The organism is Veillonella denticariosi JCM 15641 (genome assembly GCF_002959855.1).
Taxonomy (GTDB): Bacteria; Bacillota; Negativicutes; order Veillonellales; family Veillonellaceae; genus Veillonella; species Veillonella denticariosi.
Genome location: NZ_PPDB01000003.1, coordinates 170,575 through 285,917, shown reverse-complemented (window position 1 = coordinate 285,917; position 115,343 = coordinate 170,575). Strand labels below are relative to the sequence as shown.

101 protein-coding genes, 1 pseudogene and 1 riboswitch (2 of these 103 only partly in view) are annotated in these 115,343 nt (G+C 43.5%); of the genes and pseudogenes, 77 read left to right on the top strand and 25 right to left on the bottom strand.

Annotation, left to right across the window (positions count from 1 at the left end):
* The 3 genes and pseudogenes from VEHSUH05_RS03785 to VEHSUH05_RS03775 all read left to right on the top strand — a co-directional run.
* Positions 1-79 carry the 3' portion of a pyridoxamine 5'-phosphate oxidase family protein gene (locus VEHSUH05_RS03785; RefSeq protein ID WP_105090769.1) on the top strand. 434 nt of this gene lie to the left of the window's left edge, so 79 of the gene's 513 nt are visible here — the last part of the coding sequence; the start codon falls outside the window, past its left edge; its stop codon occupies positions 77-79.
* A 239-nt stretch (positions 80-318) separates the two neighbouring features.
* Complete coding sequence (locus tag VEHSUH05_RS03780) at positions 319-1,092, top strand: hypothetical protein (RefSeq protein WP_105090768.1); 774 nt, start codon at positions 319-321, stop codon at positions 1,090-1,092.
* A gap of 109 nt (positions 1,093-1,201) precedes the next feature.
* Positions 1,202-1,873: pseudogene (locus tag VEHSUH05_RS03775) on the top strand (hypothetical protein); the annotation flags it as partial.
* Between the two features lie 254 nt (positions 1,874-2,127).
* Here VEHSUH05_RS03775 and VEHSUH05_RS03770 read toward each other — a convergent pair.
* Positions 2,128-3,495 (bottom strand): NCS2 family permease, encoded by a 1,368-nt coding sequence (locus tag VEHSUH05_RS03770; protein WP_105090767.1) that lies wholly within the window; start codon positions 3,493-3,495, stop codon positions 2,128-2,130.
* Between the two features lie 144 nt (positions 3,496-3,639).
* Between VEHSUH05_RS03770 and VEHSUH05_RS03765 the strand changes: the two genes are divergently transcribed.
* The 3 genes from VEHSUH05_RS03765 (at position 3,640) to aroD (ending at position 6,315) form a co-directional block, all read left to right on the top strand.
* Positions 3,640-4,059, top strand: a complete 420-nt coding sequence (locus tag VEHSUH05_RS03765) for an RrF2 family transcriptional regulator (protein ID WP_038117258.1) — start codon at positions 3,640-3,642, stop codon at positions 4,057-4,059.
* Between the two features lie 199 nt (positions 4,060-4,258).
* Positions 4,259-5,488 (top strand): MFS transporter, encoded by a 1,230-nt coding sequence (locus VEHSUH05_RS03760; protein WP_105090766.1) that lies wholly within the window; start codon positions 4,259-4,261, stop codon positions 5,486-5,488.
* 32 nt (positions 5,489-5,520) lie between these two features.
* The gene (gene aroD / locus VEHSUH05_RS03755) at positions 5,521-6,315 is read left to right on the top strand and encodes a type I 3-dehydroquinate dehydratase (RefSeq protein ID WP_105090765.1); all 795 of its coding nucleotides are present in this window, start codon (positions 5,521-5,523) and stop codon (positions 6,313-6,315) included.
* Positions 6,316-6,367: 52 nt separating this feature from the next.
* Here aroD and VEHSUH05_RS03750 read toward each other — a convergent pair whose 3' ends face one another.
* The 6 genes from VEHSUH05_RS03750 to aroF form a co-directional block, all read right to left on the bottom strand.
* Positions 6,368-7,603, bottom strand: a complete 1,236-nt coding sequence (locus VEHSUH05_RS03750) for a shikimate kinase (RefSeq protein ID WP_105090764.1) — start codon at positions 7,601-7,603, stop codon at positions 6,368-6,370.
* An 83-nt stretch (positions 7,604-7,686) separates the two neighbouring features.
* Positions 7,687-8,826: a bifunctional chorismate mutase/prephenate dehydratase gene (locus tag VEHSUH05_RS03745; RefSeq protein WP_105090763.1), complete on the bottom strand. Its 1,140-nt coding sequence runs from the start codon at positions 8,824-8,826 to the stop codon at positions 7,687-7,689.
* Positions 8,813-9,907 carry a chorismate synthase gene (gene aroC / locus VEHSUH05_RS03740; RefSeq protein ID WP_105090762.1) on the bottom strand — a complete coding sequence of 365 codons (1,095 nt, stop codon included), beginning with the start codon at positions 9,905-9,907 and terminating at the stop codon, positions 8,813-8,815. Before aroC ends, VEHSUH05_RS03745 begins: the two co-directional genes overlap by 14 nt.
* A 161-nt stretch (positions 9,908-10,068) precedes the next feature.
* Positions 10,069-11,340 (bottom strand): 3-phosphoshikimate 1-carboxyvinyltransferase, encoded by a 1,272-nt coding sequence (gene aroA, locus VEHSUH05_RS03735; RefSeq protein WP_105090761.1) that lies wholly within the window; start codon positions 11,338-11,340, stop codon positions 10,069-10,071.
* A gap of 40 nt (positions 11,341-11,380) precedes the next feature.
* A complete protein-coding gene (gene aroB / locus VEHSUH05_RS03730) occupies positions 11,381-12,433 on the bottom strand; it encodes a 3-dehydroquinate synthase (RefSeq protein WP_105090760.1) in 1,053 nt (350 codons plus the stop codon).
* A gap of 17 nt (positions 12,434-12,450) precedes the next feature.
* On the bottom strand, positions 12,451-13,467 hold the full coding sequence (aroF, locus tag VEHSUH05_RS03725; RefSeq protein WP_105090759.1) for a 3-deoxy-7-phosphoheptulonate synthase: 1,017 nt from the start codon (positions 13,465-13,467) through the stop codon (positions 12,451-12,453).
* 522 nt (positions 13,468-13,989) lie between these two features.
* Between aroF and VEHSUH05_RS03720 the strand changes: the two genes are divergently transcribed.
* A complete protein-coding gene (locus VEHSUH05_RS03720) occupies positions 13,990-14,406 on the top strand; it encodes a GNAT family N-acetyltransferase (RefSeq protein ID WP_038117237.1) in 417 nt (138 codons plus the stop codon).
* 6 nt (positions 14,407-14,412) lie between these two features.
* Here VEHSUH05_RS03720 and VEHSUH05_RS03715 read toward each other — a convergent pair whose 3' ends face one another.
* From VEHSUH05_RS03715 to VEHSUH05_RS03705, 3 genes are all read right to left on the bottom strand, one after another.
* Positions 14,413-15,219: an alpha/beta fold hydrolase gene (locus VEHSUH05_RS03715; protein ID WP_105090758.1), complete on the bottom strand. Its 807-nt coding sequence runs from the start codon at positions 15,217-15,219 to the stop codon at positions 14,413-14,415.
* Between the two features lie 106 nt (positions 15,220-15,325).
* Positions 15,326-16,354 carry a ribonucleotide-diphosphate reductase subunit beta gene (locus tag VEHSUH05_RS03710; protein ID WP_105090757.1) on the bottom strand — a complete coding sequence of 343 codons (1,029 nt, stop codon included), beginning with the start codon at positions 16,352-16,354 and terminating at the stop codon, positions 15,326-15,328.
* A gap of 115 nt (positions 16,355-16,469) precedes the next feature.
* A complete protein-coding gene (locus VEHSUH05_RS03705; protein WP_105090756.1) occupies positions 16,470-18,752 on the bottom strand; it encodes a ribonucleoside-diphosphate reductase subunit alpha in 2,283 nt (760 codons plus the stop codon).
* 690 nt (positions 18,753-19,442) lie between these two features.
* Between VEHSUH05_RS03705 and VEHSUH05_RS03700 the strand changes: the two genes are divergently transcribed.
* Positions 19,443-20,381: a DUF2806 domain-containing protein gene (locus tag VEHSUH05_RS03700; protein ID WP_170007095.1), complete on the top strand. Its 939-nt coding sequence runs from the start codon at positions 19,443-19,445 to the stop codon at positions 20,379-20,381.
* 120 nt (positions 20,382-20,501) lie between these two features.
* Here VEHSUH05_RS03700 and VEHSUH05_RS03695 read toward each other — a convergent pair whose 3' ends face one another.
* A complete protein-coding gene (locus VEHSUH05_RS03695) occupies positions 20,502-22,055 on the bottom strand; it encodes a hypothetical protein (RefSeq protein WP_105090754.1) in 1,554 nt (517 codons plus the stop codon).
* Positions 22,056-22,210: 155 nt separating this feature from the next.
* On the opposite strand from VEHSUH05_RS03695, the gene VEHSUH05_RS03690 reads away from it, so the two are divergent.
* From VEHSUH05_RS03690 to VEHSUH05_RS03670, 5 genes are all read left to right on the top strand, one after another.
* A complete protein-coding gene (locus VEHSUH05_RS03690; RefSeq protein ID WP_038117231.1) occupies positions 22,211-23,383 on the top strand; it encodes an iron-containing alcohol dehydrogenase in 1,173 nt (390 codons plus the stop codon).
* Between the two features lie 132 nt (positions 23,384-23,515).
* Complete coding sequence (locus VEHSUH05_RS03685; RefSeq protein WP_105090753.1) at positions 23,516-24,835, top strand: dicarboxylate/amino acid:cation symporter; 1,320 nt, start codon at positions 23,516-23,518, stop codon at positions 24,833-24,835.
* 291 nt (positions 24,836-25,126) lie between these two features.
* Positions 25,127-26,164: a nicotinate-nucleotide--dimethylbenzimidazole phosphoribosyltransferase gene (locus VEHSUH05_RS03680; protein ID WP_105090752.1), complete on the top strand. Its 1,038-nt coding sequence runs from the start codon at positions 25,127-25,129 to the stop codon at positions 26,162-26,164.
* Between the two features lie 9 nt (positions 26,165-26,173).
* Positions 26,174-27,487, top strand: coding sequence for a DUF389 domain-containing protein (locus tag VEHSUH05_RS03675; protein ID WP_105090751.1), 1,314 nt, complete (start codon positions 26,174-26,176; stop codon positions 27,485-27,487).
* A gap of 373 nt (positions 27,488-27,860) precedes the next feature.
* Positions 27,861-28,694 (top strand): MetQ/NlpA family ABC transporter substrate-binding protein, encoded by an 834-nt coding sequence (locus VEHSUH05_RS03670; RefSeq protein ID WP_105090750.1) that lies wholly within the window; start codon positions 27,861-27,863, stop codon positions 28,692-28,694.
* A gap of 109 nt (positions 28,695-28,803) precedes the next feature.
* Here the strand turns inward: VEHSUH05_RS03670 and VEHSUH05_RS03665 are convergent, their stop codons facing one another.
* The gene (locus VEHSUH05_RS03665) at positions 28,804-29,694 is read right to left on the bottom strand and encodes a PocR ligand-binding domain-containing protein (RefSeq protein WP_038117222.1); all 891 of its coding nucleotides are present in this window, start codon (positions 29,692-29,694) and stop codon (positions 28,804-28,806) included.
* 458 nt (positions 29,695-30,152) lie between these two features.
* Between VEHSUH05_RS03665 and pduB (VEHSUH05_RS03660) the strand changes: the two genes are divergently transcribed.
* The 22 genes from pduB (VEHSUH05_RS03660) to VEHSUH05_RS03555 all read left to right on the top strand — a co-directional run bounded on the left by pduB (VEHSUH05_RS03660) (position 30,153) and on the right by VEHSUH05_RS03555 (position 51,391).
* Entirely contained in the window at positions 30,153-30,854 is a 702-nt protein-coding gene (pduB, locus tag VEHSUH05_RS03660; RefSeq protein WP_281252011.1) for a propanediol utilization microcompartment protein PduB, read from the top strand.
* 21 nt (positions 30,855-30,875) lie between these two features.
* Complete coding sequence (locus tag VEHSUH05_RS03655; RefSeq protein ID WP_105090748.1) at positions 30,876-32,537, top strand: propanediol/glycerol family dehydratase large subunit; 1,662 nt, start codon at positions 30,876-30,878, stop codon at positions 32,535-32,537.
* A 9-nt stretch (positions 32,538-32,546) separates the two neighbouring features.
* Positions 32,547-33,245, top strand: coding sequence for a propanediol/glycerol family dehydratase medium subunit (locus VEHSUH05_RS03650; protein ID WP_105090747.1), 699 nt, complete (start codon positions 32,547-32,549; stop codon positions 33,243-33,245).
* A gap of 11 nt (positions 33,246-33,256) precedes the next feature.
* Positions 33,257-33,778, top strand: a complete 522-nt coding sequence (locus VEHSUH05_RS03645; protein ID WP_038117219.1) for a diol dehydratase small subunit — start codon at positions 33,257-33,259, stop codon at positions 33,776-33,778.
* A gap of 18 nt (positions 33,779-33,796) precedes the next feature.
* Positions 33,797-35,623: a diol dehydratase reactivase subunit alpha gene (locus VEHSUH05_RS03640; protein ID WP_105090746.1), complete on the top strand. Its 1,827-nt coding sequence runs from the start codon at positions 33,797-33,799 to the stop codon at positions 35,621-35,623.
* Complete coding sequence (locus VEHSUH05_RS03635) at positions 35,623-35,994, top strand: glycerol dehydratase reactivase beta/small subunit family protein (protein WP_245875922.1); 372 nt, start codon at positions 35,623-35,625, stop codon at positions 35,992-35,994. Before VEHSUH05_RS03640 ends, VEHSUH05_RS03635 begins: the two co-directional genes overlap by 1 nt.
* 27 nt (positions 35,995-36,021) lie before the next feature.
* A complete protein-coding gene (locus VEHSUH05_RS03630) occupies positions 36,022-37,068 on the top strand; it encodes a cob(I)yrinic acid a,c-diamide adenosyltransferase (protein WP_054674271.1) in 1,047 nt (348 codons plus the stop codon).
* Positions 37,069-37,086: 18 nt separating this feature from the next.
* Positions 37,087-37,809, top strand: a complete 723-nt coding sequence (locus tag VEHSUH05_RS03625; protein WP_105090744.1) for an MIP/aquaporin family protein — start codon at positions 37,087-37,089, stop codon at positions 37,807-37,809.
* Positions 37,810-37,891: 82 nt separating this feature from the next.
* Positions 37,892-38,254 carry an ethanolamine utilization microcompartment protein EutS gene (eutS, locus tag VEHSUH05_RS03620; protein WP_038117203.1) on the top strand — a complete coding sequence of 121 codons (363 nt, stop codon included), beginning with the start codon at positions 37,892-37,894 and terminating at the stop codon, positions 38,252-38,254.
* 13 nt (positions 38,255-38,267) lie between these two features.
* Entirely contained in the window at positions 38,268-38,708 is a 441-nt protein-coding gene (locus VEHSUH05_RS03615) for a EutP/PduV family microcompartment system protein (protein WP_105090743.1), read from the top strand.
* An 18-nt stretch (positions 38,709-38,726) separates the two neighbouring features.
* The gene (locus VEHSUH05_RS03610) at positions 38,727-39,734 is read left to right on the top strand and encodes a nicotinate-nucleotide--dimethylbenzimidazole phosphoribosyltransferase (RefSeq protein WP_105090742.1); all 1,008 of its coding nucleotides are present in this window, start codon (positions 38,727-38,729) and stop codon (positions 39,732-39,734) included.
* A gap of 44 nt (positions 39,735-39,778) precedes the next feature.
* Positions 39,779-40,060 carry a propanediol utilization microcompartment protein PduA gene (gene pduA / locus VEHSUH05_RS03605; RefSeq protein WP_005385289.1) on the top strand — a complete coding sequence of 94 codons (282 nt, stop codon included), beginning with the start codon at positions 39,779-39,781 and terminating at the stop codon, positions 40,058-40,060.
* A 2-nt stretch (positions 40,061-40,062) separates the two neighbouring features.
* Positions 40,063-40,911, top strand: coding sequence for a propanediol utilization microcompartment protein PduB (pduB, locus tag VEHSUH05_RS03600; RefSeq protein WP_105090741.1), 849 nt, complete (start codon positions 40,063-40,065; stop codon positions 40,909-40,911).
* A 70-nt stretch (positions 40,912-40,981) separates the two neighbouring features.
* Positions 40,982-41,488: a BMC domain-containing protein gene (locus VEHSUH05_RS09445; RefSeq protein ID WP_054674279.1), complete on the top strand. Its 507-nt coding sequence runs from the start codon at positions 40,982-40,984 to the stop codon at positions 41,486-41,488.
* Between the two features lie 26 nt (positions 41,489-41,514).
* Complete coding sequence (gene pduA / locus VEHSUH05_RS03590) at positions 41,515-41,790, top strand: propanediol utilization microcompartment protein PduA (protein WP_005385294.1); 276 nt, start codon at positions 41,515-41,517, stop codon at positions 41,788-41,790.
* 6 nt (positions 41,791-41,796) lie between these two features.
* Positions 41,797-42,417, top strand: a complete 621-nt coding sequence (locus VEHSUH05_RS03585; RefSeq protein WP_054674281.1) for a phosphate propanoyltransferase — start codon at positions 41,797-41,799, stop codon at positions 42,415-42,417.
* Positions 42,418-42,427: 10 nt separating this feature from the next.
* Complete coding sequence (gene eutJ / locus VEHSUH05_RS03580; RefSeq protein WP_245875921.1) at positions 42,428-43,267, top strand: ethanolamine utilization protein EutJ; 840 nt, start codon at positions 42,428-42,430, stop codon at positions 43,265-43,267.
* 1 nt (position 43,268) lies between these two features.
* On the top strand, positions 43,269-43,760 hold the full coding sequence (gene pduM, locus VEHSUH05_RS03575) for a PduM family microcompartment protein (RefSeq protein WP_054674284.1): 492 nt from the start codon (positions 43,269-43,271) through the stop codon (positions 43,758-43,760).
* Entirely contained in the window at positions 43,747-44,013 is a 267-nt protein-coding gene (locus VEHSUH05_RS03570) for a EutN/CcmL family microcompartment protein (RefSeq protein ID WP_038117192.1), read from the top strand. The genes pduM and VEHSUH05_RS03570 overlap by 14 nt, the downstream gene beginning before the upstream one ends.
* Before the next feature lie 131 nt (positions 44,014-44,144).
* Positions 44,145-45,581, top strand: coding sequence for an aldehyde dehydrogenase family protein (locus tag VEHSUH05_RS03565; RefSeq protein ID WP_105090740.1), 1,437 nt, complete (start codon positions 44,145-44,147; stop codon positions 45,579-45,581).
* An 11-nt stretch (positions 45,582-45,592) separates the two neighbouring features.
* Positions 45,593-46,711, top strand: a complete 1,119-nt coding sequence (locus VEHSUH05_RS03560; protein ID WP_105090739.1) for a 1-propanol dehydrogenase PduQ — start codon at positions 45,593-45,595, stop codon at positions 46,709-46,711.
* A gap of 423 nt (positions 46,712-47,134) precedes the next feature.
* Complete coding sequence (locus tag VEHSUH05_RS03555; protein WP_105090738.1) at positions 47,135-51,391, top strand: 2-hydroxyacyl-CoA dehydratase; 4,257 nt, start codon at positions 47,135-47,137, stop codon at positions 51,389-51,391.
* A gap of 391 nt (positions 51,392-51,782) precedes the next feature.
* Here the strand turns inward: VEHSUH05_RS03555 and VEHSUH05_RS03550 are convergent, their stop codons facing one another.
* The 3 genes from VEHSUH05_RS03550 to VEHSUH05_RS03540 form a co-directional block, all read right to left on the bottom strand.
* Positions 51,783-52,970 carry a multidrug effflux MFS transporter gene (locus tag VEHSUH05_RS03550; protein ID WP_105090737.1) on the bottom strand — a complete coding sequence of 396 codons (1,188 nt, stop codon included), beginning with the start codon at positions 52,968-52,970 and terminating at the stop codon, positions 51,783-51,785.
* Between the two features lie 152 nt (positions 52,971-53,122).
* A complete protein-coding gene (locus VEHSUH05_RS03545) occupies positions 53,123-54,760 on the bottom strand; it encodes an L-lactate permease (RefSeq protein ID WP_105090736.1) in 1,638 nt (545 codons plus the stop codon).
* Between the two features lie 300 nt (positions 54,761-55,060).
* Positions 55,061-56,200 carry an Ldh family oxidoreductase gene (locus VEHSUH05_RS03540; protein ID WP_054674299.1) on the bottom strand — a complete coding sequence of 380 codons (1,140 nt, stop codon included), beginning with the start codon at positions 56,198-56,200 and terminating at the stop codon, positions 55,061-55,063.
* A 580-nt stretch (positions 56,201-56,780) separates the two neighbouring features.
* Here VEHSUH05_RS03540 and VEHSUH05_RS03535 point away from each other — a divergent pair.
* The 13 genes from VEHSUH05_RS03535 to cysK all read left to right on the top strand — a co-directional run bounded on the left by VEHSUH05_RS03535 (position 56,781) and on the right by cysK (position 70,156).
* A complete protein-coding gene (locus VEHSUH05_RS03535) occupies positions 56,781-58,781 on the top strand; it encodes a molybdopterin-containing oxidoreductase family protein (RefSeq protein WP_105090735.1) in 2,001 nt (666 codons plus the stop codon).
* Positions 58,782-58,880: 99 nt separating this feature from the next.
* Entirely contained in the window at positions 58,881-60,218 is a 1,338-nt protein-coding gene (gene brnQ / locus VEHSUH05_RS03530; RefSeq protein WP_038117174.1) for a branched-chain amino acid transport system II carrier protein, read from the top strand.
* Between the two features lie 95 nt (positions 60,219-60,313).
* Entirely contained in the window at positions 60,314-61,387 is a 1,074-nt protein-coding gene (locus VEHSUH05_RS03525; protein WP_105090734.1) for an iron-containing alcohol dehydrogenase family protein, read from the top strand.
* Positions 61,388-61,455: 68 nt separating this feature from the next.
* Positions 61,456-61,692, top strand: a complete 237-nt coding sequence (locus tag VEHSUH05_RS03520) for a DUF1653 domain-containing protein (RefSeq protein ID WP_095066492.1) — start codon at positions 61,456-61,458, stop codon at positions 61,690-61,692.
* A gap of 8 nt (positions 61,693-61,700) precedes the next feature.
* Positions 61,701-62,477, top strand: coding sequence for an HAD family hydrolase (locus VEHSUH05_RS03515; RefSeq protein WP_054674303.1), 777 nt, complete (start codon positions 61,701-61,703; stop codon positions 62,475-62,477).
* A gap of 231 nt (positions 62,478-62,708) precedes the next feature.
* Positions 62,709-63,353, top strand: coding sequence for a peptidylprolyl isomerase (locus VEHSUH05_RS03510; RefSeq protein ID WP_105090733.1), 645 nt, complete (start codon positions 62,709-62,711; stop codon positions 63,351-63,353).
* Complete coding sequence (locus tag VEHSUH05_RS03505; RefSeq protein ID WP_342748926.1) at positions 63,343-63,714, top strand: GIY-YIG nuclease family protein; 372 nt, start codon at positions 63,343-63,345, stop codon at positions 63,712-63,714. Before VEHSUH05_RS03510 ends, VEHSUH05_RS03505 begins: the two co-directional genes overlap by 11 nt.
* A gap of 52 nt (positions 63,715-63,766) precedes the next feature.
* Positions 63,767-64,225 carry a YwiB family protein gene (locus tag VEHSUH05_RS03500; RefSeq protein ID WP_105090732.1) on the top strand — a complete coding sequence of 153 codons (459 nt, stop codon included), beginning with the start codon at positions 63,767-63,769 and terminating at the stop codon, positions 64,223-64,225.
* Complete coding sequence (gene argS, locus VEHSUH05_RS03495; protein ID WP_105090731.1) at positions 64,191-65,924, top strand: arginine--tRNA ligase; 1,734 nt, start codon at positions 64,191-64,193, stop codon at positions 65,922-65,924. The genes VEHSUH05_RS03500 and argS overlap by 35 nt, the downstream gene beginning before the upstream one ends.
* A 15-nt stretch (positions 65,925-65,939) precedes the next feature.
* Positions 65,940-67,550 (top strand): CTP synthase, encoded by a 1,611-nt coding sequence (locus VEHSUH05_RS03490; RefSeq protein WP_105090730.1) that lies wholly within the window; start codon positions 65,940-65,942, stop codon positions 67,548-67,550.
* A 220-nt stretch (positions 67,551-67,770) separates the two neighbouring features.
* A complete protein-coding gene (gene ahpC, locus VEHSUH05_RS03485; protein ID WP_038117157.1) occupies positions 67,771-68,334 on the top strand; it encodes an alkyl hydroperoxide reductase subunit C in 564 nt (187 codons plus the stop codon).
* A 337-nt stretch (positions 68,335-68,671) separates the two neighbouring features.
* On the top strand, positions 68,672-69,121 hold the full coding sequence (locus VEHSUH05_RS03480; protein ID WP_038117155.1) for an RrF2 family transcriptional regulator: 450 nt from the start codon (positions 68,672-68,674) through the stop codon (positions 69,119-69,121).
* Between the two features lie 99 nt (positions 69,122-69,220).
* Positions 69,221-70,156, top strand: a complete 936-nt coding sequence (gene cysK, locus VEHSUH05_RS03475; protein ID WP_038117152.1) for a cysteine synthase A — start codon at positions 69,221-69,223, stop codon at positions 70,154-70,156.
* A 209-nt stretch (positions 70,157-70,365) separates the two neighbouring features.
* Here the strand turns inward: cysK and VEHSUH05_RS09315 are convergent, their stop codons facing one another.
* The 5 genes from VEHSUH05_RS09315 to dapF form a co-directional block, all read right to left on the bottom strand.
* Positions 70,366-73,911 (bottom strand): subtype B tannase, encoded by a 3,546-nt coding sequence (locus VEHSUH05_RS09315; protein ID WP_174678706.1) that lies wholly within the window; start codon positions 73,909-73,911, stop codon positions 70,366-70,368.
* 358 nt (positions 73,912-74,269) lie between these two features.
* On the bottom strand, positions 74,270-76,231 hold the full coding sequence (locus tag VEHSUH05_RS03465) for a PTS fructose transporter subunit IIABC (protein ID WP_105090729.1): 1,962 nt from the start codon (positions 76,229-76,231) through the stop codon (positions 74,270-74,272).
* A gap of 48 nt (positions 76,232-76,279) precedes the next feature.
* A complete protein-coding gene (gene pfkB, locus VEHSUH05_RS03460; protein ID WP_105090728.1) occupies positions 76,280-77,191 on the bottom strand; it encodes a 1-phosphofructokinase in 912 nt (303 codons plus the stop codon).
* 179 nt (positions 77,192-77,370) lie between these two features.
* A complete protein-coding gene (locus tag VEHSUH05_RS03455; protein WP_245875920.1) occupies positions 77,371-78,708 on the bottom strand; it encodes a Na+/H+ antiporter NhaC family protein in 1,338 nt (445 codons plus the stop codon).
* A gap of 61 nt (positions 78,709-78,769) precedes the next feature.
* Positions 78,770-79,603, bottom strand: a complete 834-nt coding sequence (gene dapF / locus VEHSUH05_RS03450; RefSeq protein ID WP_054674313.1) for a diaminopimelate epimerase — start codon at positions 79,601-79,603, stop codon at positions 78,770-78,772.
* 165 nt (positions 79,604-79,768) lie between these two features.
* Between dapF and ptsP the strand changes: the two genes are divergently transcribed.
* A complete protein-coding gene (ptsP, locus tag VEHSUH05_RS03445; protein ID WP_105090726.1) occupies positions 79,769-81,496 on the top strand; it encodes a phosphoenolpyruvate--protein phosphotransferase in 1,728 nt (575 codons plus the stop codon).
* A gap of 100 nt (positions 81,497-81,596) precedes the next feature.
* On the top strand, positions 81,597-81,857 hold the full coding sequence (locus tag VEHSUH05_RS03440) for an HPr family phosphocarrier protein (protein WP_038116511.1): 261 nt from the start codon (positions 81,597-81,599) through the stop codon (positions 81,855-81,857).
* Between the two features lie 307 nt (positions 81,858-82,164).
* Here the strand turns inward: VEHSUH05_RS03440 and VEHSUH05_RS03435 are convergent, their stop codons facing one another.
* A complete protein-coding gene (locus VEHSUH05_RS03435) occupies positions 82,165-82,443 on the bottom strand; it encodes a metal-sensing transcriptional repressor (protein ID WP_105090725.1) in 279 nt (92 codons plus the stop codon).
* Positions 82,444-82,594: 151 nt separating this feature from the next.
* Between VEHSUH05_RS03435 and VEHSUH05_RS03430 the strand changes: the two genes are divergently transcribed.
* From VEHSUH05_RS03430 to VEHSUH05_RS03330, 22 genes are all read left to right on the top strand, one after another.
* Positions 82,595-83,404, top strand: a complete 810-nt coding sequence (locus VEHSUH05_RS03430; RefSeq protein ID WP_105090724.1) for a transglycosylase domain-containing protein — start codon at positions 82,595-82,597, stop codon at positions 83,402-83,404.
* Between the two features lie 104 nt (positions 83,405-83,508).
* Positions 83,509-88,791: a hemagglutinin repeat-containing protein gene (locus VEHSUH05_RS03425; RefSeq protein ID WP_245875919.1), complete on the top strand. Its 5,283-nt coding sequence runs from the start codon at positions 83,509-83,511 to the stop codon at positions 88,789-88,791.
* Between the two features lie 16 nt (positions 88,792-88,807).
* Positions 88,808-89,275: a hypothetical protein gene (locus VEHSUH05_RS03420; protein ID WP_105090723.1), complete on the top strand. Its 468-nt coding sequence runs from the start codon at positions 88,808-88,810 to the stop codon at positions 89,273-89,275.
* Positions 89,276-89,469: 194 nt separating this feature from the next.
* On the top strand, positions 89,470-89,634 hold the full coding sequence (locus VEHSUH05_RS09295; protein WP_170007093.1) for a hypothetical protein: 165 nt from the start codon (positions 89,470-89,472) through the stop codon (positions 89,632-89,634).
* A 12-nt stretch (positions 89,635-89,646) separates the two neighbouring features.
* On the top strand, positions 89,647-90,024 hold the full coding sequence (locus VEHSUH05_RS03415) for a hypothetical protein (protein ID WP_105090722.1): 378 nt from the start codon (positions 89,647-89,649) through the stop codon (positions 90,022-90,024).
* A 625-nt stretch (positions 90,025-90,649) separates the two neighbouring features.
* Positions 90,650-90,826 carry a hypothetical protein gene (locus VEHSUH05_RS09290; protein WP_170007091.1) on the top strand — a complete coding sequence of 59 codons (177 nt, stop codon included), beginning with the start codon at positions 90,650-90,652 and terminating at the stop codon, positions 90,824-90,826.
* 137 nt (positions 90,827-90,963) lie between these two features.
* Positions 90,964-91,536, top strand: a complete 573-nt coding sequence (locus VEHSUH05_RS03405; RefSeq protein ID WP_054674321.1) for a hypothetical protein — start codon at positions 90,964-90,966, stop codon at positions 91,534-91,536.
* A gap of 2 nt (positions 91,537-91,538) precedes the next feature.
* The gene (locus VEHSUH05_RS03400; RefSeq protein ID WP_105090721.1) at positions 91,539-91,928 is read left to right on the top strand and encodes a hypothetical protein; all 390 of its coding nucleotides are present in this window, start codon (positions 91,539-91,541) and stop codon (positions 91,926-91,928) included.
* 14 nt (positions 91,929-91,942) lie between these two features.
* A complete protein-coding gene (locus VEHSUH05_RS03395; protein ID WP_054674325.1) occupies positions 91,943-92,344 on the top strand; it encodes a hypothetical protein in 402 nt (133 codons plus the stop codon).
* A 229-nt stretch (positions 92,345-92,573) separates the two neighbouring features.
* Positions 92,574-92,996: a hypothetical protein gene (locus tag VEHSUH05_RS03390; RefSeq protein ID WP_146104587.1), complete on the top strand. Its 423-nt coding sequence runs from the start codon at positions 92,574-92,576 to the stop codon at positions 92,994-92,996.
* Positions 92,997-93,318: 322 nt separating this feature from the next.
* Complete coding sequence (locus VEHSUH05_RS03385; protein ID WP_054674329.1) at positions 93,319-93,927, top strand: hypothetical protein; 609 nt, start codon at positions 93,319-93,321, stop codon at positions 93,925-93,927.
* 211 nt (positions 93,928-94,138) lie between these two features.
* A complete protein-coding gene (locus tag VEHSUH05_RS03380) occupies positions 94,139-94,444 on the top strand; it encodes a hypothetical protein (protein ID WP_054674331.1) in 306 nt (101 codons plus the stop codon).
* Between the two features lie 216 nt (positions 94,445-94,660).
* Positions 94,661-94,996 (top strand): hypothetical protein, encoded by a 336-nt coding sequence (locus tag VEHSUH05_RS03375; RefSeq protein WP_146104586.1) that lies wholly within the window; start codon positions 94,661-94,663, stop codon positions 94,994-94,996.
* Positions 94,997-95,263: 267 nt separating this feature from the next.
* Positions 95,264-96,475: an argininosuccinate synthase gene (locus VEHSUH05_RS03370; RefSeq protein ID WP_054674335.1), complete on the top strand. Its 1,212-nt coding sequence runs from the start codon at positions 95,264-95,266 to the stop codon at positions 96,473-96,475.
* The gene (argH, locus tag VEHSUH05_RS03365) at positions 96,475-97,902 is read left to right on the top strand and encodes an argininosuccinate lyase (protein WP_105090719.1); all 1,428 of its coding nucleotides are present in this window, start codon (positions 96,475-96,477) and stop codon (positions 97,900-97,902) included. Before VEHSUH05_RS03370 ends, argH begins: the two co-directional genes overlap by 1 nt.
* 540 nt (positions 97,903-98,442) lie before the next feature.
* Positions 98,443-99,774 (top strand): putrescine-ornithine antiporter, encoded by a 1,332-nt coding sequence (potE, locus tag VEHSUH05_RS03360; protein WP_105090718.1) that lies wholly within the window; start codon positions 98,443-98,445, stop codon positions 99,772-99,774.
* 127 nt (positions 99,775-99,901) lie between these two features.
* Positions 99,902-100,089: riboswitch (cobalamin riboswitch) on the top strand.
* A gap of 214 nt (positions 100,090-100,303) precedes the next feature.
* Positions 100,304-101,242 carry a nickel ABC transporter permease gene (gene nikB, locus VEHSUH05_RS03355; protein WP_105090717.1) on the top strand — a complete coding sequence of 313 codons (939 nt, stop codon included), beginning with the start codon at positions 100,304-100,306 and terminating at the stop codon, positions 101,240-101,242.
* Positions 101,242-102,063 (top strand): nickel transporter permease, encoded by an 822-nt coding sequence (gene nikC, locus VEHSUH05_RS03350; RefSeq protein ID WP_054674370.1) that lies wholly within the window; start codon positions 101,242-101,244, stop codon positions 102,061-102,063. Before nikB ends, nikC begins: the two co-directional genes overlap by 1 nt.
* 155 nt (positions 102,064-102,218) lie before the next feature.
* Positions 102,219-103,787, top strand: a complete 1,569-nt coding sequence (locus VEHSUH05_RS03345; RefSeq protein WP_105090716.1) for an ABC transporter substrate-binding protein — start codon at positions 102,219-102,221, stop codon at positions 103,785-103,787.
* A 12-nt stretch (positions 103,788-103,799) separates the two neighbouring features.
* On the top strand, positions 103,800-104,597 hold the full coding sequence (locus tag VEHSUH05_RS03340) for an ABC transporter ATP-binding protein (protein ID WP_105090715.1): 798 nt from the start codon (positions 103,800-103,802) through the stop codon (positions 104,595-104,597).
* Positions 104,590-105,399 (top strand): ABC transporter ATP-binding protein, encoded by an 810-nt coding sequence (locus VEHSUH05_RS03335; protein ID WP_105090714.1) that lies wholly within the window; start codon positions 104,590-104,592, stop codon positions 105,397-105,399. Before VEHSUH05_RS03340 ends, VEHSUH05_RS03335 begins: the two co-directional genes overlap by 8 nt.
* Before the next feature lie 213 nt (positions 105,400-105,612).
* Positions 105,613-107,166 (top strand): ABC transporter substrate-binding protein, encoded by a 1,554-nt coding sequence (locus tag VEHSUH05_RS03330; RefSeq protein ID WP_105090713.1) that lies wholly within the window; start codon positions 105,613-105,615, stop codon positions 107,164-107,166.
* A 138-nt stretch (positions 107,167-107,304) separates the two neighbouring features.
* On the opposite strand, the gene VEHSUH05_RS03325 is transcribed toward VEHSUH05_RS03330, so the two are convergent.
* Complete coding sequence (locus tag VEHSUH05_RS03325; protein ID WP_105090712.1) at positions 107,305-108,240, bottom strand: YiiG family protein; 936 nt, start codon at positions 108,238-108,240, stop codon at positions 107,305-107,307.
* Positions 108,241-108,496: 256 nt separating this feature from the next.
* Between VEHSUH05_RS03325 and VEHSUH05_RS03320 the strand changes: the two genes are divergently transcribed.
* The 5 genes from VEHSUH05_RS03320 to VEHSUH05_RS03300 all read left to right on the top strand — a co-directional run bounded on the left by VEHSUH05_RS03320 (position 108,497) and on the right by VEHSUH05_RS03300 (position 111,743).
* Complete coding sequence (locus VEHSUH05_RS03320) at positions 108,497-109,321, top strand: sulfurtransferase (protein ID WP_105090711.1); 825 nt, start codon at positions 108,497-108,499, stop codon at positions 109,319-109,321.
* An 8-nt stretch (positions 109,322-109,329) separates the two neighbouring features.
* Positions 109,330-109,566, top strand: a complete 237-nt coding sequence (locus VEHSUH05_RS03315; RefSeq protein ID WP_054674342.1) for a hypothetical protein — start codon at positions 109,330-109,332, stop codon at positions 109,564-109,566.
* Entirely contained in the window at positions 109,563-110,318 is a 756-nt protein-coding gene (locus VEHSUH05_RS03310; RefSeq protein WP_054674344.1) for an exodeoxyribonuclease III, read from the top strand. Before VEHSUH05_RS03315 ends, VEHSUH05_RS03310 begins: the two co-directional genes overlap by 4 nt.
* 7 nt (positions 110,319-110,325) lie before the next feature.
* On the top strand, positions 110,326-111,042 hold the full coding sequence (gene queC / locus VEHSUH05_RS03305; protein ID WP_105090710.1) for a 7-cyano-7-deazaguanine synthase QueC: 717 nt from the start codon (positions 110,326-110,328) through the stop codon (positions 111,040-111,042).
* A gap of 209 nt (positions 111,043-111,251) precedes the next feature.
* Complete coding sequence (locus tag VEHSUH05_RS03300) at positions 111,252-111,743, top strand: QueT transporter family protein (RefSeq protein WP_105090709.1); 492 nt, start codon at positions 111,252-111,254, stop codon at positions 111,741-111,743.
* Between the two features lie 211 nt (positions 111,744-111,954).
* Here VEHSUH05_RS03300 and VEHSUH05_RS03295 read toward each other — a convergent pair whose 3' ends face one another.
* The 3 genes from VEHSUH05_RS03295 to VEHSUH05_RS03285 all read right to left on the bottom strand — a co-directional run.
* Positions 111,955-113,211, bottom strand: a complete 1,257-nt coding sequence (locus VEHSUH05_RS03295) for a Glu/Leu/Phe/Val family dehydrogenase (protein WP_105090708.1) — start codon at positions 113,209-113,211, stop codon at positions 111,955-111,957.
* Between the two features lie 303 nt (positions 113,212-113,514).
* Entirely contained in the window at positions 113,515-114,978 is a 1,464-nt protein-coding gene (locus VEHSUH05_RS03290; protein ID WP_105090707.1) for an alanine/glycine:cation symporter family protein, read from the bottom strand.
* 24 nt (positions 114,979-115,002) lie between these two features.
* Positions 115,003-115,343, bottom strand: partial view of a GntR family transcriptional regulator gene (locus tag VEHSUH05_RS03285; RefSeq protein ID WP_095066459.1) — the final stretch only. Its footprint extends 355 nt past the window's final position; 341 of the gene's 696 nt are visible here — the last part of the coding sequence; the start codon falls outside the window, past its right edge; its stop codon occupies positions 115,003-115,005.

Here is a 115,343-nt window from a genome sequence, read left to right as displayed (position 1 = left end):
AATTAAAGTTGTAGACTATACCGCAAAGAGACGAAGACAGCTTGAACAAGATATTATTATGCCTCCATTAAATAAATAATGGCAAAACATCCTATTGAACTCTATTGTAATATAGCGTTTAGTAGGATGCTTTATTATGTATAACTAGTAAGCATTAAAGCAGCTATTGGCTCATAACTATACTTTCACAATAGGAAAGATAAAAGTTTTATGAAGTAGCTAGGGCAATAGAACCGGGGGGCATGTTTTTGATATAAATAAGAAAATATATCATTATATGTGTAAAGTATATATCAAGTCTTTATAAAAGGAGAGATCATGAAGAAGCTTCTATATAAGTCCGTTTTAGCTGCTATGGCTGTGGGATTATTGTCTGCGGGATATGTTTCAGCAGATGTTGTTAATGATTCTATATCTACTGATAATATTGGTGTTTCAGCTACCGTTACAAATGATATGCCTAGAGTTCATCCTGATTCAGCAATTAAAGCATTGCCAAGAAAGACCTTATTAGAGTGGCCTATGAAAACACAAGAAGGAGCTCGTAATTGGAAAGGAATAGTAGAAGCTGCACAGCAATTGCCGTATGAGGTGAAGACGCCTAGCTATATACCTTATGGTTATCAACTTTATACAGCACGTCAAGATCGAAATGATGTATTAGAGGTTGTATACTACAAAAAAGGTGCGATTATATATCGGGATGGGAAAAAATATATAGACAGTATTATGGCCTATAGAATGGGATATTCCTTGGATACTGTGAGAGACACACCATATGTTCCATCTGAGTACGGCGATTTTGAATGGTCTAAATCAGGTGATTCTGGTGAGGTTTATTATACAGGTAATCCTGAAATGCATATGGTTCGCAGTATTACGTGGGCGAAGGATGGTATGGCTTACTTCCTATTCTTCTTAGAACAGGTGAAAGAAGCTGATGCGGAATTCTATAAGGAGAATGTGGTACCGTTGAAGAGTATTGATAGCTCTCGTTATGAACTAGTTGGTAATTATCCGATTAAAACTATTGAAGAAATAAAACAGGAACATATAGTGCCTATGAAAGCAAAGACTGGCGTATTTTATTAAGATTACGTAGTACTGTTGAAAGTCAGTGTCTGAGTTAAAAATGTAATAGATAAGTGATTATCTCGGTAATATATACTTATGGAATATCTAAATTTAGAGAGAAGAGATTATGAGATTGAAAACAACAAAATCATTATTAACCATGGGAATATTAGCTGCTGTGCTAAGTAGCTTTGGAGTACAACCAGTTAGTGCGTTATCCCCTTTAGTGGATGAAAATGGAAATACTGTTACCATCGATACAGTGGAAAAGAATAAAGAGCTAATGAATCGCTATCGATGGTATGATCAAGTTGATAATGGTGATATAGTACAGCTTAATGTTGACGTAAGTACAAATTATTTTGGATATGATTTACAAATTCCATCTTATATGCCTGAAGACTATGCAGTACGCGATGTAAAGTCAAGGGATCATGACGTATTAGAAATCGTATATACAGAAACTGGGGCTCATGGAATGTTTGGGCCTAAACTTACCTTCTCTAATACAGATATTGTATATCGTATGGGTTGGGCTATCGATACCGTAGTAAAGCCTATATTGGAAAAGACAAAATACAATGCTGATGATGCGGTTAGCTTTACTACCCTTAATGGAATCCCTGTACATACTTTGGGCTTTAGCAATGATTCTGTTCAAATTGTTTATTGGGAAAAAGATAACAAAGTTTATATGCTCTACTTTGCTTCTCCAAGAAACCAAAACTATGTAAGCAAAATTGTAGATTCAGTAGGGCCATTAAAAGAAATCGATTCAAGTCGTACAGACTTAATCGGTGTAAAAACAATTCGTTAATACTAAACCCTAATAAGACTCTATAGCACGATTCGGTAATGCCATACGACGTTAGCGTTTAGTAAATGAGTACATAATAAAAAGAACCTATCTCCTAGATATTAGAGTCATATCTTTGGAGATAGGTTCTTTTAGTGGATGTAATTTACATATATTTTGTTCTTAAGTATTAGTGATTTTATAGCTATCAATATAAAGCAGCTTTCACTAATAGCATAATTATGGGCATACGTTAATTAGAAGAATACGTAGCGAATGATAACGAGTACCGCTAATACGTACATAATCCAGTTAACTTCTTTTGCACGGCCCGCAATGATTTTTAGTAGAGGGGATGCAATAAGACCTGCAGAGATACCGTTAGCGATGCTGTATGTGAATGGCATTAATACGATAACGAGAAATGCAGGGAAGCCTTCTGTCCAATCATCAAAGTCGATGTTGCGAATAGCACCTAACATGAGGGCCCCAACGATTACGAGGATTGGAGATGTTGCTGCATTTGGTACAAGAGATACTAAAGGGGCAACAAATAAGCAGATTAAGAATAGTACACCTGTTGTTACAGCTGTTAAACCTGTGCGGCCACCAGCACCAACACCTGCCGCACTTTCAACAAAGGCAGTAATAGTAGAAGTACCGAGTAATGCGCCTGCACTTACACCAAGAGCATCTACGGTCATGGCTTTCCCAAGACCTGGGAATTTACCAGATTTAGGATCCGCGATTTTCGCTTCTGTAGCAGTACCGATCAATGTACCCATAGAGTCGAATAATTCTACGAAGGTGAATGAAAAGATAATCGTGATTAAGCCCATGTGAAGAGCGCCAGGAATATCTAATTGAAGAAATGCTGCTTTAGAGAAATCAGGTACTGCCAATACAGTGAAGTTCTCAGGCATTGTGGAAAGGCCTGTCGCATAGGAGATAACCGTTGTTACCAAAACACCAATCAAGAGAGAGCCTTGAACCTTACGAGCCATTAATAAAGCCGTAAAAATGAGGCAGAAGAGAGCCAACAAGGTTTCGCTACTGTGCAAATTACCGAGCGTTAAGAGTGCTTCGGATGCTGGAGGTACTAAATTACCATGTGTTTGCACGACTTGACCTAAGGAGTTTGGAGACAAACTAATGGAGATAGCTATCAAGCCAGATAATTTCAAACCGATGATAGCAATGAAGAGACCGATACCAACGGTAATAGCAATCTTCATGGAGGCAGGAATGCCTTCAACAATCATTTGACGCACCGATGTCAAGGTGAGCACGAGGAATACGAGCCCGGAAATGAAGACGGCACCTAATGCTGTTTGCCATGAGATACCCATGCCGAGTACGACCGTAAACGAATAGAAGGCCAGGAGGCCGACACCGGGAGCCAGGGCAATCGGATAATTTACCAGAACACCCATGGCGATCGTTACGAGCCCAGCGCCTAAAGCTGTGGCGATGAGGACCGCATCCTTATCCATGCCGGCGAGGCTTAAAATATTTGGCGCCAAGAAGAGTATGTACGCCATGGTGATGAACGTGGTGATACCTGCCAGAATCTCGGTCTTGACGGTAGTATTGCGCTCATTAAGTTGAAAAAGCTTATCTAACATCAGATAACATCCCCCATATGAAATTTAAAACAATACCTTAATAAAATATTTCGATATAGTTATAGTGTACCATATTTCCCAACAATTTTTGTATGAATTTGTGATATACTAATAGTATATTTTAATCGATTTAGAGGTTATGTTATGAAAATATCTACAAAAGGGCGCTACGCCTTACGGATATTGGCGGATATTGCGGAGCACGGGGTGGAGAAAAATGTGTCCATCCGTGAAATCGCAGAACGTCAAGGATTTTCCGATAAATATTTAGAAGGCATTGTATCTCGCCTGTCAGCGGCCGGTCTCGTTAAGAGCGGACGCGGTAAATATGGCGGATATCGTTTGGTAAAATCGCCGTCCGAATACAATGTATATGAAATTTTATATGCTGCCGAGGATTCCATTGCCCTCGTATCCTGTCTGGATGATGATGTGGAACCATGTCCGATGTTCAACGACTGTCTGACGGCTCCGCTTTGGAAATACCTGCAGGATGAGTTCCGTCACGTAATGGAGCGTGTTTCATTGCAAGATGTGATGGATCAAAAGCTTCCGTATCAATAAAGGAAGTCATAATGACGGCATTAATGGCATGTAAATGCATGTCGATATAGCGTGGATTACATGTCGATATAGTGCGTATTTACATGTGTCGATATAGTGTGTGTGTTTACATGGGGATTTAAATTTTTGGCTGTTAGATCTTAAGAGTCGCGTATTCTTATGCGGCTCTTCTTTATATGTGCATGGAGTAGGAGGCACTATGTATTCAACAGAACAAGATGCTCGAGGGGGCATGCGCAATGTGTGGATTATCACCATCAGTATGACGATACTTGCCATCTGTTATACCATGATTATTCCGTTCCTGCCGATTTACCTCCTGGAACTTGGCGTGCCGAAGGGTGATGTGGCGCTCTGGTCCGGATGGGTGTTCGGGATTACCTTTCTCATTGCCGGCATTATGGCTCCTGTCTGGGGTAAAATCGCCGATAATAAAGGAAAGAAGATGATGGCGCTTCGCGCGGGTTTTGCCATTGCCATTTCTTATTTTCTCATCGGGATGGTGACGGATCAGTATCAACTTTTGCTGGGCCGTGCCTTTCAGGGCTTTGCGAACGGATTCTATCCGGCGGCGATGACCATGGTGTCCCTCAGCGTGGACGAGAAAAAGGTGGGCCGTGCTCTCGGCATATTTCAGACCGGCCTTATTCTCGGCAATGTAGTGGGACCGTTTTTGGGCGGCGCTGTTGAAAGCATCGTCGGCATGCGACTCGTATTTTACGTGTCCGGTGTGGCCGTATTCCTAGCGACCGTTTCCGTATGGCTTTTTGTGAAAGAACCGAAGGTACAGGCGGAGAATGATGGTACACAGGACAGTAAATCCGCCCCTAAAACGACGTCTTTGCGCGATGACTTTAAAACTGTACGACAGCAACCTGTGCTGGTGCGATTATTATGGATCTTTTTCTTCATGCAATGCGCTATTATGATGTTGCAGCCGATTTTGGCGCTCTATGTAGGCGACATGCAGGGAACGATGGAAGGGGCTGCCATAATTGCCGGCTCCATCCTCAGTATCGGCGGACTGGCAGGGGCTTTGACGACGAATATCTGGGTGCGTATCGGTGAGCGGAAAGGGTACTTTCAGACTATTTCTTACTGCATGATCGGTAGCGGCATTGTTTTATTACTGCAAAGTTTACCTGTCGGGATCTGGTGGTTCGGTATTTTACAGGTGCTTATTGGGTCCTTTATCGTAGGTATCAATCCGTCCCTGAGTGCCGCTGTAACGCTCAATACGGCGCCTACTTTCAGAGGACGGATGTTCGGTATGACAACGACGGCGCAGCAGTTCGGATCTATGGTTGGTCCTGTATTTGCCAGCATTGTGTCCACCTACATGGGGATTGCCTATGTGTTCAGCATTACCGGATTATTACTGCTCTATTTAGGCTTTCAGGCGCGACGCTTATCAGTTCACCACGATTAATGCGTGTTGTGGCGGCGCGGAAAGGAGTTATTATGGTTCGTATCGGTCAAGCTGTACTCGGTGAAAGGGGTACAAAAATTTGCGTGCCCATTGTGGGTACGACCATGAAAGAAATTTTGGATGCGACGGCATTGGCTTGTAACGCCCCTTGTCATGTAGTGGAGCTACGCATTGATTATTATGAACGGGCCGATTCCATCGATGCCGTCATTGAACTGCTGATGCTCATCAAACCTCAACTGAAAGGTCGCGGGCTGTTATTTACGTGGCGTACTAAGGGCGAAGGGGGCGAGCGCGCTATTTCAACAGAGGCGTATTTTACTATGCTGGAACGACTTATTCCGACGGGCCTCGTCGATGCGATTGATATAGAACTCTTCTTTGATCAGGATCGTATGCTGAAAACCATTGAATTTGCAAAGATGCATCACGTTACGGTCGTCATGAGTAATCATGATTTCAACGGAACGCCACCTCGTGAGGTCATCGTCAACCGACTATTACAGATGAAAGAATTGTTGGCGGATGTGCCTAAAATTGCGATTATGCCACATACAACGGGGGATGTGTTGACCCTTTTGGAGGCGACTGCCGAGGTGAAAGCTCTCTATCCGGCTGATCCTATCATTACTATTGCGATGGGCCCCTTAGGTACTGTGACACGTACTGCAGGGGCGCTGTTCGGTAATGCTATGACATTCGCCGCTGCAGGGAAGAACTCTGCACCCGGTCAAATCGATGTATATGAATTAAAACGTATCCTCGATACCATTGATGTGGACGGAGTCTTTGACGAACAACAACATACACGCGTAAAAGTGCATTAAAAAAGTCGGCGAAAGCCGACTTTTTATATATTCATGCCCTATGTAGAGACTCTTAGAGCAAGTGTGCCTCAAAATCCTCTATGATACGCTTTACCGTTTCCGGTATATTGCGCCGATGTTTTATGATGCATTGTGCGAAGGATTCGTACATAGGTGTACGGACGGCCTCCAATTCGCGCAATCGGTCGATACCGCCTTGGGAGAGTACACGTCCTTCCGTGGACAGTCTTTCGACCGGTTGGGTCAGTTGGTAAATGCGGCCGTTTTGGCGCAAATGGGTGAAGTTCTGAGGCACTGTAACGCAGCCGCCTCCGGTTGAGATGACAAGTCCTGTTTGTTGTCCCAATTTAGCAAGTATTTTTGTTTCTTCTCTTCGAAAGGCGTCCTCTCCGTGAGTTGTAATATAGTCGGAGATGTTGCCGGTTTCCTTTGTCAGTTCCTTGTCTGCGTCAAGCCATTTGCGATTCAGAGCCTTGCCGAGGGCCCTGCCCATCGTCGTTTTACCGACACCGGGCATACCGATGAGGATGATGTTTTCTTTTTCGTGACGCATGTCGCGTAAAATCTGTTCAATTTCTGCGGAACCGAAGCTTTCACCTTGGAAATGCTTGGCCGCCTCAACGCCTTGCGCCACGAGAAACGGCAGGCCGTCGCTGTAAGGAATATCCATAATCTCGGCCTGCAACAGGAGCACGGTGCGGCGCGGATTGTAGATGAGATCCACCACGCCGGTGAGGACCGTGAAGTTTGTTATGTCAATCAGCGCCTGAGGGCTGTTCGGATACATGCCGACCGGCGTGCAGTTGATGATGACCTGAGCGGTGTCCCTGAATTGATCGATCTCGTCATAGAATGGCGGTTCATGACGAGATACGTGGATGATAGCGCGGGCCCCTAAATCCTCGAGGGCGATATGAACCGTCTTGGATGAAGCACCGTCGCCGAGGATGATACATTTCTTATCTTTTACATCGATGCCTGCGTGCTGTAATGTGAACACAAAGCCGTCATAGTCCGTATTGTATCCGTGCCAGCGTCCGTGGCGGCGCACCATGGTATTGACGCATCCGATGCGTTCTGCCCGCGGATCTACGACAGCACAGGCTTCGAGGGCGTTGATTTTATAGGGAATGGTGATGTTGATGCCCTGTAAATCTGGGTCGTTAAAGAAGTCCCGCAGCTCACCGGGTTCACGCTCAAATAATTCGTAATTATCGTTTCCCAATGCTCCGTGAATGCGTGGGGAATAGCTGTGGCCCAAGGTGCGGCCGAGTAAACCAAATTTCATAGGACCTCCTGATCAGGTTTATAAGTAGATAATGGCTAATAGAGACTGGCAACTCTATTAGCCATGTGTTGTTATTGTATGCATTAATTTTCCGGATAGTTTCCGAGCAGGCGGAATTTATCCTGTGATGTGTGCAGTTCCGCAAGGACGGAAAGCACTTTAGGATCCGCCAAGGAGGCTTCCAAATCGAGGTAGAAGAGGAATTCAAAGTTATGTCCCACAATCGGTCTTGACTCGAGCTTCGTCAAGTTGACACCGATATTGGCAAACTTTGTCAATAAGGCTCCGAGCCCTCCCGGTGCATGGTTTGCCGAGGTTACCACGGATATTTTGTTGGCCCCCGGGTATACATGAAAGTTCTTGCTGATGCAGATGAATCGTGTATAGTTATTGTCGCTGTTCTGAATGTTGCGGGCAATCGGGGTTAAATTGTACAGCTCCGCACATTGCGGTGCCGCAATAGCGGCTACACCCGGATCATCGCTGGCGGCTACGAGCTGTGCGGCACGTGCCGTATTATCGAAGGAACGCAAGGTAACGCCTGTTAGGGTTTCCAAGTACTGACTGCATTGCCCCAGTGCTTGAGGATGTGAAATGATGGTGTGAATATCGGATAATTGAGTTCCCTTTTTTACGAGTAAGTCGTGAGAAATCCAAAGGCGTGTGCCGCGTACGATATAGCATTTATGTTCCTCCAAGAGGTCGTATACTTCCTTGACGGAACCGTTGGAGCTGTTTTCGATAGGCAACACGCCGAATTCGCATTCGCCGGATTCGACCGCATCAAATACGGCATGAAATCCCGTTACATAATGAATCTGGCTGAGCGGCAACAGGCGGTCACACGCCATTTGAGCATTGCTGCCGAATACGCCGGCACAGGCTACGCTGCCACGCTGCGGCGGCAATGTAGGGGATGCTTCGACGGCGGCTTTCATCTTCTGCGTGAATTCCGTGTTTTGAAATAATTGTTCCGCCTGATAGGTGCGGCTTAAACTGAAGAGAGATTCAAAGAATCGACGGGCGTATAGATCCATGTCCGGCCCCGCCTCCAAGGTGACCTTATCTAAAATATCGCGCTCCCGTTTCGGATCGTATACGGCTTTGTTCATTTCTTTTTTTGCTTTCGCCACATCTTTGGAGAGCGCCATGCGTTCTTTGAACAGGCTCAGCATCTGCTCGTTGATATCGTTGATTTTAACGCGTATTTCATCTAAGTTCATGGTCAATATCTCCTAGGAAATCTAACAATACGAGGGCCGTAACGGCTTCGATGACGGGTACGGCGCGTAATGCTACGCACGGATCGTGGCGCCCTTTTATGGTGAGCAGGGTGTCCTCTTCTTTTGACAATGACACGGAGCGCTGCTCCTTGTAAATGGACGGGGTCGGCTTGATGCCCACCTGCATGACGAGCGGTAAACCGTTGGTAATGCCGCCCTGGATGCCGCCGCTGTTGTTCGTCGTAGTCGTTACGGTATGGCCGTTCATGGTGAAAGCATCATTTACCTCAGACCCCAAGGCGGAGCACATGTTAAAGCCGCCTCCGAATGATACGCCTTTTATGGCCGGCACTCCGAATATAACGCGGGCCAGGCGGTTTTCGATGCCGTCAAAATTAGGGTTTCCCAACCCTGCCGGTAAGCCTGTAGCGATGATCTCGACGATGCCGCCGGTGGAATCGCCTTCGCTTTTTAGTTTCAGTACGAGACTTTCAACCTCTTGTTGTTTAGATTCATCCAGCATGGTAATCGGTTCAGTTGCAATATGGGCGAGGGCATCCATATCGGGGTGTACCATGTCGACAGAAGCATCCTGAATGGGGCCCACCTGTTTCAGATGACCGTGAATGCGGATGCCTTTTCGGGCGAGCAACTGTAATGCAATGCCGCCGGCAACGCAAAGAGGTGCCGTGAGACGGGCCGAGAAGTGTCCGCCGCCGCGCATATCAACCTTGTCTCCGTAGCGCATACGAGCTGTAAAATCGGCATGGGATGGGCGAGGAATATCCCGTAAGTTATTGTAATCGCCGGAGTGCTGTGATGTATTGCGAATCATGAAGGCCAGCGGGGATCCGCTCAACGTATCATCTACGAGACCCGATAAAAATTCCGGTACATCCGCTTCTTTACGTTGCGTTTGGAATTGGTTTTGCCCCGGCGCACGACGGCGCAGGAATGCCTGCAGTTTATCCCTGTCGATGTGATAACCGCAAGGCAGACCGTCCACGACGCCTCCGATGGCATAGCCGTGGGAGGCACCGAAGGTGGATACCTGAATTGTTTTACCGAAACTCGATGACATACGTCCTCCTGATATCACTTGAAACATGTTGAATATATGGAATGAAATAAAGACCCTATTATTATGCGATTCCTATTAAAATATCGACTAAATATTAAATGACTAAATATTAAATGATTTTATGTGACCATTTTATAAATCCGGTTTGGCTTGAATAAGACTTAATAGACTTCCGTTGCCGAACCGGCTAACAAATTCCAGTCCGTGAAGAAATCCGGATAGGATTTCGTGATGGCTTCACTGTCTTTGAGTCGTACCGGATTCGTACTGATGAGCGCCATCAATGCGCCGGCCATGACGAGGCGGTGATCATTGACGCAGTCTGCAAGGCCTCCTGTGAGGCTTCCTGTACCTGTAATATATATATTATCACCTTCCTGGCGCACCGTGCCACCTAAATCGGACACGAGCTTTGCCACCGCGTTCAGCCTGTCCGATTCCTTGAGGCGAAGTCTGGCACCGTTGATAAAGGCGCTTTCACCTGAGATAGAACAGGCGAGGGCCGACAGAACCGGCAATAAATCGGGACATTGATCGAGATCGATCGTCAATGGCGTAGTGGCGCGACCCGATACGGTCAGATTTGATCCGTTCCATGTAATAGTCGCACCCGAGGCGCTGATGATATCCATGATGCGTCGGTCCGCCTGTACGGAGTCCGGATTCATGCCCGTAATCGTAATGGATTCGCCGGTCATGGCCGCAGCGACCATCCAAATAGCAGCATTGGACCAATCGCCTTCAATCTGATAATGGTTTCGTCCTACGAACGTGGACATATCATTGATGGTGAAAGTCTCGTTCTGTGCGGCTGTTGCTTCCTGATGTTCAACCGTGATACCGAAATCCGCCATCGTCGTCAATGTTAACGTCACATAATCTCGCGACTGCAGAGATGTGGTAGATGTAATTGCCGTATGCCCCAGTTGAGGAGCGGCTAACAGTAATCCCGAGAAGAACTGGCTGCTCACGTCACCGACCATATTGAAATCGCCGCCTTTGAGGAGACCTTTCATCGTGAACGGCGGCGCATTCTTTGAGAACTGCACACCGTGACGCTTCATTTCGCTTAATAAAGGTTCCAGGGGGCGTTCCGGCAAGCGGCCCTTTGCATCGACATCCACGGTATCGCACAGAGAGGCGGATACCGGCAATAGAAGCCGCAGCGTGGTGCCCGACTCATGGGGCAGTATTTTGCCGACTGCAGGAGGCGGACCGGGATTGACGGTAACGATTTGCTGTTTATAGGTTATATCGGCACCGAGGGCGCGCAATGAATCCATCGTAGCATCGATATCCCTTGAGGTACGGCTCAATAGAATTGTAGACGGTGTCGGCGCCAATGCGGCGCATATGAGCGCCCGATGGGCGTGCGCCTTAGCCGGTATGGAGTCGATTGTGCCTCGCAAGAGGGTGTTCGTTACGGAATACATGGCATCTCCTTTGTAGATAATACATCATATTCAACATCTATTATACAAGATAACCTCTGAGTTCTTCGTGCGTAACCACCTTGAGCTTACTGTGACCGTAGTCGGTAGGAACGACGATTTTGATAGTGTCTCCCTGACTTTTTTTATCGTGTTTGGCTGCTTCCAGTAATTCATCTGCCCTAATGGATGTTTCTGTAGGTAATTCATGGGCCGCTAACAGTTTTTTTAATTTCGTTACGACGGTAGGATTGAGGTTATCATGATGTACGGCCCCTTGTGCCATTAAGACCATGCCGATGGCTACAGCATTTCCATGAGGAATTTTAAAATGGCTCGCCTTTTCGATACCGTGACCGAAGGTATGCCCCAGATTGAGTAAGGCCCGTACGCCGGATTCCCGTTCATCCTGTTCGACGATATCCGCTTTTGCCTGTACGCAGCGAGCGATGATATCAATCGCCTTTTCCCGGTTTTCTAACAGCGGTTTGTTTTCCAGCTGTGTCAACAGGCCGGGCACGTCGAGGAATCCGTATTTGATGATTTCGCCGCATCCATTAATCCATTCTTTTCGCGGTAATGTATCGAGCGTCGTTGTATCGCATAATACCAGGATAGGCTGTTTGAAAGCGCCCCACAGATTTTTGCCTGCCTTCAGATTGACCGCTGTTTTGCCGCCGACGGAGGAATCGACCGCAGCCAACAGGGATGTCGGTACCTGTACGTAATCGATACCCCGTAGATAGGTGGCCGCCGCAAAGCCCGCCATATCGCCGACAACACCGCCGCCCAAGGCGATGAGCAGATCCTTGCGCGTTAAGGACTGATCCGCCATATACTCTACCAAATCGATGAGACGGGTTGCATTTTTCTCGTCTTCGCCGTGAGGAAAGACGTACTCACATACGCTGTATCCCGCCCCGGTGAGGTTGGCTTTCACCATTTTCAGGTAGAGGGGGGCCACATTATCATCGCTGACGATGATGACCCGGTACGGTTCCTTGAGGGGGCGAATATAGTCGGAAATGTGCGATAATGAATTATTTTCAATCACCACGTCGTACGGTTCGGACGCGTTAATATGGATGCGAAACATGGGAAATCCTTTCTGGTTTAGCGGTCGATACACTCTGTTAATGCATTACGTAATGCCTGTACTTCTTTCATTAAGCTGTTGAATTGATCGGGACGCAATGCCTGAGGGCCGTCGCATAATGCTTTGGCCGGATTGTTGTGCACCTCGATCATGAGTCCGTCCGCTCCACCGCCTACGGATGCCAGTGAAAGCGGCCGTACCATACGGCTCATGCCCGCTGCATGGGACGGATCCATGATAATCGGCAAGTGGGACAGTTCGTGCATCATCGGAATGGCCGTTACGTCCAATGTATTTCTCGTTTTAGGTTCGAATGTACGAATACCGCGTTCGCAAAGGACGATTTGTTCGTTCCCTTCGCTCATGATGTATTCGGCAGCCATCAACCATTCTTCGTAAGTAGCGGACAAACCGCGTTTTAACAAGATCGGTTTCTTCATTTTGCCCACTTCTTTAAGTAGTGTGAAGTTCTGCATGTTACGTGCACCGATTTGAAGCATATCCACATTATCGAAGTATTGCAGTTGGGAAATATCCATTACTTCCGAAACGATAGGAAGGCCTGTTTCTTTTTTAGCAAGCTCCAGTAATTCGAGACCTTCGGGTCCCATGCCTTGGAAGGAGTATGGGGATGTACGAGGTTTGAAAGCTCCGCCGCGAAGAATCGTGGCCCCCGCTTCCTTACAAGCTTTTGCGGTTTCTAGAACCTGTTCCGGTGTTTCTACGGAGCAAGGGCCCGCCATTACGGCGAAGTGGCCGCCACCGATGAGGGCGCCCCCAACGTTGATGATGGAATCATCCGGATGGAATTTGCGATTCGCCTTTTTGTACGGTTCCTGTATGCGCGTTACTTTATCTACAAAATCAAGCGATTCGATCTGTCGCGCATCGAGAGACGCCGTGTCGCCGATAAGACCGAGGATATTGTAACGAGTACCCTCTACAGGATGGATGATGAAGCCTTGGTCCTCTAATTCACTGCGTAAACGGGATACTTCCTCCGCTGCTGCGTTTTGTTTCAATGTAATAATCATGATAAACCTCCTTATCGACTACCAGTGAATAGTAGGGCTAACCATACGGGATGGCAAATAAAAAAGGCCACCCGTATATCTAATACGGGTAGCCCTTTTAACTATTCCAAGCCACCAATGATGATATCTAAATCAGTGCAGCTCAAATAGTTCCTTACCCGTACGCTGGATAAAGAACCAATAAAAGTATTGTTTTGCTGCGTTGATTTGGTTAATCATCGTTAGTTGCTCCTTTCTAAATTTATTGAGTACAGTATAAACCCATTTGAGAACAATATGCAAGCTAAAAATTAAAATTCATTTAATTTTTAAAAAAATCGTGCAAGAATATATACTATGCGGTATGTAATTTAATGTGAAAGCCATATTGATTTTGCTATAATAGAAACAGTGTATTTTGATATGTTAAATACGTTATGATTACAGGCGTATTTATTTTACTTAACCTATATTTTACTTAGCATATATGTTACTGCTTTCATGCACATATTTCATAGGGACGTTATACGAGAAGGAACATTTATGATTATTCAGATTTTAGATACGATTAACGATGATATTAAGCAGATTCGCACAGACGTGTTTATAAAAGAACAGGGCTTCGAAGAGGAATTTGATGAAATTGATGCAATAGCTAAATTCATTCTGTTGTGGAGTGACGGCAGAGCGGTCGGCACCTGTCGATTTTTTCCGGGGACGGAACCGGGAGAAGCGCATGTGGGACGAATGGCGGTGCGTAAAATCCATCGAGGCCAACATCTGGGCGAGAAAATTATGAAGGCCGCGGAACGGGCCATGCGTCGAGACGGCTATAAAACATGCTCATTGTCGGCACAAGTGCAGGCGCAGCCCTTTTATGAATCTTTGGGATATGTAGCGGAAGGCGATACATACCTCGATGAAGGATGTCCGCATATTCTGATGAGAAAAGAGTTGTAGGGGAATTTATGTGTGGAGGGACTGTTTTATAAAATCATTGATAATTTTATTTACTTCAGTTGGGTTGTCAACGTTGGCATTATGACCTGCATGAGGAATTATTACTAAATCGAATCCGGTTCTTTTGTGCCATTTATGACAATATTCTTTTACCTTCCCCAGATTATCGTGTTCACCTATCATAATAAGAACAGGACAGGTAATATGTAGATTTCTGTTATCTACCATCATTGCATTATAATATTGCTGCAATAGTTCCGAATATTCTTCTTTTGAAAAAATACTGATCATTTGTGTCATATTATCATATCCATCTTTTGTAACAGCGGCCTTTTTTGCGGCCGCTGTTTTTAATGTTTTCCATGGATAGAATTTTATAATTGACTTCATATTGCGCAATAAAAAGAAGTCCATTTTACTATAATAATCTGTACCGTAAGGAGAAGTTCCAATGCCAATAAATAAACTGATTATATCAGGATATCTGCACATAAACGCTTGAGCAATATAGCCGCCGTATGATTGCCCTATGGCAATAAATCGTGAAATCTGGTGCTTTTGTAAAATGGAACATACGATTTCTACCGCAATATCCATAGAGAATTGAGAGAAAGGCCTTGATTTACCATGACCGGGAGCATCCCATGCAATTATATTGTGAGAAGTATTAAAGAAACTAAACTGATGCTCAAACATAGTATGATCTGCCGTTAATCCGTGGAAAAAGAAAATTGTCGGTTTATCTGATTGCCATGGGTCATTGGTCCAGTAATATAAAGGTCCCCATTTGGTGTGTAGTATGTATTCTTTCATATTTTTCTCAATATATTTATCTGCGTTTCTGTAGTTATGAGTTTAATTTGTTTTTGATATGCTGTTTATATTAATAAGCGTTTAATTTATGGAGAAATAGACTATATTATTCCAGGTCGTCGAAATCGAATGCCGCCGCTTTTGTATAGTTCGTCACTTTTGCTTCAAAGAAGTCCGTTTTCGTACTGTTCAAATTGGAGAAGCTTTCAATCCATTCCATAGGGTTTTCCTTGATTTCAGGATATAGATGAGGCAAACCGATCGCTTCTAAGCGGATATTCGCAAGGTATTTGATGTAGCGTTCGATGAGGACGTTGTTGAGGCCGAGGATTTTGTCGTCCGTAATGTATTGACCCCATTCGATTTCATTTTCCGCACCTTGGCGAATCATGTCCGTAATTTTTGATTCCAGTTCAGGCGTGAACAGATCGGGACGTTCACGGCGCAATTCGCGGATGATGTTTTGGAACAATACAAGATGTGTCACTTCATCGCGGTTGATATATTTAAAAATCGTGGATGTAGCGGCCATCTTGCCTTGGCGTGCTAAGGTGTAGAAGAAGCTGAATCCGGAGTAGAAGTAGATGCCCTCCAAGATATAGTTCGCAATGATCGTGTGAATAAGGTTTGCTTCGCTCGGATCGTCGCTGAAGCGTTGGTATGCGTCGGCGATGAAGCGGTTACGGGCGAGCAGAGTTTTGTCCGTACGCCATTCGTCATAGATTTTGTCGCGTGTAATCGGATTCGTTACGGTATCTAAAATATAGGAATAACTTTGCGCGTGAATTTCCTCCTGGAACGCCTGGATGTTCAAGAGGGATGCCACTTCGGCGGCCGTGATGTAGCGGCTTAAGTTAGGCAGGTTTTCCGATTGAATAGAGTCGAGGAAATTCAGGAAGGAAATGATTTTATCGAAGGCGCGACGTTCGTTGTCCGTTAAGTATGGGAACTGTTTTACGTCCTCGTTCAGAGAAATTTCCTCAGGAATCCAGAAATTATTGAGCATGGTACGATACATTTGGTTCGCCCAGTCGTATTTGATACGGTTCCATTCGCGCAGATTGGTCGTGTTGCCGCCAATCATGGCCTGTGTGCCGCGGTCGCCGTTTTCATTAAATATGAGTTTTTTATCCATGATAATCTCCTGTATACAGCGATGCGACCTATAGAAATATAGGTCGTCATCAGATTTATAGTATGGGTGAAAGCATCCATAGAACGCCGCTTTCACAGAAACTGGTGCTGCTCGATTAAGAAGAGCAGCTCGTACATTCGTCCATTTCAAGGGACTGGTTGCGGATGTAGTAAATCGTTTTGATTCCCTGTTTATATGCCTCAATGTAAAGATCGAGAATTTCTTTCGCCTTCATTTGCGGAGTGATATACAGGTTGAAGGACTGTGCCTGGTCGATGTGACGTTGACGGACGCCGCAAGCCTTGATGGACCATTGCTGGTCGATTGTATGAGCCTCTTTGTAGAGCCAGAATGTTTCGTTGTTCAAATCCGGCGCCGTTTTCGGTGTGAAAGAACCCTTTTTCTCTTCGATGAAGAATTTTTTGAAAATCGGGTCGATGCCGGCCGTGGTATTAGCGATGTTCGAAGTGGATCCCGTAGGGGCCACCGCCATCAGATAACCGTTGCGGATGCCGTATTTAGCTACATCGTTGGCCAACTGCTTCCAGCGGTCGGACGTATAACCGCGGCGGGTAAAATATTCGCCCGTTTCCCATTCGGACCCTTTGAAAGCAGGGTAGGCCCCTTTTTCCTTTGCCAGCTCCATAGACGCTTTAATCGCATAGAAAGCGATATCTTCGAAGAGTTTATCCGCTATTTCGATGTGCTCGTCGGATTCCCATTGAATCTTGTGGTTGACGAGGTAGTGGTGATAACCGGATGTACCGAGGCCGATGGCGCGGTATTTATCGGATGTTATGCGGGATTCCGGTACCGGTGCCTGGTTGATGGAAATAACATTATCGAGCATTCGAATCTGAAGGGCGATGTTCGCTTCCAATTCGTCGTCCGCAATGCGTCCCAAGCTGATGGAGTTCAAGTTACATGTCACCATGTCGCCCGTATTTGTTTTCGTCGTGATGCTGTCGTCTTCGTTGATGATTTCTTCATTGAGATTTGTAAAGCCCACGTTTTGAGCGATTTCATGGCACAAGTTGGATGCGTAAATCATGCCCGCATGCTTGTTAGGGTTTGCCGCATTTACCGTATCGCGGAAGAAGATGAACGGCGTGCCCGTTTCAACGGCGGAACGCATGATTTTTTTCATCATGTCCAGCGCCGGTACTTCGATGCCGTGTAAGTTAGGATCCTGTTCGCACTCGATATAGCGTTTCGTAAACTCTTTTTCATCATCCGTATCAAAGTAGTCCTCGAGGGAGTAACCCTTTACGGTTAATACTTCATGAGGGTCGAAGAGGGTGAAGTTTTCGCGTGCCATCATGCGTTCCATGAAGATGTTCGGAATGGATACGGCAGGGAAAATATCATGGGCCTTACGACGGTCGTCGCCATTGTTCGTGCGAAGTTCCACGAATTCGTAGAAGTCCTTATGCCAGATGTCGAGTGTTACCGTTGCGCCGCCTTTACGTTTGCCTAACTGGTCTACGGCGACGGCTGTATCATTGTACAGTCGAATCCAAGGAATAACGCCGCCGGAGGAGTTTTTGAAGCCTCGAATGTCGGAGTTTAATGCGCGAACTTTGCCGAGGTAGATACCGAGGGCGCCGCCGTGCTTGGATACACGAGAGAATTTGCTGTTTACATCATAAATGGACCACAAATTATCATCCACGCCGGAAATGAAGCAGGATGATAACTGATGGAACGGCGTGCCTGCATTTGCCAATGTAGGGGTGGCCGTCGTCATTTTTAACTGACTCATCAAGTCGTAGAATTTCTTGGCATATTCTACTTTTTTGTCGCCTTCTACGAGTGCGAGATGCATGGCGATAGCCATGAAACGCTCCTGCGGCAATTCGTAGATTTCCTTGTTGAATCCTTTTACTAAATAACGGTCTGCCAACAATTTAAGACCTTCATAGTTGAAGAGATAATCCCGTTTCGGCTTGATGTAATCGCCTAATTCCTGCAATTCATCAGGCGTATATTCCGTAACGAAGAAGTTGGCGTATTTTTTCTCATCCACCAGCATTTGCACGAGGTTCGGGAAGTTGCCGTAACCGAATGCCTTGTAACGGCGTGTGATAGCAGCCTCCTTGTAGAGATCGAACAAGAAGAGGCGAGCAGCCACAAATTGCCAATCCTGATTCATTTTGTTGACTTGGTTGCCGAAACCGTCATCTTTCTTTGAGATAACCTTTTCGATAGCCGTCTGAACGAGCGTTTTTTGAATTTCCTTGGTGGTCATGCCGTCAACGAACTGTAATTTCGCATCCATTTCCAGTTCAAGCGGATCACAAGAGTCCAGCCCTAAACATGCGAAGGCAATCATGCGTTTCGTTTTTTCAACGGATAACGGCTCGACGTGGCCATCCCGTTTCTTGATCATAATCTCCATTATGGTTCCCCTTACGTCTTAAAACTGTCATTTAAAGCATACATAAAATTAGACTGAAAGATATAAACTATCTTTAATGAAAGTCTAATCAGAAAAATAAGAAAACTACTATATATGGTAGTTTTCTTATTTGGTTTATACAGTATGTTATGATTATAGCGAAAAAATTCTATATATTCAATATTGACATTTAGAAAATATCAATATACTCACATGGTTTTGGAGAATATGGTGAGAAATGCTTACAACTTCTATATGAATAGATAAAATATAATGATTGCAATTTATTTATCTTATTTTAGTATAGAAAAATAACTGTTTGTTATTAGGAATTTTAGTTTGCTTAATACATTTTTCATCTTTAATTGGGAAAGCGTAAGTATGATATTTAGGAAAGAGCTTTAGAAAACTTATTGTTTCTAATTGGTAGGTGTGGAGTGAGTCCAAATCGGATATTTAATAGGGCTATTATTCGAAAAGTTGATATTTTGAGATATAATAATGCTATATAAAGGGGATTTAAAGCAAAGAAATGTGGACGTGGGGATTTCAGAAAAACTAAAAATAAATAGTGGTATTTTCTGACTCAGAAAGAGTTTGATTTTTATGGATAAGTAGAAGATAAAAGTAAAGTTGATAATTTGTGATATCATGAAGTTAGTAAATTACTTTATAAGGGAGAATAAACTTATGACTGGAGCGGAGATAATTTCTTTTCTAGGTAATAATTTTCCAAATGTAATAAATGCTGTTGGTTCAGTAGTAGGTGGATTGTTTACGGTTATTTTTTTAAGGCGTAACACATCAGTTGCCGAATTTGAAAAGATTAAAAATGGACAGTTTAAAGAAGTTGCTGATAGTTTACTAAAAGCAGGTAAAATGACCTATGTGGAATATTACCAAGCGAGTAACTTTCTAGAGGTCGCTAGAAAAGCTGATAAATATTATTCTGAAATACCTCATGATAATAACAATGCAAATTATGATTTTGATTGGTTTGTAAGATTTTATGAAGCTGTAGGGAATATTAGTGATGAAGCAATGCAAGAGTTGTGGGCTAAACTTTTAGCAGATGAGGTTTCTGAACCATCATCATTTTCGCTTAAAACAATTGATGTATTAAGAAATCTTAGTAAAAAGGATGCTGAGCTATTTAGCTTGGTATGTTCTCATTCTGTTATGACTAGAGGACAAAGTTGTTTTTTACCACATTATGATACGTATCTTGAAAAGCATAATATTTATTATGCTGATATTATGAAATTAAATGAACAAGGTCTTATATTTAATGAAGGTACAATTGGTTTTAGTCTAAGTATTAGTCAAGATCCCCAAGCTTTATTTTGGAATAGCGAGTTGATTATGAGCATTGCAGCATCAGATGGTAAAGATATTAAAGCTCACATCAAGGTATATCCTTTTACTCAAGCAGGACATGAAATTGCTACGTTAGTTTCTAAAAGTATATCAGTAGAAGATTTTATTGACCTTGCAAAGGAAATAGTTAATGAAAATAAGGAGTATACTTTAGGAGTGTATAAAATTATTAGTTTAGATGAGAAGTCCATGATACATGATGGTAAAAATCTATTAGAGTTTATTTCTAGTAATGAAGAAAATGTTATATAAGAATAGATAATTTAAAAGACCACACTGAAGGAAATCTGCCTTGTGTGGTCTTTAGTTTTGAGAAAGTAGTTAAATAAAAAATTTTTTAGCACTACTCTTTTGGGAGTAGAGTAGATAGATTTATTTATATAATACACTAAATGTAATGCTACGCGTTCCGTACTCGTTAAAGAAGTAGGAATAGATATAAAGTCTATAGTCGGTACCTTCGATGACGACCGGTTTTGTAGAATTTTTGTCGACAGTAAGGAGCGTATCATAGATATGGTGAGTTTCCATGATGCCGTTCGGTAAAAATACCTCTAAATCCTTCCCGTCATTGACCAGATTGAATTTGATTGTACTGAAGTCGACAGTAGCTGTTTCCGCTGTACGTGTGGTGGGCTCATATAATTTTAATTCTTTATGGGAAATGAAATTATTGTAGTCCCCGATGGAAACAACCTCGGGCTGCTCAATCGCTTTGAAGTTGATTGTTTGCAGCTTGATCGTATTTTCAGATTCCTCCTGTTTCGTTTTCATTTCATCGTCTTTTTGTACTTTGTAGGCACTGTAATCCGGTGAGAAGGTTCTGGCAATATCCAGATGCGGCTGCCAGCTTTCACCATCGTAATCGTAGGTGGTAAATTCCATATAGGATGTGTAACCGATAGCAGGCATTAAGAGGACAGCCCCTAACGCGAGTGCCATGATAGACGTATGTACTGACGGCGTTAATCGTTTTACAAGGGAATAGAGGTTGTAGGCGAGGAAAATCAAGTTGAAGGCGGCAACGTAAATCGTGTTGAGCCAAAGCACAGGTTCATTAATAACGCGTTTGCCGATGAGGCATAAGCACAACAGTGTCAACGTAATGAAAAAGAAACAGAGTAGCTGCTGTGTTTTGCTTCTTTCAGTAGATCTGAAACTGGCCAAGTAGAACAGATAGAACAGCGACACATACGGATAATACGTGTAGAGGAATCGCGTGTCATCGCGAAGACCCAACAGAATTAAAACTAGATAGATGTTCGCAAGGATGCCCGTTATGATTGACGCCTTAGGGATAATAACGCCGAACACAACGGTAAAGAATGAACCCGGTTCGGGAGGACCTTCAGGGGATTCCCTGTACGAGCAGATCATGGTCGTACAGATAAACAGGTTGATTGATACCAATATCTTGAACGTGGTCTCCTTAAAGGGAAAGACATCGCCTAAAATGATATATAAGAACCACAAACTCATGGCAATGATGATGTTGTACAGCAGGGAGGAAACGATGGTGATACCGATACGCTTGAGCCGATTGATGATTTCCCCTATATAGTGGCCGTCGGCGGACGTGAAATAGAGGGTAATCATGGAATACAGCCAGAGGGCTGTCATGTTTTCAATGGCCATTTTAATGCCAGGTATATCCTGGTATGTTTTATAAATTGTATGTAATCCTGCGGCGATGATAATACTGACTATGGTGAATAATAGGGAATACCTTCGTTCGCGCGTTATATATGATTGTAATATGATGATGACCGAATACATTATGTAGAATATAGTATTTATCTGGGCAAACCAGTCAGTATTAATGTAGAACGGCGTGCAAGAAAACAGAATGATCAGAATTAATAACAGGGGCGAATCTTTTGCCAGGTTTTTCAATGATGACCATAAATGCGTCAGTGCAAATTTCATAGGTTGTTCTCCTTCTAAACATATAGTCTCCCGCTTATACATAGTATACTTGTTTTGTGGTGAAAGTCCTATGAGATTTTTGAGGTTTTACATGTATAGTGAATTACATTACAATAGCGGTAAGACATGGATGTTAATAGAAAAGAGGTAGCGCAATGGAGTTTTCATATTTTTTGCCGGTGCATATTGAATTCGGTTGGAATAAGGTGGACAGTGTTTCCGAGTATGTGAAAGCATACGGCAACAAAGCACTCATCGTGACGGGGCGGACCAGTGCCAAAAAGTCCGGTTTATATGACCGCGTAGTGGCAAAGCTTGATGCGGCATATATTGATCATGTACTGTTTGACAAGGTCGATGCTAATCCGTTGACAACGACGGCTTTGGACGGCGCCGCATTAGCCAAGTCTGAAGGATGTGACATGGTCCTCGCTATCGGTGGGGGATCTATCATGGACTGTGCGAAAGGCATTGCCTTCATGGCGGTGAACGACGGGGATATTAACGATTATATTTTCAATCGGAAAACGAGTGAGAATGCACTTCCCCTCGTAGTCATCCCGACGACATGTGGCACTGGATCTGAAGGGAACGGCTTTGGCGTATTGACGAATCCGGAGACGGGTGATAAAAAATCCTTGCGTTGCAATGCCATCGTACCGAAGGTATCCATAGTGGATCCCGGTGTAATGGGAACGATGCCGCCGCATGTATTGGCATCTGTCGGATTTGATGCGTTGTGTCATAATATCGAGGCGTACACATCGAAAACGGCGCAGCCTTTTACGGATGCGTTGGCACACCATGCGGTAACATTGTTGGCACAATGCCTGGTGCCTCTTTATCGTCATGTGAAAGCCGTTGCTAACGGACAGGCCGGTACACTATCTGATGAACAATGTAAACATGCGTGGGAATCGGTGACCCTTGCCAGCACGATCGGCGGTATGGTCATCAATACGGCCGGTGTAACACTTGGACACGGCATGGAGCATCCGGCCAGTGGCCTTAAAGGCATTACGCATGGCGTCGGTCTGGCCGTGATTGAACCTGTTGTGGTGGACTATACATGGAACGGGAATCCGGAGAAATTTGGCGCTTTAGCACGTATTTTTAATCATGGGGACGGATCTGAACTCGGTGAGGCATTACGAAGCGTGGTGGATGAGCTGGACTTAACCACGAACCTTACGAAACTAGGATTTACCAAACAGGATATCCCCTGGCTCGTCGATAATGTATACGTCGTAGCGGCGGGGAATCTGGCAAATACTATGGCTGATGTGAGCCGTGAGGATATTGAAATGTTGTATGAGAAAATGATGTGATTTTGTTATTATTGACATCATTAAAGCATATCTTTATAATAGGTTTTACAAAGAGACCGAAAAATTTATGTTTTCCGGTTTATAGGATTGGAGCTTTATAGTCTCCCTTAGTAGTTTATTGTGAGGTGTTTTATGGCAGAGCAGAATAATAAAAAAGTTGATGCTTTAGCGCAGGAGATTACCTTAAAGAGCCGAGGCCAAGGTAAGTTGCGCCAGTTTATCTTGTGGATGGGGGCGCTCATCATTGGCGCGATTCTGGGCTGGCAGCATATTCCTGTGCTCAATGATCTTTTCAATTTCATTGCCGCTGTGTTTACGCGGTTGTTCCAGTTTATTGCGATACCGACCGTATCATTAGCGGTTATTACCACATTGTCTATGCTGGGCGCTAAAAAGGATACGGGCCGTATCTTCGGTCATGCTGTGGTTTATACGTTGTTGACTACAATTTGTGCCGCCGCCGTCGGTCTCGGCTTGTACCTCTGGATTGCGCCGGGTAATTTACCATTGGATGTAATCGGCGCAGGGGCGGCTCAGGTGCCTGAAAAATTGGGCGCCGTAACGTATTACGATCACTTTTTATCCGTAATCCCTAACAATATCTTGCAACCGTACCTGCAGGCAAATGTATTGTCCGTGATGTTCATTTCCGCTTCTGTCGGTTTGGCCTTTGCTTTTATGCCTCGTACGGAAGGTCGCGAGGCGGTATTGAAAGTCTTGTTCGGTTTACAGGAATTATTGTTTACCTTGATTAAAGCGTTGCTTTATGTGTTGCCAATCGGTATTCTTGCCTTTGCGGGGCAATTGTCCGCACAAATCGAAGCCGGTGTCATCGTAGGTGCATTAGGCAAATACACTGCTGTTGTTATCGGCGGGAACTTGATTCAATTCTTTATCGTAATTCCGTTGTTCCTGCTGTTCCGCGGTTTAAACCCGGTTGACGTATTTCGCAAGATGTCTCCGGCCGTAGCGGTTGCATTATTTACAAAATCATCGGCCGCAACATTGCCTGTAACATTGGCATCCGCCGAGGATAACCTGAAAGCACATCCTGCAGTGGCGCGCTTCGTATTGCCGATCTGTACAACCATCAATATGAACGGCTGTGCAGCTTTCATTCTCGTTACATCCCTGTTTGTAATGCAAAATGCGGGTATTGAGTTGACTATCGGTACGATGGTGGCATGGCTATTTATTGCTGTTCTCGCCGCTATCGGTAATGCGGGGGTTCCAATGGGCTGCTATTTCTTGACCTTGTCCTTGATGAGCTCCATCGGTGCACCAATCGGCTTGCTCGGTATCATCTTGCCAATCTATACGATTATTGACATGATTGAAACCGCTGAAAACGTATGGTCTGATGCATCTGTATGTGCCATGGTTGATCATGATCTTCAAGGTAAACTGGACGACTCCAGTGGGGATGATATGTCTCAGTTCCAAGGTGCTTAATTTTGGAGATCAAATAACTTAATAAAAATATTTAATTATATAACTCAAATAAAAGATTATCCTGTGAGGGAATAACCTTTTTTTATCTACTAGATTGGTTGTAATTGTGTAATGATAATTTCGATTAAAAATATAGATGTAAAAAGAATAAAATTCAAAGCTACATTATACTTTTAAGAACTAAACAATAGTCACATTACTATATATATTTTTTGTGTTATACTTTCATATAGAATAATATCGAATTAATAGAAGGCTAGTCGGCACATTACGTACGGACTAGAGACGAGAATGAAAGATAACTCAGTAAGACCGATAGAGAAACAATTAAATAAATTTCTTCAAGCGAAATGCCTCATCCCAGGTGGTCTTGGTTTATGGGAAATGTATTTCCGTAAGATTTGCACGGCATGGGGCGAGATTAATGGCGAAATCCGACCACAGCATATCATATTTTCTGCCGATAATGGTTGTAACATTGAAGGCTATGTAGGCTATAACTACGAGGTGACCCAAAAGCAGTCTCGCAATATGTTACTTGGTCGTTCAGCTGCAACACAGTTTTGCAACTTCAATAATATTCCTTATGAGGTCGTCGATGTAGGCATTGCCTCAGATGATGGTATTGGTGTGAATCGCAAAGTAGCAAAGGGGACAAAGAATATTTTGAACCATCCTGCGATGACCGAGGATGAGTTTAATCGTGCCTTTCAAGCTGGATATGAACGGGTTCAACATTATGTAGAACAAGGAATCAATCTGCTCTCCTTTGGTGAAATGGGTTTAGGGAATACAACAACCTCTGCGTGTGTGTTGTCTGCATTAATTGGAGCTGATCCGACGGAAACCGTAGGACCTGGTTCTTGGCCAGACAAACCAGAGCTGATGAAGCGTAAAATTGATTTTGTTCGGTCTGTTTTAGAGCATCATAAGAACAATATAGTTTCTGAACATGAGCCTGACCGAGTTTGTAAAATCGTAGCTCATGTAGGGGGCTTTGATATTGCGGCTATTCTTGGTGCGATGATAGCTTGTGCAGAATTTGAAAAGCCTTTTGTCATTGACGGCTTTATAACATCTGTGGCAGCTGCTTGTGCAACGCACGTAAACGCTCGTGTTAAGGACTATGCATTGCCATCGCATCAGTCTAAAGAAAAAGGTACGGAACTCGCTTTAGCTGAGGTGGGGATCGCTCAAGACATGGTTCCTATTCAAGCACGAATGTCGATGGGGGAAGGCACAGGAGCCATTTTGATGGTGCAAATGCTAAAAACAACGCAGCATATGTTTGTAAATGTGGGCACCTTTGCAGAGCTGATGAAATTATAAGGAAGAAGAATGGAAATAAATAAATACTTTGATATACATTTTGAGCGAGCTGATGATGCAACCATTGCTAAAAGACTGATAGGTGGGGCTAAGACTAAGGGACCTGCTTTAGTTATCCTGATCCTCTCCATATTTATTGCCTCTATTGGGTTGAATATGAATAGTACGGCAGTTATTATTGGTGCTATGCTTATATCGCCGTTGATGGGACCTATTTTAGCAACTGGTTTTGGCTTCGCTACGCTTAATTTTACAGTTGTAAAAAGTGCTATTTTAAGATTGTCCTTACAGATTACGATTGCTGTTTTAGCATCTACTTTGTATTTTTATATTTCTCCCGTTCAGACGGCTACATCTGAACTGTTAGCGCGTACAGAACCGAGTATTTTTGATGTATTTATTGCTATATTTGGTGGGTTAGCCGGGATTATTGGGCAAACGCGTAAGACCTTAGATAATGTTATACCAGGGGTTGCGATTGCGACTGCACTTATGCCACCACTATGTACGGCAGGATATGGACTTGCTAATGGAAATTGGAACTATTTCTTTGGGGCTGGCTATCTATTCTTTATAAATGCATTTTTCATCTTCTTTGGATCTTTCATTGTTTTAAAGGGTGTATATGGTTTGCCATCCTATAAGCAAGCAGAAGAGATTATTCGTCGGAATCAGTTAATATTTCTTGTGATTGGTCTTATTATGGCTATACCAAGTATTTATGGAGGCTATGATATGATCGCTAAGTATTCTGAGTCAAATCATATAGAGCAGTTTATTAAAAACGATATTAATCAAGATGGACGTCGACAAGTGATTGATTATTCATTGGATCGAGTAAATAAGCTAGTAAACATAGTAGTTATAGGAGCTCCGGTGACTTCAGAGGAACAATCCCAGTTGGATGACAAGTTACGGAAAGATGAGTACTTGCAGCCTTATACATTGCGATTTGTTAATAGCGTAGATGAGAATAAATCTACTATGGATAAGACGAACTTGAATAAATCTTCGGAAAATCTTGAAAAATATAAAAACTTGAGTAATCTGTACCAGCCGACTTATCAACTAGTAAGTGAAACTATAAACACTATGAAAACGACAGAAGCTGAAGCAAAGGCGTTATTCCCGTTTGTAAGCAAAGTGGAAGGTATGCCTTTGATAGATAATCTTGAACAGGCTAAAGCGAGTCGTTATATAGTGATTATCCATACCACGTCTAGTGTATCTGATGTAGACTCGAAACGAATAAAAGCTTGGCTAGAGGCTAAATTATCAGCACCTGTAACTATTTCTATTGAGCAAACAACGTCAACTTTATAATTTGATCTTTTTGATTTTGATTAGATTGTTTATTATATAGAGCGACATTTATAACGGTACTAAGTTTGATTTTAGCTATTAGGTATATTACCTAGTAGTACGGGAAATCATCTTAGTACCGTTTTTATGTACTTGGTATAGTTAAACGTTATTATTTTATCCTTGCTATAGATTTTAGTTATAAAGATTAATATATAAAATCTATTATGCAAGTAGGATTTAAATTGCTATACTTACAACATCGAAATTATTAAATAATTAAATGTAGATACATGAATAAGAAACTATAAATTTATTACAATATCTACGCGTGTTGTATACGCGTGAGTCCTCGTCAATAGATGTAGGTGTTCATCGTAGATAGGAGGATTACATGAAAAAATGGTTAGCATTAGCAGCGACGGCCGTACTAGGTGCGTCCTTATTGATTAGTGGTTGTGGCTCTTCCACAAATGACACAAGTTCCAGCAGTGCTGGTAGTTCTAAAGCAGAGGTGTTAAAGGTAGCAGCGAACCCTGTACCTCATGCTGAAATCTTAAATCAAATTAAGCCTTTATTAGCTAAGGAAGGTGTAGATCTTCAAATCATTGAATTTACGGACTACATCCAACCAAATATGGCGTTGTCCAGTAAAGAAGTAGATGCAAACTTCTTTGCTAACGTGCCTTACCAAAATAACTTCAATAAAGATCATGGCACAAACTTCGTAAGCTTTGCCCCAGTTCACATCGAACCATTGGCTATTTACTCTCAAAAAATCAAAGATTTGAAAGACTTGCCAAATGGCGCAAAAGTAGCGATTCCATCTGATCCAACAAATAGTGCTCGTGCACTTCTCTTGTTACAAAGTGCAGGTCTTGTAACTTTGAAAGACCCAACTGGTTTGACTAACACACCATTTGATGTAACTAGCAACCCTAAAAACATTCAAATTACAGAGTTAGAGGCAGCTCAAATTCCTCGTTCCATTCAAGACTTAGACGCAGCTGTAATCAATGCTAACTATGCATTGCCAGCAGGTCTTAATCCTACAAAAGATGGTTTATTCGTAGAAAAAGCGGATTCTCCATATGCAAATCTTCTTTCCGTAAACCCTGGTGATGAAAATAAACCAGTTATTCAAAAATTAGCTAAAGCATTACAATCTCCAGAAGTTAAGAAGTTCATTGAAGAACATTACAAAGGGGCTATCATCCCAGCGTTCTAATCAATGATTGTAATAACATATATGTATTAAATTTAATACTCTCTTATGACATAACTTTATAGATACAAAAAAAGGTGTAGCACCATTGGTGTTACACCTTTTTGTTATATTATGCATCAATTGGTTTCGCATATTTCTTCCGATATGAATGTGGCGTTTCAGTGGTAGCCATTTTAAATATCTTACAGAAATAACTGGTCCTGTTGTAGCCTAGTGTTTTACTGATCTGGTTGACCGTTAATTGGGAATATACTAATAATTTTTTTGCTTCCTGTATACGTAGTAGTGTTATATATTGAACTACTGAAAGTCCTGTGTCATCTTTAAAAATCTTAGAGAAATAGGACTCGCTTAAATGAATATGTTCTGAAATTCGCCTGAGTGAAACGCGTTTACTCAGGTTTTTTTCTATGTATAAGATTGCCTTTCGTATTTCTGGACGATTAATAGGACGCTCTGTTTCAACAAAGTTTGGTAATTTCCCGTAAGGTAGTTCTTCTACTGATAAATCATTGAATGGAAAGAAGTGTGCAACTAGAATACGTAAAACCTTTGTAGCACTGTAGATTTGTTCTGCCGTCAGGCTTGGTAATGATTGGTAAAGCGTCCGAAGTTTTGTGTTGTCGTGCCAATTTGTTTGCGTAGGCAAGATAGGTTTAATTGTAGTATCTTCAGTTTTTGCTTGGCCTGCCATGATAAAGCCTAAAATAGCACCATCTTTCATAACAGGAACAGAGAAGTCTATAAGTCCCATATGGCATCGGTATGGACATGAAGATAACTCTTTTGTAGCATCTAAACCACCATATAGATCACATTGATTGCATCGGCGTGCATATGCTGGGTTACGTCTTACTACTTTGCAAAATGGTGAAAAATTATATTCTTGAGATAATACTTTACCTCGATTATTGACAAATATAGCCGCAATTTTTGTAATATTTGTGAAATCACGCATGATTTCGTTAATAAGTTTCGCATCTTCTTGTGTACAAATCATAGGGAAACCTCCAATCACTAATATATTAAGAGGTCTGGTAAGCGTACTGTGCTATAGTAGCTCTACCTACTCTTTATTTAGTAGGGGGAATTATAAGCCTAAGAAAAGAGAAAAGTGATATGCCACTTAAAATTCATATACATATAACTTTAGGTTATTATTAATACTTATTCGCCTTTATATGTATAAGTATAACAGGATTATAGTATTTTGGTAATAGAAAAATTGCATTTTATGAATATACATAAAAATGTTGTATTTCAAAATTTTTATAATAAAAGTAGATAAATACTGTCGTTACATAAATTGAGAAAGGATTGAGCCCAATGGACAGAGATTGAATAGCAAAGCATGCTCTATAAAGTTATATAGTGTATGGGGTGGTTTGTTGTATATATATGAAATACAAATGAAAAACCCTATAGAAAAATACTTTCATTATGGCTAAGGAGGGTATTATGGCGATAACATGTGGATTAACTGAATTTGTAGGTACTAGTAAAACTGGTGATACTATAGGTCTTGTAATTGCTAATGTAGATCAACAAGTATTAGATGCGATGCAACTGAAGAAAAAATATCGATCTATTGGTATTTTAGGTGCTCGTACTGGTGCTGGGCCACATATTATGGCTGCTGATGAAGCAGTCAAGGCAACAAATACTGAAATTGTTAGTATTGAACTACCTCGTGATACAAAAGGTGGTGCAGGACATGGTTCACTTATCATTTTTGGTGGTGATGATGTATCTGATGTAAAACGTGCTATTGAAGTAGCTCTAGCTGAAGTGGAACGTACTTTTGGTGATGTATATGGAAATGATGCGGGGCATATTGAGTTACAATATACAGCACGTGCCAGCCATGCAGTAAATACAGCATTTGGCGCGCCTGAGGGTAAAGCATTTGGCCTTATCGTAGGTGCACCGGCAGCTATCGGTGTAGTCATGGCTGATGTAGCTGTTAAATCTGCTAATGTTGATGTAATTGGTTATGCATCTCCTTCTGCAGGCACAAGTAATTCTAACGAAGTAATTTTACAGATTTCTGGTGATTCTGGGGCTGTACGACAAGCAGTTATCTCTGCTCGTGAAGTAGGTAAACAATTGCTCGGTACGATGGGTGACGAACCAGTGAACGAAGCCCCTTCCTATATCTAATCTGAAAGGATGGTATGCCCTATGAAATCAAAACGTTTCGAAGTCTTAAGTCAACGTCCGGTCAATCAGGATGGTTATGTAAAGGAATGGGTGGAGGAAGGTTTTATAGCCATGGAATCTCCTCAAGATCCAAAACCTAGCCTCGTAATCGAAGGGGGCCGTATTGTTGAACTTGACGGTAAACACCGCGAAGACTTTGATCTTATCGATACATTCATTGCAAATTACGGTATCGTTCTCGATGGTGCTCAACAAGCAATGTCAAAAGACTCAAAAGAGATTGCTAATATGATGCTCACACCATCAGTACCTCGTGAAGAAATCGTTAAGATTTGTAAATCTATTACTCCTGCTAAAATGCTTGAAGTTGTTTGTTCTATGAACGTTGTTGAGATGATGCAATGCATGCAAAAAATGCGTGCTCGTCGTACAATGGCAAACCAAGCCCATGTAACGAACGTAAACGATAACCCAGTACAAATTGCAGCAGATGCAGCAGAAGGTGCACTTCGTGGTTTTGCAGAAGAAGAAACCACTGTAGCTGTTGCTCGTTATGCACCACTAAATGCGATTAGCTTACTTGTAGGCTCTCAATGTGGTCGACCAGGTGTATTGACTCAATGCTCCTTGGAAGAAGCAACAGAATTGGAACTTGGCATGCGTGGTTTTACAGCCTACGCAGAAACAATTTCCGTATATGGTACTGAAGACGTATTTACCGATGGTGATGATACACCTTGGTCTAAAGGTTTCCTTGCATCTGCTTATGCTTCTCGGGGCCTAAAAATGCGTTTTACTTCTGGTACGGGTTCTGAAGTACAAATGGGCCAAGCGGAAGGTAAATCTATGTTGTACCTTGAAATCCGTTGTTTATACATTACAAAAGGAGCTGGCGTACAAGGTATCCAAAATGGTTCTGTAAGCTGTATCGGTATTCCTGCAGCTGTACCTTCTGGTATCCGCGCTGTATTAGCAGAAAATCTTGTAGCGGCTATGCTTGACCTTGAATGTGCATCTAGTAATGACCAAACATTCAGTCACTCTGATTTGCGCAGAACAGCACGTACATTGATGCAATTTGCACCTGGTACTGATTTTATCTGCTCTGGTTATAGCTCTACACCAAACTATGACAACATGTTTGCTGGTTCCAACTGGGATGCAGAGGACTATGATGACTGGACAGTTATTCAACGTGACCTTAAGGTAAATGGTGGTCTTATTCCTGCTCGTGAAGAAGAAGTGGTGGAAGTTCGAAATAAAGCTGCTCGTGCGCTTCAAGCTTTGTTCAAATCATTAGGTTTGCCTCCAATTACAGATCAAGAGGTAGAGGCTGCTACCTATGCGAATGGGTCTAAAGATATGCCTCCTCGCGACAAGGTTGCAGATATTAAAGCGGCTCAAGACTTGTTGAATCGCGGTGTTACAGGCGTTGACTTTGTAAAAGGATTAGCTAAAGAAGGTCATACTGATGTAGCACAAAGTGTTTTGAGTCTATTAAAACAAAAAATCACCGGCGATTACTTACAAACATCGGCCATTTTTGACCGTGATTTCAACGTTATTTCTGCGATTAATAATAGAAATGACTATCAAGGTGTTGGCACAGGGTATCGTGTGGAAGGTGAAGATTGGGAACGTATTAAAGATATTCCAAATGCCATTGATCCACGGGATATATAAGGAGGTGTCATGATGGCTGAAATTAACAGAGATGTATTACGCTCTATTATCCTGGACGTATTACAAGAAATGGGTGGTGTTCATGAGGCACCACAATTCAAGGCTAATGTTGGTGAAAGCACCGCACCAAGTGCGGCATCTAGACATGAAGACCCAACTGGTGACGATAGTTGGCTACAAACTGGTGGCCCAGCACAAGCTGGTACAAGCGCCGATGAAGTAGTTATTGCTGTAGGCCCTGCCTTTGGTCGTAGTCAACGACAAACCATTGTTGGTGTACCGCATCAAGAAGTAATTCGCCAAGTGGTAGCAGGCATTGAAGAGGAAGGACTTAAAGCTCGCGTGATTCGTGTATATCGATCCTCTGACGTAGCGGCCGTAGCCGTTGAAGGCGATTCTATTTCTGGATCTGGTGTATGTATCGGTATTCAATCTAAAGGTACAACATTGATTCATCAACGCGACTTACAACCACTTTCAAACTTGGAATTATTCCCTCAAGCACCACTATTAACGGCTGAAACATACCGTGCTATCGGTAAAAATGCTGCTAAATACGCTAAGGGCGAATCACCAACACCAGTACCCACCTTGAACGATCAAATGGCTCGACCGAAATACCAAGCATTGTCTGCATTGCTTCATATTAAAGAAACTAAGCATGTAGTAAAAGGTAAGCCGGCTGATGAAGTTCGTGTCACTGTATAAGGAGGTTTACTATGGCTAATGAATTAGAAACCTTAATTCGGCAGATTGTATCTGAACTAGAAGATGCAAAGGGCAATACTACTCATTACTCTACTCCACATACAACAACTACTGTAGATAGTGTAGTTACAATCGAAGATTACCCGATTGCGAAGAAACATCCTGAATGGATTGATCTTGGTCAAGGTCGTGACCTAAGCTATATTACAATGGATAACGTAATGGCAGGCCATATTACAATGGATGATTTGAAAATTTCTCCTTCTATTTTGAAAGCTCAAGGGCAAATCGCTAAGGCTGGCGGACGTGATCAAATTGAACTCAACTTTTCTCGCGCTGCAGAAATGACGAAGGTTAGTGATAAACGCTTACTTGAAATGTACAATGCACTTCGTCCATATCGTTCCTCTAAACAAGAGTTATTGGATATTGCTAATGAACTTGATGGGCTGGGAGCTCCAATTTGTGCAACCTTTGTACGAGAAGCTGCAGAAAACTACGAACGTCGTAAAAAACTGAAAGGTGATAATTAACCAATAGGAGATGTCATTATGAAACGAATTGTTGGCATCGATATCGGAAATTCTACAACAGAAGCGGCCTTGGCCGAAATTCATAGCAATGGGGAGGTAAAGTTCTTATCTTCCGCGATTGCCAATACAACTGGTATTAAAGGGACACGAGAAAATATCGTGGGCCTCATGGATGCCCTCAAGTCGCTAATCAGGTCTGCTAATCTTACATTACGAGATATTGACTTGGTTCGCATTAATGAGGCTACACCAGTTATTGGCGATGTGGCCATGGAAACTATTACGGAAACGATTATCACAGAATCTACTATGATAGGTCACAATCCTAAAACACCAGGTGGCTTAGGCCTTGGCGTAGGGTATACTGTTCCCATTGAGCAGCTTATCGATAAGCCACAAGGTCAGCCATATATCGTGGTAGTTTCAAAGATTATCGATTTTGAATTGGTAGCACAGCTTATCAATGCGTATTGTAAACGAGGTTATGATATTCGGGCTGCGATCCTTCAGGCTGATGATGGAGTACTCGTCAACAATCGATTAGATAACAAAATTCCTATCGTAGACGAGGTTGCGTATATCGATAAAATTCCAATGGACATGCTTTCTGCCGTAGAGGTCGTAGAACCAGGGCAGGTAGTATCACAATTATCGAATCCTTATGGGATTGCTACTGTATTTGAGCTTTCACCAGAAGAGACAAAAAATATTGTGCCTATTGCTAGAGCCATTATCGGCAATCGCTCCGCCGTTGTTATCAAAACTCCTGCAGGGGACGTTAAGGAGCGTGTAATACCGGCTGGTTCCATCATTGTTATGGGTAATGACCGAACTGTATCCGTTGATGTATCTGCTGGGGCGGAGAAAATCATGGAAACCCTTGAATCTGTTCATCCTATTGAGGATATTAGCGGCGAAGCAGGTACGAATGTGGGGGGCATGCTGGAAAAGGTTCGTCTCACTATGGCGCAATTGACAAATAAATCACCTCAAGACGTGTATATCCAAGATTTACTGGCTGTAGATGTGGCTGTTCCTATTAATGTAAAAGGTGGACTCGCAGGTGAATTCTCTATGGAACAAGCTGTAGGCATTGCATCCATGGTTAAATCAGATCATCTACAAATGGAAATCATTGCGAAGCAGGTGGAGAAAGAGCTAGGCGTTCCTGTTGAAATCGGGGGTGAAGAGGCTGAATCAGCTATCCTAGGTGCCTTGACAACACCAGGAACAGCGAAACCGATGGCCATACTTGACTTAGGTGCAGGCTCTACCGATGCATCTATCATTAACCGAGAAGGTAAAATTAAGGCCATTCATCTTGCAGGTGCAGGAAACATGGTAACTATGCTCATCAATTCTGAACTTGGACTTGAAGATGTATATATTGCGGAGGCTATTAAACGAGATCCATTAGCTCAAGTACTCAGTGTATATCATATTCGTCACGAAGATGGTACAGTACAATTTTTCAACGAGCCGCTATCTGCGGAATTATTTGGTCGTGTAGTTATCGTCACTCCTGATGGTCTCGTTCCTATAGAACGAGATATACCATTAGAAACGATTAAGCGCGTACGCCAAACAGCAAAGAAACGGGTATTTGTAACAAATTCACTTCGTGCCTTGGCATCTGTAAGCCCCACTCATAATGTACGAGACATTCCATTTGTAGTTATTGTAGGCGGTTCCGCACTAGATTTTGAAATTCCTCAACTTGTGACTGATGCACTTTCACAATATGCATTAGTAGCTGGCCGCGGCAATATTCGAGGCATTGAAGGGGCGCGTAATGCGGTAGCAACAGGACTTGTTCTATCTTATGTACAGAAAGGAGGCCGATGATGGATCAAAGTATCATTAGTAAACCGACCATCTTGCTTTATACAACACAGCATATCAGTGAGGACGTATTAAAGCCCCTCTTATACGGTATTGAAGAGGAAGACCTTCCTGTGGTAATTGAGTCCCATAGCGGTACTCATATTGCATTAGCTGACTTAGCATCTCGTAATTCGGCTTTGTCTGTAGGTATTGGCGTTGATGATCAGGCTATTGTATTGACCTATAAAAATATACCAGCTCATCAATTTATCTACCGACTTAGCGGTTATAGTCAATATCCAGATAGTTTACGCACCTTAGGTGTCAATGCAGCTCGCCTTGTAAAAGGAAATCCTTTCGTTTCAGATAAACGATTGGAAGTAGCCTTTTAAATACAATTAACTTGAGAGGTAGTGCATATGGCTATTTATACGAAAACTGGTGATGCAGGTACAACGGCCTTGTTTGATGGGACGAGGGTACCTAAAAATTCACTTCGTGTGGACACATATGGAACCTTTGATGAATTAAATGCACAGGTTAGTGTATGTGAGAAAATAGTCGTCTCATCAGACAATAAACATGTGCTTCACACATTACAACATCAGCTATTCCGCTTATGTGCGGAGATAGCAACACCTCATGTGGAAAATCTTAGTGAAAGTAGCAATTTAATTTCACAACAAGATATTAGTGACTTGGAACGTATAATCGATGACTATACGAAGCGATTGCCACAGCAACATAGCTTTATATTAAGTGGAAATTACCTGTCTGCTGCAGAGCTACATGTGGCACGTACAATTTGTCGTCGTGGTGAACGGTTGCTTATTAGCTTAGGTTCCGTGGAACCTATCCGCGATGAGGTTCGAAAATTTATTAATCGACTATCTGATGCTCTGTATATCATGGCTCGCTTGGAAGACTATGTACAATTTGTAGAAACAATTGTAGAACGCGTTTCAGAACGTGTTGTAACTAGACATGCGGAAATACTAACAGAAACGAATCAAAGCTTAGGTCATATAGAGCATAATGTTGAAAATCAAGTTAATGATATGACAACTGGAATCGAGTTAGAGCATATTATGACGAAACTTTCACAAGCGGCAATGGACTACGCTCAGTCCATTGGCGTACCTATCGTTGTATCTATAGTAGATGCAAACGGTGTATTAATGTATTTCCAACGTATGTCAGATGCATTGCTCATCAGTAACGACATCGCACAGGCAAAGGCGTACACCGCAGTGGCGCTTAAATCAGCAACTCATGAAATATATCCAAGCACACAGCCTGATGGCGATCTATTCAACATAGAATCCATGGTAAACCGTAAAATTTGCACCTTTGGTGGAGGATATCCAATCATCATCAATGGCAAGATAGTCGGAGGACTTGGCATTAGCGGTGGTACCGTGGTACAAGATATGGACATTGCATCTCACGCATTACAATCTTTGTAGATTTATGAGGTGAAAACAATGGACGTAACGCAAATGTATATTAGTGAGTTTGTTGGTACTGCCGTTCTAATTGCATTTGGTAATAGTACAAATGCATCAATTTTGTTAAAGAAAACCATCGTTAGTATTTTTGGTACTAATTGGTTACACATTATCTTTGGATGGGCTTTTGCCGTAGCCTTTGGTGTCTATGTAGGGGTTGCTCTTGGTGGTCCTGGTCATTTGAATCCAGCGGTTACTTTTGCTCTTGCTGTGGCGGGAACATTTCCATGGGATCAAGTGATTCCAATGTCTATAGCTCAAATTGCAGGTGGTTTTACAGGTGCCGCCATTGCTGCACTGTTCTATTATCCACACTTTAAGGTAACAGGCCCTGACGAAGGAAACTGTGTAGGAATTTTTGCAACAGGTCCAGCTATTGATAATAAACCATTCAATTTGATATCCGAAATTATAGCTACGTTTATGTTCATGTTAGCTATTCTCTGCTTAGGGAAAATGGCTGATGGCTTAGCACCTATGGTTATCGGTATCTTGGTAGCATCTATTGGTATGTCTTTTGGTGCGACTACTGGATACGCATTAAATCCAGCGCGCGACTTTGGCCCACGCTTAGCGTATTCCTTATTACCGATTCCTAATAAGGGGACAGCGAACTGGCAATATGCGTGGGTACCATTTATTGGTTCATTGATCGGCGCAGGCTTAGCCGTATTATTCTTCCAATTAGTGGCACCTTAACTTTAGCTAGTATATAAGATAAAACGAATTATAGTTTGTCAGGATAGTTTAAAGAACACATGTTGAATTAGGAGGAGATTATATGGCCTTTCAAGAGGTAATTGATGCAAAACAGCGCATCATACAAGAATTTGTACCCGGAAAACAGGTTACGATAGCCCATGTTATTGCCAATCCTAAACCAGACCTATTTAGAAAAATGGGGCTCGAGGAAAAAGGTAGAAATGCCATTGGAATTCTTACCATAACACCTGGCGAAGGGACCATTATTGCAGCCGATATTGCAAGTAAATCCGGTGATATCGAAATCGGTTTCATCGATAGATTTTCGGGGGCACTTCTCATAACTGGTGATGTATCTGCTGTTGAATCTGCATTACGCAGTGTAATTGAAGGACTGCAACGCATATTAGGCTTTTTCCCAACGGATTTAACAAGATCCTAATGAAAGGGTAATTATGAGTACCGAAAAGAAAGAAAAGCGTATCCTCCTAGTAGGACGTAGTGGTTGTGGCAAGACTACATTGGCCGATACAATTACGCATGGATCAGCTACGTATCATAAGACACAAGCTATAACGCGGGTGGGAAACTTCATTGATACACCGGGGGAATATATGGAAAATCCTAATTACTATCGAGGCATTATCTTGCATGCCTATGATGCGGATTTAGTGATTTTCATGATCCCAGCAGGTGATGAAACAACTATATTTCCACCAAGCTTTGGTAACTCCTTAAACCGCGAGGTTATAGGGGTTGTATCCAAGGTAGACACGGGAAAAGATGTGGAAGTGCCACGACGTAATCTCAAGCTAGCGGGAGTCACTAAGATTTTTGAAATATCCGTTCACGACGAAGAGTCGTTAGAACATTTGTGTAACTACATATATGGTTAGTTGAAAGAAGGTTTTTCCATGGACAAAGGTTTTGAAGAGCAACTTAATCAATTTATTTTAAATAAGGCGATCATTCCAAAAAGCTTGGGTCTATGGGAACGATATTTTAAAAAAATGTGTCTTGCTTGGCAGGATATGAAAACTGAGATTCATGCTCAGCATATTATCTTTTCGGCAGATAATGGTATTTCCGTAGATGGCCTGATTGGTTATAACTATGAGATTACCCGTAAACAGTCTCAAAATATGATTGATGGTAAAAGCGCAGTTGCTAATTACTGTATCTTTAACCATATTCCTTACGAAGTGGTAGATGTAGGCATTGCTTGTCCGCAAGGTATTGGGGTAAATCGAAAGGTAGCTCAAGGCACAAAGAATATATTAGATGGTGCCGCTATGAGCGTTGAAGAATTTGACCTAGCGTACCAAGCGGGATATAACCGCGTTGTCTACTATGCAGAATCGGGTGTTAACCTATTTTCCTTCGGTGAAATGGGTGTTGGTAATACAACTACTTCAGCAGCTGTCTTGAGTGGTCTTACAAAACTAGACCCACGGATAACCGTAGGTCCTGGATCTGGTCCTGATGAAGAGGCGTACATGAATCAAAAACGAGAGTTTGTACGTACTGCACTATCTCATCATAAGGGGCACTTAAATAGTCCAAAAGAGGTAATCAGCCGTGTAGGTGGCTTTGATATAGCCGCTATTACAGGCGCTATGGTAGCTTGTACGGACTTACATATCCCATTTGTTATCGATGGTTATATAACAGCAGTTGCCATGGCTTGTGCTACGCAAATGAATGGAGAGGCTCCATTATATGGCATTCCATCTCATTATTCTCGTGAGGTAGGAATGGCAGCAGCATTGGCTTATGCAAATATTCGTCTTGATGAAGTTCCAATCCATGGTCAAATGGCATTAGGTGAAGGAACTGGTGCAGTATTAATGGTACAACTACTTAAAACAGCACACTTTGCCTTTATGAATATAGGTACTATGGTGGAACTATTAGAGAAATAAATTTGTAATCTTTGCTCTATGTTTTGTAAAAGGAGAGAAAACAGATGACACAAGAAGCATTAGGTATGGTGGAAACTAAGGGCCTAGTAGGCGCTATTGAAGCAGCAGATGCAATGCTTAAAGCAGCTAATGTAGAACTCGTAGGAAATGAAAAAATTGGCTCTGGTCTCGTTACTGTTATGGTTCGCGGTGATGTAGGTGCTGTAAAAGCTGCTGTAGACGCAGGTGCAGCCGCTGCAGAACGGGTAGGTATTGTTATCTCTACTCATGTAATTCCAAGACCACATAAAGATGTAGAAGGTATTTTACCAACAAAGGGTGAATAATTATGGCCGATACTAAAAGTATGGTAGATGAGATTTTAAAGCGCGTATTGATGCGTATCGATGGTGCTGATTTAAGCAAAACTACAGGCGTAACAGGTAATGCATCTTGTGCATGTGATTCGTCACCTGTAAGTTCACCTACTACAAATCAACTACAAACTTCAATGATTACTGAACACGTAGGCAGTACTACAACAGGCGATACAATTGGCCTCGTAATTGCCAATGTAGACAGTCAAGTATTGGAAGCTATGAAGCTCACTAAGTCATATCGATCTATCGGTATCTTAGGTTCACGTACAGGTGCAGGGCCGCAAATCATGGCCGCTGATGAAGCTGTAAAAGCAACGAATACCGAGATTGTTAGCATTGAACTTGCCCGTGATATGAAAGGTGGCGCTGGTTCTGGTTCCCTTATCATATTTGGCGGCGATGATGTATCTGATGTAAGACGTTCTGTAGAAGTAGCATTGCGTGAATTAGAACGTACCTTCGGTGAAGTATATATGAACGAAGCTGGTCATGTGGAGGTTCAATATACAGCTCGCGCAGGAGAAGCATTAGTGACTGCCTTTGGGACACCAGAAGGTAAAGCCTTTGGCTTGATCGTTGGAGCCCCAGCAGCTATCGGTGTAGTTATGGCGGATACAGCAGTTAAGTCAGCTAATGTAGATATGGTAGGTTATCGATCTCCATCGAGTTCAGCTATGTGTAACGAAGTTACTTTAGAAATCAGTGGGGATGCAGGAGCTGTTAAACAAGCCGTAAAAGCAGCACGTGATGTGGGATTAGTCTTATTAGAAACTATGGGAAGTACACCTAAGAATATAGGTTCTTCGTACATAATTTAATAAGCCGTGTTATAGGAATGCATGCATCCTACGTGCGAATCATCAAAAGAAATAGACGTCGGGAGGTGGCATGGTGAAAGATTCACTAGGGTTACTAGAAGTAGCTGGTTTATTGGGAGCTATTACTGCATCAGATGCAATGGTTAAGGCTGCAAATGTATGGTTGTTAGGAATAGAAAAGGCGAGAGGGCTTGGCTGGATGACTGTTAAGGTTGCTGGTGATGTGGCAGCTGTAGAAGCAGCTGTTCAAACTGGTGTAGCTATTGCAAAAGGTTTGAACCTTTATGTAGCTCATAAAGTAATTCCTCGACCTGCAGAAGGCTTAGTAGAATCCTTTAATGATGACTTTACAGATAAGTCGGCTAAGATATCTGATGATACAAAAGCAGCTAAGAAAACTGTAGATAACGAATCAGTGAAAGTAGAAGCTATTACTACTGTGGAAGAAAAATCCGCATCAGATAAAAAGGTTGTTGAAGTGTTAGATGAAATCGTATCTACAATTATAGAACCGAAAAGTTCTAAGTCGACTGGCACAAAGAAAACGGCATTAAAGAAAAGTTCTAAAAAGAAATAATGTAGTAATTAATAAAGGAGATTATCATGAATAACGCATTAGGCATGGTAGAAACAAAAGGTTTAGTAGGCGCTATTGAAGCGGCTGATGCAATGGTAAAAGCAGCCAATGTTACATTAGAAGGGACTGAAAAAATTGGTTCCGGTCTTGTAACTGTAATGGTTCGTGGTGATGTGGGCGCTGTAAAAGCAGCTGTTGATGCAGGTTGTGCAGCAGCACAAAAAGTGGGCGAAGTAGTATCTACTCATGTGATTCCACGCCCTCATAGCGATGTAGAATTAATCTTACCTAAGAAAGGATAATAGCTTATGGATCGGGAACAGATTCGTGCTATCGTACGAGAAGTGATCGAAGCCATGTTAGAATCGTCTATTCCCGTAGGTGTGAGTAATAGACATGTCCATCTATGTCAGGAGGACTGGGATATATTATTTCCTAATCAGGCCATTACTAAGAAAAGTGATTTAAAGCAAACTGGAGAGTTTGCATCAGAACAATCAGTTACCTTAGTGGGACCTAAAGGAGTCATACAGAATGTCCGCGTTTTAGGTCCTCTTAGGAAGCAGTCACAAGTGGAGGTATCCTTGACCGATGCTCGTACATTAGGTATAAAACCTCCGATTGTGTTATCTGGTCATTTAGAATCGGCAGTAGAGATTACCCTATGTACCGAAAATGGTGAAGTTACAAAACCGATTTGTATCATTGCAAAGCGCCATATTCATATGTCGCCTGATGATGCAAAACGGTTCCATGTAAACGATGGCGATAGAGTAAATGTTGAACTACAAACGACTGAACGCACTACTGTATTTAGTGACGTCATTGTTCGGGTCGTACCTGGCTTTGTTCTAGAACTTCATATTGATACAGATGAGGCAAATGCTGCCAATGTACAAGGTTCAGTAATGGCGAGAATTGTACAGTAAAGTAGGTGATATGATGAAAGGCTTGAAAAAGGCAAATAATACATTGCAAGAGTTCTCGGAACTTGTTGAATCCAAACAAGTGAGTTCTCATAATCAAAAGAATTTGCGTGTAGGTATTGACCTTGGTACGTCATCTATTGTCTTATCCGTAGTTAACGATAAAGGCAAGCCTATATATGGTGCCTTTGAATATAACGAGTCTATTCGTGATGGTCTTGTAGTTGACTATGTGGGAGCTGTTAAAATTACGCGAGCTTTAAAGGCTAAGGCAGAATTAGCCTTAGGTACGGATCTTGTATATGCTGCAGCAGCTGTTCCACCTGGAACGATAGGCAAGAATAAAGATGTGGTAGGTCATGTACTAGAAAGTGCAGGCTTTGAAGTAACTTGCATTCTAGATGAACCTACAGCTGCTGCTAATGTGCTAGGAATTACGGATGGAGCTGTTATCGATGTTGGCGGTGGTACTACGGGCATAAGCATTTTAAAGGATGGCCGAGTTGTATATACCGTAGATGAGCCTACAGGAGGAACCCATATGAACCTCGTTATCAGCGGGGCCTATGGAATTTCTATCTCAGAAGCGGAGGTTTATAAGCGAAACGAAGAAAATAAACGTGATGTATACGCAACGATACGGCCCGTTGTTGAAAAAATGGCAGCTATTTCTAAGCATGCGTTGCAAGAGGGTGGTTATGAAAAAGGAACGCCTATAGTTGTTGTAGGTGGGGCTTCTAATTTTGAAGAGTTTACAAAAACTTTCAGTCAATATATAGGGTTACCTGTTCATAAGCCATTGTATCCTGAATTTGTAACGCCCTTAGGGATTGCCATGGGAAGTGAACAGTAAAATGGATGCATTAGTTAAACTGGTGTTAGAACGCCTGGAAAAGCGCATGACATCCACTGTAACTTTTATTGTCACAGAGTGCAATACCTATGATGAACATATATTGTTGCAGAACCAGCTCATTTCTTTTACTGGTGTAGATTATGGTCATATACGAGAGTTAATGAGCGATACATTGGTGCCTTGGGTAGTCTGTTTGCACCGTGCATTAGCATATGATTGTGAGGTAACAATACGTCTTGTAGTCCCTGTTACTTCGCTAATGAGTCCAACAGTCATTTTAGACTGGCCTATCAAATTTTTAGATAAATCTGGTCGCACTATATATGCTTGTCATCAAGCCTGGATAACGGCCTCTTTTGTTCGATCTTGTGAAAGTCAGTCTATTATCGTCATATATAGGGGACAACGGTTCACCATGGTTGCTCGTGATGAGATAGAGCGCTTAGGTATCACAATAATTGAAGGGAACGAGAAGTATGCAAGTCGGTAAAGTAGTGGGTAGTATCGTATCTACTCAAAAGCATGAATCTCTAAAGGGAATGAAACTGATGATGGTGGATATTCTCGATGGAGAACAAGGGTTGACGGGGCGCATAGAAATCGCCGTCGATACAGTATGTGCTGGTGAAGGTGAATATGTGCTTCTAACTCGAGGCTCATCGGCACGGCATATTTTCGAAGATGATAAAGGCACCGCAGTAGATTGCGCCATTGTGGGTATTATTGATAGTTTTGAAAAATAATTATATAGGAAATAGCTGGTGCCAAAGTTAAACCTAGTTATTGTGTCACATCATGAATGTATCCCTGATTGTGTACACCGTAAGTTGACATGGCCATTGCATCAGCAGTGCAACCTATATGGAGGTTCATGATGGAAAACAATACACAGTTGAAAGAAATGATCCGCTCCATGGTTATAGATGTATTACAGGGGCAAAAGCAAGAGACCGCTTTATCGCAATCTATTAAACAAGTATCTGGAAGTCGTCATCAAGCTGAACCAGGTGTATTTGATACGGTAGATGAGGCGATTCAAGCCGCGAAAGCAGCGCAAGCACGCTTTGAAGACTGTACCTTGGCAACTCGTGAAAAGGTAATAGCAGATATTCGTACTGCTATGCGCCCACGAGTACAAGAGTTGGCTCAGAAAACTGTTGAAGAAACAGGAATGGGTCGCGTTGCGGATAAAGTATTGAAATTAAATCTTACACTAGATAAAACACCAGGTGTAGAAGACCTTGTTACAGAATGTGAAACTGGTGACAATGGTATGACCTTATATGAATTGTCCGCATATGGTGTAATTGGTGCTATTACACCAAGCACTAATCCGGCAGAAACGTTAATATGTAATTCTATTGGTATGCTAGCAGCAGGAAATGCTATATTCTTTAGTGTACATCCAGGCGCAAAGAATATAAGTAGATTACTTGTTAGTGAATTAAATCAAATAATTACAAAATCTATTGGTATTGAGAATCTTATTGTTACACTTCATGAACCATCGATTGAATCTGCTCAAGAGATGATGTTGCATCCGGATGTTAGCTTGTTAGTTGTTACTGGTGGCCCCGGCGTTGTAAAACAAGCACTTCAAAGTGGTAAAAAGGTTATTGGTGCAGGGGCTGGAAATCCACCGGCTTTTGTAGATGAAACAGCGGATATTAAAAAGGCAGCTCAGGATATTGTCCTAGGTGCTAGTCTTGATAATAATATTCTTTGTATTGCCGAAAAGAGCGTAGTTGCAATGCGACCAATTGAACCACAACTTGTTCAAGAAATGGTAAATGTCGGATGTGTTCTTGTTGAAAATCAACAAGATATCCAACGTTTAGTAGAATTGACAGTTTTGCCAAATGGAACACCAAATAAGAAGTTTGTTGGTAAGAATGCAAGCGCCATTCTTGATGCGGCACATATTCCGTACAATGATGATCCACGGTTGATTATCATGCGCACACCAAAAGACCATCCATTTGCAGTGATTGAAATGTTGATGCCTATTCTACCGGTTGTAACGGTAGATAGCTTTGATGAAGGTCTCGATGTATGCTTGATGTTAGAAGCGGGCTTACATCATACTGCAACAATGCATTCACTAAATATGGAACGACTTAATCGGATGGCTCAGAAAATGAAAACATCTATTTTTGTTAAAAATGGCCCATCTTATGCAGGACTGGGCTTTAGTGGAGAAGGGACAACCACCTTTACTATTGCAACGCCAACTGGAGAATCGACAACCACAGCTCGATGCTTTGCACGCCGTCGTAGATGCTGTTTAACGACAGGTTTTAATATACGATAGGTGGTGAGTATATGGATCAATGGACATTTCCTACGCAAATTTATGCAGGGGCAGATTCGTTGAATCGTCTTACAGAATTTAATAACGAATCTATTCTTATCATATGTGACCCTTTTTTGAAAGACTCACCAAATCTTTTGTATGTGATTGGACTTATGGACGATCAAAATAAGGTAAATATTTATACTGATGTAGTACCTGACCCACCAATTACGCATGTAGCAAAAGGAATTGAGTTTATGGACAGCGTTAAACCGACTGTAATTATTGCTATCGGTGGAGGTTCTTGCATTGATATGAGTAAGGGTGTAGCTTACTTTGGGCGTAAGCTTAGACATATGGATATTAAAACCTTTATTGCTATTCCAACTACTAGTGGAACCGGATCAGAGGTAACATCTTTTGCCGTTCTGACAGATAGTGAAACACAAATAAAATATCCACTTCTTGATGATGCGGTATTACCTGACGAAGCTTTATTAACACCGTTATTCGTAAAGACATCTCCACCAAATGTTACTGCATATAGTGGCATGGATGTTCTTGTGCATGCCCTTGAAGCTTATGTGGCGATAGAGTCGAATAACTTTACTGATGCTTTGGCTCAAAGGGCTATAGAGCTTGTATTTGAATATTTACCAAAATGTCATAAATCAACAGCAACAGACTATGATAGGATGTCTATGCATGAAGCATCATGTTTAGCGGGACTTTCTTTTAATAAGGCTGGATTAGGTATAGTTCATGCTATGGCTCATCAGCTAGGAGGACAATTTCATGTCCCGCATGGCCTAGCTAATAGTATGTTATTGCCATATGTGATAGCCTTTAATTGTGCTCATAATCTAGCGGTGATGCGGAAATACGCACATTTATCTACAAAACTTGGTTTTGGATCTCCTGATATATCAGATAGGGATAAACTAGGTTCTCTGTTGAAGGCGATTGTCAAATTACAGAAGACTTTAGAATGCCCGATGAGCCTTACCGATTTTGGAGTTGATAAGATTCATTCTGAAGTAAAGCTTGGGCTTATGGCGGATAGAGCATTAGAGGATATGTGTTATCGATTTAATCCATATCCTGCTAATCGTGATGATCTTATCGGTTTGTATAAAAATGTGCTTTAGAAGATCTGTAAAATTATGTTTTGAATATTATTTAAAAAGAGACTTTAATGATAATCATTGAAGTCTCTTTTTATTATAAATTAATTAAAGGTATCAATAGATACTTTATTTTTATATTATAATGATATAATAATTTATAAAACCTATAACTAACGAATTTGGCGTTGTAAATCAAATTAGGCATATTCTTTATAACTCATTGTAATATAGAAAAACTTAGATTTTAGCTGTATTTGTTGTATAATATAAGTATAGGATATTTAAAAAATTAGATGTTCTTGTGAAGGTTAGGTGTTACTGTGAAAGCTTACTTATGTTTAATTTCATTGGATTATATGTAAGGGCGTAGTTAATACGCGTTACTTTCACGTAAGAAAGTATGATTTTGATTGAATCATACGGTTATCATAAAGAGAGGTATCTATGCAACACATGCTACGCATGGGGATTGATGTGGGGTCTACGACTGTTAAGGTCGTATTATTGGACGAACAAGATAATTATTTGTATAAAAAATATATTCGCCATTATGCTAACATTTTGGATACCGTACATACTTTGCTTCAAGAGGCTCAAGTGGGTTACGAAGATGCACCGGTACATATATCTGTTACGGGATCCGGCGGTATGGCTATGGCTGAAAAGGTGCGTGTACCGTTTGTACAAGAGGTTATTGCGGAAACGCGGGCCATTAAGGCTTTATATCCACAGACGGATGTCATCATCGAATTAGGCGGTGAAGATGCGAAGGTAACCTATTTAGGTCAGACCGCTGAGCATCGAATGAACGGTTCCTGTGCAGGGGGTACGGGTGCTTTCATCGATCAGATGGCGACATTATTGCAAACGGATGCATCCGGTCTCAACCAGTTGGCGATGAATGCCGATACGGTTTATCCGATTGCGGCGCGTTGCGGTGTTTTCGCCAAGACAGACGTGCAGGCGTTGCTGAACCAAGGCGCATCTCATGAGAATATCGCGAAATCCGTATTCCAGGCCATTGTAAATCAGACGATTGCAGGTCTTGCGTGTGGTCATAAAATTGAAGGTAATGTGGCCTTTCTCGGCGGTCCGTTGACATTCTTGTCCGAATTGCGCCAATGCTTCTGCGATACATTGAATCTTGATGAGGAACATCGCATTATTCCTGAGAACGGCGAGCTTTTCGTCGCATTAGGGGCTGCGTTGATGAAAGAGGACTGTCGCGACATCACGGTAGGTCAGTTGACGAGGGAAATCGGTAACCTTATCGGCGAGCCTATGGAGGCGACGGACCGTATTGATCCGCTGTTTGCCAATGAGCAGGAACTGGAGGCATTCCGTGCGCGTCACGCGAAGGCGGTGACGCCGAAAGCGAATATCGAGGATGCTGAAGGACCTTGTTATCTCGGTATCGATGCAGGATCGACAACGCTGAAAGTAGTGCTGATTAACAGCAATAAGGAAATTATTTTTTCTCATTACGGTCCTAACCACGGAAAACCGTTAGAAAAATCTCGAGAAATTATTGAAAAAATATATGAACAGTTGCCGAAGAAGGCTTATATCGCTCATTCCGGTGTTACCGGCTATGGTGAAGCCTTCTTGAAACGCGCCCTCGGTATCGATATCGGGGAAGTGGAAACAATGGCCCATTACCGGGCGGCCCGCTTCTTCTGTCCTGATGTGTCTTTTATCCTGGACATCGGCGGGCAGGACATGAAATGTTGTAAGGTTCGTGACGGTTATATCGAGGACATCGTATTGAATGAAGCCTGTTCCTCCGGTTGCGGTTCTTTCATCGATACATTCGCGACCGGTCTGCGCATTCCTATCGACCAGTTCGCCAAGGAAGGCCTGTTGGCACCGTTGCCGATCGATCTGGGGTCCCGTTGTACGGTATTTATGAACTCCAAGGTAAAGCAGGCTCAAAAGGAAGGTGCTACAGTACAGGACATTGCGGCCGGCCTTGCGTATTCCGTTATTAAAAACGCCCTTTACAAGGTTCTCAAGGTAAAAGATCCTAAAGAACTGGGCGATCATATCGTCGTACAAGGCGGTACGTTTTACAACGAATCCGTACTGCGCGCCTTTGAAAAATTGATGGGCGTAGAGGTGATCAGGCCTGATGTTTCCGGATTGATGGGGGCTTATGGCATGGCGTTACTTGCGGCTGAAACGGCAGAAGATCTCCAAACCCAGAACAGCACATTGCTCGATAGCGAAGGGCTCGCATCATTGCAGGTGTCAACGACGATGCGCAATTGCGGTCTGTGCTCCAATAACTGTATGCTCACTATTAATGCCTTCTCAGACGGGCGTACCTATGTGACGGGTAACCGTTGTGATCGCGGTGCGGGCGATATGATTCAGGAGGCGCGAAAACCGGTGCCGAACTTAGTAGAGGTCAAATTACGTCGTTATTTCGACTACTACTTAAAGAAAAATATTCCGGAATTTGAAGGTAAGTTGCGTGTCGGCATTCCTCGCGTGCTCAATATGTATGAGGACTTTCCGTTCTGGTTCACATTCTTCAATACATTAGGTTGTGAAGTCATCTTATCCGATTACACCACCAAGGATCAGTATAACAAGGCTATCGATACAATTCCATCCGATACGGCATGTTATCCGGCGAAGGCTGTACACGGTCATATTCGCGATTTAGCGAATTCTCAGGTGGACTTTATATGGTATCCATGTGTGCAACATGGGCCTAAGGAGTACAGCCGAGACAATAATTATCACTGTCCGATGGTTATTTCCTATCCGGAACTGATTAAAAACAACATGCAGGATGTACTCGGTGATACACCGTTTCATAGTCCGTTCCTGCCGTTGGCGGATAAGAAATCTCTTGTTCCCGCCCTTGTGAAAGCATTGGATTTCCTTGACCTCAAGAAAAAGGATATTGCCAATGCTGTCGAAAAGGCTTGGGAAGAGCAGGAAAACTGTAAGGCTTCGTATCGAGAAACTACAAAGAAAACTGTATCCCGTCTCGTAGCGGAACAGATTCCGACCATCGTGTTGGCGGGGCGTCCGTACCATTTGGATTCCGGTATCAACCACGGTATTCCTGAACTTATCACATCCCTCGGGATGGCTGTCCTCACCGAGGATGGGGTAGCACCTCTCGGCAATGAAATCAAACATCTGCGCGTTGTCGATCAATGGTCATACCATAGTCGTCTATATCGTGCAGCTGAATTTGTGAGTCGTACGGAAGGATTCCAAATTGTTGAGCTCAACTCGTTCGGTTGCGGCCTTGATTCTATCGTAGCCGATCAGGTGAAAGATATACTTTCGGCAAAACATAAGATTCATACATTATTGAAGATTGACGAAGGCACGAATCTCGGCGCTGTTACGATTCGTTTGCGCTCATTACAATCCGTAATGGAACGCAGCTTGAGACGTCATCATAATCCTGAGGCTCCGGAAGAGGTCGTTGTGGATCAAACGCCGGCTTATGATTATAATCGCGTCGTGTTTACTGAGGAAATGCGCAAGACTTACAAAATCCTGGTGCCTCAAATGTCGCCGTTGCATTTTAGCCTCTTGGAACCGGTTCTTCAGAGTGAAGGCTATGATTTTGATTTGTTGCCGGCTCCGACTCGCGACGATATCGAAGTAGGTCTTAAGTATATCAATAATGATGCGTGTTATCCGGCGATTATCGTCGTAGGGCAACTCATGTCCGCGTTGTTATCCGGTAAATACGATGTAAATAAAACAGCTGTTATCATCTCTCAAACAGGTGGCGGCTGTCGTGCGACGAACTATATCGGTTACTTGCGTAAAGCCCTCATCGATGCCGGCATGAAGCAGGTTCCGATTCTATCTCTCAATGCGAGCGATATGGAACGTCAACCGGGCTTCAAATTGACTAAGGGCTTCCTGCATCGTATGATTCAGGCTGTCGTATACGGCGATGCCCTCATGCAATGCGTACTGGCTACACGTCCGTATGAAACGAATCCTGGTTCGACCGATGCATTATGTGATTACTGGGTTGAAAAGCTCCGTAAGAATATTACCACGGCCAGTCTTCGTCAGTACAGTAAGTATATCAAGGAGATTATCAATGACTTTGATAACCTTCCAGTTGATAAAAAGGTGCAGAAACCTCGTGTTGGCGTCGTAGGGGAAATTTACGTTAAATTCCATCCGAGCGCCAATAACAATATTAATGAACTCATTGAAAAAGAAGGCGGTGAAGTCGTTACATCCGGCTTGCTCGATTTCTTTTTGTACTGTGCGATGGATAGTACCTATCGTGCTAAGCATTTGGACGGTACATGGTTGTCCGGCTTCTTCGGCAGCCTGGCTCGTGAAGCCCTTGAATTATATCGATTGCCATATGCTAAGGCCGTTGCTGCGTCGAAACATTTTGATCCGTTGAAACGGATGACGAAGGTGGCCAAAGAGGCGGCTCACTTTATCGATCTTGGCAATCAATGCGGTGAAGGCTGGTTTCTCACTGGGGATATGATCGATCTCATCGAAAAAGGTGCCAAACAGGTCGTGTGCTTGCAACCGTTCGGCTGCCTGCCAAATCACGTAACCGGTAAAGGCATGGTGAAAACACTATCCGCCGCCTATCCGGATGTGCGCATTGCCGCCATCGATTACGATCCAGGCTCCAGTGCGGTAAATCAGGCAAACCGTTTGAAACTATTATTGTCTACAATGTTCGAGTAAATGAGTATTCCGTTATATTTTCAATGGGGTCCCGTTACATATCGATAATTTAATTAAAAAGAGACTACCTATACCTCCGCGCTTCAAAGCGAGCTAAGTCGCGCATCGGTATAGGTAGTCTCTTTTTATAACTGTATATATGAAGCAGTCCCATTGAAAATATAACTAGTGCAGATGGTAGAGGGAGGGGGCTGTAACAAAACAGCCCCTTTTCCCTACAATCAGTTGAGCATGCGCTTTCCGTTATGGTGCTTAGTCTATTTGTAAAAAAATTAGCCGATTTTAATTTAACTGTATAGCCCCTCAATGGGATGCCTCCATAGTTATATACTAATAGTATTCTGCTATAGTCGGGCCCCATTGTGGGGCTCACATAAATGTATAAAAGAGATTATTCTTTTTCTACTAATTCATATAGGCACAATAAGGAAAGCGCTGCACATACTAGCATTGTTACCCCCATGGGCACGCCTGTATGTTCTCCGCCAATCCCCACGAGTGGAGATACGAGCCCTGCCGAGAACATACTTGCGAAGCCGAGTACAGCGGATGCGCTACCGGCGAGTTTTCCGTATTTTGTCATCGCCATGGAAAATGATGCGGAGCCGAATAGGGAGACCGTACATACTGTAAAGAATAAGATAATTGTTACAGGAATGAGCGGCCACTCAAGGAGCATAGTTGCTAAAAATAATGCGGAGCCGATGGTGAGTTGCCAAAGGCTGAAAGATAAAAGCTGACGAGCCGTTATGATGTTGCTTGCTTTGGAACTGATGAAACTGGCTAAGATGATACCGCAGCTGTTGATGCCGAAGAGGTAACTGAATTCTTGGGCCGACAGATGGAATATATTTTGATATACAAAGGATGAACCGGAAATATAGGAAAAGAAGGCACCGAATGCAAAGAACTGAATTAGAGTCTGGCCCAGAAAGGCTTTGTCTTTAATGAGTTTGATATAATTTGCTAAGGCTGTGCTCACACCTCCGGTAACACGTTGATTCTTCGGTAAGCTTTCACGAAATAAGAGAGACCCTATCAATAAGATAAGGGAGAATATCGCTAAAATGACAAAAATCATGCGCCATGTGGTGAATAGCAGCAGTTGTCCGCCGATGAGCGGAGCCAATACAGGGGCTAATCCGTTGACCATCATGAGCAAGGCAAAGAGTTTTGTCAGTTTTTGTCCCGATGCAAAGTCGCGGGCGATGGCTTTGGCGATAACGACACCTACAGAGCCTGTTAGACCTTGTAGAAAGCGCCCTAGTAACAGTATTTCAATGTTCGGCGCGTAGGCGCAGATAACGCTGGAAATAACGCATAACAGATTTCCGATAATAAGTGGTGTCTTACGACCAAGCGTATCGCTGATAGGACCCCCGAAGAGTTGCCCTAAGGCGATACCGAAGGTCATGATACCGATGGTCATCTGAATATTTGAGGCGGATGTATTGAGTTCGCCGGGCATAATCGGTAAGGATGGCAGGTACATGTCGGTCGCCAACGGTGTAATGGCTGTTAATAGACCGAGGAAGACTACCAGGATAAAGGAGACCTTGGTAGAGGTTTGCTGAGTCATAGTGTTCTCCTATATAAAAATGAAAAAATAAAAGCCTGCGAATCGCACTTCGCAGACTGCATGTAATGTTTTGACTTAAATATTTTATCATGATTGAGCAAAAAAAGGAACAGCTCCTGCGAGCCGTTCCTTTTTGCTTTTAGTTTATATGTTTAGAAGAACATATGATGAATTTCATGGATGAAATGTTGCCCGAAGTAGGAGATACAACCATGCATAATGATAAAGATAATGAAGTATTTGAACGCGCTGTTCATGATAACATTCGCTTGTACTTCGTTTTCTAATTTATGAGCTTCTTCAGCACTGATGTCCTTGTGGCTTTCTAGGTATGCTTTCAAAGCAGGACCTACGGCACCGATGGAAATGGCGATGGATTGTGGAGACAACATTTTACCGATACCGGCTGCACCGGAGTTAACAGCTGCCAACCAGAAGCCTAGGTCTTCGAAGTTCGTAGGATTCAAGCCTTGAGCCGCAGCGATTTGAAGTGGTCCGAACAATACGTTGGAGTTTGTACCGGAACCCGTTAAGAACGCACCCAATGCACCTACGATAGGAGCGAATAGAGGATACAGGGAACCTGTACCTGCAACCATTGCTTTTGCGATATCTGCAGTCATACCGGAATACGTCATCAATTTAGCTGTCATAACAACCGTGATGATAGTAAGGTATGTGAATTTCAGATTCTTAACAGTGCTACCCAATGTACCGAAGATTTCACCGGCTTTCGCTTTTTGGATGAAACCGCCAACAATACCGGCGATGAAAATCATGATACCCGGAGTTGCAATCCATACGAATGTATAAGGTTTAGCACCTTGACCTGTGTAGATTGGTACAGAAGTTTTAATAGATGCTAAAGGTCCGTTGATTGCAGGGAATAATTTAGAAGTTAATAACAATAATACGAAGATTAAAATGAACGGCATAGCTGCTACAAGGCCTTCACCACCGGAAACCTTAGGAGTTTCTCCTGTCTGTTTAACTGCGTATTCAGGGTCATTAGGAGGCATGATTTTTGCACAGATAATAATAACCGCCATGATTACGATGGAGGCGGAGATTACGGACAATTCAGGACCCATTACGGCATTGATTACTGTTTCAGGAACCGCTAATGCTAAACCGGAAAGCAAGGTAACGAGGAATACGCCTTTCAATGCTTTGATACCGCCACCGATGATCATAACAACAAAGAATGGCGCAATCAAGTTGAGTAAAAATAATTGTACAGAAATGAATGTACCCAAATGACTTGGATCAAGGTTGGTCAAAGATGCCAATGTAGTTGTCGGAATCCCGATGGAACCGAATGTAGTCGGTACGGAGTTTGCAACGAGACATGCAATGATAGATTTTAGCGGGTCAAAACCTACGGCAACCATCATAGCTGCAGGGATTGCAACGGCAGTACCGAAGCCCGCCATACCTTCCATGAAAGCACCGAAGCCCCATGCTAATAATAATGCAAGTACACGAGTATCAGATGTTACAGAAGAAAGCATGGTTTTAATTGTTTCCATGGCTTTTGTGTATACTACCAAGTTATAAACAAAGATAGCAGCTGTAATAACTAATAGGATTGGCCAAAGGGCCAATGCGGCACCTTCTAGGGCGCCTGTCGCCATGTGGAATGGATCAGCTTGGAATGCTGTAATGGCGATAACAAAAGAACCGATTGCGGCAACAGTGGTTGCTTGCCATGCCGGTAATTTCAAGATGGATAATGCTACGATTAACCAAATGATAGGCGCTAACGCTAATAAAACGGTGATAGCACTCATTTCTAAAATCATCCTTTCAATAAAATAAAAATTTTTATATGCTTAACAGGACGATGTAGTGTTAATCAAATTATTTGATGAGTAAAATGCTATTATATAATTTTGTAAAAGTTCAGCAAAAATAAGAAGTTACAACATATTAATAGATATACTTATCGCAAAAAGTGATATAATCTCTAAAAATTTTTAACCTCATCGTTGTGAGAGGTTAAAACATAAGAGAGGGGACATAAACAGTGTTTATGTCCCCTTTCTGTACTAACTACATGTCCGTGTCAGGGCCAATACTAACTTAAGATATTAGTAGTTACCTTTGAACATTGTAGCAGGAGCTTCTGGTACATAATCGCCAAAGTAGGATTTGAAATCAAGACCTAATTCGTTGCAAAGGTCTTGAACTTCAAGCATTGTACCGTTAAGAACAGGGATACCTTCTGCTTTAACTTTAGCAACGGATTCGTGTTCTTTTTCACCATGAGTGTAGATACGATCTTGACCTTGAGCTTTAGGTGCTTCACGTAATTCTTGTAAGAATTGAGAGAAGTGTTTTTTGATTTCAGCTGGATCGCCGAAGAATTCAGGGTTGATAGCCATGAAGCCGTGGCAGATATTGGATTTACCGCCAACCATACATTTGTTGGAAGTGCCGCCTTGGGACAAGATGGAGGAGAATAATTCAGCAATCATGCCGTTACCATAACCTTTGTGGCCGCCAAGAACTTCAGTAGCACCGCCTAGAGGAAGGATACCGCCACCTTCATGACGGGAGATGTTGCCCAATACTTCAGCTGCATCAGTGGAAGGAACGCCGTCTTTATTAACAGCCCAGCCGTCTGGAGTAGCTTTGCCCATTTTGTTGTACATTTCGAGTTTACCGCGAGTTACAACAGTAGTGGAGCAGTCGAAGAAGAAGTCAACAGGATCAGCCGGTACAGTCCAAGCGATAGGGTTGGAACCGAGCATAGCTTTACGAGCATATACAGGAACCATGATTGCTTCGGAGTTTGTACAGGAGAAACCGATTAAGCCTTGGTCGGATGCCATTTTAGCATAGTAGCCGGCAATACCGTAGTGGTTGGAGTTACGTACGGATACGATACCGACACCGGATTTTTTAGCTTTTTCGATAGCCATTTCCATAGCTTTGTGGCCCAATAATTGACCCATGCCGTCATGACCGTCGATAACTGCGGAGATTGGAGTTTCTTTTACAACTTCTGGTTTAGCGTCGATTTTGATCAAACCGTTAGTGATACCTTTGTGGTAACGAACCATACGTTGCATACCATGGCTTTGAATACCGAACAAGTCGGAAGTTAAAAGTACATCTTGGATGATGTCCGCTTCTTTCTCAGTGAAACCGAATTTTTGGAAAGCGTCCATGCTTAATTTTTTTAGTGTTTCATAAGGGAATAACACAGTGTTTTTTGCGTCTGCCATTGTTAAAACCTCTTTTCAGAAAAATGTACCTGATATAGCCAACTCCGCTTCGCGACAACCATGAACATTACATGATGTCCGGTGAGCTCTATATCCTCTCAAATGACACTGTCAGTATAGCACAGATACAAGTGATGTTGAATAGTTTTACATAGTGAATAACATTACTAAATACGCATAAGCTACGGTGATTTTCATCACAAAATCTGTAATTCATTCTTATAATGTCCGATTATACCTAAAATCATATAGGTATTACTTTTAGTCATCAATGGACGTGTTTTTCATAAAATTACAGAATTTTTATAGGCATTATTACTATATCTGTTCAATATTATAGAAAGAATGATAATGGATAGATATCGATAAATATTGAATTGTTCAAATTTGGATATCACATTTAGTGATAAGGTGATATATATAATGTGATAACTGAATGCATTGATATACATTATGGTGCGTGATGTATATTTCGAAAGAAATCGGATTGTATCAAAGATTACACCTATTATATTAATCCTATATTATAATATAAATATACATCCTATAGTTTGTACAATTTATAAGTGAGGTGCTTATTATGAAAGAATATAAATCCGTATGCCCTTATGACTGCCCCGATGCATGTGGCCTTATCTTGTCTGTGGAAGAAGATAAGGTGATATCCGTGCGAGGTGATAAGGATCATGCTTTTACAAGAGGCACCTTGTGTCCGAAGATGATTCATTACGAGCGGACGATTCATTCGCCGTTACGCCTTCGATATCCAATGAAACGCATCGGGAAGAAGGGAATCGGTGAGGATCAATATGTACGCATATCCTGGGATGAGGCCTTATCCATGATTGCGGATAATTTTGAACAGACTATTGAGACTTACGGCAGTGAAAGCATATTGCGATATTCCTATGCGGGTACAATGGGGATTGTTCAAAGTGCTGCGGCAGATTATTTTTTCCGTCGAATCGGTGCCACGGACCAGGACAGAGGCATCTGTTCACCCGCAAAGCAGGCCGGATTCCGTTCCGTTTATGGTGATACATTAGCGATCAAACCTCAAGAGGCACAACATAGTGATCTTATTATATTGTGGGGCATTAATGCGTCGGCTACGGACGTTCATATTCTGCACGATGTGAACGTGGCGAAGAAGAACGGTGCTCGTGTATGGATTATTGATACGCATAAGACATATACCTTCAGTCAGGCTCATGAATGTGTATATGTGAAGCCGGGCACGGACGGGGCACTGGCATTGGGCATGATGCACATCATTCATCGCGATGGGCTTGATGATACGACATTTATTGAGCGATATGTACAGGGATATCCGGATCTGGTCGATAAGGTATTGAAAGATTTCACCCCTGAAAGGGCCTCTGAAATCTGCGGTGTATCCGTAGAGAGAATGACGGAGTTGGCGCATGCGTATGCTAAGGCGCGGGCGCCGTTTATTCGTCTCGGCAGCGGATTGTCGAGATACGGGAATGGCTGTATGACCTGCCGGATTATTAATGCACTGCCGGCTGTTGTTGGAGCGTGGCAACATTTAGGAGGTGGTCTTCTATCCAGTGCCAGCGGCAGTAAGTTTGTGGGAAAACAGGTAATGCAGCAACCGCAAGTTAATGCTCCGTCGAAACGGCTCATGCCGATGATCAAACTTGGTTCAATGTTGACGGAACCGGAAGGAACACCGGTACACAGCCTTTATATATTTTCGTCAAATCCGGCTATTACATTGCCGGATCAGAATGTAGTGCGTCGAGGGCTCATGCGGGATGATTTGTTTACTGTCGTTCATGAGCGGTTCTTTACGGATACCTGTAAATACGCTGATGTTATTTTGCCGGCCACGTCATCGGTTGAACACAATGATATTTATAATTCGTACGGACATTACACAATCGGTACCGGCTATAAAGCGATTGATCCGGTCGGCGAGTCCCGCTCCAATTGGCAGGTCATCTCGGAACTGGCCCGTCGTATGGGATTAGATGATGATTTTTTTGCTTTCACGGAACGGGAACTGATTGAGCGCATCGTGCGGACGTCGGACCGCGTATCGGTGAAAGATCAGAATCGTATTCTTGACGGGGAGCCCGTAGAAATGACGGTGCCCGATAATTATAAGCTCGATTTTAAAACGCCGTCAGGTAAAATTGAATTATACAATCCGAATGATATGGAGCCTCTAATCCGATATAAGCCCCCATATGGTGATGATGCACCGTTCTGGCTCATTATCGGCAATGATATACGAATTCTTGACTCCAGCTTCTGCGAGCTTGAATTTGATGATCAGGAGTTGATGAAGTTGCGGATTCATCCTGATGATGCAACGGACTATGGTATCGATGACGGCGATGAGGTGGAAATTTATAATCAGCGCGGCTCCGTCAAGATTAAAGCTTATTGCGATGAAGATGTGCAACGCGGTACGTTGGTGACCCTCGGCGTGTGGTGGCAATCTCAATGTAGCGACCCTGAGTCCGGTATTAATGTATTGACTGCCGATCGTCCGACTGATGAAGGCTGGGGCAGCACATTTTATGATGTACAGGTTTTTATACGCAAGAAATAGTTGTGTACATGGATATTGGATTTTATATTGTGTATCACCCCTTTAATTGTATATAATATAAAGTATTATTATATACAACCTAAAGGGGGTACAATTTTTATGGATGGAACAGGTAATCTGTCTACCCGAGCGTATTGGGCTATAGGCATGATGTTATTTGCGTTGTTCTTCGGAGCAGGCAATTTGATTTTCCCGGCGGCGCTCGGTCAGCACGCCGGTGATAATGTAGGCTGGGCTTTGCTCGGCTTTGTATTGACCGGTGTAGGGTTGCCGCTCCTAGGTGTTGTGGCCATGGGTTACTCCGGTTGCAAGGATGTAGAGGAATTAGCGGGCCGTGTACATCCGATTTACGGACTGCTATATACGGTTGCTCTTTACTTGAGCATCGGACCGATGTTTGCTATACCTCGTACGGGCACGGTTGCTTATGAAATTGCAATCAAGCCTTTTACAGAAGGCTTGAACATGAATATGGAGCCTATTTTTTTAGCTATTTTCTTTGGATTATCTTTATGGTTGTCCATCAGTCCTCAAAAATTGGTTAACCGTATCGGTAATATTTTGACCCCTGCATTGCTTCTTGTTATTTTGCTGCTGATTGTAAAATCATTTATCACGCCTCTTGGCGGCTATAGTGTGCCGCAACCGGCTTATGGTGATGCACCGACAGCGGTATTGCAGGGTTTCCTTGACGGTTACAACACGATGGATGCTCTTGCATCGGTGGTGTTCGCCATTCTTGTTATCGACTTTGTGCGTCTCAGCGGTGCTACTTCTCGCGACGTCATTACGAAAACCGTGATGGAAGTAGGGGCTATTGCCGTAGCATTACTCGGCGTGGTATACATCTTTATCGCCAATATCGGCGCTACCAGCGTGGAACGCTTCGGTCTGTTCGATACGGGTGCCCCTGTATTGTCCGTCAGCTCCCAGTATCTATTCGGAGATTTCGGTGAAATCGTATTGGCAATTATCGTTCTTTTGGCGTGCCTCAGCACGAGCATCGGATTGATCACGTCCTGCGGAACGTATTTCCACAAGCTGACTCCGAAGATTAGTTATAAACTATATGTAGTTATCTTTTCCGTAGCCGCCTTTGCGTTCAGTATGTTCGGTTTGAAAACCATCATCAGTGCGGCTATCCCGGTTTTGATGCTGCTATATCCGTTGACGATAGTAATTATCTTCCTGGCGCTTGGTCATAATGTATTCGGCGGCCGTCGTTGTATCTATGCATGGACGATGGCTTTCACCATGATTTCGGCCCTCATGAGCGGCCTCGAAACGGCAGGTATTGCACCGGGTTTCTTGGAAAATCTGTTTACTCAATATATTCCGTTCCAATCGGTCGGCATGGGCTGGGTGAGCTTTGCAGTTCTCGGTTTTATCGTAGGTCTTATTCACAAGGGTTTAGTGAGTGATTCTGTGAAAGCGTAATCTCATAGCGATAAATAAAATTCCTCTATCCATTGATTTCGGATAGAGGAATTTTTATAATTAATCTGTAGAAAGACATTTGAAAGGAGAACATTATGCGTAGTACTCATTGTTTACCCAGTTACAGTTTTGGCGGTCACGAAGTATTTTCGTTGATCTCTCAATTTACAAAACGTTATGGATCCACGGTGGCGGTTATCGGCGGTGAAAAGGCATTATCTGCAGCGTTACCGCATTTGGAGTCGGCTTTTAAGACTGCCGGAATCAAGATTCTTGATGTCATTTTATTCGGCGGCGAATGCACGTTTCAGAGAAGCAAGGAAATCTCCGAAATGCCTTCGGTGAAAGCAGCGGATTTTCTCTTTGCTGTCGGCGGCGGTAAGGCTATCGATACGGTGAAGCTGGTGGCAATTGAACTTGATGATAAACCGTTCTTTACGGTTCCTACCATCGCTGCTACCTGTGCGGCTACGTCGGAGGCTGTTGCGGTATATACGGCAGACCATAACTTTGATGACGTAGCCTTTGTGAATCATCCGCCTGTGCATTGTTTTATAGATGCGGATATTTTGGTGAATGCACCGAGCCGTTATCTTTGGGCCGGTATGGGGGACACCATCGCTAAGCACTATGAAACACTTATGTCGGCACGAAACCGTGAGCAGGTATATAACACGCAATTAGGGCTTACACTTTCGTCCATGTGTAGCGAACCGATTTTGGAACATGGATTACAGGCTTATAAGGACAATGAGGCGCATCGCCGCAGTGAAGCCTTTGATATGATGGTGATGACCGTTATCTTCACGACGGGCATCGTATCCGGCTGTATGCCAGGTGACTATAACAGCAACATCGCTCATGCGATCTGTTATGGCTGCGCTACGAATGAAAGAACGGAAAAACATCATTTACATGGAGAAATGGTGGCCTTTGGCCTTTTGATCTTGTTTGCGGTGGATAAGCAGCTGGATGAATTGAAACGATGGTTGCCCGTTTATAAAGCTATCGGATGGCCGACGAAGCTTTCACAGCTGGATCTTGATGAATCACATATTCCGCAGGTTGTTGAAAAGGCCGTGTCCGTTCGCGATATAGTAATATCGCCGTATGAAATTACGAGAGACATGTTGAAAGATGCCATCGAATATATAGAGTCGTTATCATAATGATTTTAGGCTGAGTTGTCACATTGCTATATGCTATATAATATTGCTATATAATAATGAGGTTAATGATGAGAGATATTGTAAAAGGCGGTTTATATCGACATTTTAAGGGCATGTATTACTATGTGCTGGATGTGGCAACGCATTCTGAAACGGGTGAAAAGCTTGTAGTATATCAGAAACTGTATGATGAACGAGATATGTATGTGCGTCCCCTTGAGATGTTTTTGAGTGATGTGGACCGTGAAAAATATCCTGAAGTGGAGCAGCGGGAACGCTTTAAATTGATGAGCGGACGTGATTAGGAGGGCCTGTGGAACAGAAATTTTTCTTTTTCGATATCGATAACACGTTGGCGGTATGGCCGGAAGGCAATATACCGGACAGTGCGCAATATTGTTTAGATGAACTTCAACGTCGCGGGCATCAGGTAGCATTGGCGACGGGGCGTATCCAGGTAGATGCCAAACGCTTTGCGGAAAGGGCGGGACTAACTAATTTTGTAGCGGACGGCGGTCACAGCATTACCGTAAATAATGAACTTGTATCCATGATCGGTATGGACCGTGAGGCATGTGTCAAGTATTTGGAATATTTGGAATCTCACCATATTCCCTGGGCTGTTACGGACCGTAATAAATTAGGACGTATTACGCCCTATAAGGAAATCCTCGATTGGCATCCCGACTGGGATGTATTTAAAACGACGGTGGATCCTGATTTTGATTTCCACAGTGTAGATGAATTTTATAAGATTTACGTGTTTTTTAAAGAAGGCGAAGAAGAGGCGAAGGACATTGAGCATATGACGCATAAGCTCATTCGCTACGGCGACGGCTGTGTTCTTTACGAGCCGATGGAAAAGGCATTAGGGATTCGTAAAATGCTTGATTATTTCGGCATGAAGCCGAACCAGGCTGTCGTGTTTGGTGACGGTTATAATGATTTGTCCATGTTTAGACCTGAATGGCTTAATATCGCTATGGGAAATGCACGACCGGAGTTGAAAGAAAAGGCTGATTACATTACTACGGATTGTGATAAGGACGGGATTTATAACGCGTGCAAGCATTTTAAATGGATTGACTGATAATTTGAAGTAAATTGCTGGATAGGCGAAAAATGCAATGGTCTATACGGATTTAGCAAAACGATAAATTTAATATTTATTTAAACCATTTTTTCCTGAAAACATGATATACTAAAAAAGAGCCGCTCACGGGTTGAGCGGCTTTTCTATGTGAACATCGATTTATAATAAATTTTAGTATAAAAGAACTGGTTGCATGTTGTGCGACGGTTTAATGCAAAAGGAGACGCTATGAACTGGAAACGTTTGGCATTATGCGCCATGTTGGGAATTGCCGTATTGGGTACTACCGCTTGTGGTAGTCAGAGCGGGACAAGTCAGCCCCAAGGAAATACAGTGCAGGCCGATACCGTAAAAATGCCGAATTTCAGCAATACGCCGATTGCCGATGAATATGCCGTGTTTGATACGAATTACGGACAGTTTAAGGTCCGTCTGTTAGGCTCTAAGGCGCCGATTACGGTAAAGAATTTCGACTATCTCGTGAAGAAGGGCTTTTATAACGGCGTTACATTTCATCGCGTTATCGAAGGCTTTATGATTCAGGGCGGCGATCCTGAGGGTACCGGTGCAGGTGGCCCAGGATATACGATTCCTGATGAGTTTTCCAACGATTTGCACTTCAATAAAATGGGCGTTCTCGCCATGGCTAACAGAGGCCCGAACACGGGCGGTTCTCAGTTCTTTATCACGTTAGGACCTACGGATTGGCTTGATAATAAGCACACCATTTTCGGCACTGTTGTGCAAGGCATGGACGTAGTGGAAAAAATCGGTAAGGTTAAAACGGACGGTAAAGATAAACCGGTACAACCGGTGGTAATCAACTCCATCTCCTTGGAACCGATTACTGATGATGCAAAGAATGGCAAGTGAGAAGCTTCGGTCCGCGGTTGATGATGAGAAATCGGAATGCATTTCGACCTGCGGCGACGTCGTTGATTGTGAGGCTCTGCTGTCCGGGGAGAGTTTGATGGGGTCGGGTTTACATTTTGCGTATATCGTGAAATGTGTGGATGACTCCTTGTATTGCGGATGGACGTCGGATTTAAAACATCGTATGGAGGCGCATAACGGCATCGTTCCGGGCGGTGCGAAGTATACCCGTGGACGTCGTCCTGTACAGTTGGTGTATGCGGAAAGCTTTCACGAGAAACGGGCGGCACAACGTAGGGAATACGCCATTAAACGGATGTCGAAGACGCAGAAGTTGAGACTCTTAAAAGATACAAATTAATCTGTAGTTATGATATAATATATTAGTTAATTACCACCTTGGAGGTTGAGATATGAAGCGGGTTCTGGTGTCCGTAAAGAGCGTACAACGAGATATGGATGGCAAGGATACCGTGGTTGAATTGATCTCGCCCGGTACGTGGCACGAAAAGGGTAATGTACAGTATGTACGTTATGAAGAATCAAGCGTGACCGGCATGGACGGGGTAAAGACGACGATTAAAATTTATGATGACTCCATCGTGCTCCTTAGAACGGGAGCGGTGAATATGCGTCATGAATACATTCGTGGTGAAGAGCGAGAATCTATTTATGAAACGCCATATGGTGATCTGCATATGGCTGTTAACACCCATGAATTAACAGTGGACTTTCACGATGGCAGCGGTCATGTTCATCTTGGCTATGATATTTCCGTTGAAGGTGAATGGCAGTTTTATAATCAGTTAGATATAGACGTGCGGGAGGATACAGAGCATGGACATGAAGGAAATCCTGAAATCGGGGATTGAGCAGGCGTTACAAGATACGATTGACAGCGGTGCACTACCGGCCGGAGATTATCCGGAAATCGTTCTCGAAGTGCCACCTCAAAAAGAGTTCGGTGATTTTTCCACCAATATCGCCATGCAATCGGCGCGCGTCGCTCGTCAAAACCCCCGTGCTATTGCGGAGGCTTTGATTAGCCATATGAATTTTGACTGGCTCGATCGTGCAGAGGTGGCCGGGGCAGGGTTCATCAACTTTTTCTTGAAATCCGATATGGTATACGATACGTTGAAAGCCATCTTGAATGCGGGCGAAACGTATGGTATGCAGCCTTTACGCGCACGAGATACAATTCAGGTGGAATATGTGAGTGCGAATCCGACAGGCCCGTTGCACGTAGGTCATGGTCGCGGTGCGGCATATGGCAGTGCTTTGGTTAATCTGTTGCGTGCGGCCGGTTATAATGTGCAGTCTGAGTACTATATCAATGATGCGGGTAATCAGATCGATAATATGGCGATTTCCATTGAATATCGCTTTCAAGAGCTGCAGGGGGCTACCTTGCTGTTCCCGCCTAAGCGCAATGAAGACGGCTCTATGCCGGAGTTCGACGTTCCGGAAGGGGCGCTCGTGTTCCCTGAAAACGGTTATCGTGGTCCCGATATTATTGAAACGGCGAAGGCTATTGCCGATAGAGAGGGCTATGATACGTTAAATGCGATGAGTGAGGCCGATCGTATTGCGTTGTTCAAAGAGGCGGGGCTCAAAGAAAAATTGGCCCGCTTAGAAGCGACGTTGAAAGATTTCCGCGTAACCTTCGATAATTGGTTCAGTGAACGCACCTTGCATGAAACTAATGAAATTCAATATGCTGTAGACCAGTTAAAAAATCTCGGCGCTATTTATGAACAGGATGGCGCTTTATGGTTGAAATCCACGGATTATGGTGATGATAAGGACCGCGTGGTTATTCGTGATAACGGCGTTCCTACGTATTTGGCGGCGGATATCGCATATCATCGTAATAAATACGAGCGCGGTTTTAATGAGATGATTAATATATGGGGTGCCGATCATCATGGCTATGTGGCTCGTGTGAAAGCGGCTATGGCCGCTTTTGATTTTGATCCTGATAAATTGACGATTCTGTTGTTACAGATGGTTGCCTTATATCGTGACGGGGAACTCGTAAAGCTCTCCAAACGCAGCGGCGACAGCGTTACATTGGATGAATTGATTGACGAGGTCGGTGTCGATGCATCTCGTTATTTCTTCTTGATGCGTTCTCTCGATAGCCAACTCGATTTCGATATTAACTTGGCGAAATCTCGCAGCAATGATAATCCTGTGTATTATATCCAATATGCTCATGCGCGTATTCACAGCATTTATAATCAGGTGCGTGAAGCCGGTATTGCATTTGGTGATTATAATCAAACTGATTTCACAACGCTTACAAGTGAAATGGAATTAGAGTTAATTAAAAAGTTAGCTGAATATCCGGAAGAGGTTGTACAATCGGCGGCACATCGTGCACCGCATCGCATTGCCCGTTATCTTTATGATTTGGCGAGCATGTTCCATTCGTTCTATCGTCAAGGGCGTATTATTGGCGTTGATCCGGCATTACAACAAGCTCGTCTTGGACTCATTACGGCGATTGCCCTCGTTCTTCGTCAAGGCTTGGGGATTTTAGGTATTTCCGCTCCGGAAAAAATGTAATAGGTGGGAGGCATCATGGCAACTAAGTATATTTTCGTAACTGGCGGCGTTGTTTCTTCTCTTGGTAAAGGGATTACGGCGGCATCTTTAGGTCGTTTGCTCAAAAATCGCGGATTTAATGTGACGATTCAAAAGTTTGATCCTTACATTAATATCGATCCGGGTACGATGAGCCCTTATCAACATGGCGAGGTATTCGTAACCGATGACGGCGCTGAAACGGATCTTGATTTGGGGCACTATGAACGTTTTATTGATATCAATCTCAGCAAACGTTCCAATATTACTGCCGGTAAGGTATATTGGTCTGTCATCAATAAAGAACGTAAAGGGGACTATTTGGGCAGTACGGTTCAGGTTATTCCTCATATTACAAATGAAATCAAGCAAAGTGTGTACCGCGTAGGTAAAGAGGATAATGCCGATGTGGTTATTACTGAAATCGGCGGTACCGTAGGTGATATTGAAAGTTTGCCTTTTATGGAAGCCATCCGTCAGGTGAAAAAAGAGGTAGATCGCAATGATGTACTGTATATTCACGTAACCTTGGTGCCATATATCAATGCCGCAGGTGAATTGAAAACAAAACCTACACAGCACAGCGTAAAAGAATTGCGCAGTATCGGTATTCAACCGGATATCTTGGTATGTCGCAGTGAAAAACATATTTCCGATGAAATGAAGGAAAAACTTGCTTTATTCTGTGATGTGGAACAGGAAGCGGTTATTGAAAATCAGACGTGTAACTCCATTTATGAAGTACCGTTGATGATGCAGGATCAGGGCCTTGATGAAATCGTTATCAAGAAGCTTGATCTTGAAGACCGTCCTTGTGACATGGAAGCATGGAAGGACATGGTTCATAAAATTTTGAACCCTAGCAAGAATATCACCGTTGCCATTGTCGGCAAATACGTGGCATTACACGATGCGTATCTTTCCGTTGTAGAGGCGTTGGACCATGCGGGTATTGCGGCCGATACAAAGGTGAATATCCGATGGATTGACTCCGAGGAGTTGGACGACACATCTGTAAATCCTGCAGACGTATTTGAAGGGGTAGAAGGGATTATCGTTCCGGGCGGCTTCGGTTCTCGCGGTGTGGAAGGCAAAATCCGTACCATTCAGTATGCACGGGAAAACAAGATTCCATACTTGGGCCTTTGTCTCGGTATGCAATCGGCTGTTATGGAATTCGCCCGCAACGTATGCGGTATGGAAGGTGCAACCTCCAGCGAATTCGATGAACATGCAAAGTATAAAGTTATCGACTTGATGAGCGACCAGGTTGACGTAGATAAAAAAGGCGGCACCATGCGTCTCGGTATCTATCCATGTAAGGTGGAACCGGGCACAAAAGCTCATGAAGTGTACGGCAAGGACTTGATCTATGAACGTCATCGCCATCGTTATGAGTTCAATAATGAATACCGTCAACAATTGACAGATGCAGGGCTTGTCATTTCCGGTACATCTCCGGACGGCCGCTTGGTGGAAAGTATCGAAGTAAAGGATCATCCGTTTTTTGTGGCGACGCAAGCTCATCCGGAACTTAAATCACGTCCGAACAATGCACATCCGCTATTCCGTGGCTTTGTAGATGCAATTCTGGAACTTAAAAAATGATAATGATAAGAAAAAGAAGGCAGATGCTCAGAAATGAGCATCTGCCTTCTTTTTGGCGGTCAAAACTGTTACAGAAAAATATATCGATAAATTTAAAAATAATGCTTGCAATATTAAATGATTTTTGTTATTATATAGACAAAGATAGATATAGATTTGATGATAAGTACATCAATGTAAATATGTTAACTAAAAATGGAATTTATACAAGGAGGACATCATGTCTATTATCGGTAAAAAACTTCCTGAGTTTACACTTGATGCTTTCAAAAAACCTGAATTGGTAAAGGTAAGCACTGCAGATGTATTGGGTAAATGGTCTGTATTCGTATTTTATCCAGCGGACTTTACATTTGTTTGTCCAACTGAATTGGAAGACGTACAAGACTCCTATGCGGAATTGAAAGAATTGGGTTGCGAAGTATACTCCGTATCCACTGACTCCGAATTCGTTCACAAAGCATGGTCCGATGCTTCTCCAAGCATCAATAAAATCGAGTATTACATGTTGGCTGATAAGAAACATGAATTAGCTGATTTCTTTGATGTATTTGATCCTGAATCCGCTATGGCGTATCGCGGTACATTCGTTGTGGATCCGGAAGGTATCATCCGTACTGCTGAAATCCATGACATGGGTATCGGCCGTTCCGCTGAAGAATTGGTACGTAAAGTACAAGCGGCTCAATTCGTAGCTAAACATGGTGACCAAGTGTGTCCAGCACGTTGGAAACCGGGTAAAGAAACGTTAAAACCGGGTCTTGATCTTGTAGGTAAAATTTAATTACCTCATATACCTTTTATCTAGACCATTTAGACAACTCCTCAAATGATATTACGGGCGCGGATCGTATCCCTATCGATTCCGGTAAGTCCCAATAACCTGATGAACCCTCTCCAATTCATCATGGTAAACCTCATATAACAAACTACAAACTATACGCAAAAGGACTGGCCTTCGGGTCGGTCCTTTTGTGTTATATAAGTTCTTGCAATTTTTATTCAGTTATTTTATAATAAAATTAATTCCTAGTAATATACAAGGTTTTTAAAAGTGTAGATAGGAATTACATTTTAAATATATTAGAGCGTCTTGGCTTTTACAAAGAAAGGCAAAATATATGAGAATTTCCACAAAAGGCCGATATGCGTTGATGGTACTCATCGATTTGGCGGAGCAGGGGCAGGAGAAGCCCGTGTCCTTACGATCCGTTGCAGAGCGTCAAGGCATATCCGAGAAATATCTGGAAGGCATTGTAGCCCGATTAGTGGCGGCTGATTTAGTGGATAGTATTCGTGGGAAATACGGCGGTTATCGACTATCCAAAGCCCCGGAGGAGTACACCATAATCGAGATTCTACTCGCCACAGAGGAATCCATGGCGATTATCTCCACTCTTGATGAAGGGGTTTCTACCGATGCTGTTATCAATGAGCGGACCGTTGGATTCTGGGCCGGGTTGCAAAACTACATTCACGATTATTTGGGCAGTGTAACGCTTCAAGATGTAATTGATGGGACTTACGCTAAACTCGATACTAAATACGATAACTGGGATGGCTCTATTTAGCTTAGAAAGTTCTAATTTAAATTCATAATATTTCGTAATATTTCGTAACATGACCAGTATGGTTACATAGTTCATAGCGTCAGATAAGGAGTGATTACTATGTCTAATATCGCAAAATCTTTTGTAGAATTAATCGGTAAAACGCCGTTGCTAGCGGCTACGCGCTTTGGTAAAACAGTCGGGGCGGAGTCTAACATTTTTGCCAAGCTGGAATATTTTAATCCCGGCGGCTCCGTGAAAGACCGTATCGCGGCGGCTATTATTCAGGCGGCTGTAGAGTCCGGTGAATTACAGCCGGGCGGTACAATTGTAGAGGCTACATCCGGCAATACCGGTATAGGCTTATCCGCCGTAGGTGCCGCATTAGGCTATAAGGTAGTCATTGTAATGCCGGAAACAATGTCCATTGAACGTCGTAAATTGATGCTCGGCTATGGGGCTCAACTGGTATTGACCGATGGATCACTCGGCATGAAGGGCGCCATTGCTAAGGCTAAAGAAATCGTAACTGCTACGGCGGGGGCGATTGAAGCGGGTCAATTCGTAAATCAGGCGAATCCTGCAGTTCATTATAAAACTACGGGTCCTGAAATTTGGCAGGACACAGACGGTGCTGTCGATATCTATGTAGCCGGTGTCGGTACAGGCGGTACATTGACCGGTGCGGGGCGTTATTTGAAAGAACAGAACCCGGGCGTCAAGGTGGTCGCCGTAGAGCCGGCTGATTCCGCGGTGTTATCGAATGGTAAACCGGGCCCTCATAAAATTCAGGGCTTAGGCGCCGGTTTCATTCCGGACATATTGGATACTCATATATACGATGAAGTTATTCAGGTTGCGAATGATGATGCATTCAAAACGGCTCAAGCGTTTGGCCATACCGAAGGCGTATTGGTTGGCATTTCCTCCGGTGCTGCATTATGGGCGGCTCAAGAGTTGGCCAAACGTCCGGAAAATAAAGGTAAAAACATCGTGGTGATCCTTCCTGATACAGGGGAACGCTATTTGTCGACACCTTTGTTCCCGGAAGCATAATGGTCTCGGACGTATAATATTTCCGGTAACGTAATAATTTGAAAGTATAAACGTATAATTTCTGAAAAATATAATATCCCGAGACTTATATATTTTTACAATGCGTTGAGTGCTTGTAAAAACTGGTGAGTGAAAGAAAAGGACCTCCGTAGGGAGGTCCTTTCTTTATGTACGTTCATGTACTATATAATTGCTTGATCAGCGATTCGTTAACGACCGTTTTTCACAATCGAATCCATCCAATTGAACAGTTCCTCCAGGTCATAGTCACCGGAGTGATCCACGTTGAACGGCGTCGCCATGTCTACCCTGTATCCGAGGTTTTGTGCACGGGTGCCGACGATTAACGGAATCGCCATGGATGTGTTACTATCCGCTGTACCGTATCGGATACGATAGTAACGCGCATTTGTTGCCGCCGGTGAACCGAGATAATTCATCGGGTTCATCATGGTAACAATTTTTGCGTTTTCTACATATACATCCTGGTTGGATGTCGTATCGTGCAGAGCGGCGGTAATCGTAAAGTGATTATTATCGCTTGTACTTGTACCGAAGAGGTTATTTTCACCGGAGTCGTTACTACGTGAGTCGAATGCACCCGGCGCTTTCGAGCGACTTACAAAACGATTGTAAGCCTCCCAGTTGATATCTTTAATAGCACCTGTTTTAGCATCTCGAATCACATATGTATGCTTCGATACGTCCGTACCATTAGCTTGCGCTTTATTAATCGCGTCGATGATGAAAGCTTTCACATAAGCCTTGAAGCTGCCGTCACCGTTTTTATCGAGTCTCAAGACACGTCCTATGGAGTCACGTAATTGCAAGTTGTTTACGTAATCAGGGAAGTGTTCCTTGAGCAAGTTCGAGTACGCCACGTCATCCGTATTCAAGGTTACACGCTGTGTTGTACGTTTCGGTGGAGCGGCGTTACCGGAAACATTGGCTTGCGGCAATTCGCCCTGGCCTATTGATACTTTATCGAATGATGTAATACCGTTATAGCTCCATTCGTAAGCCATATCTGCCGCATCGAGGTTTGTAATCGGCGCGTATGCAGAGGATGCGTATACATCGGTCGGTGCCGTAGCAGCCCCGAGAGCCTGCAAGTATGGCTGGAAGTCAACGTTGTTGCCCGCAGCCCCTTGCAATAAGGATACTGCACCGCCCGCGCTGGTACCGTTTGTGATGATTCGATTCGCATTACCCGGCATAGCGGCATCATTTGCATGTAAATAAGCCGTAGCGGCCTGTAAGTCGACGATAACGGCCGGCGCTTTGCCGATGTAGTTACCGTCGGATGCCTTATTGGTACGGCCACGCGTAGCAGGTGATGCCACAACATAACCGCGGGACAATGCGTAAAGGGCACTGTTCGGCTTGCCATTTTCAGCTTTCGGTACCATAGGTTGGCTTGGCATATAACCGCCTACCGAGTTCGGCATAAAGATAGGTGCCGTTTGTGTCGTATATCCGTTTATCGTACCGTTGTTAAAGTATTCTTCCGGCACATAGATATTGAGGTATTGCTGATCGATGTCAATCGGATTTGATACATATGGAATATATTCAAATGCACGATAGGTGATAGTTTTGTTATCCACCGTACCCGTCATGGTTTCGTAATTCTTGGCATCGAATGTCAAGTTGATCTTCGCGGATGTATCTGCCTGCAACGGCGGATCCATAGGTTGTGAAAGTATATTCTTTTCGTCCGTTATAGCAGATCCTTTTGTAGAAGCTTTGCTGCGGCTTTCTACATATGATTGAGGCAATGTATTGTTTTCAGCTGTTTTAGGTTCTTCAACCTTTGCCTTTTGAGTATCTTCAGCCTTCGCGTTTTCGGCGGTTTTGGCCTTTTGAGCTTCTTCGGTTTTAGCTTTCTCTGCGGCTGCAGCTTTAGCCTTTTCGGCTTCTTCCGTTTTAGTTTTCTCTGCAGCTGCAGCTTTGGCTTTTTCAGCTTCTTCTGCTGCAAGACGTTCTTGTTCAGTCTTAGTCTTTTCTGCCGCTATGCGTTCTTGTTCGGCTTTAAGAGCCGCTTGCCGTTGTGCCTCGGCTTGTTGAGCAGCGATACGTTCTTGCTCAGCTTTGAGAGCAGCCTGCCGTTGTGCCTCGGCTTGTTGAGCAGCGATACGTTCTTGTTCGGCTTTGAGTGCAGCCTGCCGTTGAGCTTCGGCTTGTTGCGCGGCGATACGTTCTTGTTCGGCTTTGAGTGCAGCCTGTCGTTGAGCTTCGGCTTGATAAGCCGCAATGCGTTCCTGCTCAGCCTTGATAGCGGCTTCTCGTTCAGTCTTAGCTTTTTCGGCTGCCGCTGCGCGTTGTTGAGCGGCTAAACGCTCCTGTTCAGCCTGTTGAGCGGCGATACGCTCTTGCTCAGCTTTGAGGGCCGCCTGACGTTGTGCTTCAGCCTGTTGAGCCGCCAGCTGTTCCTGCTGAGCTTTGAGAGCGGCCTGCCGTTGCGCTTCGGCTTGTTGAGCGGCGATACGTTCCTGTTCGGCTTTGAGGGCCGCTTGGCGTTGGGCTTCAGCTTGTTGAGCCGCCAGCTGTTCCTGTTGAGCTTTGAGAGCGGCTTCGCGTTCAGCTTTAGCTTTTTCAGCTGCCGCTGCGCGTTGTTGAGCGGCTAAACGTTCTTGTTCAGCCTGTTGAGCGGCGATACGCTCTTGCTCGGCTTTGATGGCTGCTTGCCGTTGAGCTTCAGCCTGTTGAGCCGCCAGCTGTTCCTGCTGAGCTTTAAGAGCGGCCTGCTGTTGCGCTTCGGCTTGTTGAGCGGCGATATGTTCCTGTTCGGCTTTGATGGCCGCTTGCCGTTGTGCTTCAGCCTGTTGAGCCGTTAGCTGTTCCTGCTGAGCTTTGAGAGCAGCCTGCCGTTGAGCTTCAGCTTGTTGAGCAGATATGTATTTTTGTTCCGCCATACGGCGTTGTTCTTCTTGAATACGTAGCCGTTCCTGTTCGGCGGCTACGCGTTGCTCTTCCGCAATGCGGGAGTGTTCAGCCTGTTGAGCGGCGATACGATCTTGTTCAGCTTTAAGGGCCGCTTGTCGTTGTGCCTCAGCTACTTTTGCTGCGCGCTTCTGCTCTTCTAATTGTTGCTGCTGAGCTTCCAGCGCCGCTTGTTCCAGTGCTTCTTTTTCTAAACGCTCACGCTCTGCGCGTTGGATGTCGCGTATAGTCAGCTTTTGTTTTGCTACGACGGATTTTGTCGTTGTTGTCCTTGCAATTGGCAGAGGGGCCGTAGAGGGTTCCTGTTGAACCACAGGGGCACGTTGAATTTGAGTTTTTTGTAATTCCGGTTTTCCATCAACTTGTTTTTCCACCACCGACTGCTCCGTTTGACGTTGTACATTCATCAAGCTATGCATCGCCAATGTCGGTTCCATTACGGTGTGCGTGTTTTTGTCTACCGTATATTGCGGTTTTTGTACTGTCGCAACAGGTTGTGCTATTGCCGTAACATCAATGGTATTACGAGACGCATTTGCTTGTGATGCGGTAGGTGTGGACGATTGTCCTTGTTGCATTTCCGATTGTGCCGATGCAGCCATCGGTTGTGTGGCGGATGGTGCGGTAGTTTGTTGTGCAGCCGCAGCAGCAGAGGTAGTCGCTGCGGCAGGGGTTGTAGTCTTAGATTCAGCGGTGGACTTAGTGCCGACTAAATCGCTCATATTGAGGGACGGTGCCGCATGTGCTACACCACCTAAGGCCGTTGCCGCTAAAAGGGCGGCAGTGACCTTCTGATTCTTGGTTGACTTCATGAATTAATGCTCTCCTACTAGATATGAATTGATAGTTAAAAATTTTAAAGTTAATTTATAGTTTAGCATAAATCCGTGTAATTGTACACTTTATATACATGCGGACCGTGAATTTATCTGATTTTATAGACATGATAAATTTTAAATTAAGATTAATCGATTGAGATGGGAAGAAATGAATGCCGGATATTGATTCTACGTATTACGTATGATGGTTAATTCCATGTATTATGATTAGCTCTACATATTATGTTTAGTCATATATTGTGATCTATTATGCTCGATGATACGAAATATGTTTATGATAAAAGTAAAAGCCCTGTACCATAGCGGTATAGGGCTTTCACTAAAGGATATATTATTTTTTCAAGCTCGGCTTTACCAGGCCCAAGATGATACATGCGATAACGGAGCCGATGGCGATGGACGCGAGATAAAGTAGCGGATTGCCAATGGTCGGCACCACGAAAATCCCGCCGTGAGGAGCGCGTAGGGTGCATTCAAACAACATGGATAATGCGCCTGCTGTACCGGCACCGATGATGCAGGCCGGCAACACGCGAATCGGATCGGCTGCTGCAAACGGGATGGCACCTTCGGTGATGAAGGAGAGGCCCATGATGTAGTTGGTCAAACCGGACTTGCGTTCCGCTTCGGTGAAACGGCTAGGGAAGAAGGTCGTGCAAAGGGCAATCGCCAATGGAGGCACCATGCCGCCTGCCATAACCGCCGCCATGATGCCGTATTCGCCGGTTGCTAAAGCACCGGTACCGATAACGTAAGCCGCTTTGTTTACAGGACCGCCCATATCAACGGACATCATAGCACCGAAGATAAGACCCAACAATACACGGCTTGTGGTGCCCATGGATTGCAAGGAGTCCATCAACCAGTGATTGAGTGCGGATACCGGCGGATTGATGATAAAGGTAATAGCAAGGCCTATGAATAATACGCCTAGTACCGGATAGAAGAGGACGGGCTTTGTGCCTTCCAATGCTTCCGGCAGGCCGGATACGAGTTTTTTTACCAACAATACTAAATAACCCGCTGCAAAGCCCGCGATTAAGGCGCCGAGGAATCCTGAGCCGCCCTGGTTTGCTAATAAGCCGCCCACAAAGCCCGCTGCGAGACCAGGACGGTCTGCGATACTCATGGCGATATAGCCGGCGAGAACCGGCAACATAAATCCGAAGGAGGCACCGCCGATTTGCATCAGAAATGCTGCAAGAGGCGTACCGGAACCGAAGTTTTTAGGGCTCGCGGGATCGAATGTATCAAAGAGGAATGCCAATGCGATTAAGATACCGCCTCCGATAACGAATGGCAACATATGGGATACGCCGTTCATCAGATGCTTGTAAATTTGACGACCGATGCTGTCAGAAGCATCTCCGTTCGTTTCCGAGTCCTGTTGGTCCGCGTTGGACGCGTGGTATACAGGTGCCGTACCGGACATGGCTTCCGTTAATAATTCCTCCGCCTTGTTGATGCCGTTGGCAACCTTTGTCTGAATCATGGGCTTACCGTTGAAGCGAGCCATTTCGATTTGGCGGTCAGATGCGATGATGATACATTTTGCGTGTGCGATTTCCTCCGCTGTGAGCGGATCTTTTACGCCGGATGCACCGTTTTTTTCAACCTTTAAGGAGATGCCCATTTCCTTGGCCTTGCGGTCTAATGATTCCGCCGCCATGTAGGTGTGGGCGATGCCCGTAGGGCACCCCGTTACCGCTAATACGTCATAATACGGATTAGATTCAGAAACTGTTTCTGTTGCAGAGTTATCGGATTGCGCAGTACTTACCGTGCTTTCGGCGGTCGTAGCGGATTTGATACATCCCGCTACGGACGGATCAAACTTTCCTTGCTCCTTAGCCGTGATGAGTTCCAGGAACCGCTTTACCGTAGGGGCGGCGATGAGGGCTTCCTTGAAGTCCGGGTCGATAACCATCGTCGCGAGTTGACTCAAAACCTCTACATGCGTATCTGCAGCGCCTTCCGGAGCGGCAATCATGAAAAATAATCGGGATGATTGACCGTCTAAGGCCTCGAAATCGACGCCGTTCGGTACGACCATAGCCGCAAGGCCTGCTTCGCGAACGCCTGCGGATTTTGCGTGCGGTGTGGCGATACCGTCGCCGAGACCGGTGGAACCGGATTCTTCACGGGCGAAAACGGCCGCCAGATATTCGGCTTTGTCGATGAGATGTCCGCCTTTATCCATCAATTCCCCTAACATGTAAATGGCATCTGCCTTTGTTACCGGTTCCGCGTTTAAGAGGACGGATTCCGGTTTTAATAAATCGGTGATTTGCATATATGTACTCCTTGATGCAAATAAAATAGAAAATTATTGAAATGTGATTTAGGATCGTACCTGTGAAAGTAGTGCCTCCACCTCGTTCAATGTGGCGAGGTTTTCCGAATAGGCCGAAGCGGATCCGCTGGCGATGCCCCAGTAGAGGGCTTCTTGAAGACTACCTGTTTTTTCGTAGCCTGTAATAAATCCGGCAACCATGGAGTCTCCGGCTCCTACGGAATTGACAAGGGTTCCCTGAGGGGCTTTGCTCGTGTAGACCGTGCCGTCTGCAGCTACTAAGATAGCGCCGTCGCCGGCCATGGAGATCAGGACGTGTTGAGCTCCTTTTGCCTGTAATTCCTTTGCGGCCGATACCAGGTCATCCTTTGAGGATAGGGTACGACCGAAGATTTCGCTCAGTTCGTGATTATTGGGCTTGATTAAGAACGGTTTATACGGTAATACACGCGTCAGAAGATCCTTTGTGGCATCGACGATGATGCGGATGTGTTTGTGCTGTAAACGCTCCATGATGCGTTCATACATATCGCTCGGAAGGCTTGAAGGAATGCTCCCCGCAAGGATCAGAATATCCTCGTCCGATAAGGCATCCAATTGTGTGTACAGTGCCTGTAATTCATCGTCGGCGATAGTCGGACCGCGACCGTTGATTTCCGTTTCCTCATCGGATGCTTTTACTTTCACATTGATGCGTGTTAACCCTTCGCGGAGACGGATGAAGTTTTCCGTTACGCCGAATTGATTCAGCTGGGTCACGATTTCCTGACCGGTGAAGCCCGCGATGAAGCCGAGAGCCGTTGTATCCATGCCGAGATTGTTGAGCACGATGGAAACATTGATACCTTTACCGCCACCGAGGATGTATTCCTGGGTGGTGCGATTGATTGTGCCCGTTTCGAGATGGTCCAGGCGTACGATATAATCGAGGGCCGGGTTAAAGGTGATGGTGTAGATCATATATATTCCTCTTTGATACTACGCAAATTTTGATACTACGTAAATTTTGATACTACGTAAATAATTATTATATCGAACTATAATTATATTGAACGACTGTTATGCTTTATGCTGAATTATATTTTATACGGAATCCTGCCGAATTGAACAGATATTTTCGTGTCAGAACAATACTTGTATCAGAGTGATTGCACCTCATCATGTCGGCGCAGGCGCAACCAGTAGATGAGAGGCGCCAGGTATAAAAAGAAGGCGAATGGTATATATCCGGTTGTACCGGTATTCAACATGATAACAGGTACGAGGGCGGCGATATTCCACGGCTGTAAGGCGGCGATGAGGATGCCGCTGTTTTCAAAGTCCAGCATTACGTCGTCCGCCTGGATGCTTTGTTTCGCATAGGTGGTACGCATAATGGAATGTGTCATGATGACCGCGATGGCCTGACTGCAGCCGATAGCACCCGTTAAAAAGGCGAGCCCCGCATTGGCTGCAAATAAGCTGCTGCGTGATTTAGCATGGTCTAAGAGCTGTCTCATATTATTCCAGAAACCGACGCCCTCCAGCATACCGGAAATAGCGCAGGCCATAAATATTGATAGAGACGGAATGAACATGGTTTTGAGGCCGCCGCCGTGAATGACATCTGCCAGCGGATTATAACCGGGAAGCTCGAAGCCTGCCAGGCTGAACCAGGCCAGGTCAGACAGACTTTGACCCTGATTGGTATATGCTATAATCGCGGCTGCCAATGCGCTGAGGCCGATGGGCCACCTGATGGATACTTTCAGAGGCAATACTGCTACGACGATAATGACGGGAATCCATAACGTCCAATTGATATTAAAGATGAAAGGAATCGTATCCGACAGATAATTGTTTGTAGTATCCAACGGAAACCATTGGGATAGCAAAATGTAGAGAAGCGTTGAAATGACGAGTGCCGGTATGCTGTCCGCAAACATTTTTCGGATATTCGTCCGTACCTCGGTGTGCGTTAAGGCCGCCACGAGAGATGCACTGGATGAGAGGGGACTGTTGCGGTCGCCCACATACGCGCCGGCAATGATAGCCCCGGCTATGATGTTTTCCGGTACATTTCCGGCCCGTGCGACGGTGATGAGCACGATGCCTATGGTGCCTACCGTGCCGAGCGAGGTGCCGAGCAGCATGCTCACGACGACAGTCATGAGAAAGGCACAGGTGATAAAGATATATGGGTTAATCCAGTCGATACAGGTGGCGATGATCATCGGTATAGTTCCCGATGCCTGCCACATGGCGATGAGCCATCCGATGAGAAGAAAAATCTGTATTACGCCAATCGATGACTTCGCACCTGTCCAGGATAACTTGAGCAGTTCTTTCGGCTCATAACCTTTACGGTAGAATACGTACGCCATGATACACCATACCGCGAGCAAGGCGTAGCCGATAGCGATACCGTTAGCTACGGCGGTGATAATGACGATGATGGACAGCAATAAGCCGATGAGAGGTTCTATGTTTTGAGGCATTAATGACCGACCTTGGCGATAGTTCAGAAATGCGTTCAGTATCAGTTGTAACCATTTCATCTTATTCTATGGGAAGTTCGGTTTCGAATACTTCCTCGGCAGGCCCTGTCATGAGCACCGTGCCGTCCTCCAAGTATGAAATATGTAATATGCCCAGGTATAATTCCACGTCCACTTCACGACCGGTCAAGCCCTTTTCGCAGGCCATGACGGCGGAGGCACAGGAACCGGTACCGCATGCGAGCGTAGTGCCGGCCCCGCGTTCCCAGGTGCGAACCTTGATATGGTGGTCATTTACGACCTCCACGTAGTTTACATTTGTATTCGCCGGAAAGGCGTCATGCTTTTCAAGGATAGGGCCTTGCGTTTTAACAGGCGCCTTCGTGATGTCGTCAATGAATACCTCCGTGTGAGGCACGCCGAGCAATACGGAGCTGACCGTTACGGTTTCGCCGTTTACGTCAAGGTCGACGTCGATAATCTTGTCCATATCTACATTCATCGGAATCTCCCGGGCTTTAAAAAACGGTTTGCCCATATCGACGGTGACTTGTGTTACCACGCCGTTTTCAATCGTCAGGGATGGTTTCATTACACCCGCCAATGTTTCGATGGTGAAAGTATCCTTTGTGATTTCTCCGTGCTCATAGGCGTATTTAGCGAAGCAACGGATCGCATTGCCGCACATTTCCGCTTCGCTGCCGTCCGAGTTGATGATGCGCATACGTATATCGCATGTATCGGATGGCACGAGGATGGCAAGACCGTCAGCGCCGATGCCGGTGCGACGATCGCAGAGGCGAATGGCTAGGTCCGTATAATTTTTTGAGTCCTCTTTTGGATCGGCAAATAGAATGAAATCGTTGCCGAGGCCGTGCATTTTCGTTAATCTCATAAGCGCTCCTATTAATAGATAAGACTTTCACCATGAACCCCGTGAAAGTCTCTGATTTACATTATATTATTATATCACATATAAGGGGGCCGTACTTTATTGTTTACTATAGAAATGTTACAATAATATGTAATGTAGTTTATCAGTATAGAAAGAGGAATACACATGCGAATTCAAGGGATTTCTGGATCTCGTGGCGTTGCAGTAGGCAATGTATATAGATATATGCAGGAGGAAATCGTCATCCCCGATTACACCGTAGCGGACGACACGGTGGATGAGGAAATCGGTAAATTTGCCACCGCTATGGCGGCTACCTTGAAACAACTGGATACGATTCGTCAAAAAGCGTTGGAGCACATGGGTCCCGACGAGGCGGCCATCTTTGAGGCGCATATGCAAATCGCTCAGGATCCGGCATTGTCCGACGGCATCAAGTCCCTCGTTGAATCCGGTCATGTGAATGTGGTGGCGGCTACGTCGCAGACTATCGAAACCTTTGCGAATATCTTTCTCGGTATGGATGATCCGTATATGCGCGAGCGCGGCGCCGATATCAAGGATATCGGAGACCGTTTGATGCGCAATATCTTGGGCATGAATCCGCGCGGCTTGTCCCATATTTCCGGCGAAGTCATTTTGGTGGCTCACGATTTGGCGCCATCCGATACGGCATCTCTTGATAAAAATGTGGTAAAGGGTATCGTGACGGCCGCAGGCGGACCTACATCTCATGCGGCCATCATGGCCCGCACTCTTGAAATTCCCGCTGTTATGGGGGTCGGCGATATTGACAGCTTCACTGACGGCGATAAGGCTGTCGTGCTCGGTACGGACGGCGTCGTGGAAATCAATCCTTCCGATGCGGACTGGAACGAATACACAAACCAAGCCGAGGCATTTCAGGAGGAACTCAGACGATTGCACGAGTCCGCCAATCTTGAAGCGATGACCACGGACGGTCATCATGTGGAACTGTTCGGCAATATCGGTAAGGCGAAGGATGTAAAGCACGCCCTTACGATGGGCGCACAGGGTATCGGCCTGTATAGAACGGAATTCCTGTACATGGAAAACGATGAATTGCCAACAGAAGACGCGCAATTTGAAGAATATAAAAAAGTAGCTCAGGATATGAAGGGACAGCCTGTTATCATCCGCACCATGGATATCGGCGGCGACAAGGAATTGAAATGTCTGGACTTGCCGAGTGAAATGAATCCGTTCCTCGGATATCGGGCGATTCGCATTTCATTAAACCGTCCGGATATTTTTAAAGTGCAGTTGCGGGCGCTGTTGCGTGCCAGTGCCTTCGGAGATATTCACATCATGTACCCTATGATCGCTTCCGTGGAAGAGGTTAAGCAGGCGAATGCGATGCTCGCCGAATGCAAGGCCGAGCTTACCGCCGAGGGCATCGACTTTAATGATGCGATCAAGGTGGGAATTATGATTGAAGTGCCGGCAGCGGCCGTTATTTCTCCGATTTTGGCCAAATACGTAGACTTCTTCAGCATCGGTACGAACGATCTCTGCCAATATACATTGGCGGTAGACCGCATGAACGAAGCCATCGGCAGTTTATATCAACCGTTGCATCCGGGTGTGTTGCGGCTCATCAAACACGTCATCGATGCAAGCCATGAACAGGAAAAATTCACGGGTATGTGCGGCGAACTTGCAGGCGATCCTGTGGCGACGATGATTCTGTTAGGCCTTGGCCTCGACGAATTCTCAATGACTGCATCCTCCATTCCGCTCATTAAAAAAATCCTGCGCTCCGTATCGAAAGAGGATTGTAAAGCGGTGGCTGACAAGGCCCTCACCATGGATACGGCGGAAGAGATTACAAACTACGCTAAAGCCGTTCTTGAAGAAAAAGGCTTGTTGTAGATAGTGCGGGTACTTGAATTCGAAATATCGAATTGATACAATAAATCTATTACAAGACGTATGAGATGGGTCAGACCTATCGAGATAGAAAGAGGTTATCATGAAAGAATTAACAGTAGAAATCACAAACGAATCCGGTTTACATGCGCGTCCTGCGACGGCTTTCACACAATTGGCGGCAAAATTCGCATCTAAAGTCACTATTGCGGCAAACGGCAAAACAGCGGATGCCAAATCTATTTTGACCGTGTTGACATTGGGCGCTACAAAGGGAACGTCCGTTACATTGACGGCTGACGGCGCCGATGAAGACGACGCACTCGCTGCATTGAGCGAATTCTTAACTACAAATCACGACTAATCTTAAAATTGGAAAAGTCCTCCGACTATGAACTGCATTCCGAAATTTGGATATAATTTCAGGAGCCGCGGTTCACTATGGTCAGAGGACTTTTTTGTTGCCCGAGATTCGATACGTAAAAGGAGATTGATTAACAGGCAGGTAATGACCCGGTTAGAGGTATGTAAAATCGGCATTAAAAACAACACGTTCCGTCCTATAAGTCGGATTAACAGATATACAACAGATCGATTGACGGACACGCAAAAGACCGACTATATGAAATAGCCGGTCTCTATTGTTCGTTTTTCATAGACGCCTCGTAGGATTATTTTCCCATATTCGCAAAGCGTTCTACAGCTTTTGTGAAGTCGCTGATTGTTTTCTCTACGTCCCCGTGTTCGATGCCGTCACGCACGCAATGGTTGATATGGCCCTCAAGCACGACCTGACCTACCTTGTGCAGTGCGGATTTAGCTGCATTAATCTGACTCAGTACATCCTCGCAGGGAATGTCTTCTTCTATCATACGGTCGATAGCCTGTACTTGACCTAAAATTTTTCGTAATCGACGATGTAGATTATCTGAATCCATACACTGTTTCATAATACTCCTCCAATGGGCATGTTTTATCATCCTATTAATTATACTCTAAATAAACGCGTAAATACAACACAATCACATAGATGTGATACAATACAATCAATATAACTTATTTTTGTATATTTGTACATCGATATATCTGCATGAGGTTACAATGACAATATTTCGCTTTATTCGCCGTGCGCTGACGGTCGTCGTGGTCATACTATTGGCTATGTATATCTATGATGCGTACCATAGCTTTCAGGGGACCAATCGTGAAAGCAAGGCAAAGAGCACCGTTGAGCAACGGATAGAACAAAATGAAGATACACTGAGCAGGTTGGACCGCATTGTGCGGCTGTTTACGTTTAAGGATAAGGTGGAAACGGCCCTTGCGCAGCGTGTGCCGCGGGAGCACTGGGTGAAAGAGGATATCATTCCGGAAAATGCGAAAAATGCGCTCATCGCCATTGAGGACAAGCGCTATTATAATCACGGCGCTATCGATATCTTCGGCATCATTCGCGCGTTTTATACTAATACGGTGTCCGGTGAAACCGTCGAAGGTGGCAGCACCATTACGCAACAATTGGTAAAAAATCTGTTCCTGTCGTCAAAACGTATCGTGACGCGCAAGGTGGAGGAAGCCATCCTCGCCGGAGAAATGGAACATTATTATACAAAGGAAGAAATCCTTACCATGTATCTGAATACCGTATACTACGGGCATAATTATTACGGCATTTACGAAGCTTCGCACGGCTATTTCGGAGTCAGCCCGAGTCGACTTACACTGGGACAGTGCGCCCTGCTGGCGGCGTTGCCGAATGCGCCGAACTATCTAGATCCGTACGAGAACTATGAAGGCGCCAAGGCTCGACAGAAACTCGTGTTGGAACAGATGGTCGACCAGGGCATGATTACACGTGCCGAAGCGGACTATGCCTACGAACAGGACTTGGAACTTGTTGAGGAGGAATAGTTATTTTATGAATATCTCTTGGTTAATTGCTAAATTGACTGAGAGATATTTTTTTATGAAAAGTAAAACTTTCATGAAGTTTATGGATAGAGATTGACATCATAATGGAAGGATGCATTGCTAATCCTAATGGGATTGCCGTTAATAATGGTACGTTCATTAATGCCGGTGCCGCTACGTTAACCACAGGTAATCCTATTATTACCGATGGAGCTATTGCCGGATATGATGTGAAGCAAGGTGCGGTGACGGTATCCGGACAAGGTCTCGATGCATCGCGTACATCCCGCACAGATATTTTGGCGGAAGCGGTACAGCTCAACGGCAAGGTATGGGCGAATGAAAGCCATGTGGTAACCGGTAACAATACAATATCTGTCGATGGTAGCGGTAAGGTAACTAATGTTACCAAGACGGGTCACTCAGAGAAGGTAGGTCTTGATGTATCTCGCATTGGCGGTATGTATGCGAACAGCATGTATTTAGTGGGAACCAATGATGGTTTCGGCGTGAATAATAAAGGGATTCTTTCCGCACAGAATCATATTTCTGTAGACAGTACCGGCAAGGTGCAAAATAGTGGTACTGTGGTGGCGCCGGATATGAGTATTGGCGCAAAAGGCTTTACGCAAGTCGGTAAAGCTAAATTGTATGCTGACTCGGCACGCATTTCGACGGAGGCTTTCACACAAACCGGTAATGCCGTTACAAAAGAGGCACCGGTACTCATTGCACGTAAGAAGTTAGCGGTGGCTACTAATACAATAAATAATACGAATGGTAGTGTGCTGAAGTCTGAAGGCGTGTTACAACTTGGAAAGACGATGGATTATAACGGCGCTGTAGCCGGCAAGATGGATACGCTGACTAATGTGGCGGCCACTATCGAGGCCGGTCAGCAAGGTGTGATTCTCGCCAAATCCATTGCTAATACAAATGGTGGCGTTACGTTGAAACGGGCTACCACGGGAACTACGGAGCACGTTAAAAATGAAGTGGCCCCGGAAGGCAGTATCAAACGATATCAGCTATCTGAAGAACGCATTTATGGTCATGACGATCCGATTCCGAAAGATAAGGTCGTAGTTCACTCTTCTGAAAATTTACAACTGTCTATTAATGGACAGCATCATGATAGCTGGACGAAATATGAATATGACCGTACGCGGGTAAAAGACGTTGTGGATAGCTCCAAACCGGGGCGCATCCTTTCCGGCGGTAACTTACAAATTGAAGCGGATATTGTGCATAATGATGCCAGCCAAATCAGTGCAGCGGGCACTCTGGTCGGTAATATCGGTCACTATGAAGCCCGCAATCCGAAGGGACATGAATATATTAGTGAAAATGGTACGGCTACAGGGTATAGTCGCCATAAACATCATGGATGGGATTCTACAAATGTTCGTGAGGCGGAGTATCATAATGATGTAGTGCAGCCGGTAGATATACCGTTAACTGTCTATGGCAGTCATGTAGCTGATAGTACAACCGGGGCTACGGTGGATACGTCGGTATTGGCGATGATGAGTCAGTTATCTACCAATCCGAATACAACGTATGCGATGGAAACGGATCCGAATTTTACCAATCGAAGAACCTTCTTATCCTCTGATTATGTCATCAATCGGTTACAACTTAACCCTATGCGTACACAAAAACGATTAGGGGATGGTTACTATGAACAGCAATTGGTGATGCAGGCTATTTTACGTCAAACAGGTAAAAGTAGACTGCAGGCGGGGCTTACAGAAGAAGAGCAGTACCGTAAATTAATGGATGCGGGCCTTACCGTGATGAAGTCTAAATCGATGATGCTCGGACAGGGATTAACTGAGGCGGAGCAACAGCAATTGACGGAAGATGTGGTAATGCTTGTCAGTCAACCGGTAGTATTGCCGAACGGTAAGACTGAAACTTTACTCGTACCGACGTTATATTTGGCGCCGACCACACAACGTGTCGAGGGGGCAGCGAATATGCAGGCTCAATCGATTAATTTGCAAGTGGGCACGATGCATAACGGCGGCAGTATAGTGGCGGATGATGCGATAACTGTACATGGTAATACGATTCACAATGATAACGGACTGATTAAAGGTCGTACAACGACAGTGGTGGCGGATACTGATGTTCGTAATACACAAGGTACGATAGAAGGCCGTGATCATACAACTGTATATGCTAAGAATGATGTGATAAATGAGGGCGGTACGATTAAGCAAACCGATGAAACAGGAAAGCTTGTCGTAGCGGCCGATCGTGATGTTATCAATAACGGCGTTAAGTACGAAGCCGGCAATAGTAAGGTTGTATGGAACAGTGTCAATAGCCGCCGTGAAACGGTAACCGCTGTAGATCAAGGTCAAATTGCGGCGAAAGGCGATGCTGTGGTAACGGCCGGTCGTGATGTCGCTATGCAGGCCGGTACGGTGACGTCGGGTAAGGATGCTACTGTGGCAGCGGGACGCCAGGTCACGATGAAGGCGATGACAGAGAATCATGAATTAGAGGAACATCGCTATGACAAAGGTAAATCCGGTGGCGGTCATTCTCAGACTACAGAAACACATGATGTAGTGAATGAAGCAACCTCTGTAGGCAGCAGTGTGGAAGGTAACAATGTGACTGTGGCTGCTAAAGCTGATATAGCACTTAGTGGTAGTGAAATTCTGGCCGCTGATAAGGCACAGGTGGAAGGTCAGAATGTAAAACTGGATACCGCATCGGCCACAAGCACTGCCAATCATGTGTATAAGGACAAGAAGAAAAGTCTAGTTAAACGGGAACGTACGGATGCAACCGGTGTGACGCAAGTGACTGCCGTAACGGGATCTGTTGTGAGCGGTAAAGATGTTGCAATCAGATCTGGTCATGATGTGACGGGTCAATCCGCTAAACTGATGGGCGAACAAGGCGTTCAAGTAACGGCGAATGGTAAGGTTGAATTCGGCGCGGATAAGAATGTAGCGGAAGAAACGAGTGCATATCGACATAAAACTTCAGGGTTAATAGGAAGTGGTATTGGATTTACTATCGGTACGGAAAAACGAAATATAGATGATACCAATCGTGAAGAGAAAACCGTACGTAATACCATTGCCAGTACGAAGGGCCATGTAAACATTGCGGCTAATGATACGGTACATCTTACCAGTGCCGATGTAGTAAGTAAAACCGGTACAACGATTGAAGGGGCCGCAGTGACCCTTGATGGTAATACCGATACGCAACATATGACACATGATGATCGCTATAAAAAGTCCGGTTTAACCGTGTCGTTAGGGGGTGCTTTAGCTGATAGTGTAACAAATGCGACGCGAACGATTAAACAAGCCGGAGGGCGTGATGATAAACGCTTAGCTGCACTTGAACTCAATGAAGCCCGTAAACAGTTGCAAGATGGATATGCAGCGGTAGATAAAGCGATTAAGGGTGTTAAACTTCGTAATGCGAATGGCAATGTGTTAAAAGATACAAAAGGTCATTCTCAGCGTGGGCAAAAGAATATTGATGATGCTGTTAATGTATCCGTGTCAATCGGTAGCACATCACAGAAACAAGGCCAAACAGTAGATACTGCAACTTATAAGGGGGGAACCGTTATTAGTGACGGTGATGTCCGCATGACGGCTCGTGATGCTAAGAACAAAGGTATTACTCTTACCGGTGAAAGCGTATCTGCGCAATCTTTAAGTTTAGCTAGTGCCGGTGATATTGCTATAGAGGCCGGTAAGAACACAGCCGATGTGAAAAATGACTATAAGAGTTCCGGTTGGCGTGTAGGTGCCAGTCTTAGCTTAATGACCGGTAGTCTGTTAGATGTAAATGCCAGTGGGCATATGGCACGTCAACATGGTGATACACATCAGGAAAGCTATGTACCGACAACCATAAAGGCCGCAGAGCTTGCGCAACTTAAGGCAAATCGAGATACTAATATCATAGGATCTACTGTGTCCGGTAAGAAGGTGCAGGTAGATACAGGGCGTGACTTAACGATTCGGAGCTTACAAGATGTAGATAACTTTAAAGAACATAGTAAGTCCGGTGGTTTCTCTGTGTCCTCAAAACCGAACTTCACTGACCCTACCGGTAGTATCAGCGCTAGTGTCGGTCGCATTGACAGCAAGTGGAGGAGCGTGACAAAACAGGCGGGTATCTATGCCGGTGACGAAGGATACGATATTCATACAGGCAATGCGACAACCTTAGAAGGGGCTTTGATTAAGAGCGGTGCACCAAAAGAAAAGAATAAACTGGCTACAAAATCTCTAGAGATGAAAGATATCCATAATGAGGCTGAGTATACATATAGCAACAATGGTATCGGCTATAACTACTATGGTAGTAAAAAGAAACTCGAAGAGATGAAGACAAACGATAAAAAAGGTTATGATAAGATTTATAATACTATTGGATTAGTATCTAATTTAGGAGTTGGTTCTAAAGGTAAAGCTAGCTCTACTACCCAATCCGCAATTTCTGATGGTATACTGACTGTAGATGGTAAAGAGATTGATACTAAAGCAATTAACACAAATACCGAAAATACTTTACATCAATTAAATAAAATTTTTGATAAAAAGAAAATTGAAGAACGTCAGGAGTTGGCGCGCTTATTCTCACAAAATGCCTATGAACAATTACATAATTGGCAACCAACAACTAAGGATGGTAAATTGGCTAAGTCTATTGCTCATGGTATCATTGGTGAATGGGCAGCCCGTATAGCCGGTAATGCGCCTGGTAGTGGGTTTAAAGCGACTATGACTAATGAAATGTTAATTGGTGAGATAGAGAAACTAGCTAAACATGATCCTGCACTAGCACAATGGATTAGTGCTGCAGTTGGTGCTACAGTTAATAAGGCTAGTGGTGGAAATGTAAATGCAGGAGCGGCAGTGGCATCTTACGCTACTAAGTGGAATTCATTTGCTTCTTTTTATACTAAATTTGACATTCCTTTCACAGATCAACAACTTGTTAAGGTTAATTTGAACAATTTAAAATATGCCATTAAAACAGCTAGCTATACAGATGCAGGAACAGTAAATGAGAGAATGACATTGTGGATGGGGAATGGAGACTATATGATTATTAATAGTGGACATGGTTATTATAGAGATCATAGATCGCAAAGAACCCAAGGATTACCTAGTTTTAAGAATACGGATAAGTTTGATGTTATACAAGCAGTAAGTGCAGTGGCTATACAAGCTGAAGCAGGACATTATTTAGATGATGGTCAAGTCCATACATTAACAACTCAAATGATTATGATAAATAGTTATGGAGAAGCTGGTAAAGTTAATTTAGAGGTAAGCGCGCTCAAACAAGGGAGTAATATATACATATCTACTTTTTATCCAGTGAGTATAGTTTAGATGAGGAGCGGTTTTTATGGATCAGTTTCAAATAAGTAAAATGTTAAACATGAATAATTTACAAGACAGTTTAAGGTCTGGTAAATTAAATACAAATGAAGGTAAGCAGATATATAAATTTTTGTTAACAAATGAGTATTATATATCTAGCGAGTATGAAGTAGTAAATAGTCTCTTTAAAGTTATGGTTATAAATAACTTGTGGGATGCTCAAATTGCATTGCGATATTTTGAGTACTTAAATTATGAAGGTTGGGAATATGAGTGTTTAATAGTAAGAGGACTACTTTTAGAGAATAATATAAGTTTGGCTGGTGAATTCTGTTTAGAAACCAAATTAGTTCAAGATGGTCTTAGTTACTTTAGAGATAATTCTGTTTGGAGAGGTATTGATTATGATAATGAGCATATTCCGATATCTCCTGCAGAGTGGGGGATTAGTTATGATTATAAGAAAAAAATTTTTTATGAAAAAAATAACTAGATTTAAAAACATCATTGTAAACTTGAGCAATAAACCATCTTGTTTATACGATTTAGATTAATATCTTAAGTTATTTTGTTTTAATACGAATTGACAAATAATAATAAAAATGGCACCTTTTAGGAGGTGTCATTTTTATTATTGTCTTTAGACTGGTTCGCGACGTAGTCACAAATCAAAAAACCACTCATTTTATGGACGAATCTGAGTATGTTGCTATATCTCATAGTATTGGTCAAGGTGTTAATGCTTATCAGGATGTTTATTATGGACCTAAAAATGCAGAGGAAAGACAAGCAGATAATATTGCGTATACGGATGAAGTTATTCAAGATGGTTTTGAAGGTATAAAAGATTAGTGAGGAGGAATTATGAACGCTGGGCGTGTCTTAAGTAGTATTTTAATTGGTATGTATGCAATATATATTATACGGAATAATACAATAACTATTGCAGGAGCAAATACTAAGAGAAGTCTAGTTCTTACGATGATACAATTAGGTCAATTATTAATGATTGAATTAATGATTATTTTCGGGGGGACGATTTTACATAGCTTTTCTATTTTTTCGTTAATACTTGCTGGCCTTCTTTGGGGAGAAATGTTTGCACTAAAGCAAAATCTGAATGAATATTTTATGCGCAAAGAGGGGAAATGTTATGGCATTAGTATTATAGGTATAGGTCGAATTGTTGTGTCTGTAGGACAGAGTATTTTTCTGATCCTTCTTGGAATCTGGAGTTGGTAAAATTTAACAAGCGTTAAAGTTAAGAATATAATATTTTAGTATTTACAGCAGATAGCTGATTATCAACAATCAGCTATCTGTTATTTTTTATTGTTTTATCTATATCGAATAATTCCTATTAAAATTACCAGATTTTTACGATTTTATGAGTGCTTTATGATAAAATGAAAGGCATGAATACTTAAACAACTAGGTCTATTACTTATAATGGCGACAGAATTGAATACGAGTTGACCATCAAGCGCGTGAAGAACATGAATCTGCGCATTATAAAGGATGGTATTGTTCATGTGTCGACGAATGCTTATGTGCCGGAGCATCGTATTAATTTGTTATCGATAATATGCCGTTCATTGAGCTGACATGGTTCAAAATCGATGCGCTCAATGCAAAGCGTATCAAGGTGTTACAGTATGTCGATGGTGAAGGTTTATCTATTCTCGGCGTTCTTGTTATATTGTGCCTAGTTGAGTAGGCTGGAAGCCTCATATTGATTATGCTAAAAATGCATTTGAAGAAGTACATCGCTTAAGTGATAAATACCATTCGAAAGACGGTTCCGCACAGAAAGTACCTTTACATGCTGCAATTGGTGAAATTACATCACAGTTAGCAGGTAACCCAAATGGAGCGGGGGGCTGTAGCGGCGGGCGTTAATGAAGTAGCGATTAAGAAGATTATTGATACGGTAGGAAAAGATCATCCGGATCAAGCACAAATACTAAGTGCTGTTTTGGGAGTGGCTGTTAATAAAGTCATTGATAAACCAGTTTCAGTTGGTGCAACAATGGCTTCGATGTGAACTAAATATAATTTACTTCATTTATTTTTAAACCAGCAATAGATTATGTTGATAGAAGTAAATTACAATATAATCAAGTTTATTCAATAGACGCATCTGCAGATATTATAAATGGAGGTATTGCTTCTGTTGATGGAATGGTAGGAGTTATAGTAGATAAATTTGGTGGAATTTATGATCAAGTTGGTGGAGATTTATCAATATCTGATAATGTTATTCCTGTTGGTGCTACTGTTAAAGTAATTACATTTCCTAATATTCCCAATGACCCAAACTCTGCGGAATTGATAAAAGAGTCGATAAAAGGAGGTAGTATAGGTGTAAGTGCTACCTATAATTATATTAACTGGTCGACTGGAGTTGCAATTCCTTCAAGTTTAGATGATTTTTCATCTCAGAATCAAAGTATTCATTTTGATACAGGTGTTACTACTACTGCGCATGGAATATCAACCTTTGGTGGATATTCTAGTTATGTTGGTAATCTTTCTGATGCAGACATTTGGGGAAGTGATTATAATACTAATGTTTTAGCATATTTTAAAGCTCATCCGAATAGTGGATTAGAACTATATAATGGGTCTGCAGGTAAACTTGTATTGATTAGACGTCGTCCATTTGGAGCTGAAATATATGATGGTTATGGTGGGTTCCATCATTTTAAAGGTTTTGATGAGTATTCAAATAAGATGCATTGGAGACGATATTAATAATGGATATAAAATTTATCAAATTTATCATTAAATATATTCTTTTGGGAATAATTACTAGTATGTCATTTTTTCTGGTATTGCATATCAGCAACTATTATGCAATTAATCGATATCCGTATGCTTCAAATCTATATATTGAAGTCTTTAAATTGTATAATGAGGAAATTTTAAAAGAAATATCTTGGACTAAGCTTTATCATAAAATGGGGGTTTCTGAATCAACAAAAATTAGGGTTATAGGTAAAGTAGATAAAAATATGGGGACTAAAATGCAATCAAATTATACTCTTCTGGATGAGAATCATTTAATGTATGTATCTAAAGGTGTAGATGATGACTATTTATTAATTTTTGATAATGAAAGTTTAGTTATTGGTATCTTTCAGTAGAAGAGGAGTTCTTTATGAATTTATTAAAAGCATTCCTTGTGGCGTTTGGCATGATTTTAGGTATGATCTCTGCCATATATATAGGCTCTGCTATTGATACGTATTTGGAAAAAGAATATTCTTCATATTCTATAGTTTATTGGGCTGAGTTTAAACAGCTTGTAAATACGAATGCATATGAGATAGTGTTTATTAATCCTAAAGTTATACGAATTGGTAGCTTTACACCTCATTTTATTGCGCAAGTTAATTCTAATGGTGAAGATATTGAGCTGCAATTGAGAAAAGCTGGATGGATACTCAATGATGATGTTTATAAAAAGTCAGTAAATAATACGATTTATATTTTAAAAGTAACTCAAAAAACTGGGTCTCTTGAATTTGAAATGTTTGCTGATTCAGATATTACGGAATAACAATCAAAAAGTAATCCATAGTGCTTTTTATTCTTATTTTAATCAGCAGATAGTTGATCATAACCTATCAACTACCTGCTGGTTTTTTATTGCTTAAATAATATAGAGCGATTCTATTAAACTCACCAACAAAAGCTCCGGCTAGAGTGTAGGCACTATATGAAATATTAGATGATGGAGAAGAGGATCCATATGAAGAGTATAATTGATGACAAATGGAGATTATCATATGCGTAAATGGAGTTTTTTTGCATTTCTAGGCTTGGTTGTAGCAGTTTTTCTTTTTCATTCAATTTATAATAATTCTCAACTGGACTTTAATAAAGAGCGTGTTAAAACTGTACAGGATGCCGTTATAGAGACTATAAAAAATAATGATAAAGTAAGCGTTAGTTCAGTCGGAGAAGGTCATCGCCCTAAAGGAGGGGGCTGGAGCATTACAATTACCTTTGTATCTCAATTGAGTGAAAGTGAAACTGTGGATTTAATACTAAATCCACTTAAACCTATTATAAAGTCTGATATAATTAATAAGAGAAGCACTAATAATAGTACTTCCTATCTTTTATCACATAATAATTATGGGGTCTATATGCTTTATAAAGATAGATATGATGGAAATTGGGAGATCGGGATTACTAGTAATCTGTAGTGTGTAATTTATTACTTCAAACAGCAGATAGTTGGCTATATCCTGTCAACTATCTGCTGTTTTTGATTATAGGGCAAAATGTGTTGCAATTTTAACTCTATGAGTTAAAAAAGAACGATTATAATTATGTAAATCACTCCAAACAATGGCTCTTTTTTATGTTGGAGTTGAATTTTTTAACCTTGACCGTACAATCATAATATTATATATGCTAGAGGCTTACGTGGGGCGTATGGGAATCAGAAACTTTAGTGATGAAAAACTTTATAGAATAAATAGCTACTTGCGTAGACATAATATTAAATAATGAAAGGGGTAATTGATGCTTAAAAATTTGAAAGTAATATTTTTTTCGCCATTGCGTGCAGACATTAATCATATCCTTAGTAGTACGAAGGTAACAACAGCATTATTTTACTTCTTTATTGCTTGGTTGACCTTGCGAGTAGCTTATGGTACTCATGGAGTTTTTATAAGAGATTCTCTGAGTGTTATTGCTCAACCTTTTAATATTGGGAAAATTAGCTTGTTATCATATGTAGTTGATTTCTCTACAGCTGTTTTAGTAGATAACTTTTTTATAGCATTACTGTTATGGTTAATTGTCGGTAGATCACGACAAATTGCAATAAGAAAGTTTTTCTTAATTACACTTTATATATCCACTTTTTATTTATTTTGTTTAAGTACAAAAATTATTTTAATACATCCTATTAATAGCCTTAAATTTTACAATGTGTTTTGGTATGGACTTGCTGCAGATGCAACAAAATTAATAATAACTATACTCAATGGCTATGTCTTCTTTCTATTTAATGTGATGCTGTATCGACTTGTTGCATTAAATAAAGTATTTGTATTTTTCTTATCAATTGGATCTATTGCAATAGCAGCAAAACTTTCAAATGTATTAGATGCATGGCTAAAATAGTAGAAGCTTATTATAAAAGGAGATGAACTATTGGGGCATTTTAAATCGTTCTTATTGCTACTGTTTAAGAAAAATGGTGAAGCATTAATTGACCGGATATCATTTAAAGAAGTTTTCATCGTATATAGTATGTGTTGGATATGGGGGGGTAGTTTATTTGAAAGCGGGACGTGTTTTAGTAAAGTAACAGACTCTTATAAACGGTGTAGAAATGTACAAGATTGATATTTTAAGAATAATTTTCCTGATTACTATTGCATGGACAGGGAGTATTATTTATAGAATTGAGATAGCCCAAACTTTAACAGATGAAAAATGGGAAACGATTAAGAAGTTTAGACGGTTTCCAAAGTTAGTTAAAGTTTTAAATCAGCTAGCATTACTTGCTTTATTACCGATAGTAGCTTCTTATGTAATATTTAATAATGATGTTCAGTTTATTCGTACTACTATATTATGGGACGGAGTATATACACTGATTTTAGTAATAGGTTTATATCAAGAAAATATAAGTTGATGAATATGCTAATTATTATGCTTTTAATATATCTAATACTCATGGGATATATTTTAAAAATAATGTTTAAGTAAATTTGATATTAAATTTGCAGGATGATTTCTTGATTATGATGGTAGTCACTTTACAGTGATTCTGATGTTGTACTATTAACGAGATGAGTAGGAATGAAGTAGACGTTGATTTTAGTGAATCAGAAGGATTAACGTATTGTGTGTGTTATATAAAGTTGATAACCAGTTGAAAACGCAATATTCTGCTTCTCAAGAAATATTTTGGGCTGAATTAAGAACTCTTACGAATGAAGTTGATCTTAAAGTTGATTCAATTACACCTTTTATTTTTGATATAAGTACGCTTTCTCCACATTTTGTAGTTAAGTTTATGGATGTAGACGATTCTAATAATATTAAAAAATTTATATCTAAGAATGGATGGGAGTTGTCGGGGAACTATTATCAAAAGGAGATTGATGGACAGTTATATTATTTATCTATTAAGGAAGATACTCCTGATGAAGTAGTATTAGAGTTTTCTGAAAAGGGTCTTTGAAATAAATTTACGATTAGTCGCTAATCTACAGGTATGTGATTAGTATTGATACTTTTGAAGTTTGATTCGGAAAATACTTACAAACCGAACTATATTATATAATTGCATAAAAATAATACTTGCATTTATAAATATACGAGTGTATACTATGTTTTGTCAGATTGGTGAAATGCTTTCACCGGCTGTAAAGCCATGGGGCTTTCACAGTTGTCTGATAGTGTATCACGTATATTATAGAAATATATAATGGGTTTATGAGGTGTTATCATGGGCAAAGCAAACAAAGTAGTACTTGCGTATTCTGGTGGGTTGGACACATCTGTTATCATTCCTTGGCTCAAGGAAAATTACGGTTGCGAGGTCATCGCCGTGTGCGTTGATTTGGGGCAGCCTGAGGATTTCGATGCTGTTGAGAAAAAGGCTATCGCGTCCGGCGCGTCCAAGGCGTATATCGTCGATGCGAAGGAGGAATTCGTTAAAGAATATGTATGGCCTACTGTGAAAGCCGGTGCCGTGTACGAAGGTAAATATTTACTCGGAACATCTTTTGCGAGACCTTTGATTGGTAAAATTCTGGTTAATATCGCCACTAAAGAAGGCGCCGATGCGGTTGCTCACGGTGCGACCGGTAAAGGTAACGATCAGGTGCGGTTTGAATTGGCTATCAAAGCCCTTGCACCGAACTTGAAAATTATCGCGCCATGGCGGGAATGGGATTTGAAATCCCGTACGGACTGCATGGAATATGCGGCGAAGCATAACATCCCTGTAGTGGCCACTAAAACGCATCCGTATTCGATGGACCAAAACGTATGGCATTTATCTCATGAAGGCGGCGATCTTGAAAATCCCGCAAATGCTCCTAAAGATGATGTGTATTTGGTGACGCATACTCCGGAACAGGCCCCTGATGAAGCCGGTTTTGTGACGGTTACTTTCAAAGAAGGCGTACCGGTAGCCGTAGACGGTGAAAAAGGTACCCCGTTGCAATTGTTGGAAAAACTCAATGAAATCGGCGCTCATTATGGCGTCGGCGTCGTAGATATCGTGGAAAACAGATTGGTAGGCATGAAATCCCGTGGCGTTTATGAAAATCCGGGCGGATCTATCATCATGTATGCGCACAGAGAATTGGAATACCTTTGCCTCGACAGAGCGACGTATCACTATAAAGAACTCATTGCGAACAAGTATGCGGAACTCGTGTACGACGGCATGTGGTTTGCGCCGTTGATGAACGCGTTGCAGGCATTTGTGGACGAAACGCAGAAGACGGTAACGGGCGATGTGAAACTCAAATTGTACAAAGGCAATATCATTTCTGCAGGCAGTACCTCTCCATATTCCTTGTACAGCGAAGATTTCGTAACATTCGAAGAGGATGATGTATACGATCAGGCTGATGCAGCCGGATTCATCAACCTGTTCGGTTTACCTCTTAAAATTAATGCGTTGATGAAAGAAAAGGCAGGTTTATAATGGCTAAATTGTGGGGCGGGCGTTTCACAAAGGGCACGGATAAAGCGGTAGAGGATTTTACATCCTCTATCGCTTTTGACGCTCGGATGTACGCCGAAGATATTGCCGGCAGTAAGGCACATGCGAAAATGCTGGCTAAACAACATATTATCTCCGACGCGGATCGGGATGCAATTGTGGCGGGCTTAACGAAGATAAAGGGGCAAATCGATAAGGGGGAGTTCCCGTTTTCCGTCGCCCTTGAAGATATTCATATGAATATTGAAAAGCGCCTCACCGACGATATCGGTGAAGCGGGCGGTCGTTTGCATACAGGGCGTAGTCGTAATGACCAATGTGCGGTGGATTTGCATATGTACGTGCGCAAGGCTGTTGTGGAAATGGGCGAACTCATCGTGGATATGCAAAAGGCGCTCATCGAAACGGCGGAGAAATACAGCGACGTAATCATGCCGGGGTATACTCATTTGCAACGGGCGCAACCGGTGTTGTTCGGACATCACATGATGGCGTATTTTTCCATGTTGGAACGCGATTTTGACCGCTTGCTGACGGTCTTTAAGCATGCCGATATTATGCCTCTCGGGGCGGGTGCATTAGCGGGCAGCACATACGGTATTGATCAGACGTACACACAGGAGCTTTTGGGTTTTTCTCGTATTTATGAGAACAGTATGGATGCCGTATCCGACCGTGATTACGTAGTCGAATTCCTTGCCTTTGCGTCTCTTGTGATGATGCACTTGAGCCGTCTCAGCGAGGAACTGATTTTGTGGTCCACCAATGAGTTTAATTTTATTGAACTGGACGACGCGCACTGCACGGGCTCCAGTATCATGCCGCAAAAGAAAAATCCCGACGTATGTGAACTGGTGCGCGGTAAAACAGGTCGTACCTATGGACATCTGTTGGGGCTGCTAACGACACTCAAAGGTTTGCCGTTGACGTATAACAAGGATATGCAGGAGGATAAAGAGGGGATTTTTGATGCCATTGATACGGTTCACTTTGCATTATCCATCAATGCGGCCATGATTCGGGGTATGAAGGTAAACGGTGCTCATATGAAAGCAGTCCTGGATGACGACTTTTCGAATGCGACGGATATGGCGGATTATCTTGCGAAAAAAGGCGTTCCGTTCCGTGAAGCTCATGAAATCGTGGGCAATGCCGTACATCATTGCATCGAAAAGGGCTGTGTACTCCTCGATTTATCCGTAGAGGATTTCAAAGCCATCTCTCATCATTTTGATGCGGATATTCTTGATGCCATCTCCATTGAAGCCTGTGTAGCGGGACGTAACAACTACTCCGGAACCGCACCGGAATGCGTGGAACGGCAACGGAATAACGGTAAAGCCGTTATCGCTGTAGAAGAAAAACAAATTGCCGACTGGAAGGTCATTGTTGAATCCGTACAGGGATAAAATAATTCATCAGTATAGCTGAAAAATTTATAAAGCCGATATATACATAATCGTTGATTTGCCGTTAAGGGAATCGATATAGACCTATGTATATATCGGCTTTTGGTTTGCTGAAACTGTTATGTATTGTAAGTGAGAATGTACTATAAAAATGGTGTAATTTTGTGTTCGCGTACAGTGGACTGTAGAAAATAATAGTCTTGTGCCACGATACTATAACCGTCATAGATAGGAAAAACCACATATAGACACAGGATAAAATAGGGTAAAAATATATATTGTCATCGTTAAAATAAATTCAGTTCGTTTTACATGTTAAATTATATATGATTTATTCAATTCGTGTAATATGGCATGTCCGTCAATAAAGTACTTTCATTTTGAACTCATAGGTGATATTATTGGAGTCGTATTAAGAATAAAAACGGTAAATCCACATTCAAGCCCATCACAGCACGAACTGGATTTACTTAGCGGTATATATAGTACAAGTGAATTATGGACGAGAAAAAATTCACCTTAATGAAAGGGGATTGATACATGAAAACCACCGCTAAAAAAATGTCTGTATTCCAGCTAACCACAATGGTAGCAGCCAATATGCTAGGAGCTGGGATCATTATGTTACCGACTAATTTGGCTCAAGTTGGTACTATTTCAGTTTTATCTTGGCTCGTGACAGCTGTGGGTGCGCTGGTACTGGCGTATATTTTTGCTCAAGCGGGTATGTTCTCCACGAAACGTGGCGGCGTGGGCGGCTATGCAGAATACCGCTTCGGTAAAACTGGACATTTTATGGCGAATTATGCTTACAGCATATCGCTTATCATTGCTAATATAGCCATTGCAGTATCTGCAGTCGGTTATGGCGCAGTTTTCTTTGGGGTTGATCTTAATGCCATTCAGATGAGTGAGGCGGCAATCGTATTGCTCTGGTTCGCGGCGATTTTGAATTTCCGCGGTAATCGCTTCACCGGTCAATTAAGCAACCTTACTATTTGGGGCGCTATCGTCCCGGTCCTTGTAATCGGAACTCTCGGTTGGTTCTGGTTCAACCCTGACACGTACATGGCGGCATGGAATCCAAACGACTTGCCGTTCTTTGATGCAATCAAACAATCCATTGCATTAACATTGTGGGGCTTCCTAGGATTTGAATCTGCTGCAGCGAATGCTGATGCTGTAGAGAATCCAAAGAAAAACGTGCCTATTGCGACTGTAGCGGGCACATTAGCAGTGGCGGTGATTTACATCTTGTCCACTAACGTGATGGCCGGTATCGTGCCTAACGTTGATCTCTTAAATTCGAACGCACCATTCGGGTTGACCTTCGTATACATGTTCAATGATATGGTGGCTGATATCGTAATGGCGGCTATGGTGATTTCCTGCTTCGGTGCATTATTGTGCTGGCAGTTCACCTTGTCTCGTGTTTTTAAAAGTTGCGCAGAGCACGGCTATTTCCCTAAGGTGTTCGCTCGCGTGAACAGCAAGGATGCTCCCGTGCGTGGCGTCTTTATCCTGTTGGCTATTGAAACGGCGATTACATTATTTACGGCAGATGATTCTCTTCGTCAGCAATTTGAAAATCTTGTAAACTTGGCCGTTGTAACTAATGTGTTCCCTTATGTATTGTGTATCTTAGCTGTAACGACTATGATGCGACAGGAGGGTGCTGCAGAGGTGAAAGTTAAAAGATTCGCACCGGTTGCGATGTTTGGCGTAGCATACTGCTTGTATGCAATCTACGCATGTGGCGTGGATGCGATGATGGGCAGCGCTATTGCTATCGGCATCGGCTTTGTAACGTATATGGTTCGCAAAGCATGGCTACATCGCCGCCAGGTCGGTTTACAACAAAGTATCGATTAAACTCTCGTCTTTTAGAGGCTGTTACTACTGTAACGGCCTCTTTTTTGTGCCCTGATGTGTGCTTTGTACCCATAGGGGGTATGTGTATTGTAAACTAAGTATAAATATAGTATATTTATAATCGATAAAAATGAATAAACTAATGAGTGTCGGTGTATACCGAGCGTAAAAGAGGAAAATGGGTGTGAATCCCATACTATGCAAATAGCTGTAATGAGGAGCAAGGTTTCATTATAGGGTCACTGGGGAACTGGGAAGGCCGAGATGTTGCGATGAATCATAAGTCAGAAAGCCTGCTCTAAAGGAACGGTATATTGTATATGGTATTTCCTGTTTAGGTTAGTCAGGCTGACTAGCCTTTTTTTGCGCATATTTCCCGGTAGAGCTCAACGTGTGTGGAGGGCTCCATATTGCAAAGCAATAAAATTATGGAGATAGGAGATATTAGAATGCAGCAGCTTGGAGAGGCACTTATAAGTTATTCATGTATCGCTGGTATTTCGGGTTTTAGAGAGTTTAGGAGGTGCCTATGGGCAAACGCATTGCCAAGCAGATCGGTCAGTTTATTGTGACCCTGTTTGGCATTACATTTTTGACATTTTGTCTAACCTATTTAGCCCCCGGTGATCCGGTAACGATGTTATTGGAAACGGCGGATACGATTGTATCTCAGGAAACGATTGATGAAACGCGAGCACAGTTGGGGCTCGATAAGCCATTTCTGGTGCAGTATGCGAACTGGGTTGTCAATGCGGCGCACGGTGATTTGGGGATGAGTTATTCCTCGAAAAAACCGGTGGTGGATCGCATGCTGGAGGCTTTGCCGGGAACGGTAGCTCTCGCGGGAACAGCGTTAGTATTTACATTGCTGTATGCATTGCCGGCAGGGATTGTGAGTGCTCTTAATCGGAATAAATGGATAGACTATCTGCTCAGATTTGCTTCCTTTGTAGGTATCTCTATGCCGACATTCTGGTTGGGCCTAGTGTTAATCTACATTTTTGGTCTTAAGTTAGGTCTGGTTCCGATTGCATCGTCCCGCGTAACGGCAACGGGGGTCATTCTCCCGGCGATTACATTGGCCGTAGTGGTAGGTTCCAAGTACATGAGGCAAGTACGTCTTGTCATCCTGGAGGAAATGCAGAAGGATTATGTCATCGGTGCTCGCGCTCGTGGTGTCAGCGAAGTGAAAATCTTATTCGGCCATATCTTGCCGAATGCATTACTTCCATTGATTACCATCTTGGGCGTGCTTATCGGATGGCTTTTAGGCGGTGTAGCCGTAGTGGAAATGGTATTCTCCTGGCCTGGCCTCGGGAATATGGCGATTTATGCCATCACCATGCGCGATTATCCGCTGATTGAAGGTTTTGTGTTGTGGGTTGCATTAGCGTATATGTGCATTAACGCTCTAGTAGATGCATCGTATATCCTGTTGGACCCTAGATTAAAACGGGAGAGAGCATGATGACAGAATTTATTCAAAAACATAAATTGTTCTCTTTCTACAGTATGTTGATGCTCATCGTGGTGTTCATCGCTATCTTTGCACCATGGCTTGCACCGGGTGATGCTTTCACATCGAATATGAGTCAGGCTCTGCAGGCGCCGAGCGCACAGCACTGGTTCGGCACGGATAAGCTGGGCCGCGACGTATTATCCCGCATCATTTACGGTACGCAGTTGTCTCTCTTCATGGGCGTGTCTATCGTCGCTATCATGGTGACAATCGGTACCGTTATCGGTGCGGTGGCAGGTTATTTCGGCGGGAAAATCGAAATCGTCCTCATGCGCATGGCGGATATTATGTTATCCTTCCCGGGCGTTGTATTGGCGATTGCTATCGCCGGTATTTTGGGTGGTAGTATTGTAAATACAATTCTCGCTTTGTCTGTCGTAGGCTGGGCGAAATATGCACGTATCGTGCGTTCCCTTACGCTGAAAGTACGCGGCGAGGAATATGTAACGGCGGCGGTTATGATGGGGGCCTCTACGGGAACCATTCTCAGACGTCATATCATTCCGAACATTTTACCTCTCGTCGTAACGACCGGTGCTCTCGATATCGGTGCTATCATGATTGAGGTTGCGGGCTTATCCTTCCTAGGTTTCGGTGCGCAGCCGCCGACTCCGGAATGGGGCCTTATGCTCAATGAGGGGCGTCAATATTTACAGACGAGCCCATGGCTTATGGTATTTCCGGGGATGTCCATTTTGCTCGTCGTAGCTATCTTCAATCTCTGGTCCGACTCGCTGCGTGACGTAGTGGATCCTAAGAATCAGGGATAAATTTTAGCCTAAGGTATATTCAGGAAAAAATCCGAAATATATTCCGTGAAAGAACCGTCATGTGGCGGCGGACTGTAATGTGGTTTTACCATTACTGCCAATCATAGTGTGGCATGGTGATATTTTATATGTTGTAACTGTACAAGGAGATTTACATGAAAAAATCTTGGAAAAAGGCCCTCATAGCAGGCCTTAGCATTGTGATGATGGGTTCCTTCATTGCCGGTTGCGGTGCTGATAACAAAGGTGCCGAGAATAAGGATACGTTGAAAGTAGCCGTAACAAACTTCGCATCTACATTGGAACCGACTGAAAACTTCTTCGCATGGGTTGTTATGCGTTACGGTGTGGGCGAAACATTGACGAAATTTGACGAACAAATGAAGCCGCAGCCATGGATCGCCTCCAAATGGGAAGTATCTGATGATAAGAAAACCTGGACTTTCACAATCAATGACAAGGTAAAATTCTCTAACGGCAAAAAGGTTGATGCGGCCGCTGTAAAAGCATCCATTGAACGCGCTTTTGAAAAATCCAACCGCGCCAAAACGTTCTTCAAATATGATTCCATCGAAGCGAACGGTCAACAATTGATCATCAAGACGGATAAGGAATACCCTAACATGCCCGGTCTTTTAGCGGATCCGTTGTTCCTCATCGTCGATGTACAGTCTGAAAAAGACGGCCGTAACTTTGCTAAAGAAGGCCCGATCGGTACAGGTCCATACGTAGTGAAATCTTTCACGAAGGAACGCGCTGAAATGGTGGCAAACGAAAATTACTGGGATGGTGAAGTACCGTTCAAGACTGTAGAAATCCCTTCCATCGATGATCCGAATACGCGCGCTATGAGCTTGCAGTCCGGTGACGTGGACATGGCTGTTAACATCGGCCCCGGTGAAATCGGTTTGTTCCAAGGCAACGACAAGTTTAAGGTAGATGAAATCGCATCTCTTCGTGTAGTATTGGCGCGTATCAATCAACGTGGTATCCTTGGCGATGACAAGGTTCGTGCTGCGGTTATTTCCGCAACGGACCGCAAAAACTATGCGGATGTATTGTTAAAAGGTACATTCATTCCCGGTTCCGCTCCAATTCCACCATCCATGGATTATGGCTTCAATGACTTGAAAGACCCTAATGCGTATAATGTGGAACGGGCAAAACAATTATTAGCGGAAGACGGCTGGAAAGATACTGACGGTGACGGTGTTCTTGACAAAGACGGTAAACCGTTGACATTCAACTTCGTTGTATATAACTCTCGTGCTGAGTTGCCACTTTATGCGGAAGCTGTACAAGCGGACCTCAAAAAAGTGGGTATCGATATGAAAATCAAGACTGTTGACTATAACTTGATCGATAAAATGGGTCAGGACGGCGACTATGATATGCTTATTTCCAATATCGTAACGGCGAATACGGGCGACCCGATCTGGTTCTTGGCGAATTACTGGCACTCCAATATCAATGGTTCCAATCCTCAAAATGGTTCTGGTTATTCCAATCCAGAGGTTGACCAATTGTTAGATGCGGCAGAAACTGAATTTGATCCTGCTAAACGTCGTGATTATGCTATTAAAATCCAACAATTGTTGATGAATGACGGTGCAGCATTGTTCTTGGGCTATCCTAAAACTAATATCGTAACCGGTTCTTACTTGAAAGGTGCTGTTATGTACCCAAGTGATTACTACTGGATTACAAATAAAATTACGAAATAATGAGGAGCTGTAATGGCGGAAAACGTACTTACTGTAAAAAACCTTAGCATCGCGTATCAAGGTGTGCCTGCTGTTATGGATGTAAACTTTACCTTGGAACGCGGCAAGGTATTAACCATCGTAGGGGAATCCGGATCCGGTAAGACCACCGTAATCCGGGCCCTTATGGGATTGTTGCCGGTAGGCGGAGAAGTGACGGACGGAACCCTGGTGTTTAACGGTCATGATCTTCGCACACTATCTAAATCAGAATGGCGGTCTATACGCGGTAAAGATATGGCCATGATATTTCAAGACAGCGGTAGTGCATTGGACCCTATCGTGCGTATTGGAAAGCAGTTTCGTGAGCTGTTTAAAGCGCATATAGACATTACTGATGATGAATGCGACCGACGTGCTATTGAGTTGTTAGCGTCCGTATCCCTGCCTGACGGGGCGGATATGTTGAAACGATATCCTCATGAATTATCCGGCGGTCAACGTCAACGCGTGGGAATCGCTATGGCGCTTGCGTTAGACCCGGCACTTCTCATCGGCGATGAACCTACATCGGCGCTTGATGTGACAACGCAATCTCAGGTGGTAATGCAAATGCTCGAGCTTTCAAAGGAACATAATTCGGCAATCGTCATGGTAACGCATAATCTCGGTGTGGCCGCGTATATGTCTGATTATATCCTCGTTATGAAAAAAGGCCGTGTCGTCGATGCGGGAACGCCACAGGATATCTTGGAAAACCCATCCAATGCATACACGAAACAGTTGAAGGATGCGGTACCGACATTGGGAGGAGGCCGTTACATTGACTGATTACGCAATAGAACTAAAACATGTATGCAAGCGCTTCCCTTTGCCGACCGGCGGTGAACTCGAGGCGTGTAAAGATATCAATATCACGCTTGAGAAAGGCCAGTCCCTGGGCATTGTAGGGGAATCCGGTTCCGGTAAAACTACGCTGGTGCGCATGATTATGAAGATGCTTCCTATTACGGAAGGCGAAATTTATGTGGACGGTGTTGAAATCCAGCATATGAATCGGGAACAGACGAAACAATATCGTCAAAAGATTCAAATGGTGTTTCAGGATCCGTCAGCAGCGTTTAATCCGCGCATGAAAGTAAAGGACATCATACTGGAGCCTCTATATAATTTCGGCTTGCTCGAAAAGGGTCAAGAGGAACGAATTGCCGGTGATTACCTGGAAATGGTAGATTTACCGCGTGAGTTTATGCATCGCTATCCTCATGAAATGTCCGGCGGTCAGCGCCAACGCGTAGCGATTGCTCGCGCTATCGTATTGGAGCCGGAAATTCTCGTTCTCGATGAAGCGACAAGTGCCCTTGATGTATCCGTACAGGATTCCATCGCATATCTGTTAGCGAGATTGCAGAAAAAGAAAAATCTGACATATCTATTCATCGCCCATGATATTGCATTCATCCGTACTATGTGCCACAAGGTCGTAGTCATGTATAAAGGTGCTATCGTGGAGGAACTGGATGCGTTCCATCTGGCTGATGCAAAACATCCATATACGAAGGTGTTATTGAGTTCTATTTTTGAAATCGGACAGGACCATAAACCGTTGACGATGGATAGTGTAGCAGAATAAGAACATGGTGAAAGCCCTTTTTGATATGTTCCCCCCCCCCTTTACTGGACAACCAGTAAAGGGGGGGTTTTTGTACAAATATTCATAAATTCACATTGTGTAAATACTCGGAATATAGTATATTTGAATAGATTTAGTATACCCATATGGGTATATAGGCGTATGTTCATATGAAGTTATATACATAGATTTGTGTGAAAGGAAGGTGCGTAGATGAAAGGATTTAGCAAGGCTTTATTAATAGGTGCCGCATTGGGTATCATGGTGTTTGGTACCATTGGTTGTATGAATCAGTCGGAATCGGGTTCCGATGATGTCCTTAAGGTGGGCACTATCGGTTTTGCCAGCACATTAGAGCCGACAGCGGATTATTTCAGCTGGGTGGTGGTGCGTTACGGTATCGGTGAAACACTCGTTAAGTTTGATGACTCCATGCAGGTGAAACCGTGGCTTGCAACATCCTGGAAACAGGGGGATGATAAATTGACCTGGACTTTCACCATCAATGACAAGGTGAAATTCTCAAACGGCAATCGCTTGACGGCTGAGGCGGTGAAAGCATCACTGGAGCGAACTTTCAAAAAGAGTAATCGCGCTAAAACGTTCTTCAATTACACGGAGATAACTGCAAAGGGTCAGGAGCTCACGATTAAGACGGACAAGCCGTATTATAATTTGCCGAATTTGTTAGGTGATCCTCTATTTCTCATTATCGACGTGACCGCAGAGGAACAGGGGCGTGATATCAGCAAGGACGGTCCCATAGCGACAGGTCCGTATGAAGTGGAATCGTTTACAAAGGAACGGGCGGTACTTAAACGCAATGAAAATTACTGGGACGGTAAAGCCGGATTCAGCAGGGTAGAGGTCCCTGCCATCAATGATGCGAACACGCGTGCGATGGCGTTACAGTCCGGCGATGTGGACATGGCCGTCAATATCGGTCCCGGAGAATACGAAACCTTTAAGAATGACAAGAATTTTACGGTCTATGAAACCGCATCATTGCGAGACTTGATGGTGCGTATGAGCCAAAAAGGGGCGTTGAAGAGTGCCAATCTTCGCAGCGCTCTTATCAGTGCGGCCCCTCGTGAGGAATATGCGAAAACCCTTATGAAGGGGACTTTCACACCGGGGAAAGCACCGTTGCCGCCATCGGTGGACTATGGATTTAATCAGTTGCGCGACCCGAATGCATATAATGTGGAACGTGCGAAGGAATTACTGGCTCGCGACGGGTATCGTGATACGAATGGGGACGGCATCGTCGATAAAGATGGGGAGAACCTCGTATTGACGCTTTATACTTATGCATCCCGTCCTGAATTGCCGCTATATGCGGAGGCGTTGCAGGCGGATTACAAGAAAATCGGTATTGATGTGCAAATCAAAATCATGGATTATACCGTGGTGGATTCGATTGCGCAGTCCGGCGATTATGACATGATTTTATCCAGCATAGTCACATCTAATACGGGGCAGCCCGTGTGGTTCTTGAAACAATATTGGGGGACCGGCAGTGAAAATAACGGTACGGGATTTTCCAATGCACGATTTGATGAACTCTTAGCACTTGCTGAAAGCTCCGATGATCAGACGGTACGCCGTAATGCCGTTATTAATGCACAACAATTGATGCTCGACAATAGCGTAGCCCTTTTCCTGGCCTATCCGAATATCAATGTGGTAGGGAATAATAAGATTGACGGCATCGCTATTTCTCCTGCGGAATATTATATTATTACGAAGGATTTGAAGCGAAAATAAGCTGAAAACAGTTATTCTAGGAATAAGGTTAGAACATAAATAAACCTCCTGAGGCTTACCTTAGGAGGTTTATTTTTCCTGTTTTAGCATTTAAATTAATAATGCCGACTCCGACGGTAATCGGACTCGGCTTATTCTTCATTTTTTGCTTTTTTCGGTTATATCAAGATCATTCATATTAACGGAGTTGGCTTTGCTCACCATCTTGTTATATTTTATAAACAACTGGGTATATGCTTCGCCGTAAGATGAATTGATAATGATGTAGTTCCGCGCCTCTGCAACGAATTCCTTTGTGGAATCCTGATATGCTTTTACAGCGGCCTGTGTGCTTGGCGTGGAGCCGGGTTGTAATTTATTGATGCGTTGTGTAATCTGTTGCAAGTTGGATTCGACCTTTTGTGTGTCGGTGTTGCCGTCCGGGTCGATAAGGTTGATCGTCTGTGCTGTGATAAGGTTGAGTTCGATAAAGTTTACCGCATTTTCCCGTTTTTCCTCTTGGAACTCACCCATGCGTTCCTTGTAGAGTTGATTGTTACGATTATCCAGAGCGAGATCCAATGCATTGTAAGCGGCATTGAACTGTTCCGCCAACGGTACGTATTGAGCGGCTAAATCATCGCTGCCCTTGTAATTATCTTTTTCATAGGTTCTTGCTACGTAATAGGCTTGCAGTTGATCCGCAATCGGAATGATTTGATCTAAAAGGGCAAGCACGTCATTTGTTGCCTGATTTACATCCTCATAGGCGGTAGGACTTTCCTGCTTTGCTTCTTCTAAAGCCTGTTTTAAGTCCTTATATTTCGGTAAGGTAATCGTTGTGTTGTGTGTACCGTTTCGAAGTTCTTCAAGGGTTGGTTGTAATTGGCTCTCGTAGGCCACGCTGTAAGAATTATACGCATCCAATGCATTGATATAAGGTCGAAGCGCGTTGATTTTGTCCTCTACGGTAGAGCGATATAAAATTGTCGCTGTATTGGATGATAAGAGGGTATATACCCCGTAGATTCCGCCACCAATAATAGCAATGCCGAGTACAACGGCTGCAATTAGTTTGATGTAACCTTTTTTCAACTGTGTACGCTCCTTACAACTACACAAACCCTTCTAGATACCTAGTCTAATTACACACACAAGAGTAATTAGTTACATTATATCATATGTTAAAGGGGTAAAAAAGACGTATAGGGCACAGAATTATAAGAGATTCATGAAATTTATTAATATTACTTCTTATGAAAGCTGATATTCATTGTCTACAACCTTCCTTCGTTATATAATAAACATATCGCATCTGATATTTTCGATATGTTTATAGAAAGGAGTACATATGTCTAATTTTATCACTCCTAAAGAATTGTTGAGTTGTCTAGATGAAGTCATCATTCTCGATGCTCGCGGGTATCAAAATTATAAGCAGGGTCACATCAAGGGGGCTTATGCTGTCGATTTGGACAAGGATTTGACAGGGCCGCTCGGTGAGCACGGCGGTCGTCATCCGTTGCCCGATATGGATCAGTTGGCGCATACTCTTGAATCATACGGGATAACACGCGAATCGAAGGTTGTCATTTATGATTCCTGGTTGTTTCTGGCCGGTCGTTTGTGGTGGACGTTGCGCTACATGGGGCTAAAGGATGTGCGCGTCTTATCAGGCGGCGTTGAACGCTGGATTAAGGAAGGTCATACTTTAACGAAGGAACCGACACCGTTGCCGGATAAACCGTCAGTGTTCAATTATGAATTGCAGACTCATATGGTGATGAGTCGCGATGAGGTTCTCAAGGCCAGTGAAAGCGGTGATCATGTCATCATCGATGCCCGTGCGCCGCACCGGTATGACGGGTCTGAAATAGACACTATGGACGGTATGACCGGGCACATTCCGGGTGCCGTGAATCATTTTTATGAAAGCGGCTATACAGCGGACGGTCCTAAATCTGTCAAAGATTTGGAGGCCGAGTTTTATAACGAGTTATACCAAAGTCGGCCTCTTGTGACGTATTGCGGGTCCGGTGTTACCGCGTGTAATGCCTTGATGGCGATGAGTGAAATCGGGCTTGAATCCGCTTTATACGTAGGCAGCTCCAGCGACTGGGTGACCTATGACGGATTTCCGCTCAATACCGGCGTCGAAACCTTGCAACAGTCCTAGGAGGTATGATGGAAAGTTTAAAACACATATTGTCAATCATCGCATTTGGTTATTTATGCTATCATATCTATACGTTCGGGCCCGGTGCATTTAATGTAACGGTCATGATTATTTTCCTTCTATCCGTGCTGGCTAATTATTATCGGGGAAAAAAGGAAAATGCCATGCGTGCCAATGAGGAGTCCCGAAAGGCCCGTGCTGAAGCACGCCATGCGAAGAAGTATAAAATAAAGGAGTTTAAATGAAGTTAATTTCTTGGAATGTAAACGGCCTGCGTGCCGCTGTGACAAAGGGATTTATAGAATCCTTTAACGCATTGGATGCGGATATTTTTTGCCTGCAGGAAACGAAGTTGCAACCGGATCAGATTCAACTGGAATTGCCCGGCTATGAACAGTTTTGGAACAGTGCGGTGAAGAAGGGATATAGCGGTACCGCCGTATTTACGCGTATCAAGCCGCTTTCCGTGACAAACGGTATCGGTATTGAAGAACATGACCAGGAGGGGCGTGTTATTACCGCGGAATATGATAATTTTTATCTCGTGTGTTGCTACACGCCGAACAGTCAGCGTGAGTTGGCGCGTCTCGATTACCGTATGACCTGGGAAGATGCGTTCCGCAATTACTTGCTTGAATTGGATAAGAAGAAACCGGTTATTCTCTGCGGCGATTTAAATGTGGCGCATCAGGAAATCGACCTTAAAAATCCGAAGACAAATCGCAAAAATGCGGGCTTTTCCGATGAAGAACGGGCAAAGATGACGGAATTACTGGAGGCCGGCTTTACGGACACATTCCGCCACCTCTATCCGGATGCGATTGAGAAATATAGCTGGTGGTCATACATGGGCAAGGCGCGTGAACGGAATACGGGATGGAGAATCGATTACTTCATTACATCCAAGCGCCTTGATGACAAGATTAAAGAGGCGAAGATTCATCAACAGATTTTCGGCTCCGACCACTGTCCTGTAGAACTCGATATCGACTTATAATCGTGTTCTGAAAGGAGAAATTATGGCTCAGAAACAACGTGCCGTTGTTTTGTTCAGCGGCGGCGTGGATAGTACGACATGTCTGGCGCTTGCCATTGAGCGGTTCGGTAAGGATAATGTGGTGCCGTTGTCAATCCGATACGGTCAGAAGCATGGCAAGGAATTAGAGGCGGCAGCCGCCGTTTTGGCGCATTACGGTATCGAAGGAAAGACGATGGACGTGACGAAGCTGTTTGCTTTCAGCAATTCGTCCCTTTTGATGCAATCCGATGAAGCCGTGCCTCAAGGTTCCTATAAAGAGCAGCAGGATCGGGAAGGGGACGGTCCGGTGAGTACCTATGTGCCCTTTAGAAACGGATTGTTCCTGTCGGCGGCGGCGTCCCTGGCCCTATCACTCGACTGCGGTTATATTTACTACGGCGCGCATAGCGATGATGCGGCAGGGAATGCCTACCCGGATTGTACGGAACAGTTTTATAAGTCCATGGGCGATGCCATCTTTGAAGGCTCAGGTCAGGCCTGTTCATTGGAGGCGCCTTTCATTAATGTCAACAAGGCGGATGTGGTGAAAGAAGGATTGCGCCTTCATGTGCCTTATGAATTGACGTGGTCCTGCTACGAAGGCGGAGCGGTGCCGTGTGGACATTGCGGTACCTGTATTGACAGGGCCGAAGCGTTTCGTGCCAACGGCGTTGAGGACCCGGCGATTCATTTCGCGAAATAATCCGGTTCGTCTGACGTTGCGGAATAGGCGTTGAACTTTCACCAATTGCGAAACAATCGGATATATGCTAAGATGTGTATATGTCGAAAGGCGACAATTGAATAAGACAGTTTGAAACCATCCTGTCTCTAAACAAAACTACGGAAAATCATAAGCATTCGAGCATGGTAGTTTTGCCATGTTCTTTTTTATTTGAGGAGGTGAGTGTTATGAGTTCTACCCGAAAAATGACAATTTCCGCTATGGTTGTAGCGCTTTATATCGTCTTATTGTATGTGACCCAAAGTATTTCTTTCGGAGCTTATCAAATTCGTATAGCAACATCATTGTATGCACTTGCTTATGCCTTTCCGTTTTTGGTGATTCCCATGGGGATTGGCAACCTCATTTCCAATTTTTTATTTGGCGGCCTCGGCATTCTCGATATGCTGGGCGGTTTCGGTGTCGGCATATTGACGACGGGTATCATCGTAGGCATGCGCCGCATGGGGCTCAGTTCGTGGTGGGTTATCTTGCCGATTATCCTGGTGCCCGCGCTCTGTGTGCCGTTGTGGCTCAGCCAGTTGCTCGATATTCCCTATTGGCCGCTGGTATTGAATCTTTTAGTGGGACAGACTGTGCCGGCTGTGGTCGGATCTGTTCTGGTGAGATCCTTAATGGCGAACCCACGTATGATTGCATTGATGGGGACTTTTAAATAAAAGTGTCGGAAACCTTCGCATGAAATAGCAATCCTTCGTATGAAATAGCAATCCTTCGTATGATAATATTGATGAGGCTTTCAAATAAAAGAGCGTAAACTCTGTATATGTAGAGTTTACGCTCTTTTTATGCTTATAGCATAGGAAGATGGATTAGAAATTGCGGAATTGTTTAATTGGTTGATTATAAATCTAATTTTTCATTGAAAGCTTAGCAGTTGTAGCCCCGCAATGTGGTTTCTATTACGAGGCGTTCGAGAGCAACCATGTATGCCGCTTGGCGAGGCGGTACATTATATTTCTGCTGCATGTTCCAAACCGCTTCGAAGCTGTTTTGCATATTTTTAGTCAACCGTTCGTTGACCTCTTCTTCGGTCCAGTAGTAGCTCGCCTTGTTTTGAACCCATTCGTAGTACGATACGACTACGCCGCCACCGTTAGCGAGAACGTCAGGAATGATGTCGATGCCTTTTTCGTAGAAGTACTTATCCGCATCATTTGTAGTAGGACCGTTCGCACCTTCCAGGATGATTTTGGCCTGGATATTTTCCATGTTATCTTTGTTTAACTGGTTTTCAAGGGCTGCCATGTACAGAACATCAACAGGTTGAGCCAATAGTTCCTGCCCGCCGATGAGGGTCATACCCGGTTCGGAGTAACCTTCCAAGGATCGACCGTGTGAATTTGCGTATTCGTATGCTTTTTCAACGTCGATGCCATTCGGATTATAGATGTTGACGCTCACATCGCCGATGGCAACGACTTTAGCCCCTGCCTGTGCGATGAGACGTGTCCCGACGGATCCTACGTTACCGAAGCCCTGTACGGCTACTGTGAGATTTTTGATGTCCAGATTTTTTTTAGCGAGATAGCTTTGCAATGCGATGAGACAGCCGCGACCGGTCGCTTCGTTACGACCCAGAGAGCCGCCGACCTCAATCGGTTTGCCCGTAACGATACCCGGGCTCCATTCGCCTTTTAATGTGCTGTACTCGTCGGCAATCCAGCTCATAATCTGAGCGTTTGTGTTTACGTCCGGTGCAGGTACGTCCGTATTTACGCCGATAATAGGGGCAATGCGACGAACGAAATTACGGGTTAAGCGTTCCAGTTCGCGTTGGCTCAACGTTTTTGGATCGACCTTGATACCGCCCTTACCGCCACCGTACGGAAGATTGGCGATCGCATTTTTTATGGTCATCCATGCGGCCAAGGCACGCACTTCGTTTTCATCGGAATCAGGGTGGAAACGGAGTCCGCCTTTAGCGCTGCCGCGCAATGTGGAGTGCTGACAACGATAGCCCTCGTATACGCGTACTTCGCCGTTGTCGAGCTGTAATGGAACGGCGACCTTGAGTTCCCGTTCCGGATGACGCAATACTTCGTAATCACTGCGGGAATAGCCGAGTTTTTCCGCAGCCACATCCAAGGTATTTAACATGTTTTCATAAGGGTTATATGCTTTCATACATACCTCCTGTATATAGAATATGTTATGAGAATACGAAAAGAATTCTATATTAATAGTATTCGACATGTTTTATAAAATAACCTGCATAAAGGATAACTATATTCTATAGTTTGTGAAAGTTTACGGACGATAAGGAGGGGTAAGGATTGGGAAGGTCTTGATAAGAGATAATAGAGCATATTTTAGAAAATATAATAGAAAATATAGTAAAAATATAGGACCTCCTCGGTGTCGATAATCGCACCAAGGGGGTCCTAGTATTTCTGTTAGGAAATTATATGTTATTAGAAAATTTAAGCACTATCTGTTTTCTACCGTATTTTCAATCGGTGTAGGCGGTACGGAGGAATCCGTCGTCTGACCGTCACCCCACCATACAACGCCGTACGGATGATTCAATACGGAGCGGTGGAATAAGGGTGATTCGACGCCGGCCTTGCGTTGTTTGATGTAATCGTCGAGGGCGAGACCTGCAGTTCGGCCCATGCGCACGATGGAGCTCACATTTGTCAGTACCAGGAATGCCATGAACAAGTCGGCCAGATTCCATACGAGATCGAGCGATGCGATAGAGCCGAGGAATGTCATGATGATAACGCCGATACGGAACGCATAGAGGTAGCCTTTTTTATCCGTCAAATGGCTGATGTTGATTTCACCGTAATAATAGTTGCCTACGAGGGAACTGAACGAGAACATCACGATAAACACGGCTACGGCCAATGGGGCCCAGGAACCGAGCTGTTGTGCCAGGTTATGTTGCACAAGTGCGATGCCGGTAAGACCTGTCGTGCTGTAGTCTCCTACGACGAGGACGATGAAAGCGGATGCGGTACAGATGATGAATGTGTCGAGGAAAACCCCGAAGGCTTGTACGAGGCCCTGTTCTACCGGATGATTAACGGCTGCTGTAGCCGCCGCATTCGGTACGGAACCTTCGCCGGCTTCGTTTGAGAAGAGACCGCGCTTGATACCGTTCATCATGGTAGCGCCCATGAAGCCGCCGCCTGCCGCATAAGGATCAAAGGCGGATGTAACGATGGTGTAAATCACATGAGGAAAATGCTCGATATTCATGATGACAACGAAGAGGGCTGTCAAGATATAGAGAACGGCCATAATCGGTACCAGGACTTCCGACACCTTGGCTACACGGCTGATACCGCCGAAAATGACGAGACCTACGAGTACAGCTACAACAGCACCTGTATATGTTACATCAAAGTCGAAGGTGACAAGGGAGGCCGCTAACGTGTTGGCCTGCACGGAATTGTAAATCCATCCGAAGGTAACGCTGATCAAGATGGCGAAAAGAACGGATAAGAACTTATTGTTGAGGCCGTAGCGGATGTAGTAGGCAGGGCCGCCGTAAAAGCCGCCTTTTGCAAGGGGTTCTTTATAGATCTGAGCTAATGTACTTTCAATAAAACCGGTTGCCGCACCGATGAGGGCGATAATCCACATCCAGAAGATGGCACCGGGACCGCCTAATACAACGGCGATGGCGATGCCTGCGATGTTGCCGACACCTACGCGGGAGGCGGTGCTGACACAAAAGGCCTGGAATGAGGATACGTGATTTTTTTCGGTCGAGTTGCCTGCACCATTCGCTACGAGGCGAAGCATTTCTTTGAACATGCGAATCTGTACGAAGTTCGTCGTCATTGTAAAGAAGAGGCCTGCGCCGATGAGGATGAAGATGATGAGGTAGTTCCACAAATAACCGTTTATGGTGGACACTAGATCATTTAAATATGCTTCCATAAAAAATCCCTTTCTTGTTAAAACTTATCTGGACATATCGAATTCGGTGGATTCCTCCATCCCTTTTAAGAGGGTCTGTTCGGAATGTTCCATGTGAATTCGCGCCAGCTTGCGTGCTTGCGTCTCGTTATGGGAGGCGATGGCCTCCACGAGCTGGCGATGTTCCTCCCATGTTTTGCGCAACCGACCCGGCTGGTTCATGGAGAAACTGCGGAAACGGTAGGTCTGCTCCCTCAGATTGTGAACAATATCCGCCAGCCGTTGATTACGGGACGCTTTGTATAATACTTCGTGAAATTCCACGTCGGCGGTAATGACGGATTCCATGTCCTTGTTTTCCATGTGATCACCGATTTCGACGAGCA

Bases quoted from the DNA above. Each gene is read 5' to 3' on its own strand.
- VEHSUH05_RS03780 (WP_105090768.1), top strand. From the start codon at position 319: ATGAAGAAGCTTCTATATAAGTCCGTTTTAGCTGCTATGGCTGTGGGA.
- VEHSUH05_RS03770 (WP_105090767.1), bottom strand. From the start codon at position 3,495: ATGTTAGATAAGCTTTTTCAACTTAATGAGCGCAATACTACCGTCAAG.
- VEHSUH05_RS03765 (WP_038117258.1), top strand. From the start codon at position 3,640: ATGAAAATATCTACAAAAGGGCGCTACGCCTTACGGATATTGGCGGAT.
- VEHSUH05_RS03760 (WP_105090766.1), top strand. From the start codon at position 4,259: ATGTATTCAACAGAACAAGATGCTCGAGGGGGCATGCGCAATGTGTGG.
- aroD (WP_105090765.1), top strand. From the start codon at position 5,521: ATGGTTCGTATCGGTCAAGCTGTACTCGGTGAAAGGGGTACAAAAATT.
- VEHSUH05_RS03750 (WP_105090764.1), bottom strand. From the start codon at position 7,603: ATGAAATTTGGTTTACTCGGCCGCACCTTGGGCCACAGCTATTCCCCA.
- VEHSUH05_RS03745 (WP_105090763.1), bottom strand. From the start codon at position 8,826: ATGAACTTAGATGAAATACGCGTTAAAATCAACGATATCAACGAGCAG.
- aroC (WP_105090762.1), bottom strand. From the start codon at position 9,907: ATGTCATCGAGTTTCGGTAAAACAATTCAGGTATCCACCTTCGGTGCC.
- aroA (WP_105090761.1), bottom strand. From the start codon at position 11,340: ATGTATTCCGTAACGAACACCCTCTTGCGAGGCACAATCGACTCCATA.
- aroB (WP_105090760.1), bottom strand. From the start codon at position 12,433: ATGTTTCGCATCCATATTAACGCGTCCGAACCGTACGACGTGGTGATT.
- aroF (WP_105090759.1), bottom strand. From the start codon at position 13,467: ATGATTATTACATTGAAACAAAACGCAGCAGCGGAGGAAGTATCCCGT.
- VEHSUH05_RS03720 (WP_038117237.1), top strand. From the start codon at position 13,990: ATGATTATTCAGATTTTAGATACGATTAACGATGATATTAAGCAGATT.
- VEHSUH05_RS03715 (WP_105090758.1), bottom strand. From the start codon at position 15,219: ATGAAAGAATACATACTACACACCAAATGGGGACCTTTATATTACTGG.
- VEHSUH05_RS03710 (WP_105090757.1), bottom strand. From the start codon at position 16,354: ATGGATAAAAAACTCATATTTAATGAAAACGGCGACCGCGGCACACAG.
- VEHSUH05_RS03705 (WP_105090756.1), bottom strand. From the start codon at position 18,752: ATGGAGATTATGATCAAGAAACGGGATGGCCACGTCGAGCCGTTATCC.
- VEHSUH05_RS03700 (WP_170007095.1), top strand. From the start codon at position 19,443: ATGACTGGAGCGGAGATAATTTCTTTTCTAGGTAATAATTTTCCAAAT.
- VEHSUH05_RS03695 (WP_105090754.1), bottom strand. From the start codon at position 22,055: ATGAAATTTGCACTGACGCATTTATGGTCATCATTGAAAAACCTGGCA.
- VEHSUH05_RS03690 (WP_038117231.1), top strand. From the start codon at position 22,211: ATGGAGTTTTCATATTTTTTGCCGGTGCATATTGAATTCGGTTGGAAT.
- VEHSUH05_RS03685 (WP_105090753.1), top strand. From the start codon at position 23,516: ATGGCAGAGCAGAATAATAAAAAAGTTGATGCTTTAGCGCAGGAGATT.
- VEHSUH05_RS03680 (WP_105090752.1), top strand. From the start codon at position 25,127: ATGAAAGATAACTCAGTAAGACCGATAGAGAAACAATTAAATAAATTT.
- VEHSUH05_RS03675 (WP_105090751.1), top strand. From the start codon at position 26,174: ATGGAAATAAATAAATACTTTGATATACATTTTGAGCGAGCTGATGAT.
- VEHSUH05_RS03670 (WP_105090750.1), top strand. From the start codon at position 27,861: ATGAAAAAATGGTTAGCATTAGCAGCGACGGCCGTACTAGGTGCGTCC.
- VEHSUH05_RS03665 (WP_038117222.1), bottom strand. From the start codon at position 29,694: ATGATTTGTACACAAGAAGATGCGAAACTTATTAACGAAATCATGCGT.
- pduB (WP_281252011.1), top strand. From the start codon at position 30,153: ATGGCGATAACATGTGGATTAACTGAATTTGTAGGTACTAGTAAAACT.
- VEHSUH05_RS03655 (WP_105090748.1), top strand. From the start codon at position 30,876: ATGAAATCAAAACGTTTCGAAGTCTTAAGTCAACGTCCGGTCAATCAG.
- VEHSUH05_RS03650 (WP_105090747.1), top strand. From the start codon at position 32,547: ATGATGGCTGAAATTAACAGAGATGTATTACGCTCTATTATCCTGGAC.
- VEHSUH05_RS03645 (WP_038117219.1), top strand. From the start codon at position 33,257: ATGGCTAATGAATTAGAAACCTTAATTCGGCAGATTGTATCTGAACTA.
- VEHSUH05_RS03640 (WP_105090746.1), top strand. From the start codon at position 33,797: ATGAAACGAATTGTTGGCATCGATATCGGAAATTCTACAACAGAAGCG.
- VEHSUH05_RS03635 (WP_245875922.1), top strand. From the start codon at position 35,623: ATGGATCAAAGTATCATTAGTAAACCGACCATCTTGCTTTATACAACA.
- VEHSUH05_RS03630 (WP_054674271.1), top strand. From the start codon at position 36,022: ATGGCTATTTATACGAAAACTGGTGATGCAGGTACAACGGCCTTGTTT.
- VEHSUH05_RS03625 (WP_105090744.1), top strand. From the start codon at position 37,087: ATGGACGTAACGCAAATGTATATTAGTGAGTTTGTTGGTACTGCCGTT.
- eutS (WP_038117203.1), top strand. From the start codon at position 37,892: ATGGCCTTTCAAGAGGTAATTGATGCAAAACAGCGCATCATACAAGAA.
- VEHSUH05_RS03615 (WP_105090743.1), top strand. From the start codon at position 38,268: ATGAGTACCGAAAAGAAAGAAAAGCGTATCCTCCTAGTAGGACGTAGT.
- VEHSUH05_RS03610 (WP_105090742.1), top strand. From the start codon at position 38,727: ATGGACAAAGGTTTTGAAGAGCAACTTAATCAATTTATTTTAAATAAG.
- pduA (WP_005385289.1), top strand. From the start codon at position 39,779: ATGACACAAGAAGCATTAGGTATGGTGGAAACTAAGGGCCTAGTAGGC.
- pduB (WP_105090741.1), top strand. From the start codon at position 40,063: ATGGCCGATACTAAAAGTATGGTAGATGAGATTTTAAAGCGCGTATTG.
- VEHSUH05_RS09445 (WP_054674279.1), top strand. From the start codon at position 40,982: ATGGTGAAAGATTCACTAGGGTTACTAGAAGTAGCTGGTTTATTGGGA.
- pduA (WP_005385294.1), top strand. From the start codon at position 41,515: ATGAATAACGCATTAGGCATGGTAGAAACAAAAGGTTTAGTAGGCGCT.
- VEHSUH05_RS03585 (WP_054674281.1), top strand. From the start codon at position 41,797: ATGGATCGGGAACAGATTCGTGCTATCGTACGAGAAGTGATCGAAGCC.
- eutJ (WP_245875921.1), top strand. From the start codon at position 42,428: ATGATGAAAGGCTTGAAAAAGGCAAATAATACATTGCAAGAGTTCTCG.
- pduM (WP_054674284.1), top strand. From the start codon at position 43,269: ATGGATGCATTAGTTAAACTGGTGTTAGAACGCCTGGAAAAGCGCATG.
- VEHSUH05_RS03570 (WP_038117192.1), top strand. From the start codon at position 43,747: ATGCAAGTCGGTAAAGTAGTGGGTAGTATCGTATCTACTCAAAAGCAT.
- VEHSUH05_RS03565 (WP_105090740.1), top strand. From the start codon at position 44,145: ATGGAAAACAATACACAGTTGAAAGAAATGATCCGCTCCATGGTTATA.
- VEHSUH05_RS03560 (WP_105090739.1), top strand. From the start codon at position 45,593: ATGGATCAATGGACATTTCCTACGCAAATTTATGCAGGGGCAGATTCG.
- VEHSUH05_RS03555 (WP_105090738.1), top strand. From the start codon at position 47,135: ATGCAACACATGCTACGCATGGGGATTGATGTGGGGTCTACGACTGTT.
- VEHSUH05_RS03550 (WP_105090737.1), bottom strand. From the start codon at position 52,970: ATGACTCAGCAAACCTCTACCAAGGTCTCCTTTATCCTGGTAGTCTTC.
- VEHSUH05_RS03545 (WP_105090736.1), bottom strand. From the start codon at position 54,760: ATGAGTGCTATCACCGTTTTATTAGCGTTAGCGCCTATCATTTGGTTA.
- VEHSUH05_RS03540 (WP_054674299.1), bottom strand. From the start codon at position 56,200: ATGGCAGACGCAAAAAACACTGTGTTATTCCCTTATGAAACACTAAAA.
- VEHSUH05_RS03535 (WP_105090735.1), top strand. From the start codon at position 56,781: ATGAAAGAATATAAATCCGTATGCCCTTATGACTGCCCCGATGCATGT.
- brnQ (WP_038117174.1), top strand. From the start codon at position 58,881: ATGGATGGAACAGGTAATCTGTCTACCCGAGCGTATTGGGCTATAGGC.
- VEHSUH05_RS03525 (WP_105090734.1), top strand. From the start codon at position 60,314: ATGCGTAGTACTCATTGTTTACCCAGTTACAGTTTTGGCGGTCACGAA.
- VEHSUH05_RS03520 (WP_095066492.1), top strand. From the start codon at position 61,456: ATGAGAGATATTGTAAAAGGCGGTTTATATCGACATTTTAAGGGCATG.
- VEHSUH05_RS03510 (WP_105090733.1), top strand. From the start codon at position 62,709: ATGAACTGGAAACGTTTGGCATTATGCGCCATGTTGGGAATTGCCGTA.
- VEHSUH05_RS03505 (WP_342748926.1), top strand. From the start codon at position 63,343: ATGGCAAGTGAGAAGCTTCGGTCCGCGGTTGATGATGAGAAATCGGAA.
- VEHSUH05_RS03500 (WP_105090732.1), top strand. From the start codon at position 63,767: ATGAAGCGGGTTCTGGTGTCCGTAAAGAGCGTACAACGAGATATGGAT.
- argS (WP_105090731.1), top strand. From the start codon at position 64,191: ATGGACATGAAGGAAATCCTGAAATCGGGGATTGAGCAGGCGTTACAA.
- VEHSUH05_RS03490 (WP_105090730.1), top strand. From the start codon at position 65,940: ATGGCAACTAAGTATATTTTCGTAACTGGCGGCGTTGTTTCTTCTCTT.
- ahpC (WP_038117157.1), top strand. From the start codon at position 67,771: ATGTCTATTATCGGTAAAAAACTTCCTGAGTTTACACTTGATGCTTTC.
- VEHSUH05_RS03480 (WP_038117155.1), top strand. From the start codon at position 68,672: ATGAGAATTTCCACAAAAGGCCGATATGCGTTGATGGTACTCATCGAT.
- cysK (WP_038117152.1), top strand. From the start codon at position 69,221: ATGTCTAATATCGCAAAATCTTTTGTAGAATTAATCGGTAAAACGCCG.
- VEHSUH05_RS09315 (WP_174678706.1), bottom strand. From the start codon at position 73,911: ATGAAGTCAACCAAGAATCAGAAGGTCACTGCCGCCCTTTTAGCGGCA.
- VEHSUH05_RS03465 (WP_105090729.1), bottom strand. From the start codon at position 76,231: ATGCAAATCACCGATTTATTAAAACCGGAATCCGTCCTCTTAAACGCG.
- pfkB (WP_105090728.1), bottom strand. From the start codon at position 77,191: ATGATCTACACCATCACCTTTAACCCGGCCCTCGATTATATCGTACGC.
- VEHSUH05_RS03455 (WP_245875920.1), bottom strand. From the start codon at position 78,708: ATGCCTCAAAACATAGAACCTCTCATCGGCTTATTGCTGTCCATCATC.
- dapF (WP_054674313.1), bottom strand. From the start codon at position 79,603: ATGAGATTAACGAAAATGCACGGCCTCGGCAACGATTTCATTCTATTT.
- ptsP (WP_105090726.1), top strand. From the start codon at position 79,769: ATGCGAATTCAAGGGATTTCTGGATCTCGTGGCGTTGCAGTAGGCAAT.
- VEHSUH05_RS03440 (WP_038116511.1), top strand. From the start codon at position 81,597: ATGAAAGAATTAACAGTAGAAATCACAAACGAATCCGGTTTACATGCG.
- VEHSUH05_RS03435 (WP_105090725.1), bottom strand. From the start codon at position 82,443: ATGAAACAGTGTATGGATTCAGATAATCTACATCGTCGATTACGAAAA.
- VEHSUH05_RS03430 (WP_105090724.1), top strand. From the start codon at position 82,595: ATGACAATATTTCGCTTTATTCGCCGTGCGCTGACGGTCGTCGTGGTC.
- VEHSUH05_RS03425 (WP_245875919.1), top strand. From the start codon at position 83,509: ATGGAAGGATGCATTGCTAATCCTAATGGGATTGCCGTTAATAATGGT.
- VEHSUH05_RS03420 (WP_105090723.1), top strand. From the start codon at position 88,808: ATGGATCAGTTTCAAATAAGTAAAATGTTAAACATGAATAATTTACAA.
- VEHSUH05_RS09295 (WP_170007093.1), top strand. From the start codon at position 89,470: ATGGACGAATCTGAGTATGTTGCTATATCTCATAGTATTGGTCAAGGT.
- VEHSUH05_RS03415 (WP_105090722.1), top strand. From the start codon at position 89,647: ATGAACGCTGGGCGTGTCTTAAGTAGTATTTTAATTGGTATGTATGCA.
- VEHSUH05_RS09290 (WP_170007091.1), top strand. From the start codon at position 90,650: ATGGAGCGGGGGGCTGTAGCGGCGGGCGTTAATGAAGTAGCGATTAAG.
- VEHSUH05_RS03405 (WP_054674321.1), top strand. From the start codon at position 90,964: ATGGTAGGAGTTATAGTAGATAAATTTGGTGGAATTTATGATCAAGTT.
- VEHSUH05_RS03400 (WP_105090721.1), top strand. From the start codon at position 91,539: ATGGATATAAAATTTATCAAATTTATCATTAAATATATTCTTTTGGGA.
- VEHSUH05_RS03395 (WP_054674325.1), top strand. From the start codon at position 91,943: ATGAATTTATTAAAAGCATTCCTTGTGGCGTTTGGCATGATTTTAGGT.
- VEHSUH05_RS03390 (WP_146104587.1), top strand. From the start codon at position 92,574: ATGCGTAAATGGAGTTTTTTTGCATTTCTAGGCTTGGTTGTAGCAGTT.
- VEHSUH05_RS03385 (WP_054674329.1), top strand. From the start codon at position 93,319: ATGCTTAAAAATTTGAAAGTAATATTTTTTTCGCCATTGCGTGCAGAC.
- VEHSUH05_RS03380 (WP_054674331.1), top strand. From the start codon at position 94,139: ATGTACAAGATTGATATTTTAAGAATAATTTTCCTGATTACTATTGCA.
- VEHSUH05_RS03370 (WP_054674335.1), top strand. From the start codon at position 95,264: ATGGGCAAAGCAAACAAAGTAGTACTTGCGTATTCTGGTGGGTTGGAC.
- argH (WP_105090719.1), top strand. From the start codon at position 96,475: ATGGCTAAATTGTGGGGCGGGCGTTTCACAAAGGGCACGGATAAAGCG.
- potE (WP_105090718.1), top strand. From the start codon at position 98,443: ATGAAAACCACCGCTAAAAAAATGTCTGTATTCCAGCTAACCACAATG.
- nikB (WP_105090717.1), top strand. From the start codon at position 100,304: ATGGGCAAACGCATTGCCAAGCAGATCGGTCAGTTTATTGTGACCCTG.
- nikC (WP_054674370.1), top strand. From the start codon at position 101,242: ATGACAGAATTTATTCAAAAACATAAATTGTTCTCTTTCTACAGTATG.
- VEHSUH05_RS03345 (WP_105090716.1), top strand. From the start codon at position 102,219: ATGAAAAAATCTTGGAAAAAGGCCCTCATAGCAGGCCTTAGCATTGTG.
- VEHSUH05_RS03340 (WP_105090715.1), top strand. From the start codon at position 103,800: ATGGCGGAAAACGTACTTACTGTAAAAAACCTTAGCATCGCGTATCAA.
- VEHSUH05_RS03330 (WP_105090713.1), top strand. From the start codon at position 105,613: ATGAAAGGATTTAGCAAGGCTTTATTAATAGGTGCCGCATTGGGTATC.
- VEHSUH05_RS03320 (WP_105090711.1), top strand. From the start codon at position 108,497: ATGTCTAATTTTATCACTCCTAAAGAATTGTTGAGTTGTCTAGATGAA.
- VEHSUH05_RS03315 (WP_054674342.1), top strand. From the start codon at position 109,330: ATGGAAAGTTTAAAACACATATTGTCAATCATCGCATTTGGTTATTTA.
- VEHSUH05_RS03310 (WP_054674344.1), top strand. From the start codon at position 109,563: ATGAAGTTAATTTCTTGGAATGTAAACGGCCTGCGTGCCGCTGTGACA.
- VEHSUH05_RS03300 (WP_105090709.1), top strand. From the start codon at position 111,252: ATGAGTTCTACCCGAAAAATGACAATTTCCGCTATGGTTGTAGCGCTT.
- VEHSUH05_RS03295 (WP_105090708.1), bottom strand. From the start codon at position 113,211: ATGAAAGCATATAACCCTTATGAAAACATGTTAAATACCTTGGATGTG.
- VEHSUH05_RS03290 (WP_105090707.1), bottom strand. From the start codon at position 114,978: ATGGAAGCATATTTAAATGATCTAGTGTCCACCATAAACGGTTATTTG.